Raw genomic sequence first — 88529 nt, forward strand, 5'->3', positions numbered from 1 at the left:
TGTCATCATTGACCTCGGGCATTTCGTGGCCGACTGGGGGCTTGCGATGGCCGTGGGTTTGAGCGGTGTGGCCTTTGTGCTGACTCGCTGGCTCAAGACTCCGGATGGGCGGGTTCACAAAGATCGTTTGCTGCTTGCCCTGCCGGTGTTGGGGCCGGTGCTCAGAAAATACGAGCTGACGCAGTTCGCCCGTAGTATGGGAACGCTGATAGGCAACGGTGTTCCAATCGTTACCGCGCTCCAGATCGCTCTGAGCACGCTGGGTAGTCCCGCCATAAAAGGAGGGCTCGCGTCCCTGGAGCCTGCCGTCAAGCGCGGTGAGCGACTTGCAGATGCCCTGGCAAGCACCGGGGTTTTTTCACCACTGGCCCTGAACATGGTGCGGCTGGGTGAAGAGACGGGGCGCCTGGACTCCATGCTGCTGGAGGTTGCACGGGTTCAGGATGTGGAGATCCAGACGGGCATCAAGCGAGGTTTGACTCTGCTTGAACCGGCGATGATCCTCGTTCTGGGGGTCGTCATCGCAAGCATCATTGTGTCCCTTTTGATGGGCATTTTGTCCGTCAATGATTTGGCCGTTTAATTGAATTTGATCGAAAGACAATCATGAACAGAAGCAGGCAGTCCATTTCTGGTTTTACTCTCGTTGAATTGCTGGTTGTGTTGGCAATCCTCGGATTGTTGGCCGGGTTGGTTGGCCCGAAGGTGCTGTCCCAGCTGGGTGGCGCCAAGTCGAAGACTGCAGGTGTACAGGTCAAGGAGCTTGAGGCAGCTGCCGAGGTGTTCAAGTTGAATGTGGGGCGTTATCCCACATCCGCTGAAGGCTTGGGCGCCCTCATTGCCAAGCCGGCAACCGCGCCTGGTTGGGATGGTCCTTACCTCAAGAAGGGGGAGCTGCCTAAGGATCCCTGGGGGTTCGACTATAAGTATGAAAGTCCGGGCAAGCACGGTGACATCGATATCTACACTCTTGGTGCCGACAATGCGGTTGGTGGTGAGAAAGAGAATGCGGATGTTGGCAACTGGCAGTAAGGCTGGTGGCGGGGCGGTTGTGTAAGCGGGGGCGGCAGCGTAAGTTCGGCCGGGGCTTCACACTTGTCGAACTGATGGTCGCTATCGCCATCGCGTCGCTGATGTTGGGTGCAATGCCGCTGGCAGTGATGAAGGTGAGACATGCGGTGGAATACCGGGCAACGGTACGCCACGTGCTGTCCGCGCTTGGAGATGCGAGACGTGCTGCAGTGCGCTCGGGTGAGGCACACACCTTTTATGTGGATCTTGAAAAGCGCTCTATGGGTGTAGATCCGGGGAAGTCGCAATCCATACCTTCCGGCATCGAGATCAGGATGGTCGTTGCAGGCCAGCTCATCGCCCCGGAGGGAAAGGCTGGGATCCGCTTTTATCCTGGCGGTGGCGCTACCGGAGGTAGCGTGGAAGTGCTTGATCAGCCTGGTCACGGCACGCGTGTGCGCGTCGACTGGCTGCTGGGAAGGCTGTCTCAAGAAGCTTTGTTATGAGGGAGGGTCGTGTTCCGCTTGCCCGAAGGCAACGGGGGGTTTCGCTGATTGAGGTGCTGGCGGCCTTTTCGATCATGGCCTTCTCATTGGCGGTTCTCTATAGCGCATTGAGCACGAGCATCCGTTCAGTCAGATCTGTGGAAAGGCTCGACAGGGCTGTCGGTCTGGCGGAGCGCCTGGTCACTCGTTTCGACCTTGCGCCCAAAGGAGGGTGGCAGGAGTCGGGGCAGCAGGATGACGGGTACTCCTGGGCAGTGGTGATGACCTTGCTCCCCTCTGAAGTCGATCCCCCCGTTGTTCCTCTTTACCACCTCAGCGTCCGTATCGAATGGGTCGATGGTGGGCGCAACAAGCTCTTTGGCCTGGATACGGTCGTGCCTGAGAAGGTAGGCCTGCTGTGAGACGGGTGTCACTCGCACGAGGCTTCACGCTGGTTGAGGTGGTCGTTGCCCTGACCCTGCTTTCTCTCGTGGCCTTAGGCCTGACGACTGCCTTGAAGACCGTGGCTGATTCTGGACGGAGGATGGAGCTTGCGTTGCAGGAAAAGGAGGCCCATCAAGCCGTCTTGTCCTTGCTTGAAACGGCGTTTGAGACAGCCTCGGTCAAGCAGGTTTCCGTGGCTGCGGATGGAAAGGCGCCTGCACTTTACTTTCAAGGCCGTGCAGACAGTATCGAATGGTTGGGGGTGCTACCGGCTCGCCATGGCTTTGGTGGTCTTCACTTTCTTCGGCTTGAGTTGGGGCAGGGGGCAGGGGCGCAGAGTGGGCTGTTGCTGAGATATTTGCCCTTCCTCGTGCGTCCCGGTTATCCGGATTGGAGTCAGGCGGAGACCTATGAGTTGTTGAAGGGGGCACGGGAGATCAGCCTCCAGTATCAAGGACTGGATGAGTCTGACTGGAACCCTGAATGGATGCTGCAGCCCGTTCTGCCTGGAAAGTTGATGATGGTCGTCGCGTTTGGTGAGCGTGGGAGATCCGAGCTGGCTGTTCCGATTCTGGCCGCAGAGCGGCGGCCCTTGCCGAATGCCAAAATCCGATGAGGCGCGGTGAGTCCCGCCGCACCGGAGATCCGGGGGCTTTGGTCTACAGGCAGAGGGGGGTGGCGATAGTCGCCGTCATGTGGATTGTTGCCGCCTTGATGGTTGCGGTGTCGAGCATCTCCTATCTTGCGCGAGGTGATGTAAGGGATACGCGCCTGCGGCTTGATCGCGCACGCGCTGTGGCGCAGGGCGATGGTGTGATCCGGATTGCCTTGCGCAAGATACTCGAATCGAAGCAAGCCCTGGACCGTGCGCGGCGGATCGACATCGCTTTTGCTGATGTATCCGCAGTAGTCGACATCTTTCCGGGCAGTGGTTTCATCGACATCAATGCTGCGCCGGAGCCCTTGTTGGCAGATCTCTTTGTGCATGGTGCCGGCGTGGCGCCGGATCAGGCGACCGCGCTGGCCGAGCGGGTGCTTGACTGGCGTGATGGAGATAACCAGCCAATGCCTTTTGGGGCTGAAGATCCTGCGTATGAGGCTGCAGGGGTGAAGTTCCGTACGCGGAGTGGCAACTTCGAATCACCGGAAGATTTGCTCCAGGTTCTAGGTTTTGATTACGAGATTTTTGATAAAATCAAAGGTTTAGTAACGATATATGGCGGGGCTGGGGTCTCGCCATTGGCCGCGCCCGAGGGGGTCCTCAAAGTGTTGGCTCGAGGTGATGTGGAGCTCGCAATGCAGATTTCGGCGGCCCGTTACCAGGGGGAGGCCGTGATCGATACATCCCGCCTGGTTCAGGCCAACCTGACGGGGGGGGGCGGTTCAAATGTTGTTCTTGTACAGGCTAGATTCAATCTCGGGGGCGATCAGATCGTACGCCGACGTTGGGTTGATATGAGCTCCAGAGTGCCGGGCAAGCTCTGGACAGAGTTGCGAGCAGAGACGGCATTCCTGCCGCCTGCGGAGGGTCAGGGTAGATGATGTCCGATGGTCTGTTGCGCTACATGCGCGACGGTTTTTCTGGAATGCTGAAATGGCCGCTGTTTGCGTGGCTGCAACCGGTGGTGCCTGTCCGGTTGATCCGGGCCCAGGGCCTTGCCACGGTTGTCCTGGGTTGCAGCCTCGATACCGCACCTCCGGGCACTGTTGCCAAGGCTGCCGCGTGCTTGTTGCCCGAGGAGTCGGTACTCGTTCACGAGATCCTGCTGCCAGACTTGGGGTCTGAAGAAATCGGTGCTGTTGTTGCTGGGGAGGTGCGCTCGAACAGTCCTTTCCCCCCGGAGTCGGTGCTTTCAGGTTGGCTTGCAACGGCGATGCAAGACGATCGGCTCAAGGTCCGGATTGCGATGGCCGATCAGGGGCGTGTAGCAACGCACATGAAAAGTGCTGAGGTGGATCACGACGCCGAAGCGTGGGTGGAGGTCGCTGGCGGCGTGATCGCGCTGGATGGTGTCGGAGGCCGTGTCAGGCGTCGTTCTGAGCGAACGATCCTGACCGTACGTCTCTTGTTGATATGCCTGCTGATCCTGCAGGGGGCAGCCCTGTTTGTTGTTCCGCTTTGGGTGGAGCGGGATAGGGCGATTCAAGCGATCGCACAGCTGGATACATTGAGTAAGGCCAGTGCGCCTGCAGTGGGCGCGCGGGATGCGCTCAATCGCGTCAATCAGGGGCTTGAGGCGATGGCTGCTGTGGCGAAGGACAAGCTTGACGTTCCCGGACTGATCGAAACGCTGACCCATGTCGTGCCTGACGATGCCTCCGTGACGCGCATTGAGGTTAATGGTCGCCACGTCAAGATCATGGGCACGGCGGCCAATGGGACGGGCTTGCTGGATCTGTTGTCTGCCCGTGACGAGTTCAAGGAGGTCAAGGCGACCAGCCCGATTTCTCGCATGGGTGGCGCAAAGCGGGATTCTTACGTGATCGAGTTCGATGCGGTGTTGCAGGGAGGTGAAAGTTGAGGTTTCCAGGGCGCAGGGCGCGCACGATGGCTGGTGTCTGTGTCGTTGTGATGCTCGTGGGCCTGACGGCCTTGTCCTTCTATCTGCGCTACAAGCACGAGCAGATAGACAGTGTCCTCTCCGATGTAGAGGCACGTTATGCCCGTCTGCTTGGGATGAAGGACGTAGCAAGCGACATAGATGGCGCCTTGAAGCTTGCTCAGGCGGATCTGTCCAAGGCGGCGTTTGGCGTGGAGACGACGTCTGATCGCATCGGAACTGACATCCAGCAGAGAGTTCGGCGCATGGCTGAAGCCAGTTCGGTTGATGTGGCGGGGAGTCTGGCCTTGCCTGTCAAATCGTTGGCTGGGTTCGAGCAGGTTTTGGTGTCTGTGACGCTTGATGGAACACTGGCTGGGCTCCGTAACGTCTTCGTGGATCTCGGTGTTGAACGCCCGCATCTCTACCTCGACGCAGTGACCATCTCAGCTACCAACCGGAAGCGCAGTGACGGTGAGCCTCTCCTGTCCGCCCAGGTTACCGTGAGCGCGTTTCGAAAGCTCCCATGAACATCGTGAATCCGACGCTGCTGCTTGTTGCGGCGAATATGTTGTTTGCCGGAGGGGGGGCTTATTGGGCGTTGGATACGGATCCGACCTGGTATCCGCCGAAAGCCAAGCGGCCTGCGAAGGAATTGCTTGTAGCTGGTAAGGACACCTTCAGCCGCAAGGATATTGTCGAGTTGACGCAAACTCTGACTCGGCCGCTGTTTAGCGAGACACGCAAGCCTCCGCCTCCGCCTCCGCCGCCGCCGCCTAGCGCATCGCTAGAAACTGCGCCGATACGGGATCCGCTTAAAGACGTTCGAGTGATTGGATTGATTGAAGGCGAAGGGGGGGGGGCTATCATCAAGGTAGGTAAGGATGTAAGGCGCGTTAGTGTTGGGCAAGCGTTTGAGGGATGGACTCTTATGCAGGTGAGTGGCTTTACCGTGAAGTTTGCTAGCGGATCGAGCTCTCGGAGTCTGAATATGACGTTCTTGCCGCAGCCTGAGCCTGGGGAGGGGCAGAAAGATGGACTGAATGTATCAGTGGCGTCTCCTGTCAGTAGTGGAAAGCTTGGGCGTCCGTCAGATCCCGAAAAGGATCGTTTGAGCATGGAAAAGTACGCTGCGAGGGCTGCAGCAATTAAGCAGCAGTTCGAGGCATCCGCTGGTAAGAAGAAGTAGGACCCCTCGGGGCAATGATTATTTATGAGAACACTAGTTAGATGCACCGTCGTGCTGTCCCTGCTTTCAGGGTGCGCCACGGACAGATTGCGAAGCGAGCCTCCTTTGGCAGAGCGTGGAGGGCAAAAGCCTGTTGATGTGGATAAGTTGATCGCTGAGCGGAAAAAATCTGAAATGCCGCTTGTGAGCGGCGGTGGAGTGGCAGCTAGCTCCTTAGAAAAAGTGAAGCCCTCCCTGATCCGCGGTTCGGATCAGATGATAAAGGATGTTCCCGTAAAGGCTAGCGTTGCCGTATCTGGAAAGGAAGTATCCCTGCGTTTTGAGCAGGCGCCGGCGACGGATGTGGTACATGCGATTCTTGGAGATCTCCTGAAGGTTCCATACTCCATCCATCAACCAATCTCGGGAACAATAACTCTGCATACGCAGAGGCCCATGCCCCGTGATCAATTGTTGAGCGTCCTGGAGTCGGCCCTACGCGCCAGCGGTTTGGTGATGATGTCTGATTCGGCTGGTGTCGTGCATGTGGGCAAGCCCGACTCGTTCAAGGACTCAGTCCCGCCGCTAGGAAAGTTGGCGGCTCTCCAGAGTGGTCAGGGGCTAGTGGTCGTACCCTTAAAGTATGTCGGCGCTTCGGAGATGGCTGACATCCTCAAGCCAGTTACTCGTCCAGACTCCATTGTTAGAGTCGATTCGGTGCGTAATCTCCTCATTCTTATGGGCTCTAGGCAGCAAGTAGAAGGTTGGCTGGATATTGTCGACACATTCGATGTTGATGTATTGAAGGGCATGTCCGTCGGCCTTTTTCCTTTGCAGAATGTGTCGGTGAAGGAACTTGAGTCTGCCCTTCGAGCCATCTTGAGCGGCACTTCATCTGTAAGCGGAGCTGCTGCTCCTGCCTCGCGTGCAGCGGCTAGTCCCTCGGCTGCGGCCATCTCGCCTCTGGCGCCTGCCGAAGTCCAAGCCCTCCCCGCGATGGGGCCGCTCGGGGGGGTGGTAAGGTTGATGGCGATCGATCGCCTCAATGCCTTGCTTGTTGTGACGCCCCGCGCCCATTACCTCGAAACAGTAAAAGAGTGGGTTGAGAAGCTGGATCGCCCCAGGGATGGTGAAACAGAAAGGCAGTTGTTTGTTTATCCCGTCCAGAACGGGACTGCGCAGCACATGGCCAGTTTGTTGAACGCACTCTTTGGTGGAGGCGGGCAGGGACAGGCCGCAAATGCCAACAGCGGCATAGCACCTGGGCTAGCAACGGGCGCCTTGGGAACGCAGGGTGTGGGCGGAAGTTCAGCCCAGGCTTTTGCCAGTGCGGCTAGTGCAAATACTGGGCAGCAAGGGGCTGTTATCTCCCAAGTGAATCTTGGCAGTCAGGTGAAGGTGGTTGCCGATGAATTCAATAATTCGTTAATCATTTTCGCTCCCCGGGTCGATTACCGCAAAATCGAGTCTGCGCTAAGGCGCCTGGATCAGGCGCCTAACCAAGTTCTGATCGAGGCCAGCATTCTTGAGGTAACGCTAACTGATGCGCTGAAGTACGGGCTCCAGTGGTATTTTCAAGACTCGCTGCGCTCTGGTTGGAGTGGGGCCGGGCAGCTGACGTCCAGTTCTTCCGGGACGATTGCAGTGGCATCGCCAGGGTTCTCATACTCAATCACAAATCCTTTGGGCAACATCCGTGCCGTACTTAATGCCTTGGCAGAAAAGTCCTTGCTCAAGGTGCTCTCCAGTCCAAGCATTATGGTTCTGGACAATCACACCGCAGCCATCCAGGTGGGGGATCAGCAGCCCATCCGATCCGGTGAAACCGTAACTACAGGTGGAGTGATCACAAGTTCAATCCAGTACAAGGATACAGGTGTCATGCTGTCCGTGACACCTTCAGTTAACGCCGGCGGCTCCGTCGCCATGACTGTTAAGCAGACTGTCACAGATGTGGGATCGGTGGATTCGGCTACGGGGCAGCGGAGCTTCCTGCAGCGTCAAATTTCTAGCCGTGTAGCTGTTCGGTCGGGAGAGACAGTAGTGTTGGGAGGGTTGATCCGGGACAACAAGACAAATGGCCGACAGGGGGTGCCCTTGCTCTCGAGCATCCCGTATCTGGGCTCCCTTTTTTCGACGACCACCGAAAGTACAACCCGGCAGGAGCTGCTGGTCATGATCACGCCTAGGGTTATGCAGAGTGATGACGATATTCGGGAAGTCAGTGATGAGATGCGGCAGCGGATGCGCAGCTTGAGGCAGTACGGAGCAACGAACATCCGCGAGCAAGCGGGTGTCGGCGAACGCGCCTTGGCACCGTCCATAGAGTTAAGCGCGCCGTGATGGTCGAGTGGTTTTTGAGAGTGGAAGGATGTTTTATGAGTGAAGCTAGATTTTTAGTCACCTGTTTTAAAGCGGTTGGGCTGACGATTGCGGCTACCTTGCTTTCGGCCTGTGCCACATTGTCCCGCGCTCCTGATGAACAGGTCGGAGAGCGTGTTCGCGCTCGCTACGCTGCGCTGATCGCTGCTGATTATCAAGAAGCGCATAAATTCTACACCCCGGCCTTTAGAAAATCGTGGACATACCGTGAACTGATACTGATGCGGCCGCCGGTTGTGAAGTATGTGAAAGCCAGTCTTGCATCGGTTAAGTGTTCGTCAGAGGACGCCTGTGATGTTGGCGTAGAGGTAACTTACCGGACCGCAGGAGGCATCCGTGGTGTCCCAGAAGGGTTTGAGAGTTCCCGCTACAATGAGGAAAAGTGGATCAGGGTGGACGGTGAATGGTGGTTTTATCAGCCCGACTGACTTGTTGTTTTGGCGCAACTTATGTTTTTTTTTTGATCCGGTCGTTGTCGTTTTTGTGTGATGCGTGGTAAAAAATGGTGGCCAGGCTTAGCAGTTACTCTCTGTAGGTCTGCATCCTTTTGGCGCTTGCTAACAATGGTTAGATGTGAGACAATCTAAACGGTTACGTTTGTAGCTCTCCCTCCATGTGGCTGCGTCACAGGATAAAATGCAATTTTCATTTAATCGAAAAGGTAAAGTGTGATGAAGAAAAAGCTTCTTATGACTGCGATGGTTGCAGCGCTGGGTGGAGTCGGTACTGCGCAGGCTGTGCACGTGAACTCTGACGGTCTGGGCCAAGTTCTGATCTACCCGTACTACACCGTCCAGAACGGCTTTGATTCCTACATCAACCTGGTTAATACCACCGATGAAGTCAAGGCTGTTAAGGTTCGTTTCCTGGAAGGCAAGAACAGCCAGGAAGTGCTTGACTTTAACTTGTACCTCTCCCCGAATGACGAATGGTCCGGGAAGGTGACCACCAGCGCATCCGGCGGTGCCAAGCTTGAGTCCTCGGACACCTCCTGCATCGCTCCGTCCCAGATCAAGGCCGGTGGTGAAGATTTCCGTAACCTTCAGTACCAAGCGGACAGCATCAAGACTGTCGCCCGTACCCGCGAAGGCTATGTTGAAGTCATCGAAATGGGTGTTGTGACCGACACCGATTCGATTGCTGCTGCTACTCACGTCGGCGGTTCCGCCACCGTGATTGCTGCCCCCGCTAATTGCGGATTGATTCGCACCAACGCAAAGAGCACCACCGGTCTGTTCAATGGCGCTAAAGCATCGAACGGTATCAGCGCACCGACCGGTGGGCTGTACGGTTTCGTGACCCTTATCAACGTCAATAGCGGTTTGAAAACTACTGTTGATGCGATCGCCATTGATAATTTCTTTGTTGATCAAGTGGTTGCAGGTAATCCGCTGGGCTTGGATTTGCACTTCGCGCCGGGCACTACCAGCCCTTCGCTGGAAGATGTGAATACCGATGGTGAGATCATTGATGGTGCTAGCATCATTACCTTCAGTAGCGCTAACCCGGTTGACAGCCTCTCCGCAATCTTGACCCGTTCGAATGTTTATAACGACTATTCGATCGATGCCGGTCGTGATTCGAAGACTGACTGGGTTCTGACCTTCCCGACTAAACGTTTTTACGTCAATACCTCAACCCCGGCTCCTTTCACCGAAACGTGGAAAACTGCTACTTCCACGTCCTGCGATCCGATTCAAATCGTTTATTACGATCGTGAAGAGCGTCGTCATAACGTGACCATCGATGAAGACTTCTCTCCGAAGCCTGATGTCGTTGCTGCCACCAACTCGCTGTGCAACGAAGTCAATACGCTTTCCATCAAGCGCTTTGGCACGGCTGCTGGTACTAGCACCCTGTTCGGGGCTGAGTACACCAACGCCTCCTTTACGGTTGATGATGCAGGCTTTGTCGCTGGCTGGATGAACGTTTCCTTCGCCAATACCCTTGCCGGCGACGTCAGCATTGGCGGTCAAACTCCTGTTCCAGGTACCTTGATCGGTCTGCCGGTGGTCGGCTTCAGCGCACTGAGCAACAGCAACGGCACGCTAGTGGTTGGTGGTGTGAATGTCCTGTCGAATTACTTGGGCAGCTCTGCTCATAAGGGTGTTCGCGCATTGACTACCCCGTAATACGTAATGGTGTTGAAGCAAAAAGTAATGTAATACTTTTTGTTTCAATTTTAAAAAAGAAAAGCACCGGCTAGCTGGTGCTTTTCTTTTTGATCATGACTATCCTTAAGGTCTAGGAGGATGTCCGAAATGAAAAAGCTGTTTGTAACTTTTGCAGTATGTGGGCTGTTGCCAACCGCTAGTATTTCGGCAACAGATTTCGATATTTCTATTGACAATGGTGCGGTTACGCGTTACGTCTTGCAGAATTTGAGTGTTTCTGCGAGTGGTGCGGTTACTGTTTCAGTCACATCAACAGGAGCTGTGCCGACAGATCCCACTTATCCGCTGACGATTACACAGTCGGTAGGTGGAACGATCTCAGCGAACAATCCCCCTCCCTATACGTGCACGGGTGGAGTCTGTCCTTCCGTCGCTTTGACGGCGGCGCCCATCACGGACTACGCGTTCACCAGTTGGGGAGGTGCTTGTGCAGGCCAAACTGGCGCGACGTGTACTCTGCAAATGAGCACAGCTCGAGTCGTTAGTGCTACCTTTACGAGCACTGTTGCGCCCCCCCCTTCAACCGCGTGTAACCCCGCCAACACGACCGTGGTCGATGTTGCGACAGAACTGCCTTTGAAGTCTTTTGCTCGTACAGATTATCGACCGACGCCTGCGACGGTTTATTCGTTTGCATTCAAGACGACGTCGGCAAGTAATGTTGTTGCTGGACAGCTTTCCGTTGCGAAGTTGAGTTCTTCGTTGGCAGGGAAACTCATCGTTGTTTCCGAGTGTCGAGGGGATATAGACACAGCGCTCACATCGGAAAAGACGGGTGGTTGTGTTCGTTTCGGAGCTGAGACATCAACGATTTCATACGTAGTGAATGCGTTGCCACCTGTCAAGCCTTCGGCGTATTGCAATCTCAAACCAAATACACAGTATTATCTGAACGTTGTGCCGCGTCAGACGACTGATGGGGCGGCCAATTGCACCAGTACAACAAACTGCGGGTTCAGCTTCCTCGCTAATTGATTATATTTTGTGGCTACTAGGGATGGATCGATATTCGGTCCATCTTTTTTTGAGGTCAAGTAATGCGTTTCCAGAACTTTTTTTTGAGTCTCTTGCTTGCTGCTGCTCCCTGCCTTGCTGAAGACAAAGTGCTGATGAAGCATGAAGGAACTGTGCTTCGCCAAGGTGACCTAACTCGGGCTGTAAGCACTTTTGTTCCGCCAGATCAAATTGGCGCATTCTATGCGGATGAAAAGAAAGTCCGTGACACGATCGTTCGCGTTTTCATCCAGAGAAAGCTTGCCGAAGAAGCAGCCGCCAGAAAATTGTCGTCAGAAGAGCGTGCGACGATTGAGGATGCGAAGCTACGCGCGCAGTCTCAAGTTCAGATTGAATACCTGATAAATAAGCGCACACAGCCTGATTTTGGGTCAGCGGCTCTGGAAGCCTATAAAGCCAATAAGGAAAAGTACACTACGCCTGAGCGTGTGCAAGTCGAGCACATATTGATCGATATGAAGTCGCGCACGGAAGAGGCTGCCCTCGCGCGTGCCAACGAGATACGGGCGCTCGTGCTAAAAGGAGATCGAAAGTTCAGCGATATCGCACGTGAGTACTCCGACGATTCGTCAGTGTCGAGAAATGGCGGCGATTTGGGGCTATTCGCCAAAGGTGCGATGGTTAAACCATTTGAAGATGCCGCTTTTGCAATGAAAAATGTCGGTGATGTTTCTGAACCGATTAGTACCAAGTTTGGGTTTCATATTCTTCGCTACCTTGGCAGGGAGCCTAGTGGTTACACACCCTTTGAGAAGGTGAAGGAAGGGTTGGAGAAGGAAGAGAAAAGTAAGTTCAGAAGCAGAGTCCTGAACGAGGAATTTGAGCGCGTCAGTAAGGTAAATGGCGTTCAGGTTGACCAAGACGCAATCAAGGAATTGCTGAAGCCCGTTGTTGGCGCTGCCAAGCGCTAACGGGTAGTGGTTCGGATGAATGAGAGGCTCGGCTGGAATGCATTTTTAGCCGAGCTCTCCGCCAATACGATTTTTCCAGTCAGAATATAATGGCGCGCTTTTATCCAATATCTCCGCTGACGGCCATTCATGCCTTGATTTGCAACAGGCACATGGTAATTCAATTGACGAAGCGCGAAGTGGAGGGGCGTTACAAGGGGTCCATCTTTGGTTTTGCGTGGGCATTGCTCAATCCCCTTATTCTGCTTGCGCTGTACACATTTGTTTTTGGGTACGTCTTTCGAGCTCGATGGGGGGCTGGGAGCAATGTGTATGACTCTGCAGAGTACGCTGTCATTCTCTACGCTGGCTTGATTTTGCACGGTTTTTTTGCGGAGTGTCTCGCCCGTGCGCCAGGCTTGATTGTAGGAAATCCAAATTTCGTGAAGAAAATTGTTTTTCCATTGGAGCTTCTTGCTTGGGCGCATCACGGTGCCGCGTGGTTTCACTTCTTTATGAGTTGGACTGTGCTGGTGTTTTTTCAGCTAATTGTTTTTGGTCATGTCCCGCTAACGGTTTTCTTGCTTCCGATGGTCGTTCTTCCATGCGTCTTGTACGCTCAGGGACTGATGTGGGGAGTGTCCGCCCTTACTGTTTATTTTCGTGACCTTGCCCAGCTGATCGGCTTGGTTGTGACGTGCCTCCTGTTTGCATCCCCTGTTTTATATCCGCTTGATTCAGTGCCTGAGTCTTTTCGAGGATTCCTTTATCTCAATCCGCTAACGTCCTCGTTGGAGATGTTTCGATCGGTCATGATTTGGGGGCGAGTGCCTGATGTCTTCGAGTTGTTTTGTCAGATACTTGCAGGGCTAGGTGTGTTTTGCGGCGGCCTCTTCATTTTCCAGCGTAGCAGGAGTGGTTTTGCCGATGTCCTCTGAGTTGGGAGCCGCCGTCGCCGTTGTTGTTTCTCATGTAGTAAAGTCTTATAGAATTTATCAAAGGCCCCAGGATCGTTTGTTGCAAGCGCTCTTTCGAGGAAAGAAAAGGTTCTTTGAAGAATTTTATGCTGTCAAAAATATCGACTTTCAGATACGGCGCGGAGAGGTTGTCGGCATTCTAGGACGCAACGGGTCTGGCAAGTCGACATTGCTCCAGATGATCGCAGGCACGCTGGAGCCCACATCTGGAAGCGTTGTTGCGAACGGAAGATTAGCGGCCTTGCTTGAGCTTGGTGCCGGCTTTAGTCCCGACTTTTCGGGTATGGATAATGCCCGCCTTAGTGCGAGTATTCTGGGTCTGAGTGAGCCGGAGATTGAGCAGAAGCTGCCTGAAATACTCGCTTTTGCCGATATTGGCGATCATATATTTCAGCCAGTCAAAACATATTCGAGTGGAATGTATGTGAGGTTGGCTTTTGCCGTGGCCGCTTGCGTAGATCCGGATATCCTCATTATTGATGAGGCCCTGGCTGTCGGAGATGTGAAGTTTCAGACCAAGTGCTTCAGGCGCTTCGAAGAATTGGTCGCCTCAGGCAAGACGATCATTTTCGTTACTCACTCCGTTGAGCAGGTTGTGCGTCATTGCACGCGGGCTCTGCTGATTGATGGGGGCTGTCTGATTGACGATGGCGTGCCGAGAGAGATAGCAAACCGCTATCTGGACATGATGGTTGGTGCCGCCCCACCGATCAAGCACGCCAGTTCTCCGCAGCAGAGTGGAGGCAGCCTGTTGTCGGCCATTGAAACCCGGGCAGGCTATTGCAGTGGGGAATATCGGTGGGGTGAAGGCCGTGCCAGAATTCTCGATGCAACGCTGATTCGCGAGGGTGAGGATTCTCACTGTATCCAGTTCGATACCAGGGATCGAGTACAAATCCAGTTTGCCGTTGAGTTTGATGCGCCAAGCGAAAGACCAATTTTCGGGGTTTTCGTAAAGACGCCCGATGGTGTTACGGTGTACGGCAATTCAAGCCGTAATCTATGTCCTCCTTCAGAGGGGCGAAGGGTGGCGGCGGGTGACGTTGTGTCGGTAACCTTTTCGTGCTTGCTGAACCTTGGATGCGGTAGCTACGTGCTATCCCTTGGTGTTTCCGAGGATTCATTCGGAGAAATTGTCCCGTTGGACAGGCGCTATGATGTCATGCAATTCGAGGTTGTTAATTTCTCGGGAGCTGTCGGATTAAGCGATCTCGACGCGTCATGCCGGGTTGTCCTCATGTAGCCATGAGGGGGTAAATATCATTTTTAGAAAAATTCTCCAGAGCGTTCGTTCCCATATGCTGGCTTCCCCGGCTGGATGGAAAGGCGCCTATTCATTCAATGGTATGGATAGGGTGTGGGTCCCGATTTCTGGAGAGGTTGCCTTTTCCTATACTGACGGAACCGAGACTGAGCGGCAATTGCTGGAGTCAGTGAGGGCGGTCTCGGACAGAAGTGTTTTGTCCATGGAGATCAGGCAGCAGATACGCGACTGGCCTACTCGTTACCATTTCAGCCCGCGTCGTGCGAATCTGTTGAGGCCCTTGCTGCCCTATTTCGAGGGGAAGGATGTCCTTGAGGTGGGCGCTGGATGCGGTGCGATATCCCGCTTTCTGGGTGAAAGCGGTGCCCGTGTTGTAGCGCTGGAGGGGAGTGGTGCGCGAGCTCGGATCACGGCTGCCCGCTGCAAGGGGCTGGGTAATGTCGATGTTGTTGCCGATGTTTTTCAGAGCTTTCCGGTAGAGGCTCGTTTTGACGTCGTTACCCTGATTGGTGTGCTCGAGTACGCACGGATTTTCTTCGCCCACTCAGGAGAGGACGATCCTGTCGATGCGATGCTCCAGCACGCGAGGCGTTTCCTCCGGCCGGGTGGCGTTCTTATTCTGGCGATTGAAAATCAGCTTGGTTTGAAATATTTCGCAGGCTGCCTGGAAGATCACGTCTCTGTCCCGATGTTCGGCATTCAAGATCTTTATTCAGAGAATGGTGTGGTTACGTTTGGAAAGCAGGAGTTGGTGACGCGACTGCAGGCTTCAGGCTTTGTATCGCAATCATGGTTCTACCCTTTTCCTGATTACAAGCTGCCTACGTCTGTCGTTACAGAAGACGGCATGGCTGCTCATTCCACGGTTGATTTGTCTCCATTGATGAGTGCCTCTGTGGTGGCCGATTCGCAAACTCCTCCGCGCTTCCTCTTTTCCCTTGAGCAGGCGTGGGGCGTTGTGTATCGAAACGGATTGGCTGGAGATCTGGCGAATTCATTCCTTGTGGTTGCGGGCGGGGAGGATATGCCGCGCCATGATCCGAATGTACTTGTGCACCACTATTCCGTGGAACGACTCCCGCGATTCTCCAAGGCCGTGATGATTCGTCAGGGCGAGAGCGGAGCCCGGGTTGAATCGAGATTGCTTTGCCCCCAGAGCGCTGCCGCACCGGGGGACCGTCTGGGCTTGAAGCTTGCCGACGGTGATTTTTTAGCGGGCTCCCTCTGGCAAAAGGAGTTGTTTCGTGCGCTGAATAAACAGAACTGGTCGGTTGGTGAGCTAGCGCTCTGGGCAGATATTTGGGTTGGACATCTACTTGAGTTGATTTCGATCGAACGGCAGAGTATCGGGCTCGACACGCGCATTGATGGCTGTCTGCTTGATGCCGTGCCAAGAAACCTCTTGGTGAACGGCATTGCCGGCCAGTTTATTGACCTGGAGTGGAACTGGAAAGAAGGCGTCGAATTCGGACACCTTCTTTATCGCGCAATAATGCTTGGCCTGCTCTCGGTCGGTAGTGTGGCGGCTCCATGTGACCCGTGTTTGCTCAATGCCGGGAATTTATTTGTTGCTGTCTGCCGTGAGCTCGGTTTTGATTTTTCCTGGGAGCGCTTTGAAAGAGTTCATTGCCTGGAGCGGGAAATTCAATATCAAGTGAACGGCGTCGAGTGGATCCGTTTTGACGAGATTGCTGGATACCGGTTGTCTGCCAGGTGAGGCCCGTTCGCTAATTGGTCCAACTGCAGCCCATGCATAGCCAGGGGCTGCAGCTTTTTCCGCCTGCTGTTTTTACTTCTCGATCAAGTAGTAGACGCTGCCCCTGTCCTCAAGCCTGTCATTTCCTTCCAGTTCATTGAAATGGCTGTCGACGATCTTGGGGCAGATTTTTCTGATCAGTTTGTCGAATGACTCCCGACTGTAGCGATTGCCCCAGGTCCAGCCTGGTGCGGGTGCTTCAAAGTAGTCCGTGTCGTTTGTCGCCAGAGATACGACGTTTTGAACGATGAGGTACTTGCTCGCCGTTTTGTAGGAAAGAGTCAGGATTTCTTCCGGGTTGCTGACATGGTATAGCCCCCCCACGTTTGCAACGATGTCGGTCGGGATGAGTGCCGTGTCGGGAGAGATGTTTTCCTTGATGAACTCGATGCCCTGGATGCCAAGACGTTCGGCAATCAGTTTTGCGTTCTTGAAGTGACCGTCGTGGTCATTGTCTATGCCGATGCTTCTGCTGCAGCCGAGGCGTGCTGCAACCATTGCGTAATAGCCGTCCGCACAAAAAAGCTCGGTAAAGGAAATATCGTCTGATACACGCTTTTTCGACTTCGCAATGGCGTAGGCGATGTAGGCGGAGATGATGGGGGCCTTGGTCTTTTGATTGAGTTCAAAGATTCCGGGGAGCTGGGCGTTGTCGACGCCGAAAAATGAATAGCTGTGATAAAGCGGGCCCAGATCGTGAAGGATGTTGTCACGCTTTTCTGTTCTAGCTCCGTTCATCATGTGGCTGCCTTCGAGGAGTTGTTATTGACGCGTTGGGACCGTCTTGAGTATAAGATAATCCGCTTCTCCACCCATTCCCATGAGCACGCAGCGATGGGGATAGTTATGGCCAGTGTCGCGATAAGCAGCCAGGGGAAGCGGTAAAAAATCGCTTCGCGGAACAGTGGCTGTTCCATCAGCAAGTCGATAACCGGAAAGTGCCAGAGATAGACGCCATAGCTTATTGTGCCAAGATAGACGACAGGTCGTGCGGCCAATATATGTCCATGCTTTTTATCTCCCAGACTGGTGCGCAGGATGATGGTGGCGACACTCAGATTCAATAGTGGTGTCCAGCCATAAAATATGAAGCTGTCGGTCCAGTATTTTTTGTAATTGTAGTGTTGCCAGTAAAGCAGGGCTATGAGGACGATCGCCGATGCGAGGATAGGTATCTGGCGGGCCGTGACGAAGCGCCGAACACCTGCAAACCTCTGCTTCGTGACGATTTCGACATGCATCCAGGCGGCCAGCAAGCCCATGCCAAAGGAGTCGATGGCGCCAGGCAACTGGACGGCCATGGTGACTTTCTCGTTCATTGGGGCGTTTGCCATGGTGATTACGGCAAAGTGCCTCCAGGCGGGCATGATCATGATCAGCAGCAGGCACAGGTATCTGATTTTTCCCGGGGCCAGCAGGGCCGAGAGTGCAGGAAGCACCAGGTAAAAGGAAAGCTCCACGGGCAAGGTCCACCACACGCCGACGAGCGGCTGGGTGCCTACTGGCGGGGGTGTGAATAGCATCAGCATGTGAAGCCACAGGCTGTCGGGGCTGGGGATCAGTTCTGCCTTGCCGCTACAGAAATAGATGAGTATCAGCAAACCCAGTTGCAGGTAGTAGGCCGGAAATACCCGGGCGAGACGGCGTGTCAGGAAGGGAATTGCTTCGGGGCGGCGGCCTTTGCCGGCATGCGCCAAGGCATAGGGGAGTCCCAAAAGAAAGCCGGACAACACGAAGAATATCTGCACGCCCGCCCAGCCACAGCTGAAAAAGGGCGTCAGGTCGATGCTGCCAATGGAGATGATGCGCGGCGTGGCGACAACCCAGGTGTGATAGATCAGTACCCAAAGCGCGGCGAGTCCGCGTAGGCCGGTTAGTTCGGGAAAGTCGCGCATGCTTGGTTGTGGAGCGCTCGTCAGCGCCGTGCTTTTAGGTGAGTCCACCGCACCCGCACATACTTGTACACCTTCCCCGCTGACACCGCCGTGCTGAGCAGCGCCTTGTGTACCGGGTTCAGGTCGGTGCGCTTCTTCAGGCTGGCGGCCCACTGGGATTGGCGAATGTACTGGATCAGGCTGTGGCGGTCGCGGCGGATGAAGGGGGAGCGGAGCAGGACGCCCATGGAGGGAACGGCGCTTTGCTCCACGAATTGGCCGACGCCGAAGACTTCGTTGTGGCTCAGGGAGGTGTAGGCCTCGAGCATCTCGCCCGGGGTGCGGGTGACGAGGGCGTTCCAGATGGCGAGGGCCTGGGGGCGCAGCTCGGCGCTCGACACGGCGTGGTTGTCCAGGTACTCGGCCCAGGCCTGGGCGGCGAAGAGCACGCCCTGCTGGAAGTGGGACACGTAGCTGTGGAAGACGGTGTTCTCTTCGTCGTCGATCAGGCGCTGGGCTTCGATCTTGCCCGAGGGCAGCAGGCGGTAGCCTTCGACGCTGCCGTTGGGGGAGTTGCTGAGCATCTCCAGGGGGGCCACGGCGTCCAGGAGGTGGCTGGCCTCGGGGTGCTGGTTGAGGTTGGGGCCGAAGGCGTGCTTGCGGCAGTTGACCGGCTGTTCGTTGAGCACCCGGGCCAGGCCGAGGTAGTGGCCGAAGAGGGTCTTCTCGGGCAGGACGTGGGCCAGGTTGTCCTGGATGGTGCCGCGCCAGCCGATGTCCACGATGCCGATGCGGCTGTCGGTGGCGGCAAGCCCCTTCTGTTCGATGTAGGCGAGGAGGCGCTGGGCGTCGCCGGTGGACTTGCCTTCGATCAGCTGCTGGAAGTCCGGGTCGGCAAACAGCGCCTGGACGCGGGCGTCCTGCCAGGGGTAGACCACCTCTTCGCCGATGGGCAGCCCGTGCCGGCTGCACAGCCCTTCCAGCGCGGCCGGTTCGAGGCCCAGGGAGCGGGCCAGGGCGAACATGGACTGGGTGCTGTAGAGGTTCCACATGCGCATCAGCTCGGCGGTGCTCACCTCGCGCAGGGACGCGCAGAAGGTGGCCAGGCGGCTGACTTCGAGAATGCCGTGGGGGGGCAGGGGCAGGCCGGCGATCTTTCCGTGGGGGAAGAGGCGCTCGAAGATCTGGATGAAGAATTCGCCTTCCCGGGTGAAGAAGAACAGGCGGTCGAGCCCTTCGGCGACGCACTGCTCGGCGACCGACAGACAGAAACCCACCCACAGGGGGGCAGCCTGGGTGCCGAGCAGGAAGGCGGCCCGGGCATCGCCATGGCGGCCGTCGAGGGCGTCGTCGCGCCCGTCGGCGATGATGCGTTCCAGGTGGCCGAAGAGGGTGGCCCGGTCGGCAAACAGGCTCTCGCGCAGTTCCCGCTCGGCGTGGGGCTGTTCGGGCAGGTAGTGCACCGAGGTGATGCCGATGGCGCCGGGGATGGTGACGTCGGAGTGGCGGTTGTCGCCGATATGGACGTGATGTTCCGGGGCCACGGCGAAGGCCTCATGGACGTGCCGGAAGAGCTGGCCGGAGCGCTTGTTGAGGCGGATGTCGCAGGAGCTGATGCCGTCGGCGGCGATGTCGTCGAGGCCGTGGTGCTGCAGGAGCGCGTTGAGCATGCCGGCCGGCATGTAGAAGTCGGACAGGAACAGGGTGCGTTCGGCCGGGTACTGGCCGATCACCTCGCGGCACTGGGGGTCGGGGAAGGTGTTGGCCTTCTCGAGGGCCAGCTCGGCGGCGGCGAGCTCGTCGGCCACCCGCGCGGGATTGACGCCCGGGGCGGTGACGACCCGCTGCACCAGGTGTTCGAGAACATGGTGCAGGGTGTACTCGTCGTCGGTGCCGGCCCGGGAGGCGGCGCGGGCCAGCTCGCCCTCGATCTGGCAGCGTTCGCGAAAGATCGCCCAGTGGTCGCCAAAACCGTCGGCCAGGTGGGCGCTGAAACGCAGTTGCAGATGTCGCGCGGCGGTGAGCTTGATGAAGTCCGGGTGGCATTTGCGCCGGAGCAGGGTGTCCCAGACATCGAGCGTCTTGAGCTTGTACATGCGGGAGGGGGCCTTTATCGGTTCTCGAGCATCCGGCGCGCCACCCGGGCGCCCCAGCCGACAAATCGGCGCAGGCGCGGCGGCAGGGAGTTGACGTAGGCGTTGGGCGGCGAGGACAGGCGCTTCTGGATGCTGGCCGGCAGGGTGCCCACGTAGTGCTGGGAGGTTTCCGCGGCGGCGGTGTACAGGCGCTCAATGCCGGCTGGGTCGGGCGCGTGGCCCTTCAGCACCCGCTCGACGGCATCGCGGAACTGGTCGGTTTCGACGCTCAGGGGGCGGTCGGCCATGAAGCGGGTGCCGGCCTGGCTCATGGCGGCGCGGGTGGCGGGCTGGTCGAGCAGGCGCAGGATGCTCTCGGCGATGCACTCGGGGGTCTGGTTGGCCAGGGTCACCGCTTCCGGAGGGAAGTCGTAGAGGGTGTTCTCGCGCCACATCTCCACCACCGGCAGGCCCGCCGCCATCATCTCGAAGGGGATCCGCGAGGGGTTGGAGGCGCTCAGGCACAGGCCCACCGCGCTGCGGTTGTAGAGGGTGTTGCAGTCCTGCAGCTTGAGCAGGCCCAGGTGTTCGTGCTCGAACCAGATCGCGCCCTTGTCCCGGGCGGGGGATCCATACAGGTAGATCTTCACGTCGGGCATGCGGTGCTTGACGATGCCCAGCGCCTCCAGGCCCAGTCGGCTGCAGCGGCGCGGCTTGTCGGGCTGGTGGATGAAGCACACGGCCCGTTCCTTCTGCACGTCGGGCAGGGGGCGGTAGATGTCCAGGTTGGCGCCGAAGTCGAAGTGGTAGGCCGGTACGCCGAAGCGCTCGCCCAGCTCATGGCGCAACCAGCGCCCGATGGTGACCGGCGTGAGCCCGTAGCGATAGGAGTTCTCCGCCATGAGGAACGCGTCACCCATGGGGTTGAAGCAGGCTTCGTAATCCTGCACGAAGTAAAGCTTGCGGCAGGGGAAGGGCAGGTCGCGCACGAAGGCGGCGGAATACCAGATCGTGGCGATGGCCGCGTCGGCGGGCTGGATGGCATCCCAGCCGAAGCTCACCCGTTCGAAGGTGTAGCCGAAGATCTGTTCAATCAGCTGGCTGCCCTTGTCGGGGTCGGTGTGGGTGCCTTCGAGATAGAGGTGGCAGCGGTGTCCGTGCCGTTCGAGGGCGAGGGCGTGTTCGAGCATCGTCCGATGCCCGCCCGAACCTTCGATCAGCCTCGGGATGAGCCAGGCGATAGTGGCCATGAGGGTGTGCGGTCTTGCGTGTCGTGATTGTTCGAGGCGACAGGGCCGGCGGGCAAATATACGCACCGGCCCGGTGCGCGTAGCCCGTAATTATCGCATGCGGGCTGCGGATGATGGCGGTGCGGGGTGTAAGACCAGATTACGTGGGGAGGAGGCCACGGGGGCGGGCAAGCTTCCGAATCACCAGCCACGCGCCTGCGAGCACCAGTATCGTGAGAAGGACGGACTCGCGGTTGAAGCGTTGTTTTCTCTGGTCGCTTCTGTCGAGAGGCGAAAGCAGGACAGACATACTGCCCGCTTCTGGGGCGTGGGTGTCGATCTCGAGGTGACGTCCGGCCTCGTCGATGGCCACCCACCCCTGGTCGGGTCCGGTCTCGAAGTGAACGATCAGGTCCTGGTGCAGCGTGTTGGTCTGAATCAGAAGTGGGCTCAGGCGTGGTGCGGAACGGTAAACGCCATCCACGTAGGACCATGTCATTGCCGATATCTCGGCTTCAAAGGGCTTGCGCATCCAGACTGGTGTGGAGTGCAGCGCGACGCTTGAGACGCCAACGACCTTCTGGTCGAGAGGTGTGAGACTGACCAGCCTTTTCGAGGGGAGGAGCGCAAAAGGCAGCAGGTGGAGGCTGGTCACGAATGTCGCGAGCAGGAGACTTCCTTGATGAATCCACGTGTGCGCTTGCGACGGCTTGGCCATGGGAATGGGGTTGCGACGATGGTACCGGTATGCGAGCAGAATCACGCCGAGCCCGCAGTAGGCGGAAAACCCGCTCCAGTAGAAGTATCGAAATTCGGCAGATACATTGAAAAAGAAGAATGTGACCAGATAAACCAGTCCAGACAAGAGCACTGCGAGACCAAACTGACCTTCGGTCGTTGTGTGCAGCCGGTAGCGCAACGCCAGGATCAGGCCAATGATCGAGAGCGAGGCAAAGAACCAAGGGCGGCCCAGGCGATCATTGACTTCGGAGGTTGCATAGGCTCGCGCGAGTTGCGTAGCGGGCCGAGGGGGAGAGTCAGGCACTGCCCAGCCCCAGGGGTTGGCAGCGTTGTAAAGCATGGGGCGGGAGTTTGGATCAAAGATGGATTTCTTGAACGTCGGGACGAGCATCACGAAATATGACGCAGGGTGCTCAAGGATGGTGCTGATCCATGCCTGGGTGAGTCGGCTCGTGCCCCAGATGCCCTGGAGATGCAGGGTGTCGCTGATGAAGCGGCATTGCCCCCACGAGGCTGCCGTGTCCCACTGAATGGGGCTGTAGCACGATTCGACTATTTGCCGTGATTGCTCGGAGGTCCATGTTCCGGGAAAGAGATTCTTCCTTTCGTGATATGAAATAGCGAGAAGTTGATAGGTTTTGATGCTGTCACCCGGGTGTGAACGCTGAACGTCTAGTGCAGTGTTCTGCACGCTGTACAGGACGGGAAGCAGGCTGAGCACGGCGAGGCTCTGCAGCGTCGCACGCTTCAAGCCATGATGGCCATTGGCAAATAGAAGGAGCGGGACAAGACAGAAGACCGCATTGAGACGAACGAAAAAACCCAGGGCGATCACGGCGTTCGCTGAAATCTGGAGTGCCAGCCGTGTGCCCGGATTGGCGTGCTCCCGGCGTGCCATATACGCAAGGCTGCAGGCGGTGACCAGCACTGCGGCCAGCATGGCGTCGATCACCACGTGCCCCAGGTAGTTGAAAGTACCGGGTAGCAGTGGAATTGCGACAAGTGCCAAGGCGCCACGCCCAAGTTTTGGCCTGATGGCAATCGCAAGTGCTGCCAGCCCCCCCCAGAAAAGTAGATTGTCGAAAACAATGAATCCGACCGGGCCAGGGAAAAAGTTAAGAAGCGCGCGCCATATTAGCGTGACGGTTGGTGATCGCCAGTCTATGTAATCTCCTGTCATGGCTTCCTCCAGCTGGTACTTTGAGTCTGCGTTCAGATAGCCGGGGTAGCTAGCCGCTATAGAAAGGGTGAAGCCAGCGAAGGCAAGCAGGGCTGGCAGCGCCATTTGAAATTGATGGTGCTTTTCAGTCGAGTCTGAGTACGGTGAATGCATTTGCGCTCAAATTCTGGAAAGACGTACTACGTGCTGGCCCTTATTGAGCCTGATTGTTGTTGCTGCTTTGACTGAAGCATGAATAGAAGCCCCGCAAAACTGCAGAAAAAGCTAGTTACGGAGTAACGAGGTAAATCAGCGACCCCGAGAAACGTGAGCATTGCGATGTTTGCCGCGCCAATAGAAAAGCATATAAATGCTAGCGATCTAAAGTAGGACTGGTGTGGATTGATCCGGTAGGTTGCAGCAGCTCCGAGGGCGGAAAATATAAGCCACATATAAGGTTGACCAAGCTCTCCCTTGGTGAAAAATCGCCATATGTTGTGGATGGCCTCAAATCGCAGACTGGGCTTCCACTCAATGTATGTATCTACACGGTCGGGCTGTAGTATCTCAAGGTTGGAGCGCAGGTTGTCGATGGTAAAGTAACTGTTCTTGTTGCCTTTGAAGTACAGAAGATTTTTGGCGAAATTAAGTCGATGCTCAATGTATGCGACTGGATTCTGTATGATTGTTTTCATCCACCACCAAATGACTTTCTTGCGCTCTTCTTTTTGAGTCAGTCGCAGCTTCATTTCTTCAAAGTATTGCGGGCATTTTCCCCATGGAGAAAAGGTATCCCACCACTTTGCGCTGTAACAGATGCCAGGTTTGTTAGGGAGTGATATGGGCCAGTCTTTAAGTGTGAGGAATTCGTTTGTGTTCTTTGCGTGCGAGATGCCTGCTACATCAAAGATAATCAATGAACCCTCTACTCCTGATTTTTGGGGTTTGAGGATGGTGTTGTTTGCAAAGGAGCTTAATTGGTACGGGATACTAACCGCAAGCACGGCCAAGAAAGCAGTCTTTGCTGCTCCCTTGTTGAGTCCCGGTCTCGTGCGTAGGAAGAATGTTAATGCGACGAACGTAAATAGAAAAATGTTAGTTGGGCGTATGGCGTAGGCAAGTGATAGTGCGAGTATGGTGAGGGCGGTTGCTTTGGTGTCCTCTGTGGACTCTCGTTGAGCTTCGCTTCCTGCTGCTAGGAAAATGGCAGCGATGAGTATGACATCCTTGTAGACGTAGCCGGAAATATAAATGCAAAGGCTCGCGAAGATGATTGCACATATTAGGTGCAGCCACTTATAGTGCTGCTGGGTGTTGATGGTGTTCTTTTTGCTGAAAGCCGAGCCGAGGAAATAGGCGGGCAGTGGAAGTAATAGCAGGCACTGCACAAGCAGCCCAGATGCTGGTTGGCTCAGCCATGGGTCGAATAGCGACCATATGAGGCTGGTCGTAGGGGAGTGCCAATCTATCAGCCAGTCAGGGTGGCGGCCATGGTCAAACATGACCAATGAATCTGAGTTTGCCCTGCCTGGAAAGTTTAGCGTGAAGCCTAAGGCAACCAGTGCGAAATAGATTTTTGTGGGGAAGCGAGTCGTATTAAACATGGTGCGTCGCTATGGGCGAAAAACCAGCTTTTTGCTTGCCCAGAAGTTCGCAAGCATGCCAGCCAGAGATCCAATGGCTATTGCAAGAAGTAGGTGATGTGCTTCTTTTCCGATAACGCTGATTAGTGCTGAATAGAGCGCTATGTTTATAGCTCCACCCGTGAGCATGGCAATAAAGTAACGTAAAAGCTCTTGGAGCGGAGAGTTTGTGCGCCGTGCTGTACGAAATGTTATTGAGCGGTTAAGAGCCCAGGTGAAAACAACTGCTGAAATGAAAGATGCTATGCGGGCGTAGTAAGGGCCGAGTGACGACGAGAGTGCTGTGAGTACTCCAAAGTCGACCGCAAAGCCCGCTAGACCAACAAAGAAAAACTGCGAGAGTTGTTTCATTCTGTATTGCGTGATCTCTTTTGAGAGATGCCAGGTATCGAAAGATAGCAAAGTCTTTTGGCTTCTCTTCTTCCGATTGTGACCGTCTCGAGTATTAGTCCTGTGGTGAACAGCATTACTCCAATAATCCCAAGTCCCGAACTTAGAATTGCTGTTGGAAAGCGCGGTACAAGTCCTGTTGTCGCGTATGTTAAAAAAATCGGCAGTGCAAGAACGAGTGCCGTAGTCATACTTGCTACTCCTAGTAGCGAATAAAACTGAAGTGGGCGTTCAATGGCAAAAAGTCCGACTATGGTTTTGAGGATTCTTGCTCCATCGGAATATGTTCTTAGCTTGCTCGTTGAGCCTTCTGGGCGCACTCCGTACGGGGTGGTTACCTCGCCATAGGGCATTCTCAGTTCTAGAGCGTGGATCGTCAGTTCTGTCTCGGTTTCAAAACCATGGGCCATGGCTGGAAAAGACTTTGCATACCTTCTAGAGAAGGCCCTGTAGCCGGAGAGCATGTCTGTAAATTTTCCTCCGAAGATCCGACTCATAGTCCCTGTTAGCATTCTGTTGCCAAACTGGTGGCCTGCTCTGTATGCGTCATTGCTGTCGTGCTGGCGCACCCCAACAACCATGTCCAGGTTGTCGTCTATCAGTTTCTGTACGAGGGAAGGAGCGCTAGGCGCGTGGTACGTCGCGTCTCCGTCTGCCATGATGTAAACGTCTGCCTCAACGTCAGCAAACATCCGTCGTACGACATTTCCTTTTCCCGCAATGGCGACGTGGTGAACGATTGCACCTGCGGCGATTGCGTTTGCTGCCGTTTTGTCAGTTGAGTTGTTATCAAAGACAAAGATTTCTGCGCTCGGCAACGATTCGCGGAAGCCACTTACCACGGCGGAAACCGTGAGCTCTTCGTTGTAACATGGGATTAATACGGCGACACGGAGTGAAGAAGGATCGGTGACCATCACTTTAATCTTATGTTTGGGAGGTTGGTTAATACTGTCAAATGATAAACGGATTTTCTGGTTTGCCGCTGAGCGCACAGAGTGTCACTTAAGCCACCCTGTCCAGGGGATGCAGATCGGACTAGTTACTTTCCCAATAACCGAAACTTCTGCGCAAGATGGATGAGGCGATTCCAAGGTGCTCTTTGAAATTGTTTGATCATCAAGGCTTGATTTTCAATGAGTTGGTCACGCGCGTGTATCTCCCGCCCCATCTCCTCCATCGCCGCGAAGCGTTCTTCCAGCAGGCGTCCCTGGGCTGTGATGGCCTCGTCACGGTGGGCGATCTCCGTGCTCATGTGGGCCATGGCGCGGGCACGGGCTTCGATGAGTTCGGCCTGGGCCTGCAGGGCGGTGTCGCGTTCGTCGATCAGGCGCGCCTGTGCGTCGAGGGCGCCTTGCTGGTCGGAGAGCTGCCGGGCAGAGCGGAAGATCCGTTCGTCCAGACCGGTGGCCCGGGCCAGGCGGGGCAGGAACCAGCCGTCGGGGCCGGGCCGGGTGAGGGCGCGCAGGGCGGCCGGGTCGGGCAGGCGGCGGGCGGCGATGCCGAAGCACAGGGTGGCCAGGGGCGGCAGGCTGGGGTTGTGGAGCAGGGCGGTGCAGGCGCCCTCGGCATCAAGGCCGTCCAGGGTGCCGCCCAGGGCTAGGGTCTGGATGTAGGCGTTTTCGTGGATGTGCCGCCAGACGTCGTCTTCGGCCAGGGTGTTGCTGGGGTGGACCCGGTAGCGGACCAGGGGTTCGGGCAGCCACAGGGGCGGCGTGTCGGTGCTGGCGCGCAGGGCCCATTCCCAGTCGTGGGTGTAGCGCAGGTCTGAGAAGCCGCCGATACGCTGAAAGAGGCTGCGGGGAAAGACGAAGTTGGAGGTGGTGATGGCCAGGTTGCTGGTGAGCAGCCAGCCGGTAGGGGGCTGGCCGGCGCAGCGGGCGCTGGCGCTGGCGTAGTCCAGGGCGCGCTCGTGACCGGGGGCCGGTCTGCCGTCGCTGTCGATGAAATCAACGCCGCTGAAGGCCAGGCGCGCATCGGTACCCAGGGCGGTCAGCATGCGGGCCAGGCGCTCGGGGTGAAAGGCGTCGTCGGAGTTGAGGATGGCCAGGTAGTCGCCGCGGGCCAGGGTCAGGCCCTCGTTGAGGGTGGCGTGGGCGCCCTGGTTGGTGGTGTGGCGGATGGCCCGCAGGCGGGGGTCGCGGATGGTTTGGATGATGTCCCAGGTGCTGTCACGGGAGGCGTCGTCGATGACGATCAGCTCGAGGTCGTCGAGGGTCTGTTCGAGGACACTGGTCAGGGCTTCCGTGATGTAGGCCTGGTGGTTGTATGCCGGAACGATCACGCTGATCTTGGGGGCGGGCATGGGCTAGTCCTGATGGATGTCGTCGAGCCATGCCTTGAGCGAGCTCAGGACCGCTTCGACGGACGTTGTGTCAATGACTTGGCTGGGTGTTGCGGTCGGCCAACTTGACGTGGGACTACCGGCCGGGCACAGGATGAGAAGCCCGGCTTCGAGGGCGTTGGTACTGTCCTGTTCCAGGCTGACGGAGTCGAGGGCGAGGAAGGCGTCGGCAGCGAGCAGGAAAGAATCCCGGTCATGCTGGGATGTGGCAAGGAAGAGTTGCCGGGTCGCGACCAAGGCGGTTACGTCTTCGCGGCAGTCGTTCCAGCACGGCGCGTCCAGAGCGACTCCGGCGATGATGGCACAGAGATCGTTGCGTGCAGCGATAAGGGGCTTGATTAGGGCGAGGTAGCGCTGGGCAGTGGCGCTGTCGGCCGGTGTGCCGAGGGATAGCAGGATCCGTCCTTGATCGGGAATGCCAAACCAGTGGCGCACCCGCTCGCGCACCTCGCGCCGGCCGTTAGCGTCAAGCACTGGCAGTGAGTGGGGGCCTGCATGCATGTGTAGCGACGGCGGCGGGGCTGTTGGCAACTGCAGTGTTGGTTGGACGAAACGTCGAACCCCGCTGCCAATAATGCGTAAGGGCGCGGAAAATCGCCAGGAGCGGGAGGCGCGGAGATCATCCAGCTGTTTGGTAAGTTCTAGGTTTTGCTTTTCCAGCTGAGCAATATGTAACTGTTGATGTTTTGCGAGCTCTTGGTGCTTAGCCGCTTTGTCAACCAGCTGCTGGATGTCGTGTCTTGCCTGCGCGCGCTCATCCGCTACTTTTCGTAGGCTCGATAGACGGTGTGCAGCCCTAAAGAAGTCGCTTTCTGAGGATGGAGGTGGAAGCACTGCGTTGTAGTCTCGGACCATGTCCTCGACGCTGCGCCCGTGTCGTGCGGTGACTCTTTCACGCATAGAGTCAAGTTTCTTTGGTGCCAGTGCTAGAGATCTAATTTTTGCCGTCAATATTGATGGATTCGGAGGAAACAATTCTCCACTGACTCCGACTTCGATCCGTTCAACAAAAGCGCCTAGCTCTGTTGCCAGTACAGGTAAGCCGAGAGCGAACATTTCGCTCAGGGTATAGCTAAAAGACTCATGGTAAATCGACAGGAGCATGGCGCAGTCGGGGTCGAAGCCACGAATGATGTCTGAAAGATCAGAGATTTCGTAGTTTTCGATGACATCAACTCCCGGTGTGTTTTTGAAAGGGCGTCCAAAAGTGCCACAGCCGAGGAGCAGAATTTCTGCATGTTCAAGTATGCCGGGGAGTGCCTGGCGGAAAAGGCCGAGCCCTTTGTGTTCCGAAAGGCGTCCGGGAATCACAATCCTTAGATGAGATTTAGCAGGGCGAATTGGCAAGGAGGGAAGTTGCGATTGGTCAATCCCATGGGGTATGTGAGTCCATGGTATTTCGGCCAGTTCAGGGTGTAGGGTTATCCATTGGTCGTGCACGCTTTTCGAAGGGGCGATTATTTTGAGCGTTGGCCGCTTGACGAGGCGCCCGTATTCTCGACGCAAATTATGCCAGTCAGCCGAGGAGGTGTTGTGCCAGAACAAGTTTAGGGGGTTGTCATAAAGACAGTCCCGCAAATTTTCTGGAGTGCAGCTCAAGCAGGGAGTCCTGTTGCAGGCAAAAATTGCAGGGCAGAACGGGTAGACGTCATGGAGAACTACAAGTGTTGGCTTATCCGTGGCCAGTGCTTCCAGAGAGTGACCAATCAGTGAAGAGATAATAATGCTTTGAACATTGAAGTCATCCGTGATCTGCGTGAGAATTTTTGCGTATTCAGGATGTGAAGTCGTGCTGGCACGGATCGGGAGCTTAAGTTCCCATGCAAGGATTGGTGCGTATCCCCGTGTAGGTTCAATGAGCTCTAGCCGAAAACCTGCGGAATTCCGGTCGCTAATTGACCTCAATAGTAGATTGCGACGGACTGAGTCTGCGCGGCAGTAGTCCTGGATCCACCGCTCAGTACCGCCGCCCCAGCTATGACTAATGTGTAGCTGTATGGGGCGATACGTATCGGTGAGTGTCTTGGCAGTCGATCCGCTATGTTCGCTTCTTACTTCCGCTTCTTCGGTACCTCCTTCGGCACTGCGAGCTTGGTCAATCGCTTTGCAGAGACGTCGTATCGGGTTATCTGCGATAAAGGAGTGAACTACCTCTAAGTAGTCCGGATGCACTTCGAGCAAACGAGCGATCGCGTTTTTTACGAGCGCATCGCGTTCGGACGAAAAACTCACCCCCCCCTCATGAAACACGAAGACGTCGGCGGCCAGCAGGTTGGCCCAGCCCTGGGCGGCGGCGCGGCGGCAGAAGTCGTTCTCCTCGCCATAGCCGCGGCCGAAGCGTTCGGCGTCGAAGAGGCCGACTTCATCCAGGCAGGTGCGCCGGATGTACATGCAGAAGCCCACGCCGGTGGGGATGTCGACAACCTGCCCGGCCAGGGTGGTGGCGATCAGGCTGTCCAGCCCGGCCAGGCCCAGGCTGCCGGGCACGCCGCCGGTCCAGCCTTCGAAGGGGTAGGAGCAGATGGTGGCGTTGTTGGAGAAGGGGGTCAGGGTGCCGGCCCTGGGGTTACGCGCGGCGCAGGCGGCGAGGCGGTCGAGCCAGTCGTTGGCGACTTCGGTGTCGCTGTTGAGGAGGATCACGTCCCGGCTGGGGTTCAGGGACATGCCGCGGTTTACCGTGCGCACGAAGCCCAGGTTGGTGTCGTTTTCCAGCAGGGTGAGCCTGCCGGCGGCGGCCTGCTCGCGCAGCCATGTGGTCAGCGCCGGTTCGGGGCCGGCATCGTTGATGGCGATCAGCTCGAAGGGTGTCCGTTGGCAGGCACGCAATACGCTTTCGATGCAGCGCTGCGTTTCTGCCAGGCCCCGGTATACCGGGACGATGACGTCGATAGGAGGGGTGTTCAACGGGTTTCAGGCCAATCGTCGGGTGAGGCTTGCGGGCGGGCCTGAAAGCTCGATTTACACTCTTTCAGAACCCGGATCAGGGTGGGGATTTTATCATTGCAGGGCTGTGACGGCCGCCCTTTCCGGAGGTTCGGCCCAGGGCGGTGCATGTGCTCTCCGTCGATATGGTGCATCATGTCGGGCCTCGAAAAATCGGGGCCACGGGGCTGTCTGGCAGAAATCGAATAGTGCTCTGGCATGGGGTTTGTGGTGCGGATGAATATCTTGTTTGGGCAGCGTGGTTTGTGCCTGGCTGCCTGTGTGCTGGCCCTGCTGGTGAGCATGTCTCCGGCGCAGGCCTCCGAGGCTGCGCCCCCCCTGCTGCTGGCCGAGGTGTTGCGCGGTGAGGTGGATGTCACCCGCTACTGGGTCAGTGAGAAGCTCGATGGTGCCCGGGCGGTGTGGGACGGGCGCAGCTTGCGTTTTCGTAGCGGGCGTGCGGTGCATGCGCCGGCGTGGTTCATCGCCGGCTTGCCGCCGGAGCCCCTGGACGGGGAGTTGTGGATCGCCCGTGGGCGCTTTGACGCCCTGTCGGGTATCGTGCGCCGCCAGGTGCCCCGCGATGCCGACTGGCGGCAGATCAGATACATGGTGTTCGAGCAGCCCGACGGGGCCGGCACTTTCACCGAGCGCATCGAACGCCTGCGCGGTGTCGTTGCCAGGGCGGACGTGCCCTGGCTGCAACTGGTGGAGCAGTTCCGCGTGGCCGATCGCCAGGCCCTGCAGGCCCGCCTTGATGAGGTGGTGGCGGGCGGTGGCGAGGGCCTCATGCTGCATCGGGACGATGCTCCCTATCTGACCGGCCGCAGCGATGCGTTGCTCAAGCTCAAGCCCTTGTTCGACGCAGAGGCCAGGGTGGTCGGGCATCTGCCCGGCAAGGGGCGCCTGAGTGGCATGCTGGGGGCGCTGCAGGTGGAGACGCCCGCCGGCCTGCGCTTCGAGCTGGGCACGGGCCTGAGCGATGCGGAGCGGCGCAACCCGCCGCCGCTGGGCGCCCTCGTGACCTATCAGTATCGGGCCCTGACCCCGGATGGGGTGCCACGCTTCGCCAGCTATCTGCGCCGTCGGGAGGCCTTTTGAGCCGCCATCGGGTCCTCGTTTCCGGTGGGCGCGGCTTCATCGGGCGGCGGCTGGTCATGGCCCTGCGTGCCGATGGTGTCGCCCCCCGGGTGCTGACCCGCGGTGAACCGGGAGTGGATGAAGTGCACGGTGATCTGGCAGACCAGGCCGCCCTCGATCTGGCCTGCTCTGGCATCGAGACGGTGTTCCACTGTGCCGGCCATGCGCACGCCTTCGGTGCCCTGGGGGCGGACGAGGAGGCGCGTCATTGGCAGGTCAATTTTGAAGGCAGCCGGGCGTTGGCCGAGGCGGCTGGCCGGGCGGGTGTGGCCAGCTTTGTCTTTCTTTCCAGCGTCAAGGCGGTGGGGGAGCCCGGTGAGGGCTGTGTGGATGAGGGCTGGCCGGTGCCGCCGGAGTCGGCTTATGGCCGCGCCAAGCGGGCTGCCGAGGCGGCCGTGCTGGCTGCGGGCGAGCGTCATGGCATGCGGGTGACGGTGCTGCGTCCGGCGATGGTGTTCGGTGCGGGGGGGCGGGGCAATCTGGAGCGTATGGCCAACCTGGTGCGGCGCGGGCTGTTTCCGCCCCTGCCGGAGACGGGAAACCGGCGCTCTCTCGTGCATGTGAGTGACCTGGTGGCGGCCATGCGTCTGGTGGCGGCGGATTCCCGGGCGGCGGGCCGAACCTACATCGTGGCGCATCCGGTGACGCCTTCGGGCCGCGGGTTGTACGACATCCTGAGGCAGAGCCTGGGCATGCCGCCGGTTGGCTGGGCGGTGCCCCGGGCGGTGCTGCATGGGCTGGCTCGCTGTGGCGATGCCGTGGAGGGCCTGACCCGGCGGCGCGTACCCCTGGATAGCGAAGCGCTGGACCGCCTGCTGGGGTCGGCTTGCTATTCGCCGGCGCGTATCGAGGCCGAACTGGGCTGGCGGGCACGCATGGATTTGCAGGCCGGGCTGCGGGAGATGCTGAATGGCTGAGCTGTTGGCCATGCTGGTGCCGGTGCTGGCCTTCGGGGTGGCCTGGGGGGTGACGCGCGCGTGTTGCCGGCCGGGGGCCTGGCTGTATTTTCTGGATCAGCCCAACGAGCGTTCCCTGCATGTCACCCCGACACCACGCACGGGTGGAGTCGGGGTGATGGCCGGGCTGCTGGCTGGCTGGGCTCTGGTCGCGCTGGCCGGGCTGGGGAGTCTGCCCCTGGCGGCGGCCTTGACGGGGGCTGGCGGGCTGGCCCTGGTGGGGCTGGCGGATGACCGCTTCGGTCTGTCGGCAAGGCTGCGTCTGCTGGCGCAGCTGCTGGTGGCCGGGGCCTATCTGGCTCTGCTGGGCCCGGCTGGGGGAGGGCTTGAGTGGCTGGCCCTCGGCCTCGGTCTGGTCTGGATGGGCAATCTTTACAACTTCATGGACGGATCGGACGGTCTGGCGGGAGGTATGGCCCTGTTCGGTTTCGCGGCCTTTGCGGTGGCGGCAGCGCTGGCCGGGCAGGCGGGGCTGGCCCTGGTGTGCACAGGGGTGGCGGCGGCGGCGGCCGGCTTCCTGGTTTTCAATTTCCACCCGGCGCGGATCTTCATGGGCGATGTCGGGTCGGTGCCTCTGGGCTTCCTGGCGGGGGCTCTCGGGCTGGCCGGCCGGGAGAGCGGGGCCTGGCCTCTGTGGTTTCCGCTGCTGGTGTTTGCGCCCTTCATCCTGGATGCCACGGTCACCCTGCTGCGCAGGGCCTTGCGTGGCGAGCGCATCTGGCAGGCCCACCGCACCCACTATTATCAGCGCCTGGTGCAGATGGGGCTGGGCCATCGCCGCACGGCCCTGCTCGCTTATGCCTTGATGGCTGGCACGGGGGGGGCGGGAGTGCTGGCACTGCCCCTGGGGTTCTCGCTGCAGTGCATCATCATTACAATGTGCGTATCCCTTCACTTGGCCCTCGGCTACCGGATCGACAGCGCTTGGCGGCGCCATCAAACCGAAGCTCCTACGCCTTGATCAACAAGAACTATTACTCCTTCCTGGTGTTTTTGTCGGACCTGGTCGGGGTCGGGCTGGCGTGGTGGCTGGCTTACCTGGTGCGCTTCAACTTCGATGTGCAGCCCGAGTTCATGCCCGCCTGTCTGGTCGGGCTGGTGGTGGCGGTGATTGTGCAGGGCGGCATCCTGCGTGCTTTCGGGCTGTATCGGGGAGTGTGGGTGTTTGCCAGCCTGCCGGATCTGCTGCGCATCACCCGCGCTGTGGCGGTTGCTGCGGTAGTGACGCCGCTGGTGGTGGTGGTGGCGGTGCGCTACAACCCGGGCGTGCCACGCCTGGTCCTGCTGTTGCAGCCCGTGCTGCTGGCCATCTATGCCGGTGGCACCCGGGCCCTTTACCGCACCTGGAAGGAGTTCCACCTCTATGGCGCCCTGCGCGCCCTGGGGCAGCCGGTGATCGTGCTGGGGGGCGGAGAGGCGGCGGTCAGCCTGGTGCGCGAATTGTCCCGCTCGGCCGAGTGGCGGGTGGTGGGCCTGCTTGACGACAGCAGCGCCCGCCAGGGGCGCGAGGTGTATGGCTGCAAGGTGATCGGCCGGATTGCCGATCTCGAACGGCTGGCCCAGGAGCTCAAGGTCCGTCACGCCATCATCGCCATGCCGGGCGAGCGTCACCAGGTGCGTCGCTCGGTGGCCAGCGCCTGTGTGCGGGCCGGTGTCAAAGCGATGATCGTGCCGGCCCTCGACGACGTGATGACCGGGCGGGTGAAGTTCAGCGAGGTCCGGCGGGTGGACGTGGAGGACTTGCTGGGGCGTGATCCGGTGCGCATCGACAACGTGGAGGTGCGCGAGTACCTGCGCGGCAAGGCGGTCATGGTGACCGGCGCGGGCGGCTCCATCGGCTCCGAGTTGTGCCGCCAGATCGCCCGTTTCGAGCCTTCGGTGCTGGTCTGTTTCGATATCAGCGAGTTCGGCCTTTACCGGCTCACCGAAGAGTTTGCCCTGCATTTCCAGAACGTCCAGCTGGTGGCCCTGGCCGGTGATGTGAAGGACGCGATCCGGGTGGACGAAGTCATCGCCCGCTATCGTCCCCACGTGATCTTCCACGCGGCAGCCTACAAGCACGTGCCCCTGATGGAGGACGACAACGCCTGGCAGGCCGTGCGCAACAACGTGCTTGGTACCTGGCAGGTGGCCCGCAGCGCGGTGGCCTGCGAGGTGTCGCGCTTCGTGCTGGTGTCCACCGACAAGGCGGTCAACCCCACCAACGTGATGGGGGCCACCAAGCGCCTTGCCGAGCGGGTCTGCCAGGCCCTGGCGAGCCGCGGCAAGACCCAGTTCGAGATCGTGCGCTTCGGCAACGTGCTGGGCAGTGCCGGCAGCGTGATCCCCAAGTTCCAGGAACAGATCGCCGGCGGTGGGCCCGTCACGGTGACCCACCCGGAGATCACCCGCTTCTTCATGTCCATCCCCGAGGCCGCCCAGCTGGTGTTGCAGGCGGGGTCCATGGGGCAGGGTGGAGAGATTTTCGTCATGGACATGGGCGAGCCGGTGCGCATTGCCGAGCTGGCCCGGGACATGATCCGCCTCTCCGGACGCTCGGAAGACGAGGTGCGGGTGGTCTTCACCGGCCTGCGCCCGGGGGAAAAGCTCTACGAGGAAGTGCTGGCGGACAGCGAGCACACCCGCGCCACCCATCACCCCAAGCTGCGTATCGCCCGAGCCCAGCCCGTCGAGGACGGCTGGCTGGATGCCTTGCTGCTGTGGTTACGCCAGCGTCGGGCCGTCGGTGCCTCTGAGGTGCGTGGTGAGCTGCGCCGCTGGGTTCCGGAGTACGCCCCCTCCCACCCCTCCGCTCCATCCCTGCAGGTGGTGGAGAAGAACGCACATCGAGCCTGACATGAACCACCCCTCAGCCCCTGTCGTCCGCCCCCCGGCGCGTGAATCTTTGCAAACGTTCGGGCGTCGCTGACATGGCAACCTACGCCATTGGCGACATCCAGGGGTGTTTCGCGTCTCTTACCGCCCTGCTCGAACGGGTGGCCTTCGACCCGGCCCGGGACCGCTTGTGGTTGGTGGGTGATCTGGTCAATCGCGGCCCCGACTCCCTGAACACCCTGCGTTACGTCCGCGACCTGGGGTCGGCGGCGGTCACTGTTCTCGGCAATCATGATCTTTACCTGCTGATGGTGGCTTACGGCAGTGTGCGCAGCCGGGGCAAGGACGACACCATTCAGGCCGTGCTCGATGCCCCGGACCGGGAGGCCCTACTGGGCTGGTTGCGCACCCGGCCATTGATGCACGTGGAGAACGGCTTCGCCATGGTCCATGCCGGCCTGCTGCCGGGCTGGACCGTCGCCCAGGCCCGAGCCCTGGCCCGCGAGGTGGAGGGCGCACTGGCGGGCCCCTACCATGCCGACTTGCTGCATAACCTGTGGGGCAGCGAGCCGGCCGCCTGGCGTGACGAGCTGCGGGATTACGAGCGCATGCGGGTGATCGTCAATGCCATGACGCGCATGCGCTTCTGCACCCCGGAAGGCGTGATGGATTTCAAGGTCAAGGGCGAGGTGGCCCGGGCGCCCAAGGGCTACCTGCCCTGGTTCGAAGTGCCCGGCCGGAAGAGCGCCGACACCACCCTGGTGGTCGGGCACTGGTCTGCCCTGGGGCTGAAGATCGAGCCTGGTCTGCTGGCCCTGGATTCCGGTTGCCTGTGGGGGCGTGAGCTGACCGCGGTGCGCCTGGAGGACCGGGCCGTGTTCCAGGTGCCTTGCCCGGGGCTCACCCAGGGCAAGCTCAAGCCGTCCTGAGTGCGGGTGACAAACCTCAGAACACCAGCTTGGCGTGTGGGGGCGACTTCAGTCGCCCGCGGGCTTGGATAAAGGGTAAGGCGGTAATCGGAAGCGCATGGGCGACTGAAGTCGCCCCTGCAGTCCCCCCCCCCGCCACTGTCGTGCAGCACCTGCAAGAGCCCTGCATCCGATAAGACGTTTCGCTTCGGGTGCTCTGCGGCGATGTTGCTGGCCAGTCAGCCGGCGATGCCGGCGACGATGCACTCCCGTGCCTGGTGGGCGAGGGCTTTCCGGTCGGGTGTGTCGATGACGGACAGGGGCTCGCCGACCCGCAGGCGGGCAATGATCTGCGGCTCTGCGATGATCGCCCGCAGGCTGTCCAGCAGGCTCAGATCGCCGTCGTAGGCCGGCGCCCGGGTGTATTGCCCGTCGGGTTTGCGATAGGCGATGGCGATGGGTTGCAGCGGTGCTTTGGCCTCGATGGCCGCCTGCAGCAAGGCCCCGTGAAAACCCAGCACATGGCTGCCATCGGTGGTGGTGCCTTCGGGAAACACTGTGACATGACGGCCTTCGGCGAGGAGGGCGGCGATTTCACTGTTGACGATGCGTGCATGACCACGGCTGCCCCGGCGCAGAAACACGGTTTCGTGCTTTGCGGCCAGCCAGCCGGCCAGCGGCCATTCACGCACCTCGGCTTTGGATACGAAGGTGGTCGGGAAGGCTGCGTTGATCACGAAGATGTCCAGCCACGACACATGGTTAGCCACGATCAGGCTGCCGGGGCCGACGAAGGGGGCGTCCGTGCTCAAGCGAATGCCGAGGATCTTCAGCAGGCGGGCCGACCAACGCTGGCGGAGTTCGAGCTGCCGTGAGGGTGGAACAAAAGGAACGAGCAGGGTGGTGAGCACCACCGCCGCCAGCAGGTGGCCGGCCAGGGAGGCGTAGCGGATGAGGCGCTGGAGGCGGTGAGCGGGTTTCAGTCCTTGCGTCCCATGAAGTGTTTGGCGTAGCGGGCGTCGAGCCGGGATACCGGCAGCAGGATGGGCAGATCGGCCGTGTTGAAGTCGGGGTCCCAGGCCGGTTCGCCGCAGATCCAGGCGCCCGCCCGCAGGTAGCCCTTGATCAGCGGCGGAGTGTCGGCATCGAGATCCTGGCGCAGGGCCTGCAGCGGCAGCGGGGTACGCGGGAACATGCGGTATTCGAGCGGGCACAGGTGCTCTTCCTTCAGACGATTATACAGACTGGCCGCAGCGTGCCCGCCGTCGGCCATGCTGATCGAGGCGCAGCCGATCAGGTAGTCATAGCTGTTTTCCAGCATGTAGCGGGCCAGTCCGGCCCACAGCAGGGTGATCACGGCGCCGGAGCGGTAGTCGGCGTCGATGCACGAACGGCCGATCTCGACCATGCGGCCGCGCAGGTGACGCAGGCGGGTCAGGTCGAATTCGTTTTCGGAATAGTAGCTGCCGACCTCCCGGGCCGAGGCCGGGGACAGGATGCGGTAGGTGCCGACGATGCGCCCGGCATCTTCGTCGCGGACGATCAGATGGTCACAGAAGGCGTCGTAGAGATCCCGGTCTACGCCTGGGACGCGGGTGGGCAGACGGGCGCCCATTTCTTCGCCAAAGACCCGGTAGCGCAGCTTCTGGGCTTCCAGAATCTCGGTCGGGCAGGTGGCCAGACCGACATGCAGGTTGCGGCCGGGGCGTTGGGAGCTTCGTTGTTCCTTTTGCAGCATGGCGGAATCCTCATGGGGTTTCCGCCATTGTGGAAATGCTGCATTGCGTTACCGTGAAGGGGTGATGACGGGCCCGTGACGCAGCCCGTCAGCGGCCTTGGTGGCTTCAGCGGGTGACGCGGGTGTTGCGGCCGTCCTGGAGCAGGCGCACGCGCTCTCCGGGAGCGAAGTTCTCGCCGCCGTCTTCCTGGACGATGGCCAGCATCTCGCCGTTGTCCATCTTGAGGGTGACTTCGATGCCCTGCTTGCGGGTCATGCCCTCTTCTGCCGCGGCACCCGCCAGACCGCCGACCACGGCGCCGACAACCGCTGCAATGTTGGCGCCCTTGCCGCCACCCACGGAGCTGCCGGCAATGCCGCCGACAGCTGCGCCGGCCACGGTGCCGATGGGGGAGTTGGTGCCTTCGAGCTTCACCGGGCGCACGCCTTCGATCACGCCCATGCGTACGCTCATTACGCGGCGGGCTTCGGTGCGTTCATAGTCACCGCCGCCAAGGCCGGAGGCGCAGCCGGTGATGGTCACGGCGGCGAGGAGGGAGAGGCCGATATTCAGAAGTCGCATCATGTTTCCTTTCACCAAAGTCGTGTTCCGAAGGCTGCCCGGTAGGCATCCCCGATCTCGTCGCGGGAGGGGGCGTGGTTCTGCCCGCCCCGGCTGGCAATCTTGATGGCGCCCATCACCGAGGCGAGGCGCCCGGTCTGTTCCCAGTCCATGCCGTGCTCGATGCCGTAGAGCAGACCGGCCCGGTAGGCGTCACCACAGCCGGTAGGGTCTTCCAGGGCGGTGGGCTGGGCGCAGGGGATGTCGAACTTGCGGCCCCCTGCGTGGATCTCCGAGCCTTCGCCACCCCGGGTCACGATCAGGGCGCGGACTTCGCCGGCCAGGGATTCGATGCTGCGACCAGTGCGTTCGCACAGCAGGCGGGCTTCGTAGTCGTTGACCGCACAGTAGTCTGCCAGTTGCAGGCAGTGCAGCAACTCTTCACCGTTGAACATGGGCAGGCCCTGGCCCGGGTCGAAGATGAAGGGGATGCCGGCTTCGGCGAACTGGCGGGTGTGCTCAAGCATGCCCTCGCGCCCATCCGGGGCCACGATGCCCAGGCTGACGCCGCGGCTTTGGGGCACTTCGTTGCGGTGGGAGTGCACCATGGCGCCTGGGTGGAAGGCGGCGATCTGGTTGTCGTCCAGGTCGGTAGTGATGAAGCACTGGGCGGTGAAGGTGCCGGGGATCTGGGTGACGTGGGTTCGGGGCAGGCCTAGGCGGTCGAGGCGCTCAAGGTAGGGGCCGGCGTCGTCGCCGACGGTGGCCATGATCAGCGGGTCGCCGCCGAGGAGCTTGAGGTTGTAGCCGATGTTGCCGGCGCAGCCACCGAATTCCCGGCGCATTTCGGGCACCAGAAAGGAGACGTTGAGGATGTGGATCTGCTCGGGGAGGATGTGATTGCGGAAGCGGTCATGGAAAACCATGATCGCGTCGTAGGCGATGGAACCGCAGATGAGCGTGGACATGGGGCGGGTCGGTGAAAGTGAAGGGTTGTTTCGGGGCACGGACCGGTGGGGATCGGGGTGAAGTGATCCGCGCCGGCCAGGCTGTGTTTCGTCAGGGGTAGAAGGCGTACACGCGGTAGCCTGCGGCGGCTACGCCTGGTGCTTCAAAGGCCACCCGGATGGCGGTCTCGCCCCGTGCCGGGAAGGCATCCTTCGGGGCGTCGGCGGGCAACCACTGGGCGGGCGCCAGGACGCGCCGCACCAGAGCCTTGTCGCGGGCGTCGGTAAGGGTGATCTCCACATGGGGCCAGGCCTGCTGGAACTCGGCTCGGTTGCGCAGGGTGGCGTGCAGGGTGAAGTAGGCCTCGCGGTTGGCGTCGGGCTGAATGTCCGAGCTCTCGATGGCGATATCGGCCGCGTGGCGGGGCAGGGGCAACTCGCAGCCCAGGCCGGCACACAGGCTTTCCAGGGCGGGGCGCAGCTGGGGTGAGGACAGGGCGATCTCGTTGCGGAAGACCAGTGCGCCCTGGGCCAGCACTCCCAGAGTCAGCAGGGTCGCCGCTGCCGCCCACAGGGCCTGGCCGAGGGCCGGGTTGCGGGCTTCCTCTGGCTGGTCGGCCGCGTCGCTGGTGTCGTCGCCCTCATCTTCGTCGGCGTCGAGGGCCGTGTCGGCGGGGATCGCCGCAGCGGTAACGGGCGCGATGCTGTCGATACGAGGGGCTTGCGGTTCGGGCCGGGTCAGCGCTTCGCTGGCGTGGCCTGGGTCCCGGGTGTGTATCAAGGTGTCGAAATCGATGGGCGCTTCGCTGCCTGCCGTCTCCGGTGGGAGATCAAAATCCGGGGAGGCCTGTGCAGGGCTGGAGTCCGTCTGCTCGTCGGGAGGGGTGTCCAGATCCAGTGACAGAGAGTCGGGGATGGGCAGCTTGCCCAGCAGGGCGACATCGTCGGAAGACGAGGGGGGTGTTTCGTCCAGCGGCGCCTCGAAGGCCGGGGGGACGTCGAAGGCCGGGAATGGCTCCACGGGGAAGGACTCGGCCGGGAAGGCCTCGTCCTGCGGCTCGGAGACAGCGGGGGGCCACGCCTCGGGGCTGATCTCGCCCACCGGCTCGTGCTGGTCGACCTCGTCGAGCAGGAGCAGATGGGGCGGGGTATGCGCAGGCTCCTCCCCGACATCCTGCAACAGGGCGTCGACGGCGTCGGCCATGGTGGTGTCGGCGGGCGCTGGCGGGGCGTCTTCCAGAAGGAAAGCGTAGGGTGGAGGCTCGGCCGGGGGCTGCTCCGACTCGACCTCCGTTTCGACAACGTGCTGGAGCTCAAGGACTTCTGGCAGGGCGGCTTCCGCTGCAATCGAAAGACTGCTGTCGTAGGGCTCAAGGCGTTCTGAAGGGGCCGTGATGTCGGCGGGCTTCTCCTCCAGCACGAAAAGAGCGGGCCCGCTCGTGGGCGGTAGCTGCTGCGGGTGGGTCGGGGGGGCACCCTCTTCGATCAAGGTCTCGAGGGCGTTGAAGGCGTGACTGCACTGACCGCAGCGCACGCGCCCCTGGCGGGCGCGCAACTGCTCGGGGCGCACCCGGAAGGTGGTGGAGCACTCCGGGCAGCGCGCCAGGATCATGACACCGCCTGCTCCGGCAGATCGCCTTCGAGACGGACCCAGCCTTCGTGGGTGGCTCCGACCCGCAGCGCAATGTAGGGTGCGTAGGCCTCGATGACGTCCTGGGCCTGGGCTTCCAGAACGCCCGACAGGGCCAGCTTGCCGCCTGGCGCGACGCGGGCCGCCAGCAGCGGGGCGAGCATCTTGAGGGGATTGGTCAGGATGTTGGCAACCACCCGTTGGAAGGTGCCGTCTAGGGGCTTGGCGGACACCTGCAGGTGCAGGCTCACGTCGTTGTTGGCAGCATTGTCGGCTGCGGTTTCGACGGCTTTCTCGTCGATGTCGACGCCAGTGACTTCGCCCGCCCCCAGCTTGACCGCGGCGATGGCCAGGATGCCGGAACCGCAGCCGTAGTCGAGCACGCTGACGCCCGGCTGGATTTCGGTGGTCAGCCATTCGAGGCACAGCCGGGTGGTGGGGTGCGACCCGGTACCGAAAGCCATGCCCGGATCAAGGATCAGGTTGATGGCACTGGCGTCGGGGGATTCGTGCCACGAGGGCACGATCCACAGGCGGTCGGTGATGCGGATCGGGTCGAACTGGCTCTGGGTGAGTTGCACCCAGTTCTGTTCTTCCACCTCCTCGATGGTGAAGGGCGGCACGGCAGCGAGCCCCGCGGCGGCCGAGGCGGTGGCCAGGGCTTTGGCAAGGTCGGTGTCGGTGTCGAACAGGGCGATGACGCGGCTGTGGTCCCACAGGCTGGCCGGGGACATGCCGGGTTCGCCGAACTGGGGCTTTTCGGCCTCGGTACCGGCGTCGGCGTCGTCAATGCTCACCGACAGGGCGCCATGCTCCATCAGCGCTTCGGAGAGGGCTTCGGCGCGGCGCGCGTCAGCCTGCAGGATGACCGAAATCCACATCAGTTCTTGCTGACCTCGTTGCGCCCCGCCAGCTTGTGCTCCAGGTAATGGATGCTGGTGCCGCCTTCGACAAAGCGGGCATCGAGCATCAGCTCCTGGTGCAGCGGGATGTTGGTCTTGATGCCCTCGACGAGCATTTCGGACAGGGCGATGCGCATGCGGCGGATGGCCTGGTCACGGGTATCCCCGTAGGCGATCAGCTTGCCGATCATCGAGTCGTAGTGCTGGGGCACGGTGTAGCCGTTGTAAACATGGGAGTCCACACGGATGCCGGGGCCGCCGGGTACGTGCCAGTTGCCGATCTTGCCGGGGCAGGGGGTGAACTTGAAGGGGTCTTCCGCGTTGATGCGGCATTCGATGGCGTGGCCGCGGAACTCGATGTCCTTCTGCTTGTAGCGCAGTCTCTGGCCGGCGGCGACGCGGATCTGCTCCTGCACGATGTCTACACCGGTGATGAGCTCGGTGACCGGGTGTTCGACCTGGACCCGGGTGTTCATCTCGATGAAGTAGAACTCACCGTTCTCGTAGAGGAACTCGAAGGTGCCGGCGCCCCGGTAGCCGATCTTGCGGCAGGCCTCGGCACAGCGTTCGCCGATGCGCAGGATGTGGCGGCGTTCGATGCCGGGGGCGGGCGCTTCCTCGATGACCTTCTGGTGGCGGCGCTGCATGGAGCAGTCGCGCTCGCCCAGGTGGATGGCGTTGCCGTGCTGGTCGGCGAGGATCTGGATCTCCACGTGACGCGGGTTTTCCAGGAACTTCTCCATGTAGACCATGGGGTTGCCGAAGAAGGCGCCGGCCTCGGAGCGGGTGGTGGTGACAGCGTTGAGCAGTGCGGCCTCGGTGTGCACCACGCGCATGCCGCGACCGCCGCCGCCGCCGGCGGCCTTGATGATCACCGGGTAGCCGATGGCCCGGGCAATCTTGACGATCTCCTTCGGATCATCCGGCAGGGCGCCTTCGGAGCCGGGCACGCAGGGTACGCCGGCGGCCTTCATGGCGTCCTTGGCGGATACCTTGTCGCCCATCAGGCGGATGGTCTCGGCCCGCGGGCCGATGAAGACGAAACCGGATTGTTCTACCCGTTCGGCAAAGTCGGCGTTTTCGGACAGGAAGCCGTAGCCCGGGTGGATGGCTTCGGCGTCGGTGACTTCGGCCGCAGAGATGAGCGCCGGGATGTTGAGGTAGCTGAGGGCCGAGGAGGCGGGGCCGATGCACACGGACTCGTCAGCCAGCTTCACGTACTTGGCTTCGGCGTCGGGTTCGGAGTGAACGGCGACGGTCTTGATGCCTAGCTCACGGCAGGCTCGCAGCACGCGCAGAGCGATCTCGCCCCGGTTGGCGATGAGGATCTTTTCGAACATGGCCATGACTCAGCCGATAATGAACAGGGGTTCGCCAAACTCCACGGGCTCGCCGTTCTCGACCAGGATGGCCTTGATGACGCCAGCGGCGTCGGCCTCGATCTCGTTCATCAGCTTCATGGCTTCGATGATGCACAGGGGCTCGCCGGCAGACACGCTCTGGCCGACTTCGGCCAGGGGCTTGCCGCCCGGGGCGCTGGAGCGATAGAAGGTGCCGACCATGGGCGACTTGACCACATGGCCTTCGGGCAGGGCCGCTTCGGTGCTGGCCGCGGGGGCGGCGGCGGGGGCCGCAGCGACCGGAGCGGCTGCGGGGGCTTGGGCCACGTAGCTTACCGGCGCGGGGCCGGCGATGTGCTTGGCGATGCGGACTTTCTCCTCGCCTTCGGTGACTTCCAGCTCGGAGATGCCCGATTCCTGGACCAGGTCGATCAATTTCTTGAGCTTGCGAAGATCCATAGTATTCCCCTTGATGTATGCGGCAGCCTGCCGGACGGCAGGCCTGCCTGTGTCTGGTTTAGCCGCGCTCGGCGCGGAGACGGGAGAGGGCGAACTCGAGAGCGAGTTGATAGCCCTGGGCTCCCAGCCCGCAGATCACCCCGACAGCCTTGTCGGAAAAGTACGAGTGGTGACGGAAGGGTTCGCGGGCGTGGACGTTTGAGAGATGCACTTCGACGAACGGAATGGCAACGCCGGTGAGGGCGTCACGCAGGGCCACGCTGGTGTGGGTGTAAGCGGCCGGATTGATGACGATGAAGTTGACGCCTTCAGTGGCGGCAGCCTGCACCCGGTCTATCAATTCACCCTCGTGATTGCTCTGGAAGGACTCAAGTAACACCCCATCTGCCTTGGCACGACTTTCCATGGCCTCATGGATGTCGGCAAGCGTGGTAAGCCCGTAGATGCCGGGTTCTCGACGACCGAGCAGATTGAGGTTGGGACCATGCAGAACAAGAATGCGGTTCTGCGGAAGATCCTCTGCGGTGGCTTCCTGGGGGCGTTTTTTCCGCGTCATGTGTGCAAGTTTGCCGTAGTTTGGCGCAATTTGTCCACCGCGCGGGGCTGTGGCAGGCGCTCAGCTCTTGCTGAGTTCGGCCAGCTTGTGCTCGAGTTCTTCTTCCGAAAGCATGCCCAGCTTGACCAGGCTGATGTTGCCCTTGCGATCGAGAATCAGGGTGAAAGGGAGGCCTTGGGAGGCGTTGCCGAGCTCTTCGGTCAGGCTCACCACCGAGGGTGAGGCGATCACCAGCGGGTAGGCCACTTTCTGGGCAGCCTGGAAATCAATGACGTTCTTGGGGGTGTCGATGCTGATGCCTACAAACTGGACGCCTTTGTCCGCATATTTGCGGCTCAAGGCCGAAAAAGCCGGGATCTCCTTGCGGCAGGGTGGGCACCAGGTGGCCCAGAAGTTCACTACCAGCACCTTGCCTTGCCATTGAGCCAGGGGTTGCTGCTTGCCCGTGGTGTCGGGCAGATCGAGGGCCATCAGCTTGCCCACGGCGGCGTTCAGGGCCGGCGTGACCTGAGGAGGAGAGGGGTTTTGGCGGGCAGCGTAAAGACCCGCGGCACCCGCGGCAAAGGCGACGATGACGACCAGAAGAAAGCTGAGTCCACGTTTCATGGGGGGAGTTCGGCAGGTGCCGGTGTTTCGTTGATGAGGGCTTCGACGACGGACAGGCGTGCCCGTTCCATCTGACGTGACCCGTGGGCGCCACGACGGTGCAGGCGCTCCACGTCTGGCGAGTAGATGCGCAGCTTGACCGGCACGTCGTCCCAGTCGAAAACGAGGATCGCCTCGGGGCCTTCAGGCTGGTTGCGGCGCGGTTCCTTGTGCTCGTAGGCCACGTTGTTGTTGAGGAAGAAGATCTCCACTTCCTTGGCGCTTTCGGGGAAAAGGTCGATTTCCACGTCCGAATAGCGTCCGGCGGTGCCTTCCAGCACGGATCCAGTCAGATAGGGGCGGAAGGCTTCCAGCTCGCGCATGATCTCCGCAGCGGCGACGCGCATGGCGTGCTGGCGCTCCAGGTGCTCGTCGTCCTGGAAGACGGCCAGGTAGGTGCGTACCTCGGCTTCGATCTCGGCGTTGTTGGGGAGCTCGTCGGCGTTGACGGCACCCAGTTGGCGGGCGGCCTTGCGCTTGGCAAAGCCATAGTCGGTGATCCCGTCCTCGGCGATCATGCGGGCCGCCAGGGCGGCGATCTCACGGCGCAGGTTGCTGCGGTGGGGAACGGCAGGGCGCGGCATGGGCGGTCGAAGCTCCCCGTTCGATTAGAATGCCAACCATTCTACACACGACTATTGCGGCGCTGTTTCTGCCTTCCGGACTATGCATATTCACATTCTTGGTATCTGCGGCACCTTCATGGGCGGAATTGCCCTGCTGGCAAGGGCTGCCGGCCACACCGTGACGGGCTGCGATGCCAACGTCTATCCTCCCATGAGCACCCAGTTGGAGGAGCAGGGCATCCGCCTCGTCGAGGGCTATGGTGCCGATCAGCTGGGCCTGAACCCGGACGTCTTCGTGGTGGGCAATGCCATTTCCCGGGGCAATCCGCTCCTCGAGGAGATCCTCGACAAGGGCCTGCCCTACGTGTCCGGGCCCCAGTGGCTGGCCGAGAACGTGCTGCAGGGGCGCTGGGTGTTGGCTGTGGCCGGTACCCACGGCAAGACCACCACCACTTCGCTGCTGGCATGGATACTGGAAGACGCCGGGCTCAAACCGGGGTTCCTGGTGGGCGGTGTGCCGAAGAACTTCGGCCTGTCGGCGCGCCTGGGCGAGACGCCCTTCTTCGTCATCGAGGCCGACGAATATGACACTGCCTTTTGCGACAAACGCTCCAAGTTCGTCCATTACCGCCCGCGCACGGCCATTCTGAACAACCTTGAGTTCGACCACGCCGACATTTTCGCTGATCTTGCAGCCATCGAGACGCAGTTCCACCATCTGGTGCGGATCATTCCGCGCACGGGCCGGATCATTGCCAACGCTGCCGAGGAGACTCTGCCCCGGGTGATTCAGCGGGGCTGCTGGTCGGAGCTGGAGTGGTTCAACGACGCGGCCGGCTGGTCCATCGCCGAAGGGGCGGTCGAGGATGAGGTGGTGGTGCGTCACTTGGGCACGGAGATCGGTCGCAAGCGCCTGCCCCTGTCGGGCCGCCATAACCGGGCCAACGCCCTGGCGGCGATTGCCGCGGCGCGCCACGTGGGTGTGACCCCCGATGTGGCCCTGGATGCGCTGACCCGCTTCGAAGGCGTCAAGCGCCGGCTTGAGTTGCGGGGCACCGTGCGCGGCGTGGCGGTGTACGACGACTTCGCCCACCACCCGACGGCCATCACCCTCACCGTCGAGGGGTTGCGCCGCCAGGTGGGAGAGGCGCGCATCCTGGCTGTGCTGGAGCCCCGCTCCAACACCATGAAGCTGGGGGTGATGAAGGAGCAGTTGCCAGCCAGCCTGACCCAGGCCGACAAGGTCTTCTGTTACGGCGCCAACCTGGGCTGGGACGCCCGGGCTGCCCTTGAGCCCATCGCCGCCAAGACGGTGGTGGAGGACGACCTGGATGCGCTGGTGAAAGCCATCGTTGCCGAGGCCCGGGACGGCGACCGTATCCTGGTCATGAGCAATGGCGGCTTTGGCGGCATTCACGGCAAGCTGCTGGCGGCCCTGGCCGCCTGAGCGGCTTTCAGTTCAGCATCCCGAACTGCTTCAGTTTGCGGTAGAGGGTGGCCCGGGCCACCTTCAGGCTACGGGCGGCGGCCGACACGTTGCCGCCACAGCGGGCCATGGCGCCCCTGACGGCCTCCAGCTCCAGCTCGCGCAGGCACATGTTGCGCACATCCGGCCGGGTGGATGACAGCGCCGCACTGCGCCCGAAGCGCTCTGTCAGCTCCTCGGGCAGATGCTCCGGGCGGATTGCCGTGTCGTCCTCCGCGAGGGTCAGGGCCAGGCGCAGCACATGGCCCAGCTGGCGGATGTTGCCCGGCCAGGGGTAGTCCATCAGGGTCTGCATCGCCTCGTCCGAGAGCTGAGGGGGCGTCGCACTGCCGGCCTCCCGGGCCAGCATCGAGCCGATCAGCGCTGCCCTGTCAGCCCTGTCCCGCAGGGCGGGCAGGCAGACTTTCACGCCCTTGATGCGGTAGTACAGATCCTCGCGGAACAGCCCCTCGGCCACCCGCCCCTCCAGACTGCGGTGGGTGGCAGTGATGATGCGGGCGTCGAAGCGGATCGGTCGGGCGCCGCCCAGGCGGGTGAAGTTGCGCTCCTGCAGCACGCGCAGGAGCCGCCCCTGCAACTCCAGGGGCATGTCGCCGATCTCGTCGAGAAAGAGGGTGCCTCCTCGGGCGAGCTCGAACTTGCCCGGCGCGCCACCCCGGCGCCCCCCCGTGAAGGCGCCGTCTTCATAGCCAAAGAACTCCGACTCGATCAGCCCGGCGGGCAGGGATGAGCAGTTGATTGCCACAAAGGGCCCCGCTGCCCGGTCGCTCTCGTCATGCAGGCGGCGGGCCAGGACTTCCTTGCCGGTGCCGGTCTCGCCGTTGATGAGTACCGGGATGTCACGTTCGAAGGCCCGGCGGGCAATGTGCAGGGCCCGTCCGGCGACTCCGTCGGTATCCACGGGCGGAGTCGCGGCAGGTTGGAGGACGTCTCCGCTGCGCAGGGTGCGGACGGCGCTGCTGATTCGGGCGAGCAGAGTGCCCTGATTGCGGGCCTCGAAACGGGCCTCAAAGCCCAGGCCGTCATCGTTCCACAGGGTGCCCTGAACAAGGCGGCCAGACAGGGCCTGGGTGAAGGTTTCGGCGGGGCAGTCGAAGATTCGGGCGAAATCCGGGTCGCCATCCCGCGTTGGGACGAGTTGCAGCAGTTGGCGGGCGGTCTGGTTGGCCCCCAGCAGCTGGCCACCTTCGTCAAAGACCATCACGCCGGCCAGGGGCGTGGCGAGCAGCTCGGACCGGGTGTGGAAGCACAGGCGCAGGGCGCCCCCGAGGTCGTCGAGCATGCGGTTTTCGATGGCGCGGGCAGCGATGGCCAGGGGTTCGAGCACCGTGATCGGGCTGCCGTCGCAGTGGCGGGTTGCGTCGAGGATGCCCGCCAGCTGGCCGGCCGGATCGAACAGGGGGACCGAGGCGCAGGCAAAGGGGCGGATTTCGTCGAGAAAGTGCTCGGCGGCGCGGATCACGAGGGGCTGGCGTTCGATCAGGGCACAGCCCAGCCCGTTGGTGCCGATGTCAGCCTCCAGGATGGAGCGGCCGACCTGGAAGATCTGGTTCAGTCCGTCGAAGGACGTGCCCGTGCCGCACAGGGCCTTCACCACCATGCCGTCTGGATCAGTGCACACGATGCCCCAGTTACCCCGGGCCATCATCGTGCGGAGCCTTTCCATCTCGGGCAGGGCGCAGGCGACCAGGCGCTGGTTGTGCTCGGTGACGGCCTGCTCCTGCTGGCGCGACACCGGGCCCATCACTCGCCGGTCGGTGGTATGCAGACCATGTTCGAGGGATCGCTCCCAGGAACGGATTATCGGTGGGCTGACGAGCCCGGTGGGCGCTTGTCCGCGCTCGAAGAACTGTCTGCGTCCTTGCTCCAGCCGTGCCTCAAACGAGGCGAGCTGCTCTCCCATGGTGTCTCCTCCATGTGGCCAGTTGCGAGTCAACCGGTGACACCGATGTTGACTCGTTTCGAGTCAGTCCTGCTTGCCCTATGGTGCCGGAGTGAGTCCGGATTTTTAGGCAGGTGGCTGATATTTAGTGGTTATTTTCCATTTTTCCGGGTCGGCACGCTTGCTGCTGATAGACCTGTGCGGGGCCGGGATGGCGGAAAGCTGCTGTCGCGGAACGCGTTCCACATTAAAGAACTTCAACGAACGAAGTCAATCTGGAGACAACATGCACCCAACTTTTTCCCGTGGCGCTCCGGCCGTGATCCGGCTTGCCACCCTGCTGGCCGGGGCGCTTGCCTGCCAGGTCGCCCTGGCAGCGCCAAAGGGCTCGGCTGAACACATTGCTGCCGTCACCGCCCGAGTTGATGAACAGAGCATTCGTGCCAACGCCGCCCGCGGTACCGATTGGCCTGCCTATGGCCTCGATTACGCCGAGACGCGTCACAGTAAGCTCACCGGGATACATGCCGGCAACGTGAGCCAGCTCGGCCTGGCGTGGACCTACAACCTGGAGTCGTCCCGCGGTGTAGAGGCCACGCCCCTGGTGGTGGACGGCATCATGTACGTCACCGCATCGTGGAGCGTGGTGCATGCGGTGGATGTGCGCACCGGCAAGCGGCTGTGGTCCTACGACCCCAAGGTGCCCCGCGAGTATGCCCAGAAAGGCTGCTGCGACGTGGTGAACCGGGGCGTTGCCCTGTACAAGGGCAAGGTTTTCGTGGGGACCTTCGACGGCCGACTGGTGGCGCTCGATGCGGCCACCGGCAAGCCCGTATGGGAAAAGGACACCGTTGAGGACCGCAGCCGGCCCTATACCGTGACTGGCGCGCCGCGGGTCATCAAGGGCAAGGTGATCATCGGTAACGGCGGGGCCGAATATGGGGTGCGTGGCTATCTCACCGCCTACGACGCCGAGACCGGTGAGCAGAAGTGGCGCTGGTACACCGTGCCTGGCGATCCGGCCAAGCCCTTCGAGAACGAAGCCATGGCCAAGGCCGCCAAAACCTGGGACCCGGCAGGCCAGTGGTGGGTGACCGGTGGTGGTGGCACGGTCTGGAACAGCATGACCTACGACCCGGAGCTCAACCTGATGTATGTGGGCACGGGTAACGGCTCACCCTGGAACCATCGCAAGCGCAGCCCGAAGGGGGGTGACAACCTCTATCTCGCCTCCATCGTCGCCCTCAACCCCGACACTGGCGAGTATGTCTGGCACTACCAGGAAACCCCGGGCGACAACTGGGACTACACCTCGGTGCAGGACATGATCCTCACCGACCTCACCCTTGCCGGCAAGAAGCGCAAGGTGATCCTGCACGCGCCCAAGAACGGCTTCTTCTTCGTGATTGACCGGACCAATGGCCAGTTCATCTCGGCCAAGCCCTTCACCGAGGTGAACTGGGCCACTGGCTACGACAAGAAGGGGCGGCCCATTGAGACGCCGCAGGCTCGCTCCCGGGACGCCTTCGACAGCGTGCCCGGCCCCTTCGGCGGCCACAACTGGCATGCCATGTCCTTCAACCCGAAGACTGGTTTGGCCTACTTCCCGGTACAGAACGTACCCATCAACCTGGCCGAGGACAAGGATTGGCGCTTCAACGCCAATACGCCGGGTCAGCCTCAGTCGGGTACCGGCTGGAACCTGGGCATGCAGATCAACACTCAGCCGCCCAAGAGCAAGGCCTTTGGCCGGCTGGTGGCCTGGGACCCGGTCAAACAGAAGGAGGTCTGGCGTCAGGAATATGCCTCCCCCTGGAATGGTGGCACTCTCACCACCGCCGGCAATCTGGTGTTTGCCGGTACCGCCGATGGCCGTTTCGCCGCCTACAGCGCCGACAAGGGCGAGAAGCTGTGGGAGGCGCCGATTGGTGTGGGCATGATCGCGCCGCCGGTCACCTACGAGGTGGATGGCCGCCAGTACGTGTCGATCGCCGTGGGTTGGGGCGGGGTGTTCGGGTTGTTCCAGCGGGCCACTGAAAAGCATGATCTGGGGCGGGTCTACACCTTTGCGGTCGGGGCCAGCGCACCCCTGCCCAAGGTGCCCGATTATCCTCTCGGCAAGCTCATCTCCGGCGTCAAGTACGACCCGGCCCACATTCCCGAAGGCACCAAGCTCTACGTGAGCAACTGCGTCTTCTGCCACGGCGTGCCGGGGGTAGACAAGGGCGGCAACATTCCCAACCTGGGCTATGTTCCGTCCGCCGACATCGAGAACCTGGCGGACTTCGTCTTCAATGGCCCCTTCGTCAAGAAGGGCATGCCCGACTTCACCGGCAAGCTCAGCCGGGAGGACGTGGAGAAGATCAAGGCCTTCATCCAGGGCACCGCCGACGCCATCCGGCCCAAACCCTGACCCAAGCCTGACCCCCTCCGGAGCCCTGCCTCCCTCTTGCCGTGGCCACCGCTTCACCCCCTTCCCTTCCGGGTGGCCACGGCCCTTTTTATTCCGGACCGGACGCGGCGACGTCCGGCCATCTTGTTGCACACCATGAGGAGACACCCATGAAGATGACCCGCTCCATTCTCGCCGGCGCCTGCGCCGCCGCCCTCCTGACCCTGGCCACCAGCGGTGCCTGGGCCGACGTGCGCCCCGATCCGGGCGACTACACCGGTCTGCCGGCCGGTACCAACCTGCTGCTGGCCTACGCCCAGTTCCCCCGCGCCGACAAGGTCTACAGCAATGGCAACAAGGTGGTGGACAACCTGGATCTGTCGGTCAATGCCGGCATCCTGCGTTACGTGCACTTCATGAAGCTGGGCGACTACATCATCGACCCGCAGATCATCCTGCCCTTCGGCAGCCAGAAGATCGGCCTCTCCGACACCAAGAGCAGCGGCATCGGCGACGTGATCTTTGGCGGCACCTTGTGGACCATCGCCGATCTGGCCAAGGGCGAGCACCTGGGTTGGTCGGTGTTCTTCACCGCCCCCACCGGCAGCGACAAGAACCAGGGCTTCGCCCTCAGCAACAACCGCTGGGCCACCGATCTGCAGGTGGGTTACATCCGCAAGCTCTCCAACAACTGGACGGTGGATCTGATCGGCGAGACCGAGTTCTATCAGGACCAGCGCGACACCAAGTCGCAGAAGGACCCGCTGCTCCAGGCCCACGGCCACCTGCGCTATCACCTCAGTGACGCCACCTACGTGGCCGCCACCTACCGCCATGCCTGGGGTGCCAAGGAAACCCTCAACGGCGCCGACATTGCCGGGCGCAAGAACAACGGCACCACCATGCTCACCTGGGCGTCCTTCGTGGATAAGCAGTGGCAGGTGCAACTGCAGTACGTGCATGACCTGAAGGTGGAGGAGGGCCCCAAGATCAGCGCCCTCCAGGCCCGCCTGCTCTACGTCTATTGACCCCTGTTCCAGGAGACATTCATGAACCGTTTTCACGGCATTGAGTTGCATCCCGACACCGCAACCTTCCTGGCTCGCCCCCGCCGCATGCTGATTGGCGGCGAGTGGGTGGAGGCGGCCTCCGGCGCCAGTCTGCCGGTCACCGATCCGGCCAGCAACGAGGCCTTCTGCCATGTGCCGGCCGGCGACGCGGCCGACATCGAGCGGGCCGTGGCCGCCGCCCGCCAGGCCTTCGAATCGGGCGAATGGCCGCGCCACCGCCCGGTGGACCGGGAGCGCCTGCTGCTGCGCCTGGCTGATCTGCTGGAGGCGCATGCCCAGGAGTTCGCTGAACTGGAGGCCCTGGACAACGGCAAACCGGTGATGATGGCCCGCCATGTGGACGTGGCCCTGTCCATTGACTTCATTCGTTATATGGCTGGCTGGGCCACCAAAATTGAAGGGCACACCATGGAGCTGTCGGTGCCCCTGGTGCGCGAGCGGGAGTTCTTCGGCTTCACCCGGCGCGAGCCGGTGGGGGTGGTGGGCGCCATCATTCCGTGGAATTTCCCCCTGCTGATGGCCGTGTGGAAGGTGGCACCGGCCCTGGCGGCCGGCTGCACCATGATCCTCAAGCCCGCCGAGGATACGCCGCTCACCGCCCTGCGCCTGGGCGAGCTGGCCCTGGAGGCGGGGTACCCCGCTGGTGTGCTGAATGTGGTCACCGGCCTGGGGCATACCGCCGGCGCTGCCCTGGCGGCCCACCCGGGCATCCAGAAAATCGCCTTCACCGGTTCTACCGAGGTGGGCAAGCTGGTGGGCAAGGCCGCCATGGAGAACATGACCCGGGTATCCCTCGAACTGGGGGGCAAGAGCCCGGTGATCGTGCTCGACGATGTGGACCCGGCTGTCGCGGCGGCGGGGGCGGCCCAGGCCATTTTCTTCAACCAGGGGCAGGTGTGCACCGCTGGCTCCCGCCTCTATGTCCACAAGAGCCGCTTTGACGCGGTGGTGGAGGCTCTTTCGGGCATTGCCGCAGGCATGCGCCTGGGCCCGGGCATCGACCCGGCCACCCAGATCGGCCCCCTGGTGAGCAAGGTGCAGCAGGGTCGGGTGATGGACTACGTGAACAGCGGCTTTGCCGAGGGTGCCCGGGCAGCGGCGGGCGGGGCTGTGGGCGACGGGCCCGGCTGCTTCGTGCAGCCTACCGTGCTGGTGGATGTGCGTGAGGACATGCGCGTGGTGCGGGAGGAAATCTTCGGTCCGGTGGTGGTGGCTCAGCCCTTTGACGACGTGGAGGAGATCGCCCGGCGGGCCAACGACACGCCCTACGGCCTGGCGGCCAGCATCTGGTCCAACGACCTGTCGCGGGTGCATCGCCTGATCCCCAAGATCAAGGCCGGCACCGTGTGGGTGAACTGCCACAACATCATCGAGAACGTGATGCCCTTCGGCGGCTTCAAGCAGTCGGGTATCGGCCGTGAGGCCGGGCGTTCGGCCCTGGAGCTGTACACCGAGCCCAAGTCGGTGATCATGATGCTGTGACCGGGCAGGCCCTCAGCGCAGGGCCTGCAGCCGCCTGGGGAAGCCCGCCGCCTGAAAGGGCAGGCGGGCTTCGCTGCGCTGGAAGACCCGAAAAGTTGCAGCCAATGTGGCGCCCAGCAGCAGGGCTGCACCGGTGTTGTGGGCGACGGCCAGGGGCAGCGGCAGCTGCAGCAGCACGTTGGCGATGCCCAGCGCGATCTGCAGCACAAGGGCTGCGAGCAGGCTCTGCCCGTACAGGCGGGTTTCTGGCCGCGTCAGCAGACGCAAGGCGAAGCCGCCGGCCAGCAGCACAACCAGGGCCGCCCCCAGGCGGTGAGCCCAGTGGATGGCGGTCAGGGCTGCACCGGACAGCAGCGCGCCGCTGGCTGTGGCACCGAGTTCACGATCCAGGGTGAAGGCGTGGTGGGGGTCCATCTCGGGCCACCAGCTGCCCTGGCAGGTGGGAAAGTCGGCGCAGATTGCGGCGGCGTAGTTGCTGCTCACCCAACCTCCCAGGGCAATCTGTATGAACACTGCGCCGAGGGCCAGCACGGCGAGCAGGCGCAGCCCGCCCGGCAGGGCGGGAAGCCGGCGGGGCGAGGCCAGGTCACGCAGCACCAGCACCGCCAGCAGGGCCAGGGTGCTCATGCCGCCGAGCAGGTGGCTGGTGACGATGACGGGCTTGAGCAGCCGGGTCACGGTGAGCATGCCGAGCAGGGCCTGCCCGGCTACCACGGCCAGCAGCAGCACCTCAAGCCATGGGCTGCGCCGCTCGCGCTGGCGCCAGGCGAGCACTGCCAGGGCCAGGATGGCCAGGCCCAGCAGGCCTGCGGCGTAACGATGGATCATCTCCTTCCAGGCCTTTGGGGCTTCCACGGGCTGCCCGAAGCGATGCTCGGCAGCGTGGATTTCGTGGGCCTCGTCGGGCACACCCACCAGCTGGCCGTAGCAGCCGGGCCAGTCGGGGCAGCCCAGCCCGGCATCGGAGAGGCGTACGTAAGCGCCCAGTGACACCACCACCAGGGCCAGGAGCAGGGCGGCGAGGGCGAGCCGACGATAGCTTCGGGTCATGGGTCTGCTCCCCGGGTCAGGCCAGGCGATCGAGGAAGAGGGCGGCGAACAGCCCGGTGAGGTAGATCAGGGAATAGCGGAAGGCGCGCCGGGCGCGGGCGTCGGAGTAGTTGCGCCACAGCACCCAGGCCTCCCGCAGATAGCCCAGGTTGAGAACGGTGACCAGGGCGGCGTAGACCGCGCCGGACAGGCCCAGGGTGCAGGGCAGGTAGGACACGGCGGCCAGCAGCACGGTGTATAGCAAGATGTGCAGGCAGGTGAGGGGCACGCCGTGGCTCACCGGCAGCATGGGCAGGCCGGCACGGGCGTATTCGTCGCGGCGATAGCAGGCCAGCGCCCAGAAATGGGGCGGGGTCCACAGGAAGATGATGAGAAACAGGGCTAGCGCTGGCAGGCCGATGCTGTCGGTCATGGCGGCCCAGCCGAGCACCGGCGGCATGGCCCCCGAGGCGCCACCGATGACGATGTTCATGGGCGTGGCGGGTTTGAGGATCAGGGTGTAGACGATGGCGTAGCCGAGGAAGGTGGCCAGGGTGAGCCACATGGTCAGGGGATTGACGGCCATGTGCAGCAGCCACAGGCCGGCGCCGCCGGTAAGGCAGGCCAGGGTGAGGGTCTCGGTGGGGGTGATCAGGCCCAGGGGCAGGGCGCGACCGCGGGTGCGGGCCATGCGGGCATCGATGGTGCGCTCGACCAGGCAGTTGATGGCCGCCGCTGCGCCTGCCACCAGAGCGATGCCGACGGTGGCGGCGAGCATCAGCCCGGCGGGGGGCCAGCCCGGAACAGCGAGGAACATGCCGATCATGGCGGTGAACACGATCAGGCTGTTGACCCGTGGTTTGCACTGGGTGGCAAAGGCCGCCAGGCGCAGGCCGAAGGGGGTGGGGGCGGTGCTGCTGGGCAGGAGCGTCGGCATCGGGGGTCTCCGGGGAATGGGGGGCAATGCGGCTCTTCAGCCTGCCCACGCGTAGCGCAGCAGGCGTTCCATGTCTTTCAGGATGCCCTGTGGGTCGGCATCGGGGGCGTAGCGCAGGATGATCCTGTCCTGGGGGTCAACCACGTACACCCGGTGCCCGCTGTTGCCGAGGTCAAAGGCGGCGCGGGAGGCCGCATCGGCGGCCACGGCGGTGTGCAGGTCGGGCTGCAGGGCGAGGAGGGCGGCATCATCGGGGGTCGCCTGATCGGTGAGCCAGGTGCGCTGTACCCGCGCCATCTGCTTGTACAGCGCCACATGTACCTGGCGGGTCAGGACGACCCACTTGCGGCAGGCGTCGTCACAGGGGCCCGAACCGGCAATCACCAGGCGCCAGTGGGGCGTGGCGCTGCTGCCCAGGGGGGTACCATGAGCATCAACCAGGGGCGGTAGGGTTCGCGGAGGTGACAGGAGCTCGCCGTGGTTGCCCGGGCGCTCCGGGTGCCAGCCGGTGAAGTAGAGCGTTGCGGCCACCCCGAAAGGCAGCAGCAACAGGCCGAGGACCAGGCTCAGGGTGCGCTTGCCGTGCATCAGGGGCGCTTCCAGCCGAGGGCCAGCCAGATCAGCAGGGCGGAGGCGGCAAAGCCATACCACTGCCAGGCGTAGGACAGGTGGCGCTCGAAGCGCTCGTCGGGGCGGGGCCATTCCCGGGCAAAACCAGCCGGCGCGTCGGGGGCCAGTTGCAGCACCATCGGTTGCAGCGGCCACGGCGCCAGCCGGGTGAAGCGGGTCAGGTCGAGGTTCTGCCACACGGGCTGCCAGCCCTCGCCGACGGGCTCCTTGCCCAAGGTGAAGAAGCGGGTGCCCGGCACCACAGCCGTGCCGTGAAGGGTGATCGGGCCTGTCGGGGTGTCCACCCGGGGCAGGTCGCTGTGCAGGGCGGAGGCCGGAACCCAGCCCCGGTTGACCAGCACACGCATGTCGCTGCCTTCGATGTGCAGGGGCGTGATGACGTGGTAGCCGGCCTGTTCCCGGTGGATGCGGTTGTCGAGGAGGATCTGGTGCGCGCTGTCGAAGCGGCCGCGCACCGTCACCGGGCGGGAGCGCAGGGCTTCGGCATCGACCGGCGTGGCGCCGAGGCTCACCGGTGCGTCGCTACCCCGCTGGTCGAGCAGGGCCTGGGCGGCCTGCTTGCGGTCGGCCTTGGCATGCTGCCAGTTGCCCAGCTGGATGCAGCCGGCCGCAAGCACGATGGCCAGCGCCCCGCCCCAAACAGAGGGGCGGAAGCGCCGGCCGCTTGTGGCGGCCTGAAGGCGGGCGCACAATCGACTGAAGACCCGGGAGGAGCGCGCTGTGCTGTTCAAATTGGCAGTGGTATTCATGCTGTTGCTGGTCATCGGCAGCCTCTTTTCGGGCCTGGTCTTTCTCTATCGCGACAAGGGCAATGGCGACCGGGTTGTGCGGGCGCTCACCTTGCGCATCTCCCTCTCCCTCTTGCTCTTTGCCGGCCTGCTGCTGGCCGGGCGTTTTGGTGGCTACGCCGGGTAAGCCCGGCGGCTTGCGCCTAGAGCCAGTACACCACCACGAACAGCAGCAGCCACACCACATCCACGAAGTGCCAGTACCAGGCCACCGCCTCGAAGGCGAAGTGGCGTTTGGCGTCAAAGTGCCCCGACAGGCAGCGGCCTGCCACCACGGCCAGCATGATGGCGCCGAGGGTGACGTGGAAGCCGTGGAAGCCGGTGAGCATGAAGAAGGTGGCGCCATAGACGCCTGCACCCATGGTCAGGCCGAGCTCGGAATAGGCGTGGTGATATTCGTAGGCCTGAAAGCCGAGGAAGATCACCCCGAGCAGCACCGTCAGGATCAGCCCTAGATTGAGCTGGCTGCGCTTGCCCTTCATCAACCCCCAGTGGGCCCAGGTGAGGGTGATGCCGGAGGTGAGCAGCAGCGCGGTATTGATGGCGGGAATGCCCCAGGCGCCCATCGGTGTGAAGCTCGCGCCCTTGGGGCCGGCGGTGGGCCAGGCGGCGGTGAAACCTTCATACAGGGTGAAAGCCGGGTCCATGCCGGCCAGGGCCGGCACCGAGATGACTCGGCAATAGAACAGGGCACCGAAGAAAGCCGCGAAGAACATCACCTCCGAACCAATGAACCACACCATGCCCTGGCGGAAGGATTTGTCCTCCCAGTCGGTGTAGTCGCCCCGCTGGTTTTCGGCGATCACCGCACCGAACCATTTGAACAGTACGAAGATGATCACCGCGGCCCCGGCGCTCATGACCCACGGCCCCGGGGCGAACTTGTTCATCAGCAGGATGAAACCCAAGGCCAGCAGGAACATGCCTCCCGACAGGAAGATCGGGTACAGGCTGGGCTGCGGCACGTAGTAGTGCGTGGCGTGGGGCGCGGCGGTGGTGGCGGGCGAGGCGTTCAAGGCGTGCTCCCGAGGGCAAGGGGTTGAATCACGGTTTCGGCGGCGCGGGGAAGAAGGCGTAGGCTAGGGTCAGTTCGGAGATGTCCTTGTTGATGCCGCTGTCCACAACGAAGGTCAGGGCCATCTCGCGGCTTTCGCCCGGGGCCAGGGTCTGCTGGGTGAAGCAGAAACAGTCGAGCTTCTGGAAGCTGCGCGCCGCCACCGTGGGTGACACACTGGGCACGGCCTGGCCGACAATGGTCTGGTCGGACAGGTTGCGCACCAGGAAGCGGGTGGTGCGCAACTCGCCGGGATGCAACTCGATGGCCGGTTCCAAGGGGCGGATTTCCCAGGGCAGGCCGGGCATCAGGGTGGAGGTGAACTGCACGTCCAGCTTGCGGCTGTAGTCCACCGCGCTGGGGGGCAGATCCTTGGCCTGGGTGGCGTCACGCAAGGTTTTGCCATTGAAGCCGACGGCCTCGCAGAAGGTGTCGTAGAGCGGTACCAGGGCGAAGCCGAAGGCAAAGAAGGCCACCGCCAGCAGCAGCAGGCGGACGACCAGGCGGCCGTGTTTTCGGGGTGGGGGCAGGGCGGCTTCGTTCACGGCGAGGCTTAACGCTGGATGAAGAAGCCGATGATGTAAAGGCTGGCGGCAACAGCCCCCAGCACCCAGGCAAAGCGGGCGGAGGCGCGGCGGCGCAGGGCGAGGTCGGAGTCGTCGAGGTGCATGTCGGGTCTCCTCACGTGCCGGACTTGATGACGGGTTGGGTGTCCCAGGAGTGGTAGGGGGGAGGCGAGCTGAGTTCCCATTCCAGGCCGCTGGTGCCTTCCCAGACCTCGTCGGTGGCCTTGGCGCCGCCTCTCACACAGCGCCAGATGTTCCAGGCGAAGAGCAGTTGCGACAGGCCCAGCACGAAGGCGCCGACGGTGGAGATGGCGTTGAACTCGGTGAACTGCAGGGCGTAATCGGGGATGCGCCGGGGCATGCCGGCCAGGCCCAGGAAAAACTGGGGCATGAAGGTGAAGTTGAAGCTGATTACGGTGAGCCAGAAATGCAGCTTGCCGAGTTTTTCGCTGTACATGTGGCCGGTCCATTTGGGCAGCCAGTAATACACCCCGGTCATCACCCCCATGATGCCGCCGGCGAACAAGGCGTAGTGGAAGTGAGCCACCACGAAATAGCTGTGGTGATACTGGGCGTCGGCGGCCACGTCAGCCAGCACCAGACCGGTGAGGCCGGCGATGCCGAACAGCACGATGAAGCCGATGGCGAAGAGCATGGGCGTCTCGAAGCTCATGGCGCCCCGCCACATGGTGGCGATCCAGCAGAAGAACAGCACCGCCAGGGGCAGCGAGATGGCCATGGTGCTGTACATGAAGTAGAGCAGGGCGGGCACCGGCAGGCCGGCGGTCATGAAGTGGTGGGCCCACACGATGAGCCCCAGCACGCCGATGGCGATGAAGCCATAGACCTGGGCGGTGTGGCCGTAGATGGGTTTGCGGGTGAAGGTGGACAGCACGTGGGGCATCAGGCCCCACACCGGAAGCAGCAGGATGTACACCTCGGGGTGGCCGAAGAACCAGAACAGGTGCTGGAACAGGATCGGGTCACCACCACCGGCCGCATTGAAGAAGTGGGTGCCGAAGTGGCGGTCGGTGAGCAGCATGGTGACGCCGCCTGCGAGCACCGGCAGGGTGATGATCAGCAGCACTGCGGTGACCAGCCAGCCCCAGCAGAACAGGGGCATCTTCATCAGCGTCATGCCGGGCGCCCGCATGTTGAGCAGGGTGGCGATGATGTTGATCGACCCCATGATGGAGCTGATACCCAGGATGTGGATCGAGAAGATGGCGAAATCCACCCCGATGCCGCCCTGCACCGACAGAGGTGCGTAGAGGGTCCAGCCGGTGGCCACGGCACCGTCGCCGATGCCGAACAATGCCAGGATGAAGGGCATGGTGAGCAGCAGCGCCGCTGGCGGCAGCAGCCAGAAGCCCCAGTTGTTGAGGCGCGGCAGGGCCATGTCGGGGGCGCCGATCATCAGCGGGATCATCCAGTTGGCAAAGCCCGTAGCCGCTGGCATCAGGGCCGCAAAGATCATCACCAGCGCATGCACGCCGATCAGCTGGTTGAAGAACTCCGGTTTCATCAACTGCAGGCCGGGCTGGAAGAGCTCCGCCCGCACCGCCAGGATCATCGCCCCACCGACGAAGAACATCAGCAGGGAGAAGGTCAGGTACATCGTGCCGATGTCCTTGTGGTTGGTGGTGGTCAGCCAGCGCATCAGCCCGGCGGGGTGATGGGCATGGCCGGCATGGGGATCGAGGGTATGGGTGGCGGTGTTCATCCGATGCTCCTCAGCGAAGGGCCTTGATCTGGGCGGGCTGGATCATGTCGCCCTTGGCGTTGCCGAAGGCGTTGCGCTCGTAGGTGATGATGGCGGCGAGGTCGGCGTCCGACAGGGTGGCCTTGAAGGCCTGCATGGCGGTGCCGGCTTTGCCGTTGAGCACCCGGTCCACGTGGCTGTCGGGAAGCAGCTTGCCTTCCGGCGAGAGCAGCGGGCCGGTGACGATCTTGCTGCCCGCCAGGGCCGGGAAGGCCGGCGGGAGGCCCTGGCCTTCGGCCTGGTGGCAGGCGGCGCAGTTCTTTTCATAGGCGGCCTTGCCGGCGGCCACCAGCTCTTCCTTGGTCCACGCCCGGTCGCTGCCGGCCGCGGCGGCGGCCATCTCGGTCTTCTTCTTGTCCACCCAGGCAAGGTATTCGGCCTCGGGCACGGCGCGCACCACCACGGGCATGAAGCCGTGGTCCTTGCCGCACAGTTCGGCGCACTGGCCGCGATACACCCCGGGCTCCTCGATGCGCACCCAGGTCTCGCGCAGGAAGCCCGGAATCGCGTCACGCTTGACGCCGAACTGAGGTACCCACCAGGTGTGGATCACGTCGGTGGAGGTGAGCAGCACGCGCACCTTCTTGCCCACCGGCAGCACCACTTCGTTATCCACTTCGAGCAGGTAGTTCTCGCCCTTGGCGGCCTTGCCCTCGATCTGCTCGCGGGGGGTGGACATGGTGCTGATGAACTTGATGCCGGAGTCGGGGTATTCGTACTGCCATTTCCACTGCAGCCCGGTGACCTTGAGCACCATGTCGGCCTTGGTGCGGGTGTCTTCCATCTCGATTACTGCATGAAAGGCCGGGATGCCCATCAGTACGAAGTCGATGAAGAGCAGGATGCCGAAGGGCACCAGCACCCAGAACCACTGGAAGGCACCGGTGGGGCCGGTGAAGGTGGCGGGTTCGGCACCGGTGCTTTTGCGATGCTTGACCATGGAATAGACCATGATCGAGAAGACCACGACGAAGAGCACGGTGATGATCACCATGAACTCGTTGTGGATGTGGAGGGTGTCCCGGGCAATGGGCGTGACCGGGGTGGGGAAGTTCCAGGTGTAGTCGGCGAGAGCAGTGCCGGCGGCGAGAAGGAGGCTGAGACCTGCGAAAAGCCTGCCAGGGGGGCGGGGGTTGAGTGGGGTCAAGTCTCGTCCTCGTCTTTTCGTGGGATGATCAATTCGACTTCGCGGTCTAGCTGCGGAGCCGTCTGGAGAGATCTGAAAAAAACTGCTGCCGCTGAGGGGGTGTCATCAGGCGCCCGACCTGGCAGCTGCGGCCGTGGGAGCGGATGCAGATCAGCGGGTCGGGGGCGTCGCCAGCTTCCATGCTGACCCGGGCCCAGGCTGCAGAGAAACTGTATTGCCGGGCATCGCCGAGAAAACGTGTGGTGACGGTAAGGCGGTCGCCCTCCAGGCGAATGGTTTCGCTGGACGAATCGGCGCGATCAAGGGCGCGCAGGGCAATATAGAGGGCGGCGAGCTCAAGGCCCGCGAAGGGAAGAACCAGCCATGCGCCGGCCAGCAGAAAGCCGCCACTGACGAGCAGGCTTGCTGCAAGAATGCCGCGGACGAGATTACGGCGTGCTGTCGGGGACAGGGAGCAGTTAGGGCGCGCAGTCCATTCCTGCGCGCCCGCTGCCTCTGTTTTGGTCATAGCCATGGCGTCTCCTCCAGGCCCTGTCTGCGACTATTTGACGCAGATCAAATTGTGGGCTCAGTGTAGCATCGGCGTTTTGTTTTGCAGTGCACTTGATGAATTTGCAAATGATTGAATAAAAAGGGTTAATCAAATGATTTCGTTGCTGCGATGCGGCATGTTCGTCTTGGTGGTGCTGATGATGGGGCTGGGAGGGCTGACGGCCTGTTCTCCGGCCGGAGACGGCGGTGCGAACGCGGGTTTTGCGAGCACCGACATCACTGGCGCGAATTATGCAAAGGGCTTCCAGCTGACCGATCACACCGGGGCGCCCCGTAGCTTGGCCGACTACCGGGGCAAGGTTGTCACCCTGTTCTTCGGCTATACCCAGTGCCCGGATGTGTGTCCCACCAATCTGCTGGGTATGGCCGAAGTGATGCGTCAGCTAGGGCCGGATGCCGATCGGGTGCAGGTGCTGTTCATTACCGTCGACCCGGAACGTGACACCCAGGCGCTGCTCGCCGAATATGTCCCGGCCTTCGACAAGCGCTTTACCGGTCTGTATGGCGACGCCGCCACCACGGCGGCCGTGGCCAGGGACTTCAAGGTCTTCTACCAGAAGCAGGGCGATACCAAGGGCAGCGCCTACACGGTGGATCACTCCACCGGCACCTATGTTTTTGATCCCCAGGGGCGCTTGCGCCTTTATGTTAAGCACGGGGAGAAGCCGGAAGTGATTGCCGGGGATCTGCGCAAGCTGCTGGCCGGCAAATAGCTTTCCGGTGCACTGAAATGCAAAAGGGCAACCCGCGGGTTGCCCTTTTTGCCATCTGGGTGGCGCTTAGGCCAATGCGGCCAGCTGGGTGCGCATTTTCTGCATGGCTTTGGCCTCGATCTGGCGGATGCGCTCGGCGGATACGCCGTATTCGGCGGCCAGTTCATGCAGGGTGGCGGCATCACCCTCGGTCAGCCAGCGACGCCGCACGATGCTGGCGCTGCGTTCGTCGAGGGCGGCCAGAGCGTGGTGAAGGCCTTCGTCCTGCAGGCGGGCCGCCTGACGGCGGGCCAGCACGTCGGACGGCTCGGCGTGGGGGTCGGCCAGGTAGGCAATGGGGGCGAAACGCTCCTCGTCATCGTCGCTGCCCCCTTCCAGGGCCATCTCCTGCCCGGACAGGCGGGTTTCCATTTCGCGGACTTCTTCCGGCTTGACGCCGAGTTGTTGGGCCACGGCCAGCACTTCCTCGCCCTGCAGCGTATTGCTGCTGCTTTTCAGGCTACGCAGGTTGAAGAACAGCTTGCGCTGTGCCTTGGTGGTGGCGATCTTGACCAGACGCCAGTTCTTCACGATGTACTCGTGGATCTCGGCCTTGATCCAGTGGATGGCAAAGGACACCAGGCGCACGCCCCGGTCGGGGTCGAAGCGTTTTACCGCTTTCATCAGTCCCACGTTGCCTTCCTGGATCAGGTCGGAGTGGGGCAGGCCGTAGCCCAGGTAACCGCGGGCAATGGCTACCACAAGCCGCAGGTGGGACAGCACCAGCTTGCGCGCCGCTTCCAGGTCTTCGTTGTCCCGGAGGCTGTGGGCGAGGTCGGATTCCTCCTTCTCGGTCAGCAGCGGGATGCGATTCACGCTCTGGATGTATTGATCCAGGCTGCCAACCGCGGACGGGACGGGAAACGACAGGGTTTGAGACATGTGCAACTACCTCCTTGATGCCAATGTTAGCACTCCCGGTCTGTGAGTGCTAATAGTGGAAATTGGTTCCCGGGGCTCACACGTCCCGCAGCTTGATGCAGCGATGGGTGAAGCGATCGGACTCTCCGATGGCGAGAAAACGGGCCTTGTCCGCTTCGCCGCCCCGCAGGGTAGGTGGCAGGGACCAGACGCCATGGGGGTGGTCCCGGGTGTCGCGGGGGTTGGCATTCACCTCGGTGCGCCCGCTCAATTCAAAACCGGCAGCCATGGCTTGGTTGCTCATGAAGCTCTCCGAGACGTAGCCGCTACGTTTCATCTCGTCCAGCGATACCCCGGGGGCCGCACGGTGCTCCTCGATACCCAGGACACCCCCCGCCTTGAGCGCATGGGCAAAGGCGCGAAGGCTGGTTTCCAGGTGTCCGGCATCGAGCCAGTTGTGTACGTTGCGGAAGGTCAGGATTCGATCCGCCCCGTCCGTCAGGTTGATGCCTTCGAGAGTGCCCTGCGGGGTGAAATGGCCAATGTGCACCTTGTCATAAAGATCGGGGCGGGCAGCCAGGCGGGCTTCAAAGGTCTCCCGCAACTTGCGCCGGTAGGCCATGGGGTCGTCGTGGGCATAGTGGGCTGCGATGTAGCGGCCCTGCGCTCGCAGATATGGCGCGAGGATCTCGGTGAACCAGCCTGCGCCGGGAGTGATCTCGATCACCGTGTGGTGGGGCCGGACGCCCAGAAAGTGCAGGGTGTCGTAGGGGTGGCGGGCGGCATCCCGGGCTCGGTTGGCTTCGCTGCGGTGCGGGCTGGCGATGATTGCGCGCAGGGCGTCGTCATCGTCCTGAAGGCGGGCCTGCAGCGGGCGGATGGCGCCCAGCACCGGAAGGGCGGCCAGGTGGGAAAGAAAATGGCGGCGGGTGGTCATGGCGGCTCAGGATAAATGCGTTGGCCGGGTGCCGGCTTGACGGGGGCTAAATCGAAGCAATTCCCGTACCTCGTGTTGCGGTGGCGGTGAATGAAGCGCAATCCGGTGCAAAGTATGAGCCCGGATTCCAATATGGATGTCGATTCTGCTGGATTTTCAACAGTACGCTGTTTAAAAGCCAGCAGGCTTTGCTGCCGGGCCTTTATTCCGATCGATGAATAAGGCCTCAATGCTCATCTGCTCATATCGTTCCCATTTATTGTTGGTTCCGATTGTGGGGAAGGGCCAATAAATTGCACTCATCTTGTTATGACAAGTTGAGATGCTCGATACCGATATCCAGACCTCTTCCACGCCTATGGGCGATGCGCCCCTTTATCGGCGGATCCATCAGGCGCTGCGTGAGCGAATCCTCGATGGCGACTGGCCGCCGGGGCTCAGGCTGCCGTCCGAGAGTGCGCTGGGCTCCCTGTTCGAGGTCAGTCGGATCACCATCCGGCAGGCCCTGGGGGCCCTGCAGCGGGAGGGGCTGATCTACAGCCAGCAGGGCCGCGGCAGCTTCGTCAGCCGCCCCAAGGCCGTCCAGAACGTCACCCGGCTGCAGGGCTTTGCGGAGCAGATGGGGGCCCACGGCTACGAGGTGCGCAACCGCCTGCTGGCGCTCGCCGAGGTGCCGGCCGACCAGAAGGTGGCGTCGCGTCTGGGCTTGCAGAAGGGCACCCCGGTGGTGGAGATCCGTCGCTTGCGCCTGCTCGACCGGGAGCCGGTTTCCATCGAGCTCACCTGGCTGCCCCTGGACATCGGGCGTCAGGTGGCCCGGGCCGATCTGGAAGTGCGCGACATCTTCGTGATCCTGGAGAACGACTGCGAGCGCCCTCTCGGTCACGCCGACCTGGCCCTGGACGCGGTGGCCGCCGATGCCGAACTGGCTGCCCGCCTGAAGGTGCCCGAGGGCGCGCCGCTGCTGCGCGTCGAGCGATTGACCCATGACAAGGGCGGCCAGCCACTGGATTACGAATTCCTCTATTTCAGGGGCGACACCTTTCAATACCGATTCCAGGTGGGCCGCGGCCCAACCTCAGGGGAGTGACTCATGTCTTATCAATTGGACACGCGGGAAAGTGAATACGACATCGTGGTGGTGGGAGGCGGCACTGCCGGCCCCATGGCCGCCATCAAGGCCAAGGAGCGCAATCCGGAATTGCGTGTGCTGCTGCTGGACAAGGCCCACGTGAAACGCAGCGGTGCGATCTCCATGGGCATGGACGGCCTCAACAACGCCGTCGTGCCCGGCTACGCCACCCCCGAGCAATACACCAAGGAAATCACCATCGCCAACGACGGCATCGTCGATCAATCCACGGTGTATGCCTATGCAAAGCACAGCTTCACCACCATCGAACAGCTCGATCGCTGGGGCGTGAAGTTCGAAAAGGACGCCAACGGCGACTACGCCATGCGCAAGGTGCACCACATGGGTACCTATGTGCTGCCCATGCCCGAGGGGCATGACGTCAAGAAGGTGCTCTACCGCCAGCTCAAGCGGGCGCGGGTGGAGATCACCAACCGCATCATCGCCACCCGCCTGCTCACGGCGGCCGACGGCAGCGTGAACGGTGTGATGGGCTTTGATTCCCGCACGGCCGACTTCCATGTGATCCGCGCCAAGGCGGTGATCCTGGCCTGCGGGGCGGCGGGCCGCCTGGGCTTGCCGGCATCCGGCTATCTGATGGGCACCTACGAGAACCCCACCAACGCCGGGGATGGCTACGTGATGGCCTATCACGCCGGGGCCGAGCTGGCCAACCTGGAGTGCTACCAGATCAATCCGCTGATCAAGGACTACAACGGTCCGGCCTGCGCTTACGTGGCCGGGCCGATGGGGGGCTACACCGCAAACAGCCGCGGTGAGCGTTTCATCGAGTGTGACTACTGGAGTGGCCAGATGATGCTGGAGTTCTACCAGGAGCTGCAGGGCGGCAATGGCCCGGTCTTCCTCAAGCTCAACCACCTGGCCGAGGAAACCATCCAGACCATCGAGACCATCCTGCACAGCAACGAGCGCCCCAGCCGCGGCCAGTTCCACGCAAACCGGGGCACCGACTACCGCCACCAGATGGTGGAGATGCACATCTCCGAGATTGGCTTCTGCAGCGGCCACAGCGCTTCCGGCGTGCATGTGAATGCCCGCGCCGAAACCACCGTGCCGGGCCTCTACGCGGCCGGCGACATGGCTGCAGTGCCCCACAACTACATGCTGGGGGCTTTCACCTACGGCTGGTTCGCCGGGCATAGCGCGGCGGAGCGAGCCAGCAGCCTCGACTTCTCTCCGGTGGACGCGGAGCAGGTGGCCCGCGAGCGGGCACGCATCTATGCCCCCCTGCTGCGTGACCACGGCCTGCCGCCCCTGCAGGTGGAATACAAGCTGCGGCGCTTTGTTAATGACTACCTGCAGCCGCCCAAGGTCACCCGTAAATACGAGTTGGCCCTCGACCGCTTTGCCGAAATCGGCGAGGACCTTGAGCACCTGCACGCCAGCGACGCCCACGAGCTGATGCGCTGCGCCGAGGCCTCGGTGATCCGCGATTGCGCCGAGATGGCCGCCCGTGCATCGCTGTTCCGCACCGAGAGCCGCTGGGGCCTCTACCACCTGCGGGCGGACTACCCGGAGCGCAATGACGCCGAGTGGTTCTGCCACGCCCATCTGAAGAAGGACGAATCCGGCCGGATGAGCCACCACAAGCGGCCTGTCGAGCCCTACATCGTCCCCATCGCCGAACAGGAAAAGGATGCCTACGACCGGCTGCGTGTCGCGCCGAAGGCCTCCGCCGAAAAAGCCGTCGCCACCGTCTGACCCCCTGGAGAAACCCATGGCATTCCAACCCCGCAGCATCGCCCAGTTCAGTGAGGCCGCCGTCACCGTTGATCTCGACAAGTGCATTGCCCACAAGGGCTGCACCGTGTGCATCGACGTGTGCCCGATGGACATCCTCGAGATTGATCCCCAGACCGGCAAGGCCTTCATGAAGCGCGACGAGTGCTGGTACTGCCTGCCCTGCCAGAAGGACTGCCCGACCGGCGCCATCCACGTCGCCATTCCCTACCTGTTGCGCTGATTTCCCGCTTCACCCCCATACATATAGAGAGAGTTTTCCATGCGATTTTCCAAGCTCACCCGGCTCGCGGCCTCGGCCCTCGTCACCATGACCGTCAGCCTCGGCGCCCACGCCGAAACCCTGCGTCTGGCCATTGGCACCCAGGACACCACCATCAACTGCGCCACTGGCGGCCTGTTGATCCGCGAGCTCAAGCTGCTCGACAAATACCTGCCCAAGGACGGCAAGTACAAGGGTGTGCAGTACGACATCCAGTGGAAGAACTTCACCTCCGGCGCCCCGCTGACCAACGAGATGGTGGCCGACAAGCTGGACATCGGCACCATGGCCGACTTCCCCGGCTCGGCCAACGGCGCCGCCTTCCAGAAAGCCGGCAAGAAGAGTCTGTTCATCACCGTGCTGTCGGGCAGTACCCAGGGCAGTGGCAACGGCGTGGTGGTGCCCAAGGATTCCAGTGCCACCACCCTGGCCGAACTGCGTGGTAAGACCATCTCCGTGCCCTTTGCCTCTGCCGCCCACGGCATGCTCCTGCGCGCGCTCAAACGCCAGGGCCTCGACCCCGAGAAGGACGTGAACATCATCACCCAGGCGCCGGAAGTGGCCGGCCCGGCACTGCAGGCCGGCAAGATCGACGCCCACGCCGACTTCGTGCCCTTCGCCGAGCTGTTCCCCTACCGGGGCTTCGCCCGCAAGATCTACGACGGCGTGCAGTCGGCCACCCCGACCTTCCATGGTTCCCTGGTCAATGCCGAGTTCGCCCGCAAGTACCCCGAAGTGGTGGTGGCCTTCCTGCGCGCGGCCATCGAGGCCGACCGCCTGTTTGCCAGCGACCCCGAGAAATACAGCGAGCTGATCGAGAAGCACACCGGCATCGACGCTCCCGTCAGCTACCTGTTTCACGGCCCCCTGGGGCTGCAGACCCGGGACTTCACCTGGAAGCCGGAATACCGCCAGGCCCTCAAGACCTCCATCGACACCCTGCACCTGATGCGCCGTATCGATGTCACGCCCGATCCCGCCACCTTCATCGACGACCAGTACATCCGCGCCGCCTTCAAGCAGTCCGGCCTCAACTACGACGCCCGCCTGAAGAGCTATGACAAGCTGCCCCTGAAGGCCAACGACGCCGTCACCGGCAAGCCCATCACCGACACCCGCCGCCTCGCCGGGCTGTGGGTCGCGGGGGAGCCCAAGGTGCGTCACTACGCCACCATTGCCAACGCCGTGCAGGATCTGCGCAAGCTGGAGCAGGCCGGCAAGGCAGTGCGCGCGGTGTATGTGCATGACCTGATCCACGGCATCAAGCTGCTCGGCCCCCAGGCCTGGTTCGCCCGGGATGCCCAGGGTGAGGTGAGCGCCTTCCTGCAGAAGGACGCCGCCGTCGCCTACGCCTCGACCAACAAGGGGCAGCTCCTCGACTTCGCCGCCCTCAAGACCTCGGGAGCCGGAAGGTGACAGCCTACGGACAACTGTCGGTCGCACGCCGCATGCTGCCCTTGCTGTCGCTGCTGATCTGCGTGGTGCTGTGGCATGTCGCCTCATCCCAGCGCATGAACCTGGGGCTGGTGACCTTCCAGAACGTGCCCCAGCCTCTGGAGGTGGTCCATGCCGCCTGGGATCTGTTCCAGTCCCCCAAGCTGCAGAACCACCTGGGGGCCAGCCTGGGCCGGGTGGCCTCGGGCTTCCTCGTGGCGGCAGCGCTGGGGGTGGGCCTCGGGTTGGCCATCGGGCGCTTCCGCTGGGTCCGGGAAACCCTGATGCCGCCCCTCGAAGTGGCCCGGCCGATCCCCGCGGTGGCCTGGATTCCCCTGTCCATCCTGATGTTTCCCTCCTCCGAGGGCAGCATGATCTTCATCACCTTCGTCGGCGCGCTGTTCCCCATTCTGCTCAACACCATTCACGGCGTGCACGGGGTGGACCCGCGCCTGATCGCCTCGGCCCGCAGTCTGGGCACCCGTCGCTGGGCCATCTTCGCTCGGGTCATCTTGCCGGCGGCCGCGCCGTCGGTACTCACCGGTCTGAGCATCGGCATGGGCACCTGCTGGTTCTGCCTGGTGACCGCCGAGATGATCTCCGGCCAGTACGGCATCGGCTATTACACCTGGGAGTCCTACACCGTGCAGAACTACGCCAACATCATCGTCGGTATGCTCCTGATCGGCCTTCTCGGCATGGGCAGCAGCGCCCTGCTGCACCGGGCCGGCCAGGCCCTGATGCCCTGGTATCGTCCGGGAGGCCGTCCATGAACGCCATCCTTTCCCTGTCCGAACTCGCGCCCGAGGTGAGCACCGGGCGGCTCGACATCGACCGGGTGTCCATCGAGCTGGGCAGCGGCGCCGACCGCTTCACCGCCCTCGCCGATGTGTCGGTGAACATCGCTCCCGGCGAGTTCGTCTGCCTGCTGGGCCCTTCGGGCTGCGGCAAGTCCACCCTGCTGGGGGCCCTGGCCGGCCACCTGACCCCCTCTCGGGGCCAGCTGCGGCTCGATGGTGCGCCCATCGGCGGCCCCGATCCGCAGCGTGGCCTGGTGTTCCAGCACCACACCCTGTTCCCGTGGCTGTCGGTGCGCGACAACGTGGCCTACGGGCTGCGCATGCGCGGCGTGGGGCGGGCCGAGCGCCACGCCCAGGCCATGACCTGGCTCAAGGAGGTGGGGCTGGAGGGCTTCGAGCACCACTACCCCGGCGCCCTCTCCGGGGGCATGCAGCAGCGCGTGGAGATTGCCCGCGTACTCATCAACCAGCCCCGCGTGCTGCTCATGGACGAGCCCTTCGGTGCGCTGGATGCGCTGACCCGCCTGAAGATGCAAGAGCTGCTGCTGGCCCTGTGGAGCAAGCGGCGCATGACCGTCGTTTTTGTGACCCATGACATCGACGAAGCCCTGTTCATGGCCGACCGCATCCTCGTCATGAGCGCCCGGCCCGGGCGGGTGATCGAAGAGATCATCGTCCCCGCTGGCCGGCCCCGCAGCGCCGAATGGCTGACCGGTTCGAGCTTCATCGAGCACAAGCGCCACTGCCTGGCCCTGCTCCGCGACCCGGCGCTGACCGTCCCGCTGGCGCGCCTTTCCCCGATCAACCCGGCAGCAGAAAGCGCCGATCCGGCCGCCTATGCCGACTGAACAGACCGAAGCCTGACATCCGATGACAACATCCCCCTTTTCCCTTGCCCTGCCTGCCGGCGACACCGATCTGGCGGAAATCCGCCCGCGTCTGGGCGACGATGACCCGACGGTGCGCCGCCTGGCCCTGATCGAACTGGCCGAGCTGGAAGACGAGGCGCACACCCCCTGGTTGGTGGCGGCCCTGTCGGATTCAGTGGCCGAGGTCCGCGCCGAAGCAGCCGACCGCCTGGCCGATCGGGAGAGCCCCGAGTCTGTCCGTGCCCTGCTGGCTCGCCTGGAGGACGACGATGCTAGCGTGCGTGCTGCTGCGGCCCACAGCCTGACCGAGGTCCGTGCCCCTGAAAACGGCAAGCTGCTGGTGGCCGCCCTCGATACCGCCCGGGGGGCGACCCGTGCCCGGGTGCTGCACGCTCTGCGCGAGCTGCGTCTGCCCTCCAGCTTTTCCCCGGCGCTGGCCGCTGTCGATGCCGTCGAGGCGGAGGTACGCCTGGAGGCCGTCGGCGTGCTCGGCTGGCTCAAGCAGCCCGCCGCCTTGCCGGCGCTGATGCGGCTGGCGGCGGACGACGCCGATGCCGATGTGCGGCGGGCCGCAGTGGGTGCGCTGGGGCTGGCCACTGACGACGCGGTGCTGCCTGCGCTCCTCCAGGCCCTGGCCGACCCGGTCTGGCAAGTGCGCGAGGAGGCCGCCACCACCCTGGGCAAGCTGCGCCTGGCGGGCGCCGGCCCGGCCCTGATCGCCGCCCTCGACGACAGCTACTGGCAGGTGCGCCAGCGCGTGGTGCGCACCCTCGGGCGCCTCAAGGACACCCGCGCGCTTCAGGCTGTGGTGGCCTCGGCCCTGTTCCATTCTTCCGCCAACCTGCGCAAGGAGGCCGCCATCGCCCTGGGCGAAATCGGCGATGCCGGCGCGTTGGCGCCGCTGGCCCAGGCCGCGTCCGATGCCGATCCGGAGGTGCGAAAGTCGGCCCGCCTGGCCATTGCCCAGATCCAGGCCGCCGCCGCAGTGAAGTCCTGAAGAGCCCTGGGCTGCCGGACTCAGGCCCCGAAATAGCGCTCCGGCCGGTGATTGATGGCGATCACCAGGTTGAGGGCGCCGGCGGCCAGTACCGACAGGGCCACCTGCAGCGGCGACACCACCATCAGCCCCAGCGCCAGGATCACACAGTCGCCGGCCATCTGCACCGTGCCGGCGCGCCAGCCGCGGGTCTTCTGCAGATAGATGGCGAGCACGCCGAGCCCGCCCAGGCTGGCCCCGTGGCGGATCAGGATGAGGATGCCGATCCCCGCCAGCAGCCCGGCCATGACGGCCGCAAACACCGGGTCGATGCGCTGAAAGGCGATCAGGCCCGGCAACATTTCGGTATACAGCGACAACACCCCCACCGCGCAGAAGGTCTTCAGGGTAAAGCTGCGCCCCATGGCCCGGTAGGCGAACACGTAGAAGGGCAGGTTGACGGCAAACAGCACCGTGCCCAGACGCCACCCGCCCAGGTAGTGGAGCAGGAAGGCCAGCCCGGCAGAGCCGCCCAGCAGCAGGCGGCTTTCCCGGAAGATCAGGATCGCCAGGGCCACGAACAGGCAGCCGGTGAGCACCCCCTGCACGTCTTCGAGGGGGCTGTGGCGCGTGGCCTGCAGGGCAGGGCGGGCGGACTCGGCGGGGGTGACAGACATGGCGGGCTTGTAAGAGGGCGGTACGCCGCCGATCATACCTGCCCGTCCGCCAGTTTTTTTGACGGGCCATGTAATAAAGGCGCGTGTCGGCCGACCAATGGCCAGCACCAGGTATTTGCGTGGCCCGTCGGCCACCTGCCGGCGCCCCGATTCCAACAGGAGAGATCATCATGAAAAATTCCATTTCCGGCCTGAGCGCCGCTGCTGTCGCCGCATCCCTGGCCCTGGCCGGTGCCGCCCATGCCGGCGAAAACCCCTTCGCCGCCAAATCTCTGGAGGGCGGCTACCAACTGGCCCAGGCCGACACCAAGGCGAAGGATGGCAAGTGCGCCGCGGACAAGAAAATGGACGGCAAGTGTGCCGGCGACAAGAAGGCGGAGGGCAAGTGTGCGGCCGGCAAGAAGGCCGACGGCAAATGCGCTGCGAGCAAGAAAAAGGACGCCAGCTGCGGCGGCGACAAGAAGATGGATGGCAAGTGCGCTGCCGACAAGAAATAAGATGCCCGGCGGCATGGGGCAGGGCCGCCTTGCTCCATGCCGGGAGGTGCTGACCATGCCTGCACGCCTGCCTGTCGGTGCCGGGCTCGGCTTTCGCCGCGAGCTGCTCGCCGAGCTGGAGGCCGGTGTTCCGGCGGCCGTGCAGTTCTTCGAGCTGGCCCCCGAGAACTGGGTCGGCATGGGCGGGCGCTCGGCCCGCCAGCTGCGCAGCTTCACCGAGCGCTACCCCTTCGTGTGCCACGGCCTGTCCCTGTCGGTGGGCGGCCAGCGCCCCCTTGATACCGACCTGCTCCGGCGCACCCGTGCCTTCATGGCCGAACACGGCATCGGCTTGTACACCGAACACCTGTCGTGGAGCAGTGATGACGGACAGCTCTACGACCTGCTGCCCCTGCCTTGCACCGACGAGGCCGTGCGCTGGGCGGCGGCCCGCATCCGCCAGGCCCAGGATGTGCTCGGCTGCCGCATCGGCATCGAAAACGCCTCCCGCTACGTCACCCCGCCCGGTGCCGAGATGGACGAAGCCAGCTTCATCCGCGCCGTTGTCGAGGAGGCCGACTGCCTGCTCCACCTGGACGTGAACAACATTCTGGTCAATGCCCGCAACTTCGGCTTCGATCCCTTCGACTTCCTCCACGCCCTGCCATTGGCGCGTACCTGCTACATCCACGTGGCCGGCCACCATGTGGAGGACGACGGCCTGCTCATCGACACCCATGGCGCCCCGGTCATCGACCCGGTATGGGATCTGCTGGCTGCTGCCTACCGCCACACCGGCCCGGTGCCCACCTGCCTGGAGCGGGACTTCGGCTTTCCGCCCCTCGCCGAGCTGGGCGAGGAGGTTGCCCGCATCGCCCGTCTGCAGGCGGCGGGGGCCGCCCGATGAGCGGGCTGCGTGACTTCCAGCTGGCCTTCGGCCGGCGCATCCGGGCCGGCGCCCGGGCGCCGCTGCCGGCCGGTGTGCCGCGCCAGCGCATGGAGGTGTATGAGGCGCTGCTCTTCAACAACCTGTGTGGCTTTCTCGATCGCTGCTTTCCGGTGGGGCGGGCCTGCCTTGGCGAGCTGCGGTGGACACGCCTGTGCCGGGCCTTCTACCGGGACTGGCCGTGTGCCACCTCCTGGTTCCGCGAAATTCCGAGGGAGTTCGTCGCCTATCTGGAGGCTGGGCCGCGCCAGCGCCTGCCGCGCTGGTTTGCCGAGTTGGCCCGCTACGAATGGGCCGAGCTGGCCGTGGACGTGATGGAGGCGGCGCTGCCAGCCGGCCTGGCTGACGGGGATCCCGTCGACGGCTGTCCTGTCGTCAATCCGGCCCTGCTGTCCCTGGCCTTCCAGTGGCCAGTACACCGCATCGGGCCGGACGCGCGCCCCCGCCGCCCGGCGCCGGTGCAACTGCTGGTGTTCCGCGACGGGGCCGACGAGGTGTGCTTTGTCGAGACCAACCTGGCCACCGCCCGCCTGCTGGCGCTGCTGGCGGGCGGCGGCGTGTCGGGTCGGGATGCCCTGGTGCAGCTCGCCACCGAACTCGGCCGGGCGCCGGACGCCGCCTTCATGGATTTCGGTCGTCACAGCCTGGCCGAGCTGCGCCGTCTCGGTGTGCTGCTGGGGACGCTCCCATGAGCTTCCCTGCTATGCTGGATCAGGCGGCCTGGCATCCAGCCCCGCCTCATCCCACCCGGATTCTTCCGCATTCCATGACCGTTACATCCCACGCCGAGCTCATCTCCGGCTTCCGCCCCCAGCTGCTCAAGTTTGCCCGCCTGCAGCTGCAGGACGACGCGGCCGCCGAGGACGCGGTGCAGGAGGCCATCGAGGCCGCCCTCAAGGGCATCGAGCGCTTCGCCGGCCGCTCGGCCCTGAAGACCTGGCTGTTCACCATCGTCCGTCACAAGGTCATCGACTTTCTGCGCGAGCGCGGGCGCACCGTGCAGGTCTCCAGCCTGGAGCGTGACGAGGCCGACATGGACGAAGCCTTCGACGCCCTGTTCCGGGAGAGCGAGCACTGGAGCCCGATGAGCCGCCCGCGGCCGTGGGGCAACCCGGAGGAGGCCCTCGAACAGCAGCAGTTCTGGCAGGTCTTCGAGATCTGCCTGGAGGTGCTGCCGGCGCGCACCGCCCGGGTGTTCATGATGCGGGAGTTCCTGGGCCTCGAAACCGACGAGATCTGCACCACTCTGGCCCTGAGCGTCGGTAACTGCAACGTGATCCTGCACCGGGCCCGGGCCGGCCTGCGCCAGTGCCTCTCCGAAGGCTGGTTCGGGGGAAAGGCCGTTTCATGCTGACCTGCAAGCACACCACCCGGCTGCTCTCCGAAGCCCTCGACCGCCCCCTAGGCAGGCGCGAGCGCCTTGCCCTGCGCCTGCACCTGGTGTTCTGCCGGGGCTGTCGGGCCTTCCGTCAGCACATCGACTTCCTGCGCCGGGCAAGCCGCGCCTTCACCAGGCATGACGACGGGGCTTCCTGAGCCGCGCCCTGACCCTTCAGTTTTCCCGCGAATGACCGTCACAGGTGGCGCGTAGCCTGTTGCGCTGCGACACCAGCTTGGCCATCCCTGGCAACGAAATCACGTTTCAGGGCTCCAATGAGGCGAATCTGCTTTGCTGCATTGCAGCAGCGGGACTATCCTGTCGGCTACGGCACCACCCCATGAAGCGAGAATCAGCGTGAGCGAAATCGATCTGAAACGGTTCTTCCTCGAACAGGTACGCCTCTTCGAGCACTTCCCGGCCGACAAGGTCGAGGAAATCGTCAGCCAGGGCCAGCTGGCCAGCTACGAGGGCAACGAAGCCATCCTAGAGACCGGCGACGACAGCAAATACATCGGCGTGCTGATCACCGGCCACGCCGAGATCTCCATCACCGACAACACCGGCACCCGCTCGGTGCTCAGCCAGCTCGGGCCGGGCGACGTCTTCGGCGTCATGTCCATCCTCACTGGTGAGCGCCTCTCCGCCGACGTGATCGCCGGCAACCGCTGCTACGTGCTGCTGATCCCCCAGGCAGTCTTCAACGCCCACATCCTCACCAACCCGAAAGCCATCGCCTACCTGTCGCGCCTGCTCCTTGACCGCATGCGCAGCATGAGCCTGGACATCGTGGCGGGGCAGACCACCGGCACAGCCAAGTCCGACGATCCCTACGCCCTGTCCCTGGTCACCGGCCAGCCTGGCAAGGTGGTGGCCCTCAACGTGGGCGTCAGCCAGATCCATTTCGGCATCTACGACACCAAGGACATGGGCGCCGACGTGCATGGCATCGTCGACAACGCCGACCCGGCGGTAGCCTGCGTCACCGTGATGGTGGGCACCCAGGTCAAAACGCAGATGCGCGAACCCTTCCCCCTCACCGAGCTGTTCCGGGTGATGCAGGAAGCCACCCGCCTGCTGGGCGACGCCTTCACCTTCCACCCCGAGGACGTCACCGCCGTCGGCCACCGGGTGGTCCATGGGGGCAGCAAGTTCTCCAGCGCCGTGGTCATCACCCCGCAGGTCATCACCGAGATCGAAGCCCTCTCGGTGTTTGCCCCCCTGCATAACCCGGTCAACGTGGACGGCATCCGCATGGCCATGGGCCAGCTCTCCGGCGTGCCCCACGTGGCCGTCTTCGACACCGCCTTCCACCAGACCCTGCCGCCCTACGCCTACCTCTACGGTCTGCCCTACGATTTGTACAAGCAGGAGGGCATCCGCCGCTACGGCTTCCATGGCACCTCCCACCGCTATGTGTCCCTGAAGGCGGCCGAAGTCGTCCAGCGCCCCCTTGGCGAGCTTGAGGTGGTGTCCTGCCACCTGGGCATCGGCGCCTCCCTGTGCGCCATCGACCATGGCCGCTCGGTGGATACCACCATGGGCATGACGCCCACCGACGGTCTGATCATGCCCAGCCGTTCCGGCAGCATCGACCCCGCGGTGATGATCCATCTGATGCAGCAGCACGGCATGTCGCCCGAGCAGCTTTCCAGCCTGATCAACACCGGCAGCGGCCTGAAGGGCATCTCCGGAATCTCCAGCAACATCCACGACATCGAGACCGCTGCCAGCAACGGCCACCACCGGGCCCTGCTGGCCCACAAGGCCTTCTGCTACCAGGTGCGCAAGAACATCGGCGCCTACGTGGCGGCCATGGGCGGCATCGACGTGCTGGCCTTCACCGGCGACGTGGGCGAGACCAGTGCCACCGTGCGCAGCCTGGCCTGTCAGGGCCTCGGCTACATGGGCATCAAGCTGGATGAAGAGAAGAACCGCAATCTCGGCCTGGTGGGCTCCCACGCCATCATCTCCGCCGACGATTCGCCGGTCACCATCCTCGTCATCACCAACGACGACGAACGCCTGGTGGCCTGGGAAACCCTGCGCGCCATCGAGCGCAACCAGTTGCTGCTCGAAGCCCGCAGCGGCGAGCCGCCGGCCATCCCCATCGAGATCTCGGCCCACCACGTGCATCTGTGTCAGGCCGACGTGGACAAGCTCTTCGGGCCGGGGCACCAGCTCACCCCCGAGCACGAACTGTCCCAGCCGGGCCAGTTTGCCTGTGCCGAGAAGGTGCATCTGGTCGGCCCCAAGGGGCGCATCGCCAACGTCCGCGTGCTCGGCCCGACCCGCAAGGAAACCCAGGTCGAGATCGCCATGACCGAGCAGTTCAAGGTCGGTATCCAGCCGCCCATCCGCGAGTCGGGCGACCTGGTGAACACCCCGGGCATCACCCTCGAAGGCCCGGCCGGCAGCACCACCATCGAGCGTGGTGTCATCTGCGCCCAGCGCCACATCCACATGACCCCCGAAGACGCCCTGCGTTTCCGCGTGCGCGACAAGTACATCGTCCGGGTGCGCATCGAGGGCGAGCGCGAGCTGATCTTCGGCGACGTGGTGGTGCGCGTGAACCCGGCCTACCGCCTGGCCATGCACATCGACACCGACGAAGGCAACGCTGCCAACATCCGCACCGGCATGCAGGGCTTCATCGAGGAGATCCAGAGCCGGCTCTGAGGGCAGGGGGCTTGACCCCCTCGTTCATGCAACAAGGGGCGGCTTCGGTCGCCCCTTGTGCATTCAGTGAGCGCGCCTAGCCCAGCCCTGGCAGCCATCCCCACGGGAAAAGCAAAAAGGCCGGTTCCTTGAGGAACCGGCCTTTTTGCCAATCGGGTGGTGCTCATGGGCAGGATTGAACTGCCGACCTCTCCCTTACCAAGGGAGTGCTCTGCCACTGAGCTACATGAGCGGTATCCCGCTGTGTCCTGACCAGGCAACTGCCTGAGGGACGGGAAAACTGGAGCGGCAGAAGAGTCTCGAACTCTCGACCTCAACCTTGGCAAGGTTGCGCTCTACCAACTGAGCTACTGCCGCATAGGACTTCAGATACTGAAGACGCCTGTTGAAAGCGCCTTGTCCGAAGGCCGGCACTATACAGGAAACCCGTGATTTGTGAAGCCCGCGATTGAAAAAATTCATCCCGGTCTGGGGGCAGGAGGCGGGCAGAGGGCGGTTCGAGACGGGAATGTCTTTTCGTTTCAAGGCCGTACTGGGCGCCTCGCGGTCGGGCATGGAGCCTTTCTTTGGTGCAGGCGCGGTGGGTGATGCCGGGTTCTTGTGCATGGCTGTGCTGGTCATGGCGCTAAATCCTTGATTTTTCGTGTCCTCGGCGCTTGGCACAGCTTCTGCTTCTTATTGAGAAACTTTTTTTCATTGAGTGCAAACAGGAGCGATGTCCCATGAAGATCCCGCAGACCAGCCCGGCCGCCCCGGCCGTGCGCGCAGCCCGTGGTGGAGGGCGCCATGAAGTGGATTAGCGCAATCATCAAGCCCTTCAAGCTCGACGAGGTCCGCATGGCCCTCAATGCTGTCGGCGTGCAGGGGCTCACCGTGACCGACGTGAAGGGCTTTGGCCGCCAGAAGGGGCACACGGAGCTCTACCGGGGCGCCGAGTACGTGGTGGATTTTCTGCCCAAGGTGAAGATCGAGGCCGCCGTGCCGGACGACGTGCTTGAGTCTGCCATTGCCGCCATCGAACAGGCCGCGGCCACCGGCAAGATCGGTGACGGAAAGATCTTCGTCTTCGATCTCGCCCGGGCCGTCCGCATCCGTACCGGCGAGTCCGGCGCGGCTGCCATCTGAGGAGAACCCCATGAAACGCTTGCTCGCTTTCGCTCCCTTTCTTGCTGCTGCACTCTTTTCCACACCGGGCTGGGCCGACGGGGCACCGCCGGCTCCGGTACCCAACAAGGGTGACACGGCCTGGTTGATCACCGCCACCCTGCTGGTGGTGATGATGGCCACCCCGGGCCTCGGGCTGTTCTACGGCGGCATGGTCCGCGCCAAGAACATGCTGTCGGTGCTGATGCAGACCCTGGTGATTTTCTGTCTGCTCGGCGTGCTGTGGGCCGTGTATGGCTACAGCCTGGCCTTCACGGACGGCAATGCCTTCATCGGCGGCTTCGACAAGCTGTTCATGAAGGGCGTGACGCCCGAGACGGTGGTGGCGACCTTCAGCAAGGGCGTGGTGCTGCCCGAATACCTGTTTGCCTCCTTCGAGCTGACCTTTGCCGCCATTACACCGGCGCTGATCATCGGGGGCTTCGCCGAGCGCATCAAGTTCTCGGCGGTGCTGATCTTCATGGTGCTGTGGTTCACCTTCTCCTACATCCCCATGGCCCACATGGTCTGGTACTGGGCCGGCCCGGATGCCTTCACCTCGGCCGAGGCTGCGGCCAAGGCGGGCGAGTTTGCCGGCTTCCTGTTCAACAAGGGGGCGCTGGACTTTGCCGGCGGCACGGTGGTGCATATCAACGCTGGCGTGGCCGCGCTGGTGGGCGCCTACATGGTGGGGCCGCGCATCGGCTATCGCCGTGAATCCATGGCCCCCCACAGCCTGACCATGACCCTAGTTGGCGCCTCGCTGCTCTTCGTGGGCTGGTTCGGCTTCAACGTGGGTTCGGCGCTGGAAGCGGGCGCCACCGCCAGCCTGGCCTTCTTCAACACCCTGGTCGCCACCTGCGCCGCCACGGTGGCATGGACGGTGGTCGAGGCCATCTTCAAGGGCAAGCCCTCCATGCTCGGTGCGGTATCCGGCGCCATTGCCGGCCTGGTGGTGATCACCCCGGCCTGCGGTCTGGTCGGCCCCATGGGCGCCATCATCATGGGCTTCCTCGGCGGCATCGTGTGCTACTGGGGCGTCAATGGCCTCAAGCGCATGCTCGGTGTCGATGACAGCCTCGACGTGTTCGGCGTGCATGGGGTGGGCGGCATCCTCGGTGCGCTGCTGGTGGGCGTCTTCGCCGCGCCGGAGCTGGGCGGTGCCGGCGTGTGGGACTACGTGGCCAACGCTCCCGGCACCTTCGACATGGGCGCCCAGATGGTGGCCCAGGCCTGGGGTGTGGGCACGGCGGTGGTGTGGTCCGGGGTGGTGTCGTGGGTCGCCTTCAAGCTCATCGACCTGACCATCGGCCTGCGCGTCAGCGAAGAAGACGAGCGGGAAGGCCTCGACCTGAGCGCCCACGGCGAGTCGGCCTACCACCACTGATCCAGCGCTTGCCTGCTGCAGGGCCTGCCCTGTCCGGAAATGCCGGGCGGGGCAGTTGCCCCCGGCGGCCTGTCTTCAGCCGGCGTCGCCCGGGGTGGGGTACATCAGCACGCTGAGAAAGCGGATCGGGCATTGGGTGAGCTTCTCGGGGCCGTGGGGAATGTCGGCCCGGAAGGTGAGGGCGTCGCCCGGGGTGAGCACGTAGGTGTTCTGCCCGTGGCGGTATTCGATCTCGCCTTCGAGCATGTAGATGAACTCGGTGCCCGGGTGTTCGAAGATCGGGAAGGTTTCGGATTCATGGTCGATGGTGATCAGGAAGGGCTCGAAGACCTTTGTCGGGCCCTGATCGTAAGCCAGCAGGTGATAGGTGTGGCCCTTCTTGGTGCCGCGCCGCACCACCTCCATGCCTTCGCCCTTCTTCACCAGCTGCGCGCTCCCGTCGCGCACGTCGTAGCCCCGGAACAGGGTGGCGATGGACACCCCCAGGGCGCCTGCCAGGCGCGACAGGGTGTCGAGGCTGGTGGCCGTCTGGGCATTCTCGATCTTGGACAGCATGCCCCGGCTGATGCCCGCCAGGCTGGCCACGTCGGCGATGGTCAGCCCGTGTTTCTGGCGCAGATCACGGATGGTGTTGCCCAGATAGCGCTCCAGGCTGCCGGAGCTGTCGGTGTCGCTCATGGGGGATCTCCTGCCGAAATAAGGATGTCGGGATTATTGCACAGACGTCATTTGTTTCACTGTAGGAAAAATAGTTGACATGATTCGCATCGAGATGCACCATGTTCAAAAATAATTCTCTATATGAACTTCCTGACGGAGTTGAGAGCATGTCATCGAGTCGTCGTTACACCCTGTCCCTTTCCTGCCCCGACCGGGTTGGCATCGTGGCCGCCGTGAGTGGCTTTCTGGCCCAGAACCAGGGCTGGATCACCGAGGCCAACAACCACGCCGACGCCGAGGCAGGCCGTTTCTTCATGCGCCAGGAGATCCTGGCCGACTCGCTGCCCTTCGGCATCGACACCCTGCGCGACAAGTTCGCGCCCATCGCCGCCGAGTTCCAGATGGACTGGCGCATCAGCGACAGCGCCCGCAAGAAGCGCGTGGTGATCCTGGTGTCCAAGCAGGAGCACTGCCTGTACGACCTGCTGGCGCGCTGGCAGGCCGACGAGCTGAACATCGAGATCCCCTGCGTCATCTCCAACCACGAAACCTTCCGCGGCTTTGTGGAGTGGCACGGCATCCCCTTCCACCACGTACCGGTGACGCCGGAGAACAAGCCCGCCGCCTACGCCAAGGTCGCCGACCTGTTCCGCGAAGCCGAAGGCGACGTGATGGTGCTGGCGCGCTACATGCAGATCCTGTCCCCGGAGCTGTGCGAGAACTACCCGGGGCAGATCATCAACATCCACCACAGCTTCCTGCCCAGCTTTGTCGGCGCCAAGCCCTACCACCAGGCCTACACCCGGGGCGTCAAGCTGATCGGTGCCACCTGCCACTACGTGACCAGCGAGCTCGACCAGGGCCCGATCATCGAGCAGGACGTGATCCGCGTGGATCACTCCGATGCTCCGGACGACCTGGTGCGCTACGGCAAGGACATCGAAAAGGCCGTGCTGGCCCGGGGCCTGCGCTACCACCTGGAAGACCGGGTGCTGGTGCATGGCAACAAGACCGTGGTCTTCCGATGAGCCCGGCCACCCCCCGTAAGGGCGACTTCAGTCGCCCGCGGACTGCGATCAACGGATTGCCCTTCATCCCCGCGCTGCGGGCGGCCCAGGCCGTTTCCCGCATGGCTACCTGAGGATTCAAAAATGCCCTGGCGTCTGCTGCGCTTTGCGCTGAACAAGAAGCATCCGGAGCCCCGGATGTTCACCTTCCACGAGAAGCTCAAACCGAGCTACGACGTGGTCATCATCGGGGCCGGCGGCCACGGTCTGGCGGCGGCCTACTACCTGGCCAAGGAGCACGGCGTCACCAATGTGTGCGTGCTTGAGAAGGGTTACATCGGCGGCGGCAACACGGGCCGCAACACCACCATCATCCGCTCCAACTACCTCACGCCCGAGGGCGTGCAGTTCTACGACGAGTCGGTGAAGCTGTGGCAGGACTTGTCCACCGACTTCGACCTGAACCTGTTCTACGCCAACCGCGGCCACTTCACCCTGGCCCATACCGACTCCGCCCTGCGCACCATGCGCTGGCGTGCCGAGGTGAACAAGCACTACGGGGTTAACTCGGAAGTGGTGGGCCCGGAGGTGGTGAAGGAAGCCGCGCCGATGATCGACCTGTCGTGTGCGGGCCACGCCCCCATCCTCGGCGCCCTGTACCACGCGCCGGGGTCGGTGGCCCGCCATGACGCGGTGGCCTGGGGCTACGGCCGCGGCGCCGACCAGCGCGGCGTGGAGATCCACCAGCAGACCGAAGTGCTCGGCATCGACGTGCAGGCCGGCAAGGTCAAGGGCGTGAAGACATCCCGCGGCTACATCTCCACCGGCAAGGTGCTGTGTGCGGTGGCCGGCTCCACCCCGCGCATCCTGAAAATGGTGGACGTCAAGACACCGATCTACATCCACCCCCTGCAGGCCATGGTCAGCGAGCCCATCAAGCCCTGGCTCGACCCCATCCTGGTGTCCGGCAGCCTGCACGTCTACATCAGCCAGTCGGCCCGCGGCGAGCTGGTGATGGGCGCCTCCCTCGACCCCTACGAACTCCACGGCACCCGCTCCACCCTCGACTTCGTCGAAGGCCTCAGCACCCACATGCTGGAGATGTTCCCCTTCCTCTCCGGCGTCAAGGTGATGCGCCAGTGGGCCGGCATGGCCGACATGACTCCCGACTTCGCCCCGGTAATGGGCAAGACCCCGGTGGAGGGCTTCTACCTGGATTCCGGCTGGGGCACCTGGGGCTTCAAGGCCACGCCGGTGTGCGGCAAGACCATGGCCCACACCCTGGTCAACGACACCCCCCATCCGCTGATCACCGGCTTCTCCATGGACCGCTTCCGCAACTACGCCCTCACCGGCGAAAAGGGCGCGGCGAGCGTGGGTCACTGAGTCGGCCACAGAGAGGAAACCCACCATGAAGATCCTGACCTGCCCCCTCAACGGCCCCCGCCCTGTCTCCGAGTTCTTCTACTGGGGCGAAGTGCGCCCCATGCCCAACCCGAACCTGGCCAGCGATGACGAATGGGCCGACTACGTCTTCAACCGCAACGGCGCGCCCGGCGTGAAGAAGGAGTGGTGGTGCCACACCCCCAGCAATACCTGGTTCATCGCCGAGCGTGACACCGAGAAGGACGTCGTGCTCAAGACCTACTTTTATCAGGGAGAAGAATGATGCGTTTGCCCGCCAACAGCGGCGAGTGGATCGACCGCTCCCGCCCCCTCGAATTCCGCTTCGAAGGCCGCAGCTACAAGGGTTACGAAGGCGACACCATCAGTTCGGCCCTGTGGGGGGCGGATGTGCGCGTCCTCGGCCGCAGCTTCAAGTACCACCGGCCCCGGGGCGTGCTGTCCCTGGCCAACCACGACACCAACGCCCTGCACCAGCTGGGCGGCACCCCCAACGTGCGTGCCGACGTCACCCCGCTGCTCGCCGGCATGGACCTGAATGCGGTCAACACCTTCGGCAGCCTGGAGGGCGACAAGGGTCGCTTCCTGGGCAAGATGGCGCGCTTCCTGCCGGTGGGCTTCTATTACAAGGCCTTCCACACCCGCAAGCTCTTCCCCATGTGGGAGCGCATGTTCCGCTACATGACCGGCCTCGGCCGGGTGGACCTCCAGGCCCCCCATCGCAGCACCCCCAAGGCCTACGACTTCTGCGACGTGCTGGTGATTGGCGCCGGCCCCTCCGGCCTGTCGGCGGCCCTCTCCGCCGCTGCCCAGGGCGCCGAGGTGGTGGTGGTGGATGAGAACGCCCGGGCCGGCGGCAGCGCCAGCTACCAGATCGGCAACGATGCCAGCCGCCGTCGCCTGCTCGCCGAGCTGCTCGTCCAGGTTGCCGCCCAGCCGCGCATCCGCGTGCTCACCGGCACCTACGCCGCCGGCTACTACAAGGACCACTGGATTCCCCTGGTCAGTGCCGAACGCATGCTCAAGATGCGTGCCGGCAGCGTGGTGGTGGCCAGCGGCGCCTTCGAGCAGCCCGCCGTCTTCCACAACAACGACCTGCCCGGCGTGATGCTGGCCAGCGCCGCCCAGCGCCTGATGTACCGCTACGGCGTCAAGCCGGTGAACAAGGCCGTGGTGCTGGTGGCCAACGCCGACGGCTACCGGGCCGCCCTGGATCTGCTGGCCCAGGGCGTGGGCGTGGCCGCCGTGGTGGACCTGCGCGCCACCGCCGGCAGCGCCGACCCCCTGGCGCGCCTGCTGCAGCAGTCCGGTGTCGACATTCTCAGCGGTCACGCCGTGGTCGAAGCCCTGCCCGACGGCAAGGGCCTGTGTGCCGGTGCCCGCGTCGCCCCATTGCAAGCCAACGGCACCCCCGGCGTCCCGACCCGCGACATCGCCTGCGACGGCATCCTGATGAGCACCGGCTGGGCGCCCGCCGCCAACCTGCTGTACCAGGCCGGCACCCGCATGCGCTACGACAAAAAGGTGGAGCAGTTCGTCCCCGACGCGCTGCCCGACGGTGTGTTCGCCTGTGGCCGTGTCAATGGCGTGCATGAACTGGCCCGGCGCATGGCCGACGGCACCCGCGCCGGCAGCCACGCCGCCGCGGCCGCCGGCTTCGGCCAGCCCGTCGGCGAAGCCCTGCCGCCCGAGGCCGAGAGCCCCAGCCACCCCTGGCCCATCGTCGATCACCCGGCCGGCAAGAACTTCGTCGATTTCGACGAAGACCTGCAATTCAAGGATTTCTGCAACGCCGTGCAGGAGGGCTTCGACAACATCGAGCTGCTCAAGCGCTTCTCCACCAACGGCATGGGCCCCAGCCAGGGCAAGCACTCCAACATGAACGGGCTGCGCATCCTGGCCCGCCTCACCGGCAAGGAGCCCCAGCAGGTTGGCACCACCACCGCGCGCCCCTTCTACCACCCGGTCCCCATGGCCATCCTGGCCGGGCGCGGCTTCAACCCGGAGCGTCGCACGCCCCTCACCAGCCGCCACGACGCCCTGGGCGCCAAGTGGATGCCGGCCGGCGTGTGGCAGCGCCCCGAGTATTACCAGGCCGCCGGGCAGGACCGCCTGGCCTGCATCCGCGGCGAAGCCCACTCGGTGCGCAACGCAGTCGGCCTCATCGACGTGGGCACCCTGGGCAAGCTCGAAGTCATCGGCCCCCAGGCCGCCGAGTTCCTGGAGCGGGTGTACACCTCCAACTACGCCAACCTCAAGGTCGGCATGACCCGCTACGCGGTGATGTGCGACGAGTCCGGCGTGGTGATCGACGACGGCGTGGTGGCCCGCCTGGCGGACGACCACTTCTACTTCACCACCACCACTTCCGGCGCCGCCACCATCTACCGGGAGCTGTCGCGCCTCAACACCATGTGGCGGCTCGACTGCGGCATCGTCAATCACACCGGCGCCTTCGCCGCGGTGAACCTGGCCGGCCCCAAGTCCCGCGAGGTGCTCAAGACCCTCACCAGCCTGGACCTCTCCGCCGCCGCCTTTCCCTACCTGGCGGTGCGCGAGGGCGAAGTGGCCGGCATTGCTGCCCGGCTGATGCGTGTCGGCTTCGTGGGTGAATGGGGTTACGAGATCCACGTGCCCGCCAGCATGGGTGGCGCCCTGTGGGACGCCCTGATGCAGGCCGGCAAGGCCCATGGCATCCGCCCCTTCGGCGTGGAGGCCCAGCGCCTGCTGCGCCTCGAAAAGGGCCACATCATCATCAGCCAGGACACCGACGGCCTCACCACCCCGCTGGAAGTGGGCATGGACTGGGCGGTGAAGATGGCCAAGCCCTTCTTCGTCGGCCAGCGCAGCCTCGCCGCCATCGCCCACAAACCACGCAAACAGCAGCTGGCCGGCATCGTCTTTCCGGTGGGCTACAGCGGCGCCGTGCCCCTGGAGTGCAATCTGGTCATCGAGGGCGGCAGCATCGCCGGCCGCGTCACCAGCATCGCCTTCAGCCCCAGCCTCGGTCGCCACATCGGCCTGGCCTTCCTGCGGCCCGATCTGGCCACCCCCGGCAGCACCGTCAGCATCCGCCTCACCGACGGCACGCTGGTGCAGGCCCAGGTCAGCACCACCCCGTTCTACGACCCGGACAACCTCAAGCAGAAGGAGGCTGCAGAGAGCGCTGCGCCGGGCCGTCCCCAGGCAGACTCGCACCACAGTGCGCAGCACGGAGGTACTCCAACAAGTACAAACCTCGCCGTGAGCCCGGTGGCCGAGTGTCTCGCCACCACGCTCCTCAAGCCGCAAGACCAGGCCGCCGCGGTCGCCAGCCTCGGCATTGCCGATGTGTCCCTCACTGCCCGTCACGGCTGCAAGGGCCCCGGCGCCATCGCCTGGCTGGAAAGCCTCGGCCTGCCCATCCCGCCGAACACCAACAGCTGGCTGCCCCTGGATGGTGGCGGGCTGATTGCCCGGCTGGGCTTCACCGAGTTCCTGATCGAAGGCCCGGACGCGCTGATTGCCCCCGTCGTCGCCGCGCCCCGTGGCCCCGGTGTGTATCCGGTGCTGCGCCAGGACGCCGCGTTGATCGTCGGCGGCGCACGCCTGGAAGAGCTGCTGCGCCAGACCTGCAACGTCAACTTCCGCCCCCTCGACCCGGCCAGCCGCCCGGTGGTGCTCACCTCGATGGTCGGGGTCGGGGTCACGGTCATCCCGGAAGTGCGCAAGGGGCTGCCCGCCGCGCGCATCTGGTGCGACGGCACATACGGACATTACCTGTGGGAAACCCTGCTCGGCATCGCCACCGAGCTGGGTGGCGGCGCCGTTGCCCCCCACAGCTTCAACTGAATCGCCCGAACCCAACCCAACATCTCAGGAGAGCGGCAATGACGCCCACGGAAGCCAAGAAGTTTCTCGCCGACAACGAGGTCAAGTATGTGCTGGCCCAGTTTGTCGACATCCACGGCACGGCCAAGACCAAGGCTGTTCCGGCTGCCCATTTCGAGAGCATCCTCACCACCGGGGCCGGCTTTGCGGGCTTCGCGGTATGGGGCCTCGGCATTGAGCCCAACGGCCCCGACTACATGGCCATCGGTGATCTGGACACCCTCACGCTGGTGCCCTGGCAGCCCGGCTACGCCCGCATCGCCTGCGACGGCCATGTGAAAGGCGAGCCCTGGCCCCTGGACACCCGCGTGGTGCTGAAGGAGCAGGTCAAGCGCCTCGACGCCATGGGCTACACCTTCTTCACCGGGCTGGAGCCGGAGTTCTCCCTGCTCAAGAAGGATGCCAGCGGCAACGTCATCCCCACCGACCCCACCGACACCTTGCCCAAGCCCTGTTACGACTACAAGGGCCTGTCGCGCAACCGCCAGTTTCTTGAAACCCTCACCGACAGCCTGCGGCAGGTAGATGTGGACGTCTATCAGATCGACCACGAGGACGCCAATGGCCAGTTCGAGATCAACTACACCTTTGCCGACTGCCTGACCTCCGCCGACCACTACCTGCTGTTCAAGATGGCCGCCTCGGAGATCGCCAACGACCTGGGCATGATCTGCTCCTTCATGCCCAAGCCCTTCGCCAACCGGCCGGGCAACGGCA

General features: G+C 62.9%; 83 protein-coding genes, 2 tRNA genes and 1 pseudogene (1 of these 86 cut by a window edge). 49 read left to right on the plus strand and 37 right to left on the minus strand.

Features of this window, described 5'->3' with window-relative positions:
- The 17 genes from PHI64_RS02720 to PHI64_RS02800 all read left to right on the plus strand — a co-directional run.
- A protein-coding gene (locus tag PHI64_RS02720; protein ID WP_299878185.1) for a type II secretion system F family protein crosses the window boundary here: on the plus strand, positions 1 to 583 show its 3' portion. It extends 434 nt beyond the left edge of the window; only the last 583 of its 1017 coding nucleotides appear in the window; the start codon falls outside the window, past its left edge; its stop codon occupies positions 581 to 583.
- A gap of 23 nt (positions 584 to 606) precedes the next feature.
- Complete coding sequence (gspG, locus tag PHI64_RS02725) at positions 607 to 1032, plus strand: type II secretion system major pseudopilin GspG (RefSeq protein ID WP_299878188.1); 426 nt, start codon at positions 607 to 609, stop codon at positions 1030 to 1032.
- A gap of 5 nt (positions 1033 to 1037) precedes the next feature.
- The gene (locus PHI64_RS02730; RefSeq protein ID WP_299878191.1) at positions 1038 to 1517 is read left to right on the plus strand and encodes a prepilin-type N-terminal cleavage/methylation domain-containing protein; all 480 of its coding nucleotides are present in this window, start codon (positions 1038 to 1040) and stop codon (positions 1515 to 1517) included.
- Complete coding sequence (locus PHI64_RS02735; RefSeq protein ID WP_299878194.1) at positions 1514 to 1918, plus strand: type II secretion system protein; 405 nt, start codon at positions 1514 to 1516, stop codon at positions 1916 to 1918. The genes PHI64_RS02730 and PHI64_RS02735 overlap by 4 nt, the downstream gene beginning before the upstream one ends.
- Positions 1919 to 1923: 5 nt before the next feature.
- Positions 1924 to 2556 carry a type II secretion system protein J gene (locus tag PHI64_RS02740; protein WP_299878197.1) on the plus strand — a complete coding sequence of 211 codons (633 nt, stop codon included), beginning with the start codon at positions 1924 to 1926 and terminating at the stop codon, positions 2554 to 2556.
- 59 nt (positions 2557 to 2615) lie between these two features.
- Positions 2616 to 3482 (plus strand): type II secretion system protein GspK, encoded by an 867-nt coding sequence (locus PHI64_RS02745; protein WP_299878201.1) that lies wholly within the window; start codon positions 2616 to 2618, stop codon positions 3480 to 3482.
- Complete coding sequence (locus tag PHI64_RS02750) at positions 3479 to 4462, plus strand: PilN domain-containing protein (protein ID WP_299878204.1); 984 nt, start codon at positions 3479 to 3481, stop codon at positions 4460 to 4462. Before PHI64_RS02745 ends, PHI64_RS02750 begins: the two co-directional genes overlap by 4 nt.
- A gap of 50 nt (positions 4463 to 4512) precedes the next feature.
- A complete protein-coding gene (gene gspM, locus PHI64_RS02755; protein ID WP_299878207.1) occupies positions 4513 to 5010 on the plus strand; it encodes a type II secretion system protein GspM in 498 nt (165 codons plus the stop codon).
- Complete coding sequence (locus PHI64_RS02760; RefSeq protein WP_299878210.1) at positions 5007 to 5669, plus strand: hypothetical protein; 663 nt, start codon at positions 5007 to 5009, stop codon at positions 5667 to 5669. The genes gspM and PHI64_RS02760 overlap by 4 nt, the downstream gene beginning before the upstream one ends.
- Before the next feature lie 138 nt (positions 5670 to 5807).
- The gene (gene gspD, locus PHI64_RS02765; protein ID WP_299878213.1) at positions 5808 to 7991 is read left to right on the plus strand and encodes a type II secretion system secretin GspD; all 2184 of its coding nucleotides are present in this window, start codon (positions 5808 to 5810) and stop codon (positions 7989 to 7991) included.
- Entirely contained in the window at positions 7991 to 8458 is a 468-nt protein-coding gene (locus PHI64_RS02770) for a hypothetical protein (protein ID WP_299878216.1), read from the plus strand. Before gspD ends, PHI64_RS02770 begins: the two co-directional genes overlap by 1 nt.
- A 243-nt stretch (positions 8459 to 8701) precedes the next feature.
- Complete coding sequence (locus PHI64_RS02775; protein ID WP_299878219.1) at positions 8702 to 10162, plus strand: hypothetical protein; 1461 nt, start codon at positions 8702 to 8704, stop codon at positions 10160 to 10162.
- A gap of 129 nt (positions 10163 to 10291) precedes the next feature.
- Positions 10292 to 11179 carry a hypothetical protein gene (locus tag PHI64_RS02780; protein WP_299878222.1) on the plus strand — a complete coding sequence of 296 codons (888 nt, stop codon included), beginning with the start codon at positions 10292 to 10294 and terminating at the stop codon, positions 11177 to 11179.
- A gap of 62 nt (positions 11180 to 11241) precedes the next feature.
- A complete protein-coding gene (locus tag PHI64_RS02785) occupies positions 11242 to 12129 on the plus strand; it encodes a peptidylprolyl isomerase (RefSeq protein WP_299878226.1) in 888 nt (295 codons plus the stop codon).
- An 89-nt stretch (positions 12130 to 12218) separates the two neighbouring features.
- Positions 12219 to 13046, plus strand: a complete 828-nt coding sequence (locus tag PHI64_RS02790) for an ABC transporter permease (protein ID WP_299878229.1) — start codon at positions 12219 to 12221, stop codon at positions 13044 to 13046.
- Positions 13036 to 14328, plus strand: coding sequence for an ABC transporter ATP-binding protein (locus tag PHI64_RS02795; RefSeq protein ID WP_299878232.1), 1293 nt, complete (start codon positions 13036 to 13038; stop codon positions 14326 to 14328). The genes PHI64_RS02790 and PHI64_RS02795 overlap by 11 nt, the downstream gene beginning before the upstream one ends.
- Before the next feature lie 223 nt (positions 14329 to 14551).
- A complete protein-coding gene (locus tag PHI64_RS02800) occupies positions 14552 to 16066 on the plus strand; it encodes a bifunctional 2-polyprenyl-6-hydroxyphenol methylase/3-demethylubiquinol 3-O-methyltransferase UbiG (protein ID WP_299878235.1) in 1515 nt (504 codons plus the stop codon).
- Positions 16067 to 16138: 72 nt separating this feature from the next.
- Here PHI64_RS02800 and PHI64_RS02805 read toward each other — a convergent pair whose 3' ends face one another.
- The 10 genes from PHI64_RS02805 to PHI64_RS02850 form a co-directional block, all read right to left on the minus strand.
- Entirely contained in the window at positions 16139 to 16846 is a 708-nt protein-coding gene (locus PHI64_RS02805; RefSeq protein WP_299878237.1) for a class I SAM-dependent methyltransferase, read from the minus strand.
- Complete coding sequence (locus tag PHI64_RS02810) at positions 16843 to 18000, minus strand: acyltransferase (protein WP_299878240.1); 1158 nt, start codon at positions 17998 to 18000, stop codon at positions 16843 to 16845. Before PHI64_RS02810 ends, PHI64_RS02805 begins: the two co-directional genes overlap by 4 nt.
- 20 nt (positions 18001 to 18020) lie before the next feature.
- Positions 18021 to 20075, minus strand: a complete 2055-nt coding sequence (locus PHI64_RS02815) for a hydrolase (protein WP_299878243.1) — start codon at positions 20073 to 20075, stop codon at positions 18021 to 18023.
- Between the two features lie 14 nt (positions 20076 to 20089).
- The gene (locus PHI64_RS02820) at positions 20090 to 21304 is read right to left on the minus strand and encodes a glycosyltransferase family 4 protein (RefSeq protein ID WP_299878246.1); all 1215 of its coding nucleotides are present in this window, start codon (positions 21302 to 21304) and stop codon (positions 20090 to 20092) included.
- 139 nt (positions 21305 to 21443) lie between these two features.
- Positions 21444 to 23357 (minus strand): hypothetical protein, encoded by a 1914-nt coding sequence (locus PHI64_RS02825; protein ID WP_299878250.1) that lies wholly within the window; start codon positions 23355 to 23357, stop codon positions 21444 to 21446.
- Positions 23358 to 23383: 26 nt separating this feature from the next.
- Entirely contained in the window at positions 23384 to 24787 is a 1404-nt protein-coding gene (locus PHI64_RS02830) for a hypothetical protein (protein ID WP_299878253.1), read from the minus strand.
- 9 nt (positions 24788 to 24796) lie between these two features.
- On the minus strand, positions 24797 to 25177 hold the full coding sequence (locus PHI64_RS02835) for a GtrA family protein (RefSeq protein WP_299878256.1): 381 nt from the start codon (positions 25175 to 25177) through the stop codon (positions 24797 to 24799).
- On the minus strand, positions 25174 to 26133 hold the full coding sequence (locus PHI64_RS02840) for a glycosyltransferase (RefSeq protein ID WP_299878259.1): 960 nt from the start codon (positions 26131 to 26133) through the stop codon (positions 25174 to 25176). The genes PHI64_RS02835 and PHI64_RS02840 overlap by 4 nt, the downstream gene beginning before the upstream one ends.
- Before the next feature lie 125 nt (positions 26134 to 26258).
- Entirely contained in the window at positions 26259 to 27521 is a 1263-nt protein-coding gene (locus PHI64_RS02845) for a glycosyltransferase (protein WP_299878262.1), read from the minus strand.
- 3 nt (positions 27522 to 27524) lie between these two features.
- Positions 27525 to 30464: a glycosyltransferase gene (locus PHI64_RS02850; protein ID WP_299878265.1), complete on the minus strand. Its 2940-nt coding sequence runs from the start codon at positions 30462 to 30464 to the stop codon at positions 27525 to 27527.
- Between the two features lie 255 nt (positions 30465 to 30719).
- On the opposite strand from PHI64_RS02850, the gene PHI64_RS02855 reads away from it, so the two are divergent.
- The 5 genes from PHI64_RS02855 (at position 30720) to PHI64_RS02875 (ending at position 36321) form a co-directional block, all read left to right on the plus strand.
- Positions 30720 to 31583 carry a DNA ligase gene (locus tag PHI64_RS02855; RefSeq protein ID WP_299878268.1) on the plus strand — a complete coding sequence of 288 codons (864 nt, stop codon included), beginning with the start codon at positions 30720 to 30722 and terminating at the stop codon, positions 31581 to 31583.
- Positions 31580 to 32539 (plus strand): NAD-dependent epimerase/dehydratase family protein, encoded by a 960-nt coding sequence (locus PHI64_RS02860; RefSeq protein WP_299878271.1) that lies wholly within the window; start codon positions 31580 to 31582, stop codon positions 32537 to 32539. Before PHI64_RS02855 ends, PHI64_RS02860 begins: the two co-directional genes overlap by 4 nt.
- On the plus strand, positions 32532 to 33539 hold the full coding sequence (locus PHI64_RS02865; protein ID WP_299878274.1) for a glycosyltransferase family 4 protein: 1008 nt from the start codon (positions 32532 to 32534) through the stop codon (positions 33537 to 33539). Before PHI64_RS02860 ends, PHI64_RS02865 begins: the two co-directional genes overlap by 8 nt.
- Positions 33536 to 35413, plus strand: coding sequence for a nucleoside-diphosphate sugar epimerase/dehydratase (locus PHI64_RS02870; RefSeq protein ID WP_299878277.1), 1878 nt, complete (start codon positions 33536 to 33538; stop codon positions 35411 to 35413). The genes PHI64_RS02865 and PHI64_RS02870 overlap by 4 nt, the downstream gene beginning before the upstream one ends.
- Positions 35414 to 35487: 74 nt before the next feature.
- Positions 35488 to 36321 carry a symmetrical bis(5'-nucleosyl)-tetraphosphatase gene (locus PHI64_RS02875; RefSeq protein ID WP_299878281.1) on the plus strand — a complete coding sequence of 278 codons (834 nt, stop codon included), beginning with the start codon at positions 35488 to 35490 and terminating at the stop codon, positions 36319 to 36321.
- Between the two features lie 218 nt (positions 36322 to 36539).
- Here PHI64_RS02875 and PHI64_RS02880 read toward each other — a convergent pair whose 3' ends face one another.
- The 11 genes from PHI64_RS02880 to PHI64_RS02930 all read right to left on the minus strand — a co-directional run bounded on the left by PHI64_RS02880 (position 36540) and on the right by PHI64_RS02930 (position 45576).
- Positions 36540 to 37211, minus strand: coding sequence for a 1-acyl-sn-glycerol-3-phosphate acyltransferase (locus tag PHI64_RS02880; RefSeq protein ID WP_299878284.1), 672 nt, complete (start codon positions 37209 to 37211; stop codon positions 36540 to 36542).
- Between the two features lie 68 nt (positions 37212 to 37279).
- Positions 37280 to 38038, minus strand: a complete 759-nt coding sequence (locus PHI64_RS02885) for a GNAT family N-acyltransferase (RefSeq protein WP_299878287.1) — start codon at positions 38036 to 38038, stop codon at positions 37280 to 37282.
- Between the two features lie 106 nt (positions 38039 to 38144).
- The gene (locus tag PHI64_RS02890) at positions 38145 to 38603 is read right to left on the minus strand and encodes a glycine zipper 2TM domain-containing protein (RefSeq protein ID WP_299878290.1); all 459 of its coding nucleotides are present in this window, start codon (positions 38601 to 38603) and stop codon (positions 38145 to 38147) included.
- A gap of 8 nt (positions 38604 to 38611) precedes the next feature.
- Positions 38612 to 39547 (minus strand): carbohydrate kinase family protein, encoded by a 936-nt coding sequence (locus tag PHI64_RS02895; RefSeq protein ID WP_299878293.1) that lies wholly within the window; start codon positions 39545 to 39547, stop codon positions 38612 to 38614.
- A 91-nt stretch (positions 39548 to 39638) separates the two neighbouring features.
- Positions 39639 to 41138 (minus strand): DUF3426 domain-containing protein, encoded by a 1500-nt coding sequence (locus tag PHI64_RS02900; protein ID WP_299878296.1) that lies wholly within the window; start codon positions 41136 to 41138, stop codon positions 39639 to 39641.
- Positions 41135 to 42037 (minus strand): 50S ribosomal protein L11 methyltransferase, encoded by a 903-nt coding sequence (prmA, locus tag PHI64_RS02905; RefSeq protein ID WP_299878299.1) that lies wholly within the window; start codon positions 42035 to 42037, stop codon positions 41135 to 41137. Before prmA ends, PHI64_RS02900 begins: the two co-directional genes overlap by 4 nt.
- Positions 42037 to 43398 carry an acetyl-CoA carboxylase biotin carboxylase subunit gene (gene accC, locus PHI64_RS02910; RefSeq protein WP_299878302.1) on the minus strand — a complete coding sequence of 454 codons (1362 nt, stop codon included), beginning with the start codon at positions 43396 to 43398 and terminating at the stop codon, positions 42037 to 42039. Before accC ends, prmA begins: the two co-directional genes overlap by 1 nt.
- Before the next feature lie 9 nt (positions 43399 to 43407).
- Complete coding sequence (gene accB, locus PHI64_RS02915) at positions 43408 to 43857, minus strand: acetyl-CoA carboxylase biotin carboxyl carrier protein (protein WP_299878305.1); 450 nt, start codon at positions 43855 to 43857, stop codon at positions 43408 to 43410.
- A gap of 58 nt (positions 43858 to 43915) precedes the next feature.
- Entirely contained in the window at positions 43916 to 44413 is a 498-nt protein-coding gene (gene aroQ, locus PHI64_RS02920) for a type II 3-dehydroquinate dehydratase (RefSeq protein WP_299878308.1), read from the minus strand.
- A gap of 60 nt (positions 44414 to 44473) precedes the next feature.
- The gene (locus PHI64_RS02925; RefSeq protein ID WP_299878311.1) at positions 44474 to 45019 is read right to left on the minus strand and encodes a TlpA disulfide reductase family protein; all 546 of its coding nucleotides are present in this window, start codon (positions 45017 to 45019) and stop codon (positions 44474 to 44476) included.
- Entirely contained in the window at positions 45016 to 45576 is a 561-nt protein-coding gene (locus PHI64_RS02930; RefSeq protein ID WP_299878435.1) for a hypothetical protein, read from the minus strand. Before PHI64_RS02930 ends, PHI64_RS02925 begins: the two co-directional genes overlap by 4 nt.
- A 148-nt stretch (positions 45577 to 45724) precedes the next feature.
- Here PHI64_RS02930 and mpl point away from each other — a divergent pair, with 148 nt between their 5' ends.
- A complete protein-coding gene (gene mpl, locus PHI64_RS02935; protein WP_299878314.1) occupies positions 45725 to 47071 on the plus strand; it encodes a UDP-N-acetylmuramate:L-alanyl-gamma-D-glutamyl-meso-diaminopimelate ligase in 1347 nt (448 codons plus the stop codon).
- 7 nt (positions 47072 to 47078) lie between these two features.
- Here the strand turns inward: mpl and PHI64_RS02940 are convergent, their stop codons facing one another.
- Positions 47079 to 49013: a sigma-54-dependent Fis family transcriptional regulator gene (locus PHI64_RS02940; RefSeq protein WP_299878317.1), complete on the minus strand. Its 1935-nt coding sequence runs from the start codon at positions 49011 to 49013 to the stop codon at positions 47079 to 47081.
- A gap of 265 nt (positions 49014 to 49278) precedes the next feature.
- Here PHI64_RS02940 and PHI64_RS02945 point away from each other — a divergent pair, with 265 nt between their 5' ends.
- From PHI64_RS02945 to PHI64_RS02955, 3 genes are all read left to right on the plus strand, one after another.
- Positions 49279 to 51405, plus strand: coding sequence for a PQQ-dependent dehydrogenase, methanol/ethanol family (locus PHI64_RS02945; protein ID WP_299878320.1), 2127 nt, complete (start codon positions 49279 to 49281; stop codon positions 51403 to 51405).
- A 149-nt stretch (positions 51406 to 51554) separates the two neighbouring features.
- Positions 51555 to 52412 (plus strand): transporter, encoded by an 858-nt coding sequence (locus tag PHI64_RS02950; RefSeq protein ID WP_299878323.1) that lies wholly within the window; start codon positions 51555 to 51557, stop codon positions 52410 to 52412.
- A gap of 21 nt (positions 52413 to 52433) precedes the next feature.
- Complete coding sequence (locus PHI64_RS02955; protein WP_299878326.1) at positions 52434 to 53936, plus strand: aldehyde dehydrogenase family protein; 1503 nt, start codon at positions 52434 to 52436, stop codon at positions 53934 to 53936.
- A 12-nt stretch (positions 53937 to 53948) separates the two neighbouring features.
- On the opposite strand, the gene PHI64_RS02960 is transcribed toward PHI64_RS02955, so the two are convergent.
- From PHI64_RS02960 to PHI64_RS02975, 4 genes are read right to left on the minus strand one after another with little or no spacing between them, the layout of a single operon-like run.
- On the minus strand, positions 53949 to 54986 hold the full coding sequence (locus PHI64_RS02960) for a heme A synthase (protein ID WP_299878329.1): 1038 nt from the start codon (positions 54984 to 54986) through the stop codon (positions 53949 to 53951).
- Positions 54987 to 55002: 16 nt separating this feature from the next.
- The gene (gene cyoE / locus PHI64_RS02965) at positions 55003 to 55902 is read right to left on the minus strand and encodes a heme o synthase (RefSeq protein ID WP_299878332.1); all 900 of its coding nucleotides are present in this window, start codon (positions 55900 to 55902) and stop codon (positions 55003 to 55005) included.
- Positions 55903 to 55938: 36 nt separating this feature from the next.
- Positions 55939 to 56490 carry a hypothetical protein gene (locus PHI64_RS02970; protein ID WP_299878334.1) on the minus strand — a complete coding sequence of 184 codons (552 nt, stop codon included), beginning with the start codon at positions 56488 to 56490 and terminating at the stop codon, positions 55939 to 55941.
- Positions 56490 to 57281 (minus strand): SURF1 family protein, encoded by a 792-nt coding sequence (locus tag PHI64_RS02975; RefSeq protein ID WP_299878337.1) that lies wholly within the window; start codon positions 57279 to 57281, stop codon positions 56490 to 56492. Before PHI64_RS02975 ends, PHI64_RS02970 begins: the two co-directional genes overlap by 1 nt.
- Here PHI64_RS02975 and PHI64_RS02980 point away from each other — a divergent pair.
- Positions 57280 to 57447: a twin transmembrane helix small protein gene (locus tag PHI64_RS02980; protein ID WP_299878340.1), complete on the plus strand. Its 168-nt coding sequence runs from the start codon at positions 57280 to 57282 to the stop codon at positions 57445 to 57447. The genes PHI64_RS02975 and PHI64_RS02980 overlap by 2 nt on opposite strands.
- 16 nt (positions 57448 to 57463) lie before the next feature.
- Here the strand turns inward: PHI64_RS02980 and PHI64_RS02985 are convergent, their stop codons facing one another.
- The 5 genes from PHI64_RS02985 to PHI64_RS03005 form a co-directional block, all read right to left on the minus strand.
- Positions 57464 to 58336: a cytochrome c oxidase subunit 3 gene (locus PHI64_RS02985; protein ID WP_299878343.1), complete on the minus strand. Its 873-nt coding sequence runs from the start codon at positions 58334 to 58336 to the stop codon at positions 57464 to 57466.
- Positions 58337 to 58364: 28 nt separating this feature from the next.
- Positions 58365 to 58919 carry a cytochrome c oxidase assembly protein gene (locus PHI64_RS02990; protein ID WP_299878346.1) on the minus strand — a complete coding sequence of 185 codons (555 nt, stop codon included), beginning with the start codon at positions 58917 to 58919 and terminating at the stop codon, positions 58365 to 58367.
- A gap of 136 nt (positions 58920 to 59055) precedes the next feature.
- Positions 59056 to 60663, minus strand: coding sequence for a cytochrome c oxidase subunit I (gene ctaD / locus PHI64_RS02995; protein WP_299878349.1), 1608 nt, complete (start codon positions 60661 to 60663; stop codon positions 59056 to 59058).
- Positions 60664 to 60673: 10 nt separating this feature from the next.
- The gene (gene coxB / locus PHI64_RS03000) at positions 60674 to 61849 is read right to left on the minus strand and encodes a cytochrome c oxidase subunit II (protein WP_299878352.1); all 1176 of its coding nucleotides are present in this window, start codon (positions 61847 to 61849) and stop codon (positions 60674 to 60676) included.
- Positions 61850 to 61895: 46 nt separating this feature from the next.
- The gene (locus PHI64_RS03005; RefSeq protein WP_299878355.1) at positions 61896 to 62363 is read right to left on the minus strand and encodes a DUF2244 domain-containing protein; all 468 of its coding nucleotides are present in this window, start codon (positions 62361 to 62363) and stop codon (positions 61896 to 61898) included.
- 178 nt (positions 62364 to 62541) lie between these two features.
- On the opposite strand from PHI64_RS03005, the gene PHI64_RS03010 reads away from it, so the two are divergent.
- On the plus strand, positions 62542 to 63114 hold the full coding sequence (locus PHI64_RS03010; protein WP_299878438.1) for an SCO family protein: 573 nt from the start codon (positions 62542 to 62544) through the stop codon (positions 63112 to 63114).
- A gap of 66 nt (positions 63115 to 63180) precedes the next feature.
- On the opposite strand, the gene rpoH is transcribed toward PHI64_RS03010, so the two are convergent.
- Both rpoH and PHI64_RS03020 read right to left on the minus strand, forming a co-directional pair.
- The gene (gene rpoH / locus PHI64_RS03015; RefSeq protein WP_299878358.1) at positions 63181 to 64035 is read right to left on the minus strand and encodes an RNA polymerase sigma factor RpoH; all 855 of its coding nucleotides are present in this window, start codon (positions 64033 to 64035) and stop codon (positions 63181 to 63183) included.
- A gap of 76 nt (positions 64036 to 64111) precedes the next feature.
- Positions 64112 to 64951, minus strand: a complete 840-nt coding sequence (locus PHI64_RS03020; RefSeq protein WP_299878361.1) for a methyltransferase — start codon at positions 64949 to 64951, stop codon at positions 64112 to 64114.
- 322 nt (positions 64952 to 65273) lie between these two features.
- Here PHI64_RS03020 and PHI64_RS03025 point away from each other — a divergent pair, with 322 nt between their 5' ends.
- Genes PHI64_RS03025 through PHI64_RS03055 form a run of 7 tightly spaced genes read left to right on the plus strand, consistent with a single transcriptional unit; the run spans position 65274 to position 72206 of the window.
- The gene (locus tag PHI64_RS03025) at positions 65274 to 66041 is read left to right on the plus strand and encodes a GntR family transcriptional regulator (RefSeq protein WP_299878364.1); all 768 of its coding nucleotides are present in this window, start codon (positions 65274 to 65276) and stop codon (positions 66039 to 66041) included.
- A gap of 3 nt (positions 66042 to 66044) precedes the next feature.
- Complete coding sequence (locus PHI64_RS03030) at positions 66045 to 67805, plus strand: fumarate reductase/succinate dehydrogenase flavoprotein subunit (RefSeq protein WP_299878366.1); 1761 nt, start codon at positions 66045 to 66047, stop codon at positions 67803 to 67805.
- A 16-nt stretch (positions 67806 to 67821) separates the two neighbouring features.
- A complete protein-coding gene (locus tag PHI64_RS03035) occupies positions 67822 to 68067 on the plus strand; it encodes a 4Fe-4S dicluster domain-containing protein (protein ID WP_299869445.1) in 246 nt (81 codons plus the stop codon).
- A 39-nt stretch (positions 68068 to 68106) separates the two neighbouring features.
- Positions 68107 to 69522, plus strand: coding sequence for an ABC transporter substrate-binding protein (locus PHI64_RS03040; RefSeq protein WP_299878369.1), 1416 nt, complete (start codon positions 68107 to 68109; stop codon positions 69520 to 69522).
- On the plus strand, positions 69519 to 70313 hold the full coding sequence (locus PHI64_RS03045) for an ABC transporter permease (RefSeq protein ID WP_299878372.1): 795 nt from the start codon (positions 69519 to 69521) through the stop codon (positions 70311 to 70313). Before PHI64_RS03040 ends, PHI64_RS03045 begins: the two co-directional genes overlap by 4 nt.
- On the plus strand, positions 70310 to 71188 hold the full coding sequence (locus PHI64_RS03050) for an ABC transporter ATP-binding protein (protein WP_299878377.1): 879 nt from the start codon (positions 70310 to 70312) through the stop codon (positions 71186 to 71188). Before PHI64_RS03045 ends, PHI64_RS03050 begins: the two co-directional genes overlap by 4 nt.
- A gap of 22 nt (positions 71189 to 71210) precedes the next feature.
- On the plus strand, positions 71211 to 72206 hold the full coding sequence (locus tag PHI64_RS03055; protein WP_299878380.1) for a HEAT repeat domain-containing protein: 996 nt from the start codon (positions 71211 to 71213) through the stop codon (positions 72204 to 72206).
- Positions 72207 to 72226: 20 nt separating this feature from the next.
- On the opposite strand, the gene PHI64_RS03060 is transcribed toward PHI64_RS03055, so the two are convergent.
- On the minus strand, positions 72227 to 72862 hold the full coding sequence (locus PHI64_RS03060; RefSeq protein ID WP_299878384.1) for a YitT family protein: 636 nt from the start codon (positions 72860 to 72862) through the stop codon (positions 72227 to 72229).
- A 170-nt stretch (positions 72863 to 73032) separates the two neighbouring features.
- On the opposite strand from PHI64_RS03060, the gene PHI64_RS03065 reads away from it, so the two are divergent.
- The 6 genes from PHI64_RS03065 to PHI64_RS03090 all read left to right on the plus strand — a co-directional run bounded on the left by PHI64_RS03065 (position 73033) and on the right by PHI64_RS03090 (position 78341).
- Positions 73033 to 73359: a hypothetical protein gene (locus PHI64_RS03065; protein ID WP_299878387.1), complete on the plus strand. Its 327-nt coding sequence runs from the start codon at positions 73033 to 73035 to the stop codon at positions 73357 to 73359.
- 55 nt (positions 73360 to 73414) lie between these two features.
- The gene (locus PHI64_RS03070) at positions 73415 to 74245 is read left to right on the plus strand and encodes a DUF692 domain-containing protein (protein WP_299878390.1); all 831 of its coding nucleotides are present in this window, start codon (positions 73415 to 73417) and stop codon (positions 74243 to 74245) included.
- Complete coding sequence (locus PHI64_RS03075) at positions 74242 to 74976, plus strand: putative DNA-binding domain-containing protein (protein ID WP_299878392.1); 735 nt, start codon at positions 74242 to 74244, stop codon at positions 74974 to 74976. The genes PHI64_RS03070 and PHI64_RS03075 overlap by 4 nt, the downstream gene beginning before the upstream one ends.
- A 74-nt stretch (positions 74977 to 75050) precedes the next feature.
- The gene (locus PHI64_RS03080; RefSeq protein WP_299878395.1) at positions 75051 to 75638 is read left to right on the plus strand and encodes a sigma-70 family RNA polymerase sigma factor; all 588 of its coding nucleotides are present in this window, start codon (positions 75051 to 75053) and stop codon (positions 75636 to 75638) included.
- Complete coding sequence (locus PHI64_RS03085; protein WP_299878398.1) at positions 75632 to 75820, plus strand: zf-HC2 domain-containing protein; 189 nt, start codon at positions 75632 to 75634, stop codon at positions 75818 to 75820. The genes PHI64_RS03080 and PHI64_RS03085 overlap by 7 nt, the downstream gene beginning before the upstream one ends.
- Before the next feature lie 199 nt (positions 75821 to 76019).
- The gene (locus PHI64_RS03090) at positions 76020 to 78341 is read left to right on the plus strand and encodes an acetate/propionate family kinase (protein ID WP_299878401.1); all 2322 of its coding nucleotides are present in this window, start codon (positions 76020 to 76022) and stop codon (positions 78339 to 78341) included.
- Between the two features lie 157 nt (positions 78342 to 78498).
- Here the strand turns inward: PHI64_RS03090 and PHI64_RS03095 are convergent.
- Together PHI64_RS03095 and PHI64_RS03100 are read right to left on the minus strand one after the other, a co-directional pair.
- Positions 78499 to 78573 (minus strand) — tRNA-Thr (locus tag PHI64_RS03095).
- Positions 78574 to 78622: 49 nt separating this feature from the next.
- A tRNA-Gly gene (locus tag PHI64_RS03100) sits at positions 78623 to 78698 on the minus strand.
- A gap of 91 nt (positions 78699 to 78789) precedes the next feature.
- Between PHI64_RS03100 and PHI64_RS03105 the strand changes: the two genes are divergently transcribed.
- From PHI64_RS03105 to PHI64_RS03115, 3 genes are all read left to right on the plus strand, one after another.
- The gene (locus PHI64_RS03105) at positions 78790 to 78978 is read left to right on the plus strand and encodes a hypothetical protein (protein ID WP_299878404.1); all 189 of its coding nucleotides are present in this window, start codon (positions 78790 to 78792) and stop codon (positions 78976 to 78978) included.
- A 149-nt stretch (positions 78979 to 79127) separates the two neighbouring features.
- Positions 79128 to 79466, plus strand: a complete 339-nt coding sequence (locus tag PHI64_RS03110) for a P-II family nitrogen regulator (protein ID WP_299878407.1) — start codon at positions 79128 to 79130, stop codon at positions 79464 to 79466.
- Between the two features lie 10 nt (positions 79467 to 79476).
- Complete coding sequence (locus tag PHI64_RS03115) at positions 79477 to 80871, plus strand: ammonium transporter (RefSeq protein WP_299878410.1); 1395 nt, start codon at positions 79477 to 79479, stop codon at positions 80869 to 80871.
- A 75-nt stretch (positions 80872 to 80946) separates the two neighbouring features.
- Here the strand turns inward: PHI64_RS03115 and PHI64_RS03120 are convergent, their stop codons facing one another.
- Complete coding sequence (locus PHI64_RS03120; protein ID WP_299878413.1) at positions 80947 to 81549, minus strand: XRE family transcriptional regulator; 603 nt, start codon at positions 81547 to 81549, stop codon at positions 80947 to 80949.
- Between the two features lie 149 nt (positions 81550 to 81698).
- Between PHI64_RS03120 and purU the strand changes: the two genes are divergently transcribed.
- From purU to PHI64_RS03145, 5 genes and pseudogenes are all read left to right on the plus strand, one after another.
- A complete protein-coding gene (gene purU, locus PHI64_RS03125; protein WP_299878416.1) occupies positions 81699 to 82559 on the plus strand; it encodes a formyltetrahydrofolate deformylase in 861 nt (286 codons plus the stop codon).
- 123 nt (positions 82560 to 82682) lie between these two features.
- Positions 82683 to 83924 carry an FAD-dependent oxidoreductase gene (locus PHI64_RS03130; RefSeq protein ID WP_299878419.1) on the plus strand — a complete coding sequence of 414 codons (1242 nt, stop codon included), beginning with the start codon at positions 82683 to 82685 and terminating at the stop codon, positions 83922 to 83924.
- Positions 83925 to 83949: 25 nt separating this feature from the next.
- Complete coding sequence (locus PHI64_RS03135) at positions 83950 to 84207, plus strand: sarcosine oxidase subunit delta (protein WP_296406654.1); 258 nt, start codon at positions 83950 to 83952, stop codon at positions 84205 to 84207.
- Positions 84204 to 87773: a 2Fe-2S iron-sulfur cluster-binding protein gene (locus PHI64_RS03140; RefSeq protein ID WP_299878424.1), complete on the plus strand. Its 3570-nt coding sequence runs from the start codon at positions 84204 to 84206 to the stop codon at positions 87771 to 87773. The genes PHI64_RS03135 and PHI64_RS03140 overlap by 4 nt, the downstream gene beginning before the upstream one ends.
- Positions 87774 to 87811: 38 nt before the next feature.
- A pseudogene (locus tag PHI64_RS03145) lies at positions 87812 to 88529 on the plus strand (type III glutamate--ammonia ligase); the annotation flags it as partial.

Source organism: Zoogloea sp. (assembly GCF_028689785.1).
Lineage (GTDB): Bacteria > Pseudomonadota > Gammaproteobacteria > Burkholderiales > Rhodocyclaceae > Zoogloea.

What these genes read in the sequence shown, in the direction of transcription:
- ctaD (WP_299878349.1), bottom strand. Translation starts at nt 60,663, where the DNA reads ATGAACACCGCCACCCATACCCTCGATCCCCATGCCGGCCATGCCCAT.
- PHI64_RS02760 (WP_299878210.1), top strand. Translation starts at nt 5,007, where the DNA reads ATGAACATCGTGAATCCGACGCTGCTGCTTGTTGCGGCGAATATGTTG.
- PHI64_RS03110 (WP_299878407.1), top strand. Translation starts at nt 79,128, where the DNA reads ATGAAGTGGATTAGCGCAATCATCAAGCCCTTCAAGCTCGACGAGGTC.
- PHI64_RS02930 (WP_299878435.1), bottom strand. Translation starts at nt 45,576, where the DNA reads ATGATCGCCGAGGACGGGATCACCGACTATGGCTTTGCCAAGCGCAAG.
- PHI64_RS03060 (WP_299878384.1), bottom strand. Translation starts at nt 72,862, where the DNA reads ATGTCTGTCACCCCCGCCGAGTCCGCCCGCCCTGCCCTGCAGGCCACG.
- PHI64_RS02750 (WP_299878204.1), top strand. Translation starts at nt 3,479, where the DNA reads ATGATGTCCGATGGTCTGTTGCGCTACATGCGCGACGGTTTTTCTGGA.
- PHI64_RS02825 (WP_299878250.1), bottom strand. Translation starts at nt 23,357, where the DNA reads ATGCATTCACCGTACTCAGACTCGACTGAAAAGCACCATCAATTTCAA.
- PHI64_RS02885 (WP_299878287.1), bottom strand. Translation starts at nt 38,038, where the DNA reads ATGCTGCAAAAGGAACAACGAAGCTCCCAACGCCCCGGCCGCAACCTG.
- mpl (WP_299878314.1), top strand. Translation starts at nt 45,725, where the DNA reads ATGCATATTCACATTCTTGGTATCTGCGGCACCTTCATGGGCGGAATT.
- PHI64_RS02785 (WP_299878226.1), top strand. Translation starts at nt 11,242, where the DNA reads ATGCGTTTCCAGAACTTTTTTTTGAGTCTCTTGCTTGCTGCTGCTCCC.
- PHI64_RS03085 (WP_299878398.1), top strand. Translation starts at nt 75,632, where the DNA reads ATGCTGACCTGCAAGCACACCACCCGGCTGCTCTCCGAAGCCCTCGAC.
- PHI64_RS03140 (WP_299878424.1), top strand. Translation starts at nt 84,204, where the DNA reads ATGATGCGTTTGCCCGCCAACAGCGGCGAGTGGATCGACCGCTCCCGC.
- PHI64_RS03070 (WP_299878390.1), top strand. Translation starts at nt 73,415, where the DNA reads ATGCCTGCACGCCTGCCTGTCGGTGCCGGGCTCGGCTTTCGCCGCGAG.
- PHI64_RS03040 (WP_299878369.1), top strand. Translation starts at nt 68,107, where the DNA reads ATGCGATTTTCCAAGCTCACCCGGCTCGCGGCCTCGGCCCTCGTCACC.
- PHI64_RS03035 (WP_299869445.1), top strand. Translation starts at nt 67,822, where the DNA reads ATGGCATTCCAACCCCGCAGCATCGCCCAGTTCAGTGAGGCCGCCGTC.
- PHI64_RS03120 (WP_299878413.1), bottom strand. Translation starts at nt 81,549, where the DNA reads ATGAGCGACACCGACAGCTCCGGCAGCCTGGAGCGCTATCTGGGCAAC.
- PHI64_RS02875 (WP_299878281.1), top strand. Translation starts at nt 35,488, where the DNA reads ATGGCAACCTACGCCATTGGCGACATCCAGGGGTGTTTCGCGTCTCTT.
- PHI64_RS02925 (WP_299878311.1), bottom strand. Translation starts at nt 45,019, where the DNA reads ATGAAACGTGGACTCAGCTTTCTTCTGGTCGTCATCGTCGCCTTTGCC.
- PHI64_RS03010 (WP_299878438.1), top strand. Translation starts at nt 62,542, where the DNA reads ATGGGGCTGGGAGGGCTGACGGCCTGTTCTCCGGCCGGAGACGGCGGT.
- PHI64_RS02790 (WP_299878229.1), top strand. Translation starts at nt 12,219, where the DNA reads ATGGCGCGCTTTTATCCAATATCTCCGCTGACGGCCATTCATGCCTTG.
- PHI64_RS02940 (WP_299878317.1), bottom strand. Translation starts at nt 49,013, where the DNA reads ATGGGAGAGCAGCTCGCCTCGTTTGAGGCACGGCTGGAGCAAGGACGC.
- PHI64_RS02775 (WP_299878219.1), top strand. Translation starts at nt 8,702, where the DNA reads ATGAAGAAAAAGCTTCTTATGACTGCGATGGTTGCAGCGCTGGGTGGA.
- PHI64_RS02830 (WP_299878253.1), bottom strand. Translation starts at nt 24,787, where the DNA reads ATGTTTAATACGACTCGCTTCCCCACAAAAATCTATTTCGCACTGGTT.
- PHI64_RS02895 (WP_299878293.1), bottom strand. Translation starts at nt 39,547, where the DNA reads ATGTCCACGCTCATCTGCGGTTCCATCGCCTACGACGCGATCATGGTT.
- PHI64_RS02960 (WP_299878329.1), bottom strand. Translation starts at nt 54,986, where the DNA reads ATGACCCGAAGCTATCGTCGGCTCGCCCTCGCCGCCCTGCTCCTGGCC.
- PHI64_RS02845 (WP_299878262.1), bottom strand. Translation starts at nt 27,521, where the DNA reads ATGCCCGCCCCCAAGATCAGCGTGATCGTTCCGGCATACAACCACCAG.
- PHI64_RS03055 (WP_299878380.1), top strand. Translation starts at nt 71,211, where the DNA reads ATGACAACATCCCCCTTTTCCCTTGCCCTGCCTGCCGGCGACACCGAT.
- PHI64_RS03135 (WP_296406654.1), top strand. Translation starts at nt 83,950, where the DNA reads ATGAAGATCCTGACCTGCCCCCTCAACGGCCCCCGCCCTGTCTCCGAG.
- PHI64_RS03050 (WP_299878377.1), top strand. Translation starts at nt 70,310, where the DNA reads ATGAACGCCATCCTTTCCCTGTCCGAACTCGCGCCCGAGGTGAGCACC.
- accC (WP_299878302.1), bottom strand. Translation starts at nt 43,398, where the DNA reads ATGTTCGAAAAGATCCTCATCGCCAACCGGGGCGAGATCGCTCTGCGC.
- PHI64_RS02815 (WP_299878243.1), bottom strand. Translation starts at nt 20,075, where the DNA reads ATGTACAAGCTCAAGACGCTCGATGTCTGGGACACCCTGCTCCGGCGC.
- rpoH (WP_299878358.1), bottom strand. Translation starts at nt 64,035, where the DNA reads ATGTCTCAAACCCTGTCGTTTCCCGTCCCGTCCGCGGTTGGCAGCCTG.
- PHI64_RS02980 (WP_299878340.1), top strand. Translation starts at nt 57,280, where the DNA reads ATGCTGTTGCTGGTCATCGGCAGCCTCTTTTCGGGCCTGGTCTTTCTC.
- PHI64_RS03130 (WP_299878419.1), top strand. Translation starts at nt 82,683, where the DNA reads ATGCCCTGGCGTCTGCTGCGCTTTGCGCTGAACAAGAAGCATCCGGAG.
- PHI64_RS03030 (WP_299878366.1), top strand. Translation starts at nt 66,045, where the DNA reads ATGTCTTATCAATTGGACACGCGGGAAAGTGAATACGACATCGTGGTG.
- PHI64_RS02945 (WP_299878320.1), top strand. Translation starts at nt 49,279, where the DNA reads ATGCACCCAACTTTTTCCCGTGGCGCTCCGGCCGTGATCCGGCTTGCC.
- PHI64_RS02770 (WP_299878216.1), top strand. Translation starts at nt 7,991, where the DNA reads ATGGTCGAGTGGTTTTTGAGAGTGGAAGGATGTTTTATGAGTGAAGCT.
- gspM (WP_299878207.1), top strand. Translation starts at nt 4,513, where the DNA reads ATGCTCGTGGGCCTGACGGCCTTGTCCTTCTATCTGCGCTACAAGCAC.
- purU (WP_299878416.1), top strand. Translation starts at nt 81,699, where the DNA reads ATGTCATCGAGTCGTCGTTACACCCTGTCCCTTTCCTGCCCCGACCGG.
- PHI64_RS03065 (WP_299878387.1), top strand. Translation starts at nt 73,033, where the DNA reads ATGAAAAATTCCATTTCCGGCCTGAGCGCCGCTGCTGTCGCCGCATCC.
- PHI64_RS03005 (WP_299878355.1), bottom strand. Translation starts at nt 62,363, where the DNA reads ATGGCTATGACCAAAACAGAGGCAGCGGGCGCGCAGGAATGGACTGCG.
- PHI64_RS02820 (WP_299878246.1), bottom strand. Translation starts at nt 21,304, where the DNA reads ATGGCCACTATCGCCTGGCTCATCCCGAGGCTGATCGAAGGTTCGGGC.
- PHI64_RS02840 (WP_299878259.1), bottom strand. Translation starts at nt 26,133, where the DNA reads ATGGTCACCGATCCTTCTTCACTCCGTGTCGCCGTATTAATCCCATGT.
- PHI64_RS02735 (WP_299878194.1), top strand. Translation starts at nt 1,514, where the DNA reads ATGAGGGAGGGTCGTGTTCCGCTTGCCCGAAGGCAACGGGGGGTTTCG.
- PHI64_RS02950 (WP_299878323.1), top strand. Translation starts at nt 51,555, where the DNA reads ATGAAGATGACCCGCTCCATTCTCGCCGGCGCCTGCGCCGCCGCCCTC.
- PHI64_RS02975 (WP_299878337.1), bottom strand. Translation starts at nt 57,281, where the DNA reads ATGAATACCACTGCCAATTTGAACAGCACAGCGCGCTCCTCCCGGGTC.
- PHI64_RS02805 (WP_299878237.1), bottom strand. Translation starts at nt 16,846, where the DNA reads ATGATGAACGGAGCTAGAACAGAAAAGCGTGACAACATCCTTCACGAT.
- PHI64_RS02900 (WP_299878296.1), bottom strand. Translation starts at nt 41,138, where the DNA reads ATGATCCTGGCGCGCTGCCCGGAGTGCTCCACCACCTTCCGGGTGCGC.
- PHI64_RS02955 (WP_299878326.1), top strand. Translation starts at nt 52,434, where the DNA reads ATGAACCGTTTTCACGGCATTGAGTTGCATCCCGACACCGCAACCTTC.
- PHI64_RS02970 (WP_299878334.1), bottom strand. Translation starts at nt 56,490, where the DNA reads ATGCACGGCAAGCGCACCCTGAGCCTGGTCCTCGGCCTGTTGCTGCTG.
- PHI64_RS02810 (WP_299878240.1), bottom strand. Translation starts at nt 18,000, where the DNA reads ATGCGCGACTTTCCCGAACTAACCGGCCTACGCGGACTCGCCGCGCTT.
- PHI64_RS02795 (WP_299878232.1), top strand. Translation starts at nt 13,036, where the DNA reads ATGTCCTCTGAGTTGGGAGCCGCCGTCGCCGTTGTTGTTTCTCATGTA.
- PHI64_RS03075 (WP_299878392.1), top strand. Translation starts at nt 74,242, where the DNA reads ATGAGCGGGCTGCGTGACTTCCAGCTGGCCTTCGGCCGGCGCATCCGG.
- PHI64_RS02800 (WP_299878235.1), top strand. Translation starts at nt 14,552, where the DNA reads ATGGAGATCAGGCAGCAGATACGCGACTGGCCTACTCGTTACCATTTC.
- gspG (WP_299878188.1), top strand. Translation starts at nt 607, where the DNA reads ATGAACAGAAGCAGGCAGTCCATTTCTGGTTTTACTCTCGTTGAATTG.
- PHI64_RS03020 (WP_299878361.1), bottom strand. Translation starts at nt 64,951, where the DNA reads ATGACCACCCGCCGCCATTTTCTTTCCCACCTGGCCGCCCTTCCGGTG.
- aroQ (WP_299878308.1), bottom strand. Translation starts at nt 44,413, where the DNA reads ATGACGCGGAAAAAACGCCCCCAGGAAGCCACCGCAGAGGATCTTCCG.
- PHI64_RS02890 (WP_299878290.1), bottom strand. Translation starts at nt 38,603, where the DNA reads ATGATGCGACTTCTGAATATCGGCCTCTCCCTCCTCGCCGCCGTGACC.
- prmA (WP_299878299.1), bottom strand. Translation starts at nt 42,037, where the DNA reads ATGTGGATTTCGGTCATCCTGCAGGCTGACGCGCGCCGCGCCGAAGCC.
- PHI64_RS03115 (WP_299878410.1), top strand. Translation starts at nt 79,477, where the DNA reads ATGAAACGCTTGCTCGCTTTCGCTCCCTTTCTTGCTGCTGCACTCTTT.
- PHI64_RS02780 (WP_299878222.1), top strand. Translation starts at nt 10,292, where the DNA reads ATGAAAAAGCTGTTTGTAACTTTTGCAGTATGTGGGCTGTTGCCAACC.
- PHI64_RS02855 (WP_299878268.1), top strand. Translation starts at nt 30,720, where the DNA reads ATGAATATCTTGTTTGGGCAGCGTGGTTTGTGCCTGGCTGCCTGTGTG.
- PHI64_RS03080 (WP_299878395.1), top strand. Translation starts at nt 75,051, where the DNA reads ATGACCGTTACATCCCACGCCGAGCTCATCTCCGGCTTCCGCCCCCAG.
- PHI64_RS03025 (WP_299878364.1), top strand. Translation starts at nt 65,274, where the DNA reads ATGCTCGATACCGATATCCAGACCTCTTCCACGCCTATGGGCGATGCG.
- PHI64_RS02865 (WP_299878274.1), top strand. Translation starts at nt 32,532, where the DNA reads ATGGCTGAGCTGTTGGCCATGCTGGTGCCGGTGCTGGCCTTCGGGGTG.
- cyoE (WP_299878332.1), bottom strand. Translation starts at nt 55,902, where the DNA reads ATGCCGACGCTCCTGCCCAGCAGCACCGCCCCCACCCCCTTCGGCCTG.
- accB (WP_299878305.1), bottom strand. Translation starts at nt 43,857, where the DNA reads ATGGATCTTCGCAAGCTCAAGAAATTGATCGACCTGGTCCAGGAATCG.
- PHI64_RS02835 (WP_299878256.1), bottom strand. Translation starts at nt 25,177, where the DNA reads ATGAAACAACTCTCGCAGTTTTTCTTTGTTGGTCTAGCGGGCTTTGCG.